Annotated in this window: 97 protein-coding genes, 1 tRNA gene and 1 pseudogene (1 of these 99 running past the window's edge); 49 read left to right on the top strand and 50 right to left on the bottom strand. The window is 44.6% G+C overall.

Going from position 1 to position 115343, the window contains the following annotated elements; genetic code table 11:
* From QUA54_RS11385 to QUA54_RS11375, 3 genes are all read left to right on the top strand, one after another.
* Positions 1-267, top strand: partial view of a DUF433 domain-containing protein gene (locus QUA54_RS11385; RefSeq protein ID WP_333414721.1) — the 3' portion only. The gene continues 27 nt to the left of window position 1, outside the view; 267 of the gene's 294 nt are visible here — the last part of the coding sequence; the start codon falls outside the window, past its left edge; it ends in the stop codon at positions 265-267.
* Positions 264-635, top strand: coding sequence for a DUF5615 family PIN-like protein (locus QUA54_RS11380; RefSeq protein ID WP_333414720.1), 372 nt, complete (start codon positions 264-266; stop codon positions 633-635). Before QUA54_RS11385 ends, QUA54_RS11380 begins: the two co-directional genes overlap by 4 nt.
* Positions 636-808: 173 nt before the next feature.
* A complete protein-coding gene (locus QUA54_RS11375) occupies positions 809-1576 on the top strand; it encodes a ChaB family protein (RefSeq protein WP_333414719.1) in 768 nt (255 codons plus the stop codon).
* A gap of 297 nt (positions 1577-1873) precedes the next feature.
* Here the strand turns inward: QUA54_RS11375 and QUA54_RS11370 are convergent.
* A protein-coding gene (locus QUA54_RS11370; RefSeq protein WP_333414718.1) for an ISKra4 family transposase occupies positions 1874-2931 on the bottom strand; the annotation gives its coding sequence in 2 pieces (ribosomal slippage) (positions 1874-2775 and positions 2775-2931; 1059 coding nt in all).
* Between the two features lie 331 nt (positions 2932-3262).
* On the opposite strand from QUA54_RS11370, the gene rd reads away from it, so the two are divergent.
* The 4 genes from rd (at position 3263) to QUA54_RS11350 (ending at position 6391) form a co-directional block, all read left to right on the top strand.
* Positions 3263-3421, top strand: coding sequence for a rubredoxin (gene rd / locus QUA54_RS11365; RefSeq protein ID WP_333091592.1), 159 nt, complete (start codon positions 3263-3265; stop codon positions 3419-3421).
* A gap of 24 nt (positions 3422-3445) precedes the next feature.
* Positions 3446-4711, top strand: coding sequence for an NAD(P)/FAD-dependent oxidoreductase (locus tag QUA54_RS11360; RefSeq protein ID WP_333414717.1), 1266 nt, complete (start codon positions 3446-3448; stop codon positions 4709-4711).
* A 172-nt stretch (positions 4712-4883) separates the two neighbouring features.
* Positions 4884-5555 carry a hypothetical protein gene (locus tag QUA54_RS11355; RefSeq protein ID WP_333414716.1) on the top strand — a complete coding sequence of 224 codons (672 nt, stop codon included), beginning with the start codon at positions 4884-4886 and terminating at the stop codon, positions 5553-5555.
* Positions 5556-5617: 62 nt separating this feature from the next.
* Positions 5618-6391 (top strand): class II aldolase/adducin family protein, encoded by a 774-nt coding sequence (locus QUA54_RS11350; RefSeq protein ID WP_333414715.1) that lies wholly within the window; start codon positions 5618-5620, stop codon positions 6389-6391.
* Between the two features lie 112 nt (positions 6392-6503).
* On the opposite strand, the gene QUA54_RS11345 is transcribed toward QUA54_RS11350, so the two are convergent.
* The 4 genes from QUA54_RS11345 to QUA54_RS11330 form a co-directional block, all read right to left on the bottom strand.
* Positions 6504-7418, bottom strand: coding sequence for an Rpn family recombination-promoting nuclease/putative transposase (locus QUA54_RS11345; protein WP_333414714.1), 915 nt, complete (start codon positions 7416-7418; stop codon positions 6504-6506).
* 37 nt (positions 7419-7455) lie between these two features.
* On the bottom strand, positions 7456-8202 hold the full coding sequence (locus QUA54_RS11340; RefSeq protein ID WP_333414713.1) for a HEAT repeat domain-containing protein: 747 nt from the start codon (positions 8200-8202) through the stop codon (positions 7456-7458).
* 242 nt (positions 8203-8444) lie between these two features.
* Positions 8445-8981: a GNAT family N-acetyltransferase gene (locus QUA54_RS11335; RefSeq protein WP_333195772.1), complete on the bottom strand. Its 537-nt coding sequence runs from the start codon at positions 8979-8981 to the stop codon at positions 8445-8447.
* Positions 8982-8985: 4 nt separating this feature from the next.
* Positions 8986-9189, bottom strand: a complete 204-nt coding sequence (locus QUA54_RS11330) for a hypothetical protein (RefSeq protein WP_333414712.1) — start codon at positions 9187-9189, stop codon at positions 8986-8988.
* Positions 9190-9324: 135 nt separating this feature from the next.
* Between QUA54_RS11330 and QUA54_RS11325 the strand changes: the two genes are divergently transcribed.
* Positions 9325-10686: a calcium-binding protein gene (locus tag QUA54_RS11325; RefSeq protein WP_333414711.1), complete on the top strand. Its 1362-nt coding sequence runs from the start codon at positions 9325-9327 to the stop codon at positions 10684-10686.
* Between the two features lie 205 nt (positions 10687-10891).
* Complete coding sequence (locus tag QUA54_RS11320; protein WP_333414710.1) at positions 10892-12250, top strand: calcium-binding protein; 1359 nt, start codon at positions 10892-10894, stop codon at positions 12248-12250.
* A 216-nt stretch (positions 12251-12466) separates the two neighbouring features.
* Here QUA54_RS11320 and QUA54_RS11315 read toward each other — a convergent pair whose 3' ends face one another.
* Positions 12467-13831, bottom strand: a complete 1365-nt coding sequence (locus QUA54_RS11315) for an MFS transporter (protein WP_333414709.1) — start codon at positions 13829-13831, stop codon at positions 12467-12469.
* Positions 13832-13965: 134 nt separating this feature from the next.
* Positions 13966-16029 carry an Eco57I restriction-modification methylase domain-containing protein gene (locus QUA54_RS11310; RefSeq protein WP_333414708.1) on the bottom strand — a complete coding sequence of 688 codons (2064 nt, stop codon included), beginning with the start codon at positions 16027-16029 and terminating at the stop codon, positions 13966-13968.
* A gap of 219 nt (positions 16030-16248) precedes the next feature.
* On the opposite strand from QUA54_RS11310, the gene QUA54_RS11305 reads away from it, so the two are divergent.
* The 4 genes and pseudogenes from QUA54_RS11305 (at position 16249) to QUA54_RS11290 (ending at position 20248) form a co-directional block, all read left to right on the top strand.
* On the top strand, positions 16249-17619 hold the full coding sequence (locus QUA54_RS11305; protein ID WP_333414707.1) for an AAA family ATPase: 1371 nt from the start codon (positions 16249-16251) through the stop codon (positions 17617-17619).
* Positions 17612-18394: a hypothetical protein gene (locus QUA54_RS11300; RefSeq protein WP_333414706.1), complete on the top strand. Its 783-nt coding sequence runs from the start codon at positions 17612-17614 to the stop codon at positions 18392-18394. Before QUA54_RS11305 ends, QUA54_RS11300 begins: the two co-directional genes overlap by 8 nt.
* A gap of 4 nt (positions 18395-18398) precedes the next feature.
* Positions 18399-18539, top strand: a pseudogene (locus QUA54_RS11295) (alpha-E domain-containing protein); the annotation flags it as partial.
* A 92-nt stretch (positions 18540-18631) separates the two neighbouring features.
* Positions 18632-20248: a family 10 glycosylhydrolase gene (locus QUA54_RS11290; RefSeq protein ID WP_333414705.1), complete on the top strand. Its 1617-nt coding sequence runs from the start codon at positions 18632-18634 to the stop codon at positions 20246-20248.
* Between the two features lie 227 nt (positions 20249-20475).
* On the opposite strand, the gene QUA54_RS11285 is transcribed toward QUA54_RS11290, so the two are convergent.
* The 3 genes from QUA54_RS11285 to dusB form a co-directional block, all read right to left on the bottom strand.
* Positions 20476-21126, bottom strand: a complete 651-nt coding sequence (locus QUA54_RS11285) for an NAD(P)H-dependent oxidoreductase (protein WP_333414704.1) — start codon at positions 21124-21126, stop codon at positions 20476-20478.
* A gap of 160 nt (positions 21127-21286) precedes the next feature.
* Complete coding sequence (gene argF, locus QUA54_RS11280) at positions 21287-22207, bottom strand: ornithine carbamoyltransferase (RefSeq protein ID WP_333195759.1); 921 nt, start codon at positions 22205-22207, stop codon at positions 21287-21289.
* A gap of 99 nt (positions 22208-22306) precedes the next feature.
* A complete protein-coding gene (gene dusB / locus QUA54_RS11275; RefSeq protein ID WP_333414703.1) occupies positions 22307-23317 on the bottom strand; it encodes a tRNA dihydrouridine synthase DusB in 1011 nt (336 codons plus the stop codon).
* 463 nt (positions 23318-23780) lie between these two features.
* Here dusB and QUA54_RS11270 point away from each other — a divergent pair, with 463 nt between their 5' ends.
* The 4 genes from QUA54_RS11270 (at position 23781) to QUA54_RS11255 (ending at position 27639) form a co-directional block, all read left to right on the top strand.
* Positions 23781-25373, top strand: a complete 1593-nt coding sequence (locus QUA54_RS11270) for a glucose-6-phosphate isomerase (protein ID WP_333414702.1) — start codon at positions 23781-23783, stop codon at positions 25371-25373.
* 72 nt (positions 25374-25445) lie between these two features.
* The gene (locus tag QUA54_RS11265; RefSeq protein WP_333414701.1) at positions 25446-26180 is read left to right on the top strand and encodes a response regulator transcription factor; all 735 of its coding nucleotides are present in this window, start codon (positions 25446-25448) and stop codon (positions 26178-26180) included.
* Positions 26181-26242: 62 nt separating this feature from the next.
* The gene (locus QUA54_RS11260; RefSeq protein ID WP_333414700.1) at positions 26243-26497 is read left to right on the top strand and encodes a hypothetical protein; all 255 of its coding nucleotides are present in this window, start codon (positions 26243-26245) and stop codon (positions 26495-26497) included.
* 92 nt (positions 26498-26589) lie between these two features.
* Entirely contained in the window at positions 26590-27639 is a 1050-nt protein-coding gene (locus QUA54_RS11255) for a hypothetical protein (protein WP_333414699.1), read from the top strand.
* On the opposite strand, the gene QUA54_RS11250 is transcribed toward QUA54_RS11255, so the two are convergent.
* The 4 genes from QUA54_RS11250 to murC all read right to left on the bottom strand — a co-directional run bounded on the left by QUA54_RS11250 (position 27636) and on the right by murC (position 31421).
* A complete protein-coding gene (locus tag QUA54_RS11250) occupies positions 27636-28139 on the bottom strand; it encodes a low molecular weight protein-tyrosine-phosphatase (protein WP_333414698.1) in 504 nt (167 codons plus the stop codon). The two genes, QUA54_RS11255 and QUA54_RS11250, sit on opposite strands and share 4 nt — an antisense overlap.
* A gap of 200 nt (positions 28140-28339) precedes the next feature.
* On the bottom strand, positions 28340-28690 hold the full coding sequence (locus QUA54_RS11245; RefSeq protein ID WP_006634273.1) for a YbaB/EbfC family nucleoid-associated protein: 351 nt from the start codon (positions 28688-28690) through the stop codon (positions 28340-28342).
* 62 nt (positions 28691-28752) lie between these two features.
* Entirely contained in the window at positions 28753-29709 is a 957-nt protein-coding gene (gene murB, locus QUA54_RS11240; protein WP_172185842.1) for a UDP-N-acetylmuramate dehydrogenase, read from the bottom strand.
* 155 nt (positions 29710-29864) lie between these two features.
* Positions 29865-31421, bottom strand: coding sequence for a UDP-N-acetylmuramate--L-alanine ligase (murC, locus tag QUA54_RS11235; RefSeq protein ID WP_333414697.1), 1557 nt, complete (start codon positions 31419-31421; stop codon positions 29865-29867).
* A 972-nt stretch (positions 31422-32393) separates the two neighbouring features.
* On the opposite strand from murC, the gene nadD reads away from it, so the two are divergent.
* The 6 genes from nadD to QUA54_RS11205 all read left to right on the top strand — a co-directional run bounded on the left by nadD (position 32394) and on the right by QUA54_RS11205 (position 40499).
* On the top strand, positions 32394-33107 hold the full coding sequence (gene nadD / locus QUA54_RS11230; protein WP_333414696.1) for a nicotinate (nicotinamide) nucleotide adenylyltransferase: 714 nt from the start codon (positions 32394-32396) through the stop codon (positions 33105-33107).
* Between the two features lie 197 nt (positions 33108-33304).
* Positions 33305-34324: a type I glyceraldehyde-3-phosphate dehydrogenase gene (locus tag QUA54_RS11225; protein ID WP_172185783.1), complete on the top strand. Its 1020-nt coding sequence runs from the start codon at positions 33305-33307 to the stop codon at positions 34322-34324.
* Positions 34325-34467: 143 nt separating this feature from the next.
* Positions 34468-34593: a hypothetical protein gene (locus tag QUA54_RS11220; RefSeq protein WP_333414695.1), complete on the top strand. Its 126-nt coding sequence runs from the start codon at positions 34468-34470 to the stop codon at positions 34591-34593.
* A 158-nt stretch (positions 34594-34751) separates the two neighbouring features.
* Entirely contained in the window at positions 34752-35705 is a 954-nt protein-coding gene (locus QUA54_RS11215) for a GDP-mannose 4,6-dehydratase (protein WP_333414694.1), read from the top strand.
* 22 nt (positions 35706-35727) lie between these two features.
* Positions 35728-35922 (top strand): hypothetical protein, encoded by a 195-nt coding sequence (locus QUA54_RS11210; RefSeq protein ID WP_333414693.1) that lies wholly within the window; start codon positions 35728-35730, stop codon positions 35920-35922.
* A gap of 164 nt (positions 35923-36086) precedes the next feature.
* Positions 36087-40499, top strand: coding sequence for an FkbM family methyltransferase (locus QUA54_RS11205; RefSeq protein ID WP_333414692.1), 4413 nt, complete (start codon positions 36087-36089; stop codon positions 40497-40499).
* A 283-nt stretch (positions 40500-40782) separates the two neighbouring features.
* Here QUA54_RS11205 and QUA54_RS11200 read toward each other — a convergent pair whose 3' ends face one another.
* Together QUA54_RS11200 and QUA54_RS11195 are read right to left on the bottom strand one after the other, a co-directional pair.
* Positions 40783-41640 carry a class I SAM-dependent methyltransferase gene (locus QUA54_RS11200; protein WP_333414691.1) on the bottom strand — a complete coding sequence of 286 codons (858 nt, stop codon included), beginning with the start codon at positions 41638-41640 and terminating at the stop codon, positions 40783-40785.
* A 34-nt stretch (positions 41641-41674) separates the two neighbouring features.
* Positions 41675-42364: a methyltransferase domain-containing protein gene (locus QUA54_RS11195; protein ID WP_333414690.1), complete on the bottom strand. Its 690-nt coding sequence runs from the start codon at positions 42362-42364 to the stop codon at positions 41675-41677.
* Positions 42365-42451: 87 nt separating this feature from the next.
* Here QUA54_RS11195 and QUA54_RS11190 point away from each other — a divergent pair, with 87 nt between their 5' ends.
* The 10 genes from QUA54_RS11190 to QUA54_RS11145 all read left to right on the top strand — a co-directional run bounded on the left by QUA54_RS11190 (position 42452) and on the right by QUA54_RS11145 (position 53334).
* Positions 42452-42715, top strand: a complete 264-nt coding sequence (locus QUA54_RS11190; RefSeq protein WP_333414689.1) for a hypothetical protein — start codon at positions 42452-42454, stop codon at positions 42713-42715.
* 139 nt (positions 42716-42854) lie between these two features.
* Positions 42855-43631: a glucose-1-phosphate cytidylyltransferase gene (gene rfbF / locus QUA54_RS11185; protein WP_333414688.1), complete on the top strand. Its 777-nt coding sequence runs from the start codon at positions 42855-42857 to the stop codon at positions 43629-43631.
* Complete coding sequence (locus QUA54_RS11180) at positions 43628-44626, top strand: GDP-mannose 4,6-dehydratase (protein ID WP_333414687.1); 999 nt, start codon at positions 43628-43630, stop codon at positions 44624-44626. The genes rfbF and QUA54_RS11180 overlap by 4 nt, the downstream gene beginning before the upstream one ends.
* A gap of 67 nt (positions 44627-44693) precedes the next feature.
* Complete coding sequence (locus QUA54_RS11175; protein WP_333414686.1) at positions 44694-45926, top strand: class I SAM-dependent methyltransferase; 1233 nt, start codon at positions 44694-44696, stop codon at positions 45924-45926.
* Positions 45923-46456: a dTDP-4-dehydrorhamnose 3,5-epimerase gene (gene rfbC / locus QUA54_RS11170; protein ID WP_333414685.1), complete on the top strand. Its 534-nt coding sequence runs from the start codon at positions 45923-45925 to the stop codon at positions 46454-46456. Before QUA54_RS11175 ends, rfbC begins: the two co-directional genes overlap by 4 nt.
* Positions 46453-47364, top strand: coding sequence for an NAD(P)-dependent oxidoreductase (locus tag QUA54_RS11165; protein ID WP_333414684.1), 912 nt, complete (start codon positions 46453-46455; stop codon positions 47362-47364). Before rfbC ends, QUA54_RS11165 begins: the two co-directional genes overlap by 4 nt.
* A gap of 99 nt (positions 47365-47463) precedes the next feature.
* The gene (locus QUA54_RS11160; RefSeq protein WP_333414683.1) at positions 47464-50028 is read left to right on the top strand and encodes a hypothetical protein; all 2565 of its coding nucleotides are present in this window, start codon (positions 47464-47466) and stop codon (positions 50026-50028) included.
* A 70-nt stretch (positions 50029-50098) separates the two neighbouring features.
* Positions 50099-50659 (top strand): hypothetical protein, encoded by a 561-nt coding sequence (locus tag QUA54_RS11155; RefSeq protein WP_333414682.1) that lies wholly within the window; start codon positions 50099-50101, stop codon positions 50657-50659.
* A 156-nt stretch (positions 50660-50815) separates the two neighbouring features.
* Positions 50816-51607, top strand: a complete 792-nt coding sequence (locus tag QUA54_RS11150; protein WP_333414681.1) for a class I SAM-dependent methyltransferase — start codon at positions 50816-50818, stop codon at positions 51605-51607.
* 203 nt (positions 51608-51810) lie between these two features.
* Positions 51811-53334 carry a glycosyltransferase gene (locus QUA54_RS11145; protein ID WP_333414680.1) on the top strand — a complete coding sequence of 508 codons (1524 nt, stop codon included), beginning with the start codon at positions 51811-51813 and terminating at the stop codon, positions 53332-53334.
* A gap of 106 nt (positions 53335-53440) precedes the next feature.
* Here QUA54_RS11145 and QUA54_RS11140 read toward each other — a convergent pair whose 3' ends face one another.
* From QUA54_RS11140 to QUA54_RS11125, 4 genes are all read right to left on the bottom strand, one after another.
* Positions 53441-56980 carry a tetratricopeptide repeat protein gene (locus tag QUA54_RS11140; RefSeq protein WP_333414679.1) on the bottom strand — a complete coding sequence of 1180 codons (3540 nt, stop codon included), beginning with the start codon at positions 56978-56980 and terminating at the stop codon, positions 53441-53443.
* 260 nt (positions 56981-57240) lie between these two features.
* Positions 57241-61830: a tetratricopeptide repeat protein gene (locus tag QUA54_RS11135; RefSeq protein ID WP_333414678.1), complete on the bottom strand. Its 4590-nt coding sequence runs from the start codon at positions 61828-61830 to the stop codon at positions 57241-57243.
* Positions 61831-62382: 552 nt separating this feature from the next.
* Complete coding sequence (locus QUA54_RS11130; RefSeq protein WP_172185805.1) at positions 62383-62988, bottom strand: 50S ribosomal protein L25/general stress protein Ctc; 606 nt, start codon at positions 62986-62988, stop codon at positions 62383-62385.
* Positions 62989-63181: 193 nt separating this feature from the next.
* Entirely contained in the window at positions 63182-64519 is a 1338-nt protein-coding gene (locus QUA54_RS11125; protein ID WP_333414677.1) for an adenylosuccinate synthase, read from the bottom strand.
* Between the two features lie 255 nt (positions 64520-64774).
* Between QUA54_RS11125 and QUA54_RS11120 the strand changes: the two genes are divergently transcribed.
* The 5 genes from QUA54_RS11120 (at position 64775) to QUA54_RS11100 (ending at position 71280) form a co-directional block, all read left to right on the top strand.
* Positions 64775-65812, top strand: coding sequence for an adenosine deaminase (locus QUA54_RS11120; protein WP_333414676.1), 1038 nt, complete (start codon positions 64775-64777; stop codon positions 65810-65812).
* A gap of 286 nt (positions 65813-66098) precedes the next feature.
* Positions 66099-67403 carry an aspartate aminotransferase family protein gene (locus tag QUA54_RS11115; protein ID WP_333414675.1) on the top strand — a complete coding sequence of 435 codons (1305 nt, stop codon included), beginning with the start codon at positions 66099-66101 and terminating at the stop codon, positions 67401-67403.
* Positions 67404-67695: 292 nt separating this feature from the next.
* Positions 67696-69174, top strand: a complete 1479-nt coding sequence (locus tag QUA54_RS11110) for a TldD/PmbA family protein (protein WP_333414674.1) — start codon at positions 67696-67698, stop codon at positions 69172-69174.
* A gap of 139 nt (positions 69175-69313) precedes the next feature.
* Positions 69314-70660, top strand: coding sequence for a TldD/PmbA family protein (locus QUA54_RS11105; RefSeq protein ID WP_333414673.1), 1347 nt, complete (start codon positions 69314-69316; stop codon positions 70658-70660).
* Between the two features lie 179 nt (positions 70661-70839).
* On the top strand, positions 70840-71280 hold the full coding sequence (locus tag QUA54_RS11100) for a GNAT family N-acetyltransferase (protein ID WP_333414672.1): 441 nt from the start codon (positions 70840-70842) through the stop codon (positions 71278-71280).
* 100 nt (positions 71281-71380) lie between these two features.
* On the opposite strand, the gene QUA54_RS11095 is transcribed toward QUA54_RS11100, so the two are convergent.
* The 3 genes from QUA54_RS11095 to QUA54_RS11085 all read right to left on the bottom strand — a co-directional run bounded on the left by QUA54_RS11095 (position 71381) and on the right by QUA54_RS11085 (position 73921).
* The gene (locus QUA54_RS11095; RefSeq protein ID WP_333414671.1) at positions 71381-72403 is read right to left on the bottom strand and encodes a sucrase ferredoxin; all 1023 of its coding nucleotides are present in this window, start codon (positions 72401-72403) and stop codon (positions 71381-71383) included.
* Positions 72404-72478: 75 nt separating this feature from the next.
* The gene (locus tag QUA54_RS11090; protein ID WP_333414670.1) at positions 72479-73627 is read right to left on the bottom strand and encodes a JmjC domain-containing protein; all 1149 of its coding nucleotides are present in this window, start codon (positions 73625-73627) and stop codon (positions 72479-72481) included.
* A 141-nt stretch (positions 73628-73768) separates the two neighbouring features.
* The gene (locus QUA54_RS11085) at positions 73769-73921 is read right to left on the bottom strand and encodes a hypothetical protein (RefSeq protein WP_333024559.1); all 153 of its coding nucleotides are present in this window, start codon (positions 73919-73921) and stop codon (positions 73769-73771) included.
* Between the two features lie 460 nt (positions 73922-74381).
* Between QUA54_RS11085 and QUA54_RS11080 the strand changes: the two genes are divergently transcribed.
* Both QUA54_RS11080 and QUA54_RS11075 read left to right on the top strand, forming a co-directional pair.
* Positions 74382-75506 carry a THUMP domain-containing protein gene (locus tag QUA54_RS11080; RefSeq protein WP_333414669.1) on the top strand — a complete coding sequence of 375 codons (1125 nt, stop codon included), beginning with the start codon at positions 74382-74384 and terminating at the stop codon, positions 75504-75506.
* Positions 75507-75616: 110 nt separating this feature from the next.
* The gene (locus tag QUA54_RS11075) at positions 75617-76318 is read left to right on the top strand and encodes a hypothetical protein (RefSeq protein WP_333414668.1); all 702 of its coding nucleotides are present in this window, start codon (positions 75617-75619) and stop codon (positions 76316-76318) included.
* A gap of 18 nt (positions 76319-76336) precedes the next feature.
* On the opposite strand, the gene hpxZ is transcribed toward QUA54_RS11075, so the two are convergent.
* The 3 genes from hpxZ to QUA54_RS11060 all read right to left on the bottom strand — a co-directional run bounded on the left by hpxZ (position 76337) and on the right by QUA54_RS11060 (position 78487).
* Entirely contained in the window at positions 76337-76729 is a 393-nt protein-coding gene (gene hpxZ, locus QUA54_RS11070) for an oxalurate catabolism protein HpxZ (protein WP_333414667.1), read from the bottom strand.
* Positions 76730-76961: 232 nt separating this feature from the next.
* Positions 76962-77381 (bottom strand): peptidylprolyl isomerase, encoded by a 420-nt coding sequence (locus QUA54_RS11065; protein WP_172185822.1) that lies wholly within the window; start codon positions 77379-77381, stop codon positions 76962-76964.
* A gap of 236 nt (positions 77382-77617) precedes the next feature.
* Positions 77618-78487 carry a prohibitin family protein gene (locus QUA54_RS11060; protein ID WP_333414666.1) on the bottom strand — a complete coding sequence of 290 codons (870 nt, stop codon included), beginning with the start codon at positions 78485-78487 and terminating at the stop codon, positions 77618-77620.
* Positions 78488-78622: 135 nt separating this feature from the next.
* Here QUA54_RS11060 and QUA54_RS11055 point away from each other — a divergent pair, with 135 nt between their 5' ends.
* Both QUA54_RS11055 and QUA54_RS11050 read left to right on the top strand, forming a co-directional pair.
* Complete coding sequence (locus tag QUA54_RS11055; RefSeq protein ID WP_333414665.1) at positions 78623-79414, top strand: RNA ligase family protein; 792 nt, start codon at positions 78623-78625, stop codon at positions 79412-79414.
* A 15-nt stretch (positions 79415-79429) separates the two neighbouring features.
* A complete protein-coding gene (locus tag QUA54_RS11050; RefSeq protein WP_333414664.1) occupies positions 79430-80614 on the top strand; it encodes an AAA family ATPase in 1185 nt (394 codons plus the stop codon).
* Between the two features lie 10 nt (positions 80615-80624).
* Here the strand turns inward: QUA54_RS11050 and QUA54_RS11045 are convergent, their stop codons facing one another.
* The 4 genes from QUA54_RS11045 to QUA54_RS11030 all read right to left on the bottom strand — a co-directional run bounded on the left by QUA54_RS11045 (position 80625) and on the right by QUA54_RS11030 (position 84158).
* Positions 80625-81302: an HAD family hydrolase gene (locus QUA54_RS11045; RefSeq protein ID WP_333414663.1), complete on the bottom strand. Its 678-nt coding sequence runs from the start codon at positions 81300-81302 to the stop codon at positions 80625-80627.
* A 225-nt stretch (positions 81303-81527) separates the two neighbouring features.
* On the bottom strand, positions 81528-82382 hold the full coding sequence (locus QUA54_RS11040; protein ID WP_333414662.1) for a manganese catalase family protein: 855 nt from the start codon (positions 82380-82382) through the stop codon (positions 81528-81530).
* A gap of 372 nt (positions 82383-82754) precedes the next feature.
* Positions 82755-82964: an acetyltransferase gene (locus QUA54_RS11035; RefSeq protein WP_172185828.1), complete on the bottom strand. Its 210-nt coding sequence runs from the start codon at positions 82962-82964 to the stop codon at positions 82755-82757.
* 27 nt (positions 82965-82991) lie between these two features.
* Complete coding sequence (locus tag QUA54_RS11030) at positions 82992-84158, bottom strand: zinc-dependent alcohol dehydrogenase (RefSeq protein WP_333414661.1); 1167 nt, start codon at positions 84156-84158, stop codon at positions 82992-82994.
* Between the two features lie 746 nt (positions 84159-84904).
* Here QUA54_RS11030 and mutS point away from each other — a divergent pair.
* A complete protein-coding gene (gene mutS / locus QUA54_RS11025) occupies positions 84905-87532 on the top strand; it encodes a DNA mismatch repair protein MutS (RefSeq protein ID WP_333414660.1) in 2628 nt (875 codons plus the stop codon).
* 180 nt (positions 87533-87712) lie between these two features.
* Here mutS and QUA54_RS11020 read toward each other — a convergent pair whose 3' ends face one another.
* The 19 genes from QUA54_RS11020 to QUA54_RS10930 form a co-directional block, all read right to left on the bottom strand.
* Positions 87713-88423, bottom strand: a complete 711-nt coding sequence (locus QUA54_RS11020; RefSeq protein WP_333414659.1) for a hypothetical protein — start codon at positions 88421-88423, stop codon at positions 87713-87715.
* Positions 88424-88452: 29 nt separating this feature from the next.
* Complete coding sequence (locus tag QUA54_RS11015; protein WP_333414658.1) at positions 88453-89130, bottom strand: actin-binding WH2 domain-containing protein; 678 nt, start codon at positions 89128-89130, stop codon at positions 88453-88455.
* A 371-nt stretch (positions 89131-89501) separates the two neighbouring features.
* A tRNA-Gly gene (locus QUA54_RS11010) sits at positions 89502-89572 on the bottom strand.
* Between the two features lie 143 nt (positions 89573-89715).
* Positions 89716-91743 carry an excinuclease ABC subunit UvrC gene (gene uvrC, locus QUA54_RS11005; protein WP_333414657.1) on the bottom strand — a complete coding sequence of 676 codons (2028 nt, stop codon included), beginning with the start codon at positions 91741-91743 and terminating at the stop codon, positions 89716-89718.
* Positions 91744-91858: 115 nt separating this feature from the next.
* Positions 91859-92611 carry an amino acid ABC transporter ATP-binding protein gene (locus QUA54_RS11000; RefSeq protein WP_333195682.1) on the bottom strand — a complete coding sequence of 251 codons (753 nt, stop codon included), beginning with the start codon at positions 92609-92611 and terminating at the stop codon, positions 91859-91861.
* Between the two features lie 50 nt (positions 92612-92661).
* Positions 92662-93897, bottom strand: a complete 1236-nt coding sequence (locus QUA54_RS10995; RefSeq protein ID WP_333414656.1) for an amino acid ABC transporter permease — start codon at positions 93895-93897, stop codon at positions 92662-92664.
* Positions 93898-93913: 16 nt separating this feature from the next.
* A complete protein-coding gene (locus QUA54_RS10990; RefSeq protein WP_333414655.1) occupies positions 93914-94513 on the bottom strand; it encodes a hypothetical protein in 600 nt (199 codons plus the stop codon).
* A gap of 44 nt (positions 94514-94557) precedes the next feature.
* Positions 94558-95772, bottom strand: a complete 1215-nt coding sequence (locus QUA54_RS10985) for an ABC transporter permease subunit (RefSeq protein WP_333414654.1) — start codon at positions 95770-95772, stop codon at positions 94558-94560.
* Positions 95773-95952: 180 nt separating this feature from the next.
* Positions 95953-97038, bottom strand: coding sequence for an amino acid ABC transporter substrate-binding protein (locus QUA54_RS10980; RefSeq protein WP_333414653.1), 1086 nt, complete (start codon positions 97036-97038; stop codon positions 95953-95955).
* 303 nt (positions 97039-97341) lie between these two features.
* Positions 97342-97569: a hypothetical protein gene (locus tag QUA54_RS10975; RefSeq protein WP_333414652.1), complete on the bottom strand. Its 228-nt coding sequence runs from the start codon at positions 97567-97569 to the stop codon at positions 97342-97344.
* Between the two features lie 420 nt (positions 97570-97989).
* Positions 97990-103098 (bottom strand): PAS domain S-box protein, encoded by a 5109-nt coding sequence (locus QUA54_RS10970; RefSeq protein WP_333414651.1) that lies wholly within the window; start codon positions 103096-103098, stop codon positions 97990-97992.
* Positions 103099-103431: 333 nt separating this feature from the next.
* Positions 103432-103833 carry a fasciclin domain-containing protein gene (locus QUA54_RS10965; protein ID WP_333414650.1) on the bottom strand — a complete coding sequence of 134 codons (402 nt, stop codon included), beginning with the start codon at positions 103831-103833 and terminating at the stop codon, positions 103432-103434.
* A gap of 347 nt (positions 103834-104180) precedes the next feature.
* Positions 104181-104570: a hypothetical protein gene (locus tag QUA54_RS10960; RefSeq protein WP_333414649.1), complete on the bottom strand. Its 390-nt coding sequence runs from the start codon at positions 104568-104570 to the stop codon at positions 104181-104183.
* A 1-nt stretch (position 104571) separates the two neighbouring features.
* Positions 104572-104934 carry a hypothetical protein gene (locus QUA54_RS10955; protein WP_333414648.1) on the bottom strand — a complete coding sequence of 121 codons (363 nt, stop codon included), beginning with the start codon at positions 104932-104934 and terminating at the stop codon, positions 104572-104574.
* 128 nt (positions 104935-105062) lie between these two features.
* Positions 105063-105452: a hypothetical protein gene (locus tag QUA54_RS10950; RefSeq protein ID WP_333414647.1), complete on the bottom strand. Its 390-nt coding sequence runs from the start codon at positions 105450-105452 to the stop codon at positions 105063-105065.
* Positions 105445-105846, bottom strand: a complete 402-nt coding sequence (locus QUA54_RS10945; protein WP_333414646.1) for a hypothetical protein — start codon at positions 105844-105846, stop codon at positions 105445-105447. The genes QUA54_RS10950 and QUA54_RS10945 overlap by 8 nt, the downstream gene beginning before the upstream one ends.
* 215 nt (positions 105847-106061) lie before the next feature.
* Positions 106062-106502 (bottom strand): Hsp20/alpha crystallin family protein, encoded by a 441-nt coding sequence (locus tag QUA54_RS10940; protein ID WP_333414645.1) that lies wholly within the window; start codon positions 106500-106502, stop codon positions 106062-106064.
* Positions 106503-106562: 60 nt separating this feature from the next.
* Positions 106563-106823 carry a hypothetical protein gene (locus QUA54_RS10935; RefSeq protein WP_333414644.1) on the bottom strand — a complete coding sequence of 87 codons (261 nt, stop codon included), beginning with the start codon at positions 106821-106823 and terminating at the stop codon, positions 106563-106565.
* Between the two features lie 82 nt (positions 106824-106905).
* On the bottom strand, positions 106906-107193 hold the full coding sequence (locus QUA54_RS10930; protein ID WP_333414643.1) for a hypothetical protein: 288 nt from the start codon (positions 107191-107193) through the stop codon (positions 106906-106908).
* A 186-nt stretch (positions 107194-107379) separates the two neighbouring features.
* Here QUA54_RS10930 and QUA54_RS10925 point away from each other — a divergent pair, with 186 nt between their 5' ends.
* The 4 genes from QUA54_RS10925 (at position 107380) to plsY (ending at position 110815) form a co-directional block, all read left to right on the top strand.
* Entirely contained in the window at positions 107380-108174 is a 795-nt protein-coding gene (locus QUA54_RS10925) for an MlaE family lipid ABC transporter permease subunit (protein ID WP_333414642.1), read from the top strand.
* A gap of 63 nt (positions 108175-108237) precedes the next feature.
* Entirely contained in the window at positions 108238-108630 is a 393-nt protein-coding gene (locus QUA54_RS10920) for a DUF3119 family protein (protein WP_333414640.1), read from the top strand.
* 59 nt (positions 108631-108689) lie between these two features.
* Positions 108690-110021 (top strand): DUF3086 domain-containing protein, encoded by a 1332-nt coding sequence (locus QUA54_RS10915; RefSeq protein WP_333414638.1) that lies wholly within the window; start codon positions 108690-108692, stop codon positions 110019-110021.
* Between the two features lie 113 nt (positions 110022-110134).
* Complete coding sequence (gene plsY, locus QUA54_RS10910; protein ID WP_333414636.1) at positions 110135-110815, top strand: glycerol-3-phosphate 1-O-acyltransferase PlsY; 681 nt, start codon at positions 110135-110137, stop codon at positions 110813-110815.
* A gap of 97 nt (positions 110816-110912) precedes the next feature.
* Here plsY and QUA54_RS10905 read toward each other — a convergent pair whose 3' ends face one another.
* Positions 110913-111710 carry a calcium-binding protein gene (locus QUA54_RS10905; RefSeq protein WP_333414634.1) on the bottom strand — a complete coding sequence of 266 codons (798 nt, stop codon included), beginning with the start codon at positions 111708-111710 and terminating at the stop codon, positions 110913-110915.
* Between the two features lie 126 nt (positions 111711-111836).
* On the opposite strand from QUA54_RS10905, the gene QUA54_RS10900 reads away from it, so the two are divergent.
* Both QUA54_RS10900 and QUA54_RS10895 read left to right on the top strand, forming a co-directional pair.
* On the top strand, positions 111837-114329 hold the full coding sequence (locus tag QUA54_RS10900) for a bifunctional serine/threonine-protein kinase/ABC transporter substrate-binding protein (RefSeq protein ID WP_333414632.1): 2493 nt from the start codon (positions 111837-111839) through the stop codon (positions 114327-114329).
* Positions 114330-114497: 168 nt separating this feature from the next.
* On the top strand, positions 114498-115115 hold the full coding sequence (locus tag QUA54_RS10895; RefSeq protein WP_333414631.1) for a serine/threonine-protein kinase: 618 nt from the start codon (positions 114498-114500) through the stop codon (positions 115113-115115).
* The last annotated feature ends 228 nt before the right edge of the window (positions 115116-115343 follow it).

Raw genomic sequence — 115343 nt, 5'->3', positions numbered from 1 at the left:
CTAATTGTCAGCACGCCGGGAACTTGCGGTGGCCTCCCCCGCATCGCAGGTACAAGAATGTCCGTTCGGAGCATAGCAATTGACTACAAAGCAGGAATGACTCCTGAAAAAATTGCTGAAGAATTTCCGCATTTGACCTTAGCACAAATTTATGCTGGCTTGGCTTATTATCACGCTAATAAAGATGAAGTTGAGGCGGAGATAGCAGCGTACTACGAAGAGTGCAAGTATTGGGAAGATGAATACATGGCAGGTAAGTTATCGTGAGTCAAATTCGTCTCTATATTGATGAAGATTCTGGTAACCTTTCGTTGGTAGAATCTTTGCGTAATTCTGCTGTAGAGGTGATGACTACCTCAGACGCGAACAAACTTAGCTCTTCAGATGAGGAGCAGCTAATCTGGGCAACTGAGCAAGGGCGCGTCATTTACAGTTCTAACATGGGAGATTTCTGCCGTTTGCACAGAACTTTTGCCGAACAAAAAAGAACTCATTCAGGAATTATTGTTGTACCTAGACAAAGTTACTCAGTAGGCGCTCACTGGCGGGGAATATTGAATTTAATGGTGGCTAAGTCAGCAGAGGAAATGATAAATCAACTAGAAGATTTGGGCGCTTATATCAGAGCTGAATAACCGTCTACAACAGATTAGCGATCGCAACTTTAAAAAATCGTTAACTCTTTTGATAGATCCTCAAACTATCTCCGATAAATCGACCTCTATCTCGCGGTCGATGCGATCGCCCTGCGGTGTCCTCCTATACTGAAAACCAATACAACTAATCGAAAAACCATCAAGGAGGAAAGATGACTGAGGAATATTTAGCCGAACGAACAGTTTCAGCCGTATTTAAGGAAGAAGAACAATTAGACGGCGTAATTCGGCGCTTGCTCGATCGCGGAGTTTCCCGCGACCACATCTCAGTAATGGGAAAAAACTTTCAATCTAAAACTAAAATTGCCGGCTTTATTACTAAAAAAGATGTGATATTAGGCGGTCTGCGAAGCGGGGCGATTTTTGGTTCCTTATTCGGTTCTTTCTTGGGTTTGCTAACAGGCGTCGGCGTGCTGTTTATTCCCTTTGTCGGTGCAGTAGTATCGGCGGGCCCGCTGGGTGCGGTACTGTTGGGTGCAGCTAGTGGCGCGATCGCAGGTTCGGCCGGTGCGGGTCTAGTTTCCGCTTTGGTCGCTTTGGGAATGCCGGAAGACAAGGCAACTATCTATCAAACCCGCGTTGAAGCAGGCGAATTTCTCGTGATGGCAGAAGTTCCCGCAGATAAATCGGGCGAATTTCAACTCTTGCTAGAAAGTGCAGGTGGCGAAGAAGTTTCAGTTAGCGAGATGACCTTGCCGCGCGCCGTCAAAGGTCGCTGCAATAGTCCGGCAGACTTGTCTCCAGAAGTGCGATCGCACCTGTCGGAAGCTGCTCAAAAAACCTTTATGGAATCATACAACGCCGCATTTGACGAAAGCAACGACTCGATACAAGCGGAACACACCGCTTGGAACACCATTCACCAGCAGTACGAAGAAGATGAAAACGGCGTTTGGACTAAGCCTTTAGCAAAAGTCTAGTCTTCCAATCGCAGCAAACTAATAAAAAATACAATCAAGCCTCTCGAACTGCGGTTCTGGAGGCTTTGACTATTTTAGATTTTAGATTTTAGATTTTAGATTTGTGCAAGACTTAATTAACTTTGGGAGCATCCCGGTTTTGTAAATGGTTAAAAGTATGATATGAGCCAAAATTTTTCGCCCTGCGCTACATGATAGAACGGAAAAGTTGTCGTCCGCAGGCTAACCGAACTGGCGAGAGACGAGTATTTAAAGTATGGGAGTTGGGAAGAAAAATATAGAAAAGGTGTCTATATTCTAGATTAATTCATTCAAGTAAGCACACCTAAGTTTGAGCATTTGATTAATATTTTCACGACACCACTGAGCGCCGGAAATCTTCAATCTTCTATCAATCTGTTTGACTAATGATTCCACTGCTCCCGACCCAATAGAACAAATATTTTGGCTGGATAAGAGTTGATAGTTGACAATTCGATTCCGATGTTTTGTGAGATATTTACAGAAGTTAGTAGTCTGACGACTACTGCACAACTCAAACAACTTCATGGTTTCATCTATACGGCCTTGCCACAACAATTCTTTGGCTTTAGACAGCCGTTTCCTAGACCCTGCTACTTTGTACAGATTTTCTACTAAATGATACCAGTCTAAGATTTCTCGGCGATTACCATCCGGATTGAATTTACCGATCAGATTCCAAATTCCGTCATGTCCATCACCCAAACAAGTCACTAGGGAATTTAACGGCTGACGATTGACATAATCAATCAATACTTCATTTTTCAGAAAATATGCAGCATAAAAGCTGCCATGAAGACTAACTGCTTTGTAATCCAGCCAGTGAGAACCCTCCCCTTTTGGTCCTCTAACACGCACTTTCCCTCCATCCACACTGGTTTCTTTAATTGGGGTGAATGCTACTGGTTCGACCCACTCTTGGTTTTCTACCAATCTATGTAAACTGGTATGACCTATCTTGACTCCCGTCTGTACTTCAATTTCTTGAGATGCCTTGGAATAGGATAACAGGGCTACTTGTCGCAGACAGCATTTCTCAAAAAAAGGGGCTAAGCGAGTCGATTTTTTGAGATTTAATTTTTCTGCTTGTTTTTCGGTAATTTTTAACTCACCCACACAGCTTTTTACTGTTCGGGGGCGTCCTTTGTCTGTTCCCGTGGTTTCTTTGATAAAAAAAAAGCAACTTCGGGTCCCACTATCTCTATCCATTGTTTTCTCAAGTGCCCTTCTATTGTTTCCAGGCTATCTAATGCCTCGGGGGGAGTGTTTCTGTATAAAATTTTGGCGATTTCAGCAGTATGAGCTTGTAAGCGTGCTTGTTCGTCAGGCGTCATGTTTAGTCTCTCAAAATTATTTATTGACTATTGTAACTCTTGAGACACTCTATTCTTCAGTTCCTCTAAAATGGCTGATTGACTCTCAAACATATTTTTGGAGGAAGCTAAGTGTTGGCTTTTCCCAAAAGCAGCACCTTTTATCATACTTTTGTATACTTGCAAAATCGGGATGCTCCCATTAACTTTTAGATTGTAGAATTTTGAAAAACTAAATTTTTAATAATTTCGGAATTGCCGAAAGTCGCATTACTTTTTGAAAGTGGTATTGCACTAAGTTGCGTTGTCAAGTACAATCTATAGGCTTGCAATATAAAATTGAGTTAAGCAAATGCAAAAATACGTTTGTACAGTTTGCAATTACGTCTACGATCCAGAAGTAGGCGACCCCGACGGAGGCATAGCTCCCGGTACACCCTTTGAAGATATCCCCGACGATTGGGTTTGTCCCACTTGCGGGGCGGCAAAATCCGATTTTGAACCAGAATAAGCGAGAAAAAATTTGTCCGATCGAATGCTCAAAATTACAGTCATCGGCGGCGGTGCTGCTGGTTTTTTTAGTGCAATTACCTGTGCCAAAACCTACCCGCAGGCCCGCGTCACTTTATTAGAAGCTGGCCGGCAACTCCTGGCAAAAGTTCGCATCTCTGGCGGCGGACGCTGCAACGTCACTCACGCTTGTTTTGATCCTGGTGTTTTAGTGCAGAATTACCCCAGAGGAGGGAAAGCTCTGCGCGGTGCTTTTACTCGATTTCAACCCCGCGATACTGTAGAATGGTTTGCCGGTCACGGTGTGAAGTTGAAAACAGAAGAAGACGGGCGAATGTTTCCGATCACCGACGATTCGGAGACAATTGTTAACTGTTTGATCCGGGCTGCTGAGGATGCAGGCGTAAAAATTCGCACCGGCGATGCAGTAGTTTCAGTAAAGAAATTAACAGGGAATACCGCAGAGGGTGAACACGGGGATACCCTTCCTAGGTTTGAAATTGAGTTGAAATCCGGGGAGAAATTGAAGTGCGATCGCATTCTTCTCGCTACAGGCAGCAATCCATCGGGTTATAAGTGGGCAAAAGAGTTAGGAAATACTGTAGAACTGCCCGTTCCTTCTCTATTTACTTTTAATATTTCCGACAGCAGAATCAAAGATTTAGCCGGAATTTCTGTTCCTAATGCTAAGGTGAAATTGCCGGGAGCTAAATTAGAACAAAGCGGGCCTTTGCTAATTACTCACTGGGGTTTAAGCGGGCCTGCTGTACTCAAACTTTCGGCTTGGGGTGCGAGATTTTTGCACGATCGCCATTATAAAACATCTGTGCTGATTAATTGGCTTCCCCAGTACAATGCGGAAGTTTTGCGGCAGCAACTGCTAGCAGTTAAGTCGCAGTTGTCGCACCGATTGATTGTTTCTAGTTGTCCGTTTCCGGTGCCGCGCCGCCTCTGGGAACGCTTGACAAGTTCGATCGGCATTGATGAGCAAAAACGCTGGGCAGACTTATCTAACAAAACCCTCGATCGCCTCCTGCAAGAACTCGTTCAAGGGGAATATCAGGTTGCCGGAAAAGGCGCATTTAAAGAAGAATTCGTCACCTGCGGCGGTGTCAACCTCAAAGAAGTCGATTTTAAGACAATGGAAAGCCGGCGCTGTAGGGGACTTTTCTTTGCCGGCGAAATCTTGGATATCGACGGTGTGACGGGCGGTTTCAACTTCCAAAGTGCTTGGACTACGGCGTGGTTGGCCGGGAACGCGATCGGCAAACCATCCGATTTGAGATTTTAGATTTTAGATTGGGGAATATTTGCTGTGTAAAGGTTTAGGAGTTGCGATCGCGCGATCGGCTTGCCTGTATTAAATTTTGTGTTATTTTTGAATTAAGGCGCACTAAATGTGCGTTAACTTCGGCTTGCAGACAAAATTCGCAGTTTTGCGGAGTTAACATCGGGGAAGACAGATGAAAAACTTGAATCTACAAACCCTAAAGTTCGATCGCAACCTTGACAGCCATCTTGACTCACCTTTCATCGAAAAAAATGGCTTGCTGGAATTCAACCCCAAATTTATCACTCCCGAATATTTAACAGCCTGGACGTTTGAAACGCACCTGTACGGCGAACAAGTTGCGATCGACCACTTTGTCATCACATTTCCCACCCGAACCGAACTCGAAAACTACGCCGCATCTTTCCGCCCCTTCGGCGCCAAAACAGTCGAAGGCCCGGACTTATTCCCGATCAACTTTTGTTCGGAAAACATTAACGTTCCCTCCGATTTGTGGCTGCATTTAATGACCTTATTAATGCCAGCGGGCGGCTTAGTAGTATTAGATGCGCCCCACGCAGCCGGCGACCAAAAAAACCGCTTTCAGCAAGAAAGAGGATTAGCAGCAGTTCACCACGTTGCGATTCGAGTCGAAAACGTGCAGAATGCTGCTACAATATGGCAAAATAAAAACTTCAAACCCCTGTCCGATCGACCCTTAGATTACGGCTCATTAACCCAGTGGTTTCTGCAAAACCCCGCCGGACAAATTATCGAATTAATCGAGCGCCACCCCGGGAACAACGCCACTTTTGACTGCCAAAATATATCAGGTTTGCGCCTCAGTGAAGTCGCCAGTCAGTAGGACAGGCAAGATGCCTGCCCCACAATTAACAATTACCCATTTCCCATGACAAAATAAAATATATGGTCGCATTAAAAATCCCCAAAGTTACAATTCAACCCCCGGCATTCAACTCAATTGAAGAAGAACGCCGCCACCGCAAACAGCGTTTAGCGGCCGCACTTCGATTATTTGCCCGCTTCGGATTCAGCGAAGGAATTGCCGGACACATCACCGTCCGCGACCCCGAACACCTAGACCATTTCTGGGTCAATTCTTTTGGAATGCACTTTAGTTTAATTCGAGTCAGCGACCTAATTTTAGTCAACCACAAAGGCGAAGTTGTTGAAGGAAATAAACCCGTAAACGAAGCAGCTTTTGCCATTCATTCCCAAGTGCACAGCGCCCGCCCCGACGTAATCGCAGCAGCGCACGCTCATTCTCCCTACGGCAAAAGTTGGTCGAGTTTGGGCCGCCTGCTTGACCCGCTGACGCAAGATGCTTGTTCTTTTTATGAAGACCAAGCTTTATTTGACGATTACACCGGAGTTGTTTTGGAAATCGAAGAAGCTAAACGCATCGCCAAAACTTTAGGTGAGAAAAAAGCCCTTATCTTACAAAATCACGGACTCTTAACAGTAGGTCAAACAGTAGATGAAGCAGCTTGGTGGTTTATTGCAATGGAACGTTCTTGTCAAGCGCAGTTAATGGCCGAAGCTGCGGGAAAACCAATTCTCATCAAGCCAGAATGTGCGAGTTTGACACAGCAGCAAGTAGGGTCTCACCGCATGGGATGGTTTAGCTTTCAACCGCTTTATGACATGATTGTGCGCCGGGAACCCGACTTATTAGATTAGAAAATCGGCGGTTGAAACCGCTACTAAACAAACTCTCGTCCGCCTGCGCCGACTAAATAATAAACGGGGTATTAAAGCCGGATTTAGTATCAGGAGCGCAAAAGTTATAAATTCATGCTGAAGCCGATTCCAACCAAGCTATTAAATCCTCTTGACTGGTAAAATCTAACAAGATTTCACCTAAATCCTCTAATTGTTCGAGAGATAACTGCCGAATGCGAGTTTTAGTTTCTGGTGGGATTTCGCCAGTGCGCCGCGCGACTTGACGCAAGATTAATGCTGTTTGCCCCTCAATTATGCCTTCTTGGCGACCTTCTTGTATCCCCTTAATAACAGCACCGCGTTGGTCTTCAAAAAACATTTCCCGCTTTTCTAATTCCTCTAATTCCTTAAGGGTTAAATTACTTCGGCTGGCGATGGAAAAAGCTGTTTGAATTTCGGGCATTGATGCAAATTTTTCCGGAATTTCATCGAATAGGGGAGCATTTTTTATAAAATAAATCCAGCTTTGAATTAGGTTTTCGACTTGTTCCAGTTCTTTGTTAAACTTGGGCAGTTCGACAAATACTAATTCGATTTCTCTGTTATAATACTCGAAGTTTTCTTGGAGTTCTTTAAATACAAAATGGGTGAGAAATTTTTCTGTATTTTCAAACAGAATAAAATCTGTAATTGTTAAAGCAATCAGAGGATTTAATTTAGAGTATCCTTCCCGGGGCCTGAGTTGAGTTGCGTAGGTTTTGGCGGCATTATACACTACCCGTTTAGTAAAAGCTTCTACATTTATTACCTGCATTTCAATAATCACAGTTTTGTTGCCTGTAATTTTGGCTTTAACATCCAGGTAAGTGTCTTTTAATCCAGTAACGCTCGGCGCGGCGTAAGGGTCAATAATTTCTAAGTCTTCAATGGTTGGCTGTGCGTCATAGAGCATAGCATTGAGGAAGCTAATCAAAATGTCTTTGCTCTGGGGGGAACCAAATATTTTTTTGAAACCAAAATCTGTTTTAGCACTAATGAAAGGCATAATTAGTAATGGGTAATTGGTAATGGGGGCGTTTAAATCACAAAAGTCCTTCCATTTCTAAATCTTCAATAATCTGCAATCCGCGCGGGTCGCCAACTCGCAAAAGTGAAGATTTAGCATCTTCCCGCACGCCCATATCTTCATCTTCTTCTAAAGCTTCTATCAAACCGTCGATCGCCCCAGCGTACACTATATTATTCGGCAATTCGCGAGCCAGTTGCCCGATCGCCCAAGCGCAGTTGCTCCGCACAGCAGATACAGAATCTCCCCGCAGCGCTTCAATCAACGGCGGAATCGCAGCAATCACCACATAGTAACCAACTTTTGCCATTTGACCCAGAGAACTCGCCGCCCACAAACGCACCGCCGAAATATCAGTTTTCAGAGCATCAATTAAAGATGGCAAAGCGCGGTGGTCGCTGCAATTTCCCAGGGCCCAAACTACCCCTTTGCGAACGTAACCGTTCCAGTCGCGGTTGAGCTGCAGAATCAGCGGTTCCACAGCATCGGGACTCGGATTTCGCCCCAACGCATAAGCCGCGCTTACCCGCACCAAGGGGCAACCGTCTCTCAACAAATTAATTAAATGCGAAATTGCTCGATCGTCCTGCAGTTCGCAAAAAGCCCGCGCCGCCATCATCCGGTGCTGAGGTTGCGAGGATTCCAGCAAAGGCAGCATTTCCTCGGGATCTGGCAGCGGGGGTTCGGATTCGTCAAATTGATCCAAAGGGCTTTCCAGTTCCGTGTCAGTATCAAGGGCGTTGGAGTAGTCGTTATTGTGCATAAAAAAACTTTACCGCACTGAGGATGCTCCTCAGCAACTCAGACAACGGTCAACAGCAACTAGGATAATACCAATAAAAGTATTCCGAGGGAGGACTGAAGTCCTCATGTGGTTCATAGTGAGGACTTCAGTCCTCTATAAAGTTCGTAGTCAAGACTTAAGTCCCCATAAATTCACAAAGGTTTCAGCTTCTTTCTGTATTAGGACTCTTCGTCCTTACTACAAACAGTACCTTTTATTTTTCAAAGAGACTTGAGCATTGAGAGGGAATGACTTTGATAGCCTAATTTTTGATAGAGATTCAGAGCAGGTTGATTGCTCAGAAAAACTTGCAAACCAATTTGTCGATCGCCTCTTTCCCGCGCCCAATTTTCAGCATGAATAACTAAAGCTGCACCGACTCCTAAACGGCGATGTTCCGGTGCTACGTACAGCAAAAAAATGTGAGCGTAACGTTCTCCGGTGGTTTGGTCGATCGCATTTCCCAACCACAAACATCCGATAACTGATGTCAGATTTTGGACTTGAGATTGAGGATTGAGATACTGCGAGGGAAGCGCCGGCAAAATTTCTGCCTCTTCCTGGCTGTTTTTCTGGCACTCTACCCACCAAACCGGCGTCTGGTTAGAAAAATACTGCTCGACAGTTTGAGCCAAATGTCCCAATTCCCCATCCGGGTAAAGCTCTCGGTAAGTCCGGTGCATAAACTTTACCAGTTTTGCCCGATCGAGTCCAGATCCTGAGCGGAGCTCGTAGCCCGGTATTAGTTGAGCAGACATCAGCTCACCGGACACGCAAAGCGGAATAATTTAGCCCCAAGAAAATTGGATTCACTACTGCCGCTTGCTTTTGGGGGATCGCTTCCTCAATCGGTGCCGGGGCAGCCATGTCAGCCGGCAAAAAGATGCGAGCACTGACTGCTACCAGAGCCGCCAAAAATACTAATATCGCTATAAATGGAGCAATGTATTGACGAATGATAGCCATAACCGCAAAAACTTGATTCTTGAGTTGATATTATCAAGTATACCATACAAATCTTGTCAGCTATAATGGCTGCCATTGGACACTTAGCTCAAGCTTGAGCGATCGCAAATACCAACAAACACAAAATATAATATTATGAGTGCCTCGCCTGCTGTTTATGAAGCTCTGGCTAAGTCAATTGTTTTTTTAAATCAAAAACCGAACGCGCAAAATGAAGTTTCGCGTTTCCTAGATACTAATGGCTACTATATAGATCGCATATTCGACGACCGAGAAACTGGCTTTTATGCGATCGGCTTCGGTTCATCCAATCCCGAAAACCCGCCAGCCCTGGTATTTAAAGGTACAGATTTCATCGACGGCGACGCTATATTTTCCGACTCCCGAGACATTGGTTTACCTGAATTTGAAAAGAACAAAGATAGTATCAAAAACTGGCTCACAGAAATAGGTCAAAATACTGCTAAAAACCCCAGCAAGTTATTGCCAGATGTCATCGGTCACAGTTGGGGCGGAGCTGTCGCTCAAATTGTAGCGACCGAATACACATCTATTACCGGCGATATCTTTACTTTCAACTCTCCCGGAGTGTCAGCGAGTACATTCAACGCTTTTCGGAGAAATCTCAGCAGGGCAGGCAACAAAAATGTCACCCACTACATTGTCAGTGGAGATTTCGTCACCTTGTTTGGCGAAGCATTTATTCCGGGGAAAGTATTTATCCAAAGTTTTACAGACCCGAGTATTAATCCCTTAACTGTTTTGGCAAAACATCGAAGTGAAAATTTGTTAACTACTCCGCCAGCGGGTTTTTTGCAGAGGCAAATTTCCGTAGAACAATTAAACAGTCCCGATTTTGCTTATAACAACGACTCAGATTTTAACGAGTTTATCGCTGCGATGAATTTGGCCCTGCCCAATGTGTCAGTAGCCATCAGAACCCGATCGGGTGCAGAGAGTTTGAGAACAGCACCAGAATTTTCTTTTGTGCAGTTAGTCAGACAAATGCAATACGGTTTAGCTCCCTTGCAACCGAATTATTTATCAGGGGACGATCGCAACAATACAGCTACCGGCGGCGCTGGAGAGGATACTATTATCGGCAACCGCGGTAACGATACTCTCAGAGGCAATCGAGGTAATGACAGCATCACCGGTGGTGATGGCGACGACTTCTTGTACGGCGGCAGAGATAATGATTATTTCGAAGGTGGCAACGGAAACGATTTGATTTCCGGCGAGTTTGGCAACGATTTTTTAATTGGCGGTGCGGGGCGCGATCGCTTTGTATTGGAATCCGGCGGCGGAGCAGATGTGATTGTAGATTTTCAAGATAGTCAAGATGTAATTGCACTGTCGCGGGGTCTAACTTTTCCTCAAATTAGAGTAACCGAAGGTGGTGACGGAGCTTTAATTACTATCCCGGTTACTGGGGAAATTCTTGCTACTCTTAGAGGCGTAGTTGCCAGCGATCTTACGCGGGTAGATTTTGTATAGCTTTTGTGCGAGAAAAATTTGTAGTTTGGGTGGCACGCAAGCGGGGCGAGTTATTGTTTTTTGTAACAAAAAATCTCTGCTAAATATTCTCCTACAAAGCCACGCAATATGACTAATTAATATTGTTAATAAACGGAGTTTACAGTAAACTTAATTAAGTAGCTTAAACACTAATTCCCAATCTAACGACAGGAAATAAAAAAATATGCCCTCCTCCCCCGCCACTTACGAAACTATAGCCAAGCAACTTGCTTACATAGATAACAGCTCCGAGTTTCAAACTTTAGTTCAAACTGGTTTGAGCGGTGCTGGCTACCAAATCGATCGCACGTTTGACGATCCCACGACTGGATTTCACGCGATCGGCTTAATTTCCACCACCCCAGACAAACCGCCTGTTTTGGTATTTCGTGGCACCGACTCGCTCATAGACGATATTGCCAACGCAGACCCGCGCGGCACCGGTTTTAACCAATTTGAAGCCAACAAACAAGCATTAGGAAATTGGTTGACAGAAATCAGTCAAGATACAGCCAAAAACCCCAGCCGCTTGCCACCAGACCTTCTCGGACACAGCTTAGGCGGCGCCATAACGCAACTAGCCGCCACCGAATTTACCTCTACTATCGGAGATGTTGTCACCTTCAATTCTCCCGGAGTCGATCAGAACACCGTCAATACATTTAAGCAGAAAGCCGGGGCAGGAAAGAATGTAACTCACTACATAGTTAGCGGCGATTTTGTTAGTTTGGGAGGAGAAGCTTTTCTCCCCGGAAAAGTAATTCTTCAAACATTTACTAACCCGATTATCAACCCGCTACTTGTCTTGGACAAGCACACCCAAAACGGTTTGTTAACTGCTCCTCCTCCCGGCTTAACTCAGGCCGAAATCTCTGTAGACCAGTTGAACCGCCCTGATTTCACTTTCACAGATTCCGATTATTTAGAGCTGTTAGCTGGCTTAGACTTTGCACTGCCCGCCTTGGCAACATCGCTGGAATCGCGCAGCAGTTTAGAACAATTAAGAACCGCTCCGGGAAGCTCCTTTTTAGCAAACGTTTTGGCAATGCAAACGGCTCTGGCTCCATCCCAAATTAATAATTTAGTAGGCGACGATGCCAACAATACAGCCTCAGGTTTTGCAGGGGACGATATTATCATTGGTAATGGGGGAAACGACACTCTCACGGGCAGCAAAGACAACGATATTATCAGCGGTGGCGTCGGCAACGACCAGCTATTCGGTGGCAAAGGGGATGACAATTTGAGCGGTGGAGAAGGAAACGATACGCTGATTGGAGGAAAGGGTGCGGATCTCTTAATTAGTGGCGCTGGACGCGACGTATTGGTGTTAGGAGTAGGCGCCGGTACAGATACATTTATAGACTTTCAAAAGGGTGAAGATTTAATCGGTTTGAGCGGAGGTTTGACGTTCAACCAACTGAAAGTTACTCCAGGCGATTTTATAACGACGATTGAAGTGGCCAGTAACGGCGAAGTTCTTGCCAGTATTACTGGCATTCCAAGTAGTCCGCTAACAGCTAGTGATTTTATTGCGATTTAGTTGGCGGCTGGCAATAAAGATATTCGGTAGGGACACAACAATGTTGTGTCCTTATTTTATCTTCTGAACGCAAGCACACAGAATTTATACTAATTCGACGATTAAAAACATCAATATTCCTGCAGGGGCGGGTTCACCGACATCTCAAAAAAGTAGTGCAGACATTAGTAAACCCGCCCCGCCCGGATCTGATAATTATAGCGATCGGACTTGAGATTAATCGAAATCGTCCAGTCCAGGCCGTGGCATAGCTGCTAATTTTTTCTCATCTTCTAGGGGCAGGAAGAAAATCGTCAGCATACCGGGAATCACAGCCAGCGCGCTCATCAAGAAATAATTTTGATAGCCGAGATTCGCCTGCAAGTAGCCGCTAAAAACGCCCGGAATCAGCACTCCTGCGGCCATAAAAGCCGTTGTAATTGCATAGTGAGATGCTTCGTATTCAGGGCGGACAGTCCGCATCAAGAACACTGTATAGGCAGCTACGCCAAGTCCGTAAGTAAATTGCTCGATCGAGTTTACAGCATAAGCCCATTCAATCCCAGGTTGATTGATTGCCAACAGCCAATACAGCACGTTAGTTGAATTTTGCAGAATTGCCGTCGGCCACATCCATTTTTTCAATCCTTGTTTGGCAATCAAATAGCCGCCCAGCAACCCTCCTATTAACAGAAATATTACCCCGATCGTACCCGATAACAGACCCATGTCCGATGTAGAAACTGCTAATCCTCCTTTCTCCACCTTATCCATTAAAAATGGCGGAGCCATTTTAAACGTCAAGGCATCCCCTAACCTAAAAATTAAGACATAAGTAACAATCCAACCAATTTTATCTTGCTGAAAATAAGTTTTAAATGCTTCGATAAAGCTGGTTGTTTGTTGGGGGGTGTCGGATTCCAGATCGTAATTTCGAGGATAGGGAAGATACCACCGCTGAAAGAGATATATCAGCACAAACATAATCGCACAAATGCCAAAGGCTGTCGCCCATCCGTAGTTCAGCGCAGACACGCTAAAATCAGAACCAAAAAGTGACAGCGGAATGTCTTGATATATTTTGGTGTCGCCTGTATTTCCGGTGATTAAATGCTGTTCGGCTAGTTTCCCGGCTAAGAACACCAATACACCGCTACCGGCAATGACAGCACCTCTATAAGCCGTGTTGCGAACCCCGACAAACAAGGCTTGCTGGTCTTTATTGAGAGTGTTTAAATAAAATCCGTCAATGGCGATGTCGTGAGTAGCTGATACAAATGCGATCGCCGTAAAGATAACAAGCGATATAATAATCGGTGCCGGCGTCAATACACCAAAAGCTAGGAAAGCAAACAGAAAAGCACAAATGATTTCGGTTGTTAAAATCCACTTGCGTTTAGTTGAATACAAATCAACTACCGGGCCCCACAAACCTTTTAAAACCCAAGGAAAAGACAACAGACTTGTCAATCCGATCAATTCGTTGCTGGTTCCCAAACCTTTCAAAAAAATCACCGACATTAAATTAACGACGGTGTAAGGGAGACCTTGAGCGAAGTATAATACTGATACCCACAATCCAGCGTTATGCTTTTTTTCCATTGCAGAGATATTTTACCTAGTTACTTATTTGATTTACTGAGTGCGATCGACAATTCCGGTCAATTCAACCCCTGGCATCACAGTATATGCCATTCCGATGCCAGCGGCTGCCATATAAATAGTGTATTTTAGCATCATTCTGGCTCACAAATATTTTCATTTTTGGAAGAAGCCTGCAAAAATTTTTCTGTTTTAAAATGAACCAGGTAAGCCCGAACATTCTTATTCCAGTCAGAAGAGTCATAAGTTTGCAGCAGTTCCAAAGCACTTTCTTCTATCTGATATGCAGTTTTTGGACTGTTCACCGGACGTTCAGGAGTGTCGGGATTAACAACAATTAAACCTGCATCGAGAAACTGATGCACCGTTTGGCTGCGCACAGTTTCCCGCGTATTTGGCGCATACTTTTTACCGTATTGCTGCTCCATAAATTCCATAATTGGTGTGATTTCCCGAAGTGGAGATTTTGCCAATTCCCAAGCATCCTTTGGCTTGAGGTCAAGCAAAGCCAGAAGGGTTAAGGCGGAACGTTCGTTAAGCTGACCTTTTGGCAAACCGAGCGCTGCAAGTATTTCTAGAGATTCATCAATACGGTTCTTAATTGTCATCGGACTATTTTCTAACGGATTCGTCGCGTTCAGCACTTTTCTTTCGACAAGTTTATCGAGCTCCCGCTGTGTAGGAAATATTTCTCCAATTTCACTACCAAGTAAAAGTAATTGCTCAAGATTAGGATACTTCAAATTGCGTAAATCCGTAGCATTAACTTGAGTGTGTCCGTTGAACAGTCGGAAAAACGCATCTACCAAGCTCGAATTTAGATAAACGGCCAATCCGCGCGCCAGGGTGAGGTCTAATCCGCGTCCCTGTTGGTGAAAGTAATTCAAATGGTTCTCAAAACCAACGCTAGAACTATTAATTTTATTTGCATCCCAGACAACTGCAACAATTCGCTTTTTCTCTTCCTTTGAGGAGAAGCGCTTGCTCAACACATAATGTTCGTTAGGTACGAGGAGTGCAGCAGTTTTTTCCGTGACAGCTAAAGCTTGATGCTTTCTCGTTGCGGTGGGATATTCAACACCGCCAGCCGAGAAGTGTGCGGGATAAATCAGCGGAACTGTACCGTTTTCAGGTTTTAGGCGCAAGTCAGAGCGAACACGAAAATCTACAACTTTTCCGGTAGAAACTCTTAAGCCTAATTCCTCTAGGCTGCAAGTAAATTGAGCTATTTGCTCGACTACTTTCTGGCTGACAGAATCCGGTAAAATCCGAATAAATTGCTCGGAATCTTTGGGATTAATTAGGGCGGTATAGGGCAGTTGGTGAGACAAAACCAGGTCGTCGCCTACGCTGCTGCTTGAGGTAATTAGTACAGTATCTGGCTGTTCTATTTGTTTGGTGGCGCGCACAATAATAGTTTCTTGCAGCACTGCATCATCGCGAAATGGCAACTGTCGGGATTCAAAGATGTGTACTTGGCGTAAAGCCATCATTTGAAGGAATACTTTGCGGAAATCTCGAAAGTATAAACCGTTGCAAAAGCTGCGGGGAGTAATCGACACTAATTCACCGTTTGGTTTGAGCAGGTGAGCGGCAGCAACTGTGAAGCCAGCGTAGAGATTGCTGGTTTCTAGTCCTATAAAACGCAGCAAGGTTCGGGCTTGGGATTTAGCGTCTATCTTGGCATAGGGAGGATTGATAATTGCATGGGTAAATTCCCGTTTTACTGGCTGTGTAAATAGATTTGGCTGCAACATATCGGCGCTGTCTTGAATAAAATCAATTTCGCGAACCTCACAGGTGAAAGATATCCCAAAACGCTGACATTCTATACTGCATAATTCTAAAGTTTGCTTCAGGTATTGTATCAAAATAAGGTCAATTTCATAAGCTGTAACGTGAAGGCTGTGCGGTTTGTTTGGGCGCTGGCAAAGTTCGCAAACAACTGCTGCTAACAGCGAACCAATTCCTGCACCGGCATCTAAAAGCGATATATCGGGACAGTTAAATTCAAACATTCCCGCCATCAAACTTGCGACTGAGGAAGGTGTTAAAAATTGTCCCTTTTCTCCTCTCTGGCTTTGCTGCAACTTTCGGGTTGCTTCTTGGCGCCAGCCATCTACTCGATCGAGTAAATTGCTTGCTGTTGAGTAGCTGTTACCCGGAAGGGCTAGCGTTTGAAAGTGCGGTACTATCATTTGTTCAAAAAGTGCGTTAGCGAAGCCCTCGAAGAGGATCGCCAGTTCAGTGTATTGTCGCCCAAAATTGCACCGATGTGCAAAAATGTCAAGCGCACTCGAAAATATATAACTTATCCAAAAGTATGTTGACTGTTCGTATAGCTATATCGGGAGGTAGCTAACGATGACACAAACTCAAACCAAGCGTTATGATTTTACTTAAGTATCTAGGTCTAAATGATGACAACTATCAACTGGAATGTAGTTTTAGATAGTATTTCAGAGAATGCAGAAGAGCCAGAAGTCGAAGATCGATTTGTCAAACGCCTTCTAAATGCACTTGGCTTCAGCTCTGATGAGTGGGTACAACAGTTTAAAACAGGGAGAGGGCCTGCTGATTTTGCTGCTCGCAAGAATCACGATGATGAGAAATTTTCAGTGGCTAAGATTAACCCATACTTAATCATTGAAGTTAAAGGGAGAGTATCAGGAAATGCCATCATTAACTTAGCCGAAGGTACTCCCGCGTACAAAAAAGCTAAAGAACAGATAACAGGTTATCTTCTTGCTCCTAAGTGCCAAACATCTCAATGGGGTATGATCACTAACTCAACAGATATCCAGCTATTCCGCAAACATGGTAAAATCGTATTGCCTGCTACTGACTGCATGAGGATAACCAAAGATAATATCATTGAAATTATTACTAAAATTAAGAACTTGCTGGAAAACACACCCAAAGCTTTAACAATTTGCATCTATAATGATAAGGGAGGTGTGGGAAAAACTACAACGACAATCAACTTGGCTGCGATTCTTCGACAACAGCACAAAAAAGTGCTTGTTGTTGACTTCGATCCACAACAAGGAGATTTAACCGATTCATTAGGCTTACAGGAGGGAAAAGTCAAATTATCTGATTGCCTGGTTGATGAAGCATTGAATGTTAAAGAAACTCTTCAAGCATTTAATCTGAAGGATAAAGCAGGTCTATTAGTTAAGGTATTTGATGTCATCCCATCTGATTCAGGATTATCGAAGTTCATGGCTTATGATTATGAAGCACAAATTGAGAAAGGTTCAGCAAGGCTGCGAGATTTGCTTGAGATTTTTGTTCGTAATTATGATTACATCTTAATTGATGCACCTACGAACTGGACTTTTTTTAGTAAAAGCTGTGTGATAGCTTCCGATGTAATCCTCATGCCAACAGAACACAATAACTTTTCATCTTTAAAAAATGCTGCTAAAGTGATTAAAGTATTCTTACCTGAAGTTAAGAAGCTTAGGCAGGACGGTGGCCCTATTGCCTTGCCGATATTTTTCAATAAACATAAAGAAAGCGAGGCTTCAATCAAAAGAGCAAATGCAGAAATTAAAGCAATTCTTACACTGAAGAAAGGAGATAATTATATTCTCGATTCTAATTTGTTACCCTATTATTGGCCTAAATCTATAAAAACGGTGATTGACACAACTATATTCAGTGTTCCAGAATATGAAGTTGTTTCAAGTGCAGCTTTTTCTCGAAAACCAGCGGTTTTTCAACACAAAAAAGCCGCTGAATATTACTTAAAATTAGCGAAGGAGTATTTTTTGTATGAGTAATTCTGAGAACATCGGTAAGTTAATGCACTTGAAGTTATCTAAAATTGAGTCAGCCGAACTCTGCTCTGAGTCAGAGTTTATCATTGCCGGAGCCGCCGAAGCCGTCTTGCAAGCAGGTAATCGCAATTGGATTCCGATTATCGTTAAAGAAACAGGCGACTATCAGTATCAAGTTGTGAGCAATCACTTTGTCTATGCTGTAGCTCAACAAGCCAAGTTAGATTTAGTATGGTGTATTGTCATTGACCCAAAACCATCAAATATTGAACAAGCGAAGATTTTAGCGCGAGAAGCAAATCCCCAAGTCAATCTGAGTACAGCATCAAAAGATACTATTATAGCTGTATTTAAATACTTAGTTAAAGAGCATAATTGGAAGAATGTAAAACCCGTTGAAACGGCAAATAAAATTGTAGATTCTAACCGTGAGCAATGGTCAGATTTCAACCCCCTGACTAAGTTACAATGTGGTTTGACTAAGGCGAGATTAGATGTGATTGGTAAAGTATTTTCTATATCACCGCCACCGCCACTGCCGCCACCGCCTGAAGCAGTTAGTGTGAAACGTGCATCAAGAGATGAGATTTTCGAGCGTCTCAATTACTTATACACTAATAAAATAGGAGGATTTGAAAATATTGATGCCGAAAAAACAGCCGATGCTATCTTCACCGCGAATAAAGGCAAGTGGAAAACCCTCAGTCCAATTTCCAAACTTGAATGCGGCATTGATACAGCCAAAATGAAAATCATTAAAACCCTATTTAGCCTGTAAGACTATGTTAAGTGGTGTAGCGGATTCAATTTACTGGCTCAACCGCTATATTGAAAGATCGGAAAATATCGCCCATTTTGCCGAGGTCAATTTTAATCTCATTCTCGACTCTCCCAGCGGTATTACTCAACTATTTACCGATCTGCCCACTTAATGTACCATTGTGCGAAAATATCAAGCGGACGCTCAAACCAAAAGTCCGTAAAGGACTGTTAAACGCTCTCTCACACATTTCTGATGCGAAATACCAAAACATTCTTTTTGTCAAGCTGGTTCCTGATAGGCTTAACAATTAGTTTTCTGCTGACTCCTGGTTGGTTATCAAACTGGTTCCCGAACCGCGCGATCGCACTTATGCCTCCGCAAACCCAAACCGCCGAATTTCGCGCATTCTGGGTGGACGCCTTCAACCCTGGCTTCAAAACCCCTCAAGAAGTCACAAAATTGATCGCAGACGCGCAGCGGGCAAATGCCAACGCGATCGTCGCCCAAGTCCGCCGCCGTGGCGATGCTTTTTACACGAGTGCGATCGAACCCCGCACCCTCGATCCCAACGTTCCAGCGGGTTTCGATCCACTGCAAGATGTGATTGACAAAGCCCACGCCGCAGGCATTGAAGTACACGCTTGGATGGTGACGCTGCCAGTGGTTTCGGGCACCAAACTTCCCGCCGGTCACGTTTGGCAACAACACGGGCCTTCGGCCCCGGGCAGCGACAATTGGGCAATGCTGACTTACGGTGGGGAAGCCCAAGGCTATCTCGATCCCGGCCATCCAGACGCCGTAGATTATACTGTTTCCGTCTATTTGGACTTGCTGAAGCGCTACGATGTGGACGGCGTACAGTTGGATTACGTGCGCTACGGCGGGCCGACTTGGGGCTACAATCCGACTGCGATCGCCCGTTTCAATCAGCAAACAGGTCGATCGGGCAAACCCGCACCCACCGATCCCGCGTGGATGCAGTGGCGGCGCGAACAGGTGACAAATTTAGTGCGGAAGCTTTATGTAGAAAGCCTTGCGATTAAACCGCGCGTTAAAATTACTGCCGCCACGATCGCCTGGGGAGACGGCCCAACAAACGATGCAGGGTGGTATCAAACGCAGCCTTACAAAGAAGTATTGCAAGATTGGCGCGCTTGGCTGGAAGAAGGGATCGTAGACATGGCGATGCCGATGACTTACCAGCGCGAGTACAAACGATCGCAAAAACTCGCTTATGACCACTGGATCGAGTTCGCCAAAGACCACCAGTACAACCGCCAAATTGCGATCGGCCCCGGCAATTACCTCAACTACATTGAAGACACCCTAGCGCAGGTTCGCCGCGCCGAAGATCCCTCTGCAAAAGGAAATCACGTAGCCGGTACGGTGCTGTATTCCTACGCTAGCAGCAACGTGTACACGAATGTGGAACTGCGATCGGGCGGTAGCGGTGATTTGCCCCGCCAGCCTTGGAAATACGTTCCCCAAAGCAACGATTTGTTTTACACCGCGCTTTCGCAGCCGAGTCAATACGTTGATGCTGCGACGGGCAAAACCTATGAAACTCAGCCTGTGTGGGCGACAGCAGCAGCGGTTCCCGATATGCCTTGGAAGTCGCGGCCGACTGCAGGTGCGATCGCCGGAAATTTGCACCGCTGCGATCGAACTTGCGACGGTGCTAACTTGACATTGCAGTCGATCGATGCCGCTGGCAAAGTGCGTCAACTGCGGGCGGATGGTAAAGGATGGTTTGGGGCGATCGAGCTTTCTCCGGGAACTTATCAGTTGAAAGTTGATGGAAGTCAAATTCAACAAACTGTTAATGTTGTCGCAGGTGAAGTCACAAAAGTGAATTTCGGAGCCTCTTAATATCTTTTTAGGGTGCACCGAGGGCACTATTGCGATCGACTTACAGCGTATCCCGGGTTTATAGAACCCATTTAGGATCTTTTTGTTGTCTCACAAGCCTTTGAGGTATCTAGGTTGTATCTGGTTTGATGCCTGTTAGCTTAAAGTCCTGACTCTGGTATTAAATCCTCTGGTAAAACGATCCCCTCAAAACCATATAGTTCGCTCAAGAAGATACCAAATGGGTTCTATAAAGTTTCTAAGATTTCTGACTTAGGGAATCTTACTTTTGCGAGTGAAGCATACTTATCTGCTTCAGAGCGATAGCCAGCCGCACAAGCTACGACGGTAGTAAAGCCTTTTGCAGAAAGACCCAACAAACGATCGTAATTGACAGGTTCAATTCCTTCCATTGGACAGGTGTCAACACCAAGCAATGCAGCACTGGTCATAAAGTTGCCCAGTGCAATATAAGTTTGGCGCGTTGACCAGTCATTGATATTAAAACTGCGGCCACCATCAACCAAGTCACTGACGATTAGACTCCGATATCCTGCCATTGCCTCTACAGTCCCGCCCCGCAGCTCGACAGTGCGAGCCATAAAGCGATCGACATCCTCGGCAGTGAGATTCTTTTTAATCGCGAACACGACATAATGAGAGCAATCAGTAACCTGTGACTGATTCCAGGAGAGGGGCTTGAGCTGTTCTCTAAGTTCCGAGCTGGTAATAATCAGAAATTTCCAAGGTTGAAGCCCATAAGAAGATGGTGTTAACACTAACGCATCTTCTAAAGCTGTCCAGATTTCTGGAGCAATTGTTTTGGCTGGATCGAACTGTTTGGTGGCATATCGCCATTTGAGATTTTCGAGTAAGTCTGTCGTACTGATGTGATTCATTTCTTTTACTTAAGAGATTGCAATTAATCATGGTTGAAACGGATAATTACAGGCTGGTTGCAAATAATCCTGGTTCAAACGAAATGATAACGGAAGCGGTCAGCAAAAAGTAGCGAGCAGGTCGATTTGATCCCCCGACAGACTAATCTTTTGCTAATTCCTAATCGCTTTCCAGAATGCTTGCGAGCAAAGCTTGCTGAGCGTGCATCCGATTTTCTGCCTGATCCCAAACGCGCGATTGACTGCCTTCAATCACTGCATCGGTAATCTCTTCATCCCGGTGTGCGGGCAAACAGTGCAATACAATTGCATTCTTATCTGCTAACTTCAGCAATTGTTCATTTACCTGATAGGGTTCAAACAAAGGAATCCTGATTTTTGCTTCCTCTTCCTGTCCCATACTCGCCCAAACATCAGTATAAATCACTTGAGCATTTTTAGCAGCAGCTTCTGCATCAGCAGTCACAGTAACTTCTGTTTTTCCCTGAGCAATTCCCTTAGCTTTTTCCACAATCTCAATATTCGGGGAGAAATCTTCAGGACAAGCAATTCTGACATTTATCCCGGTCATTGCACAGCCCAACATCAGCGAATTTGCCATGTTGTTACCGTCGCCAAAATAAGTCAAAGTCACCCCTTCCAACTTGCCAAAACACTCTTTTACTGTCAGTAAATCCGCCAGCACTTGGCATGGGTGTTCGTCATCTGTCAGTGCATTTATCACAGGAATTTTCGCATAGTTAGCAAAAGTTGCTAAATCTTTTTGCTCGAAAGTCCTAATCGCCAAAATGTCTAAATATCTGTCTAAAACCCTGGCTGTATCTACCAAAGGTTCGCCGCGGCTGACTTGTGTAACGTTGGGATTGAGGTCAATCACTTGCCCTCCCAATTTATACATTGCCACCGTAAAACTTACCCGCGTTCGCGTTGAAGCTTTGGAAAATAACAAGCCGAGAACTTTATTGCGTTTCAGCTTGACCATTCCCGATTTTAAACTGGCTGCTAGATCCAGCAAATAATTTAATTCGTCAATGCTTAAATCTGCCAGACTTAATAAATCTCGGCCTTTTAAGGAATCCATGCTTTCCCCCACACACAAATTTTTAACTGTGTCTTAAATCTTAGCCCGCAGAGGTGAATTTTGTTTCTGTAACCCCTAGTTGACATCTGCGGGTAAGGTTTATGCGGGCAATTGCTCGATCGCGCGATCGATCGAATCGCAACCTTGTTCAACGGTTTCTACCACAGCCAACACGCCCCGCAATTCCCCAGCGCCGGGGAAACCCTTAGCATACCAGGTTAAGTGCTTGCGCGCTTGGCAGACACCGCTTTCACCTTTATATTCCCACAAAGCCCGCAAATGTTCTTTAGCACATTCGAGACGTTCAATTGGTGTCGGAGGTATCTTTTCCACACCAGTTTTCAAGAAATAATCAACTTCTCCCACCAAAAAAGGATAGCCCAAAGTTCCCCGCGAACACATCACTCCATCTGCGCCGGTTTCTTCCAGACATCGCATCGCTGCTTCCACTGAAAAAATATCCCCGTTAGCAATAACTGGAATCGATAAAACTTCTTTGACTCGGCGAATCCACTCCCATTTTGCCGGGCCGGTGTAGCCTTGCGATCGAGTGCGGCCGTGTACGGTAATCATTTTTGCTCCCGCATCTTCCATCCGCTTCGCAAATTCCAAAATATTAATTTCTTTGTCAGTCCAACCAATCCTAGTTTTAACCGTGACAGGAACATCTACCGCTTCCACAACTGCCCGCACAATTGCCTCGGCCGTTTCCGGGTCTCGCAGCAGGGAAGATCCGCCGCCGTTTTTAGTAATTTTGTTAACCGGACAGCCCATATTAATATCAACAGTATCCGCTCCTTCTGCCACTGCTTTCTGCGCCGCTTCTGCCAAGAAATCCGGCCGGCAGTCAAACAATTGAATGCTAATCGGGCGCTCGTTCGGGTCAACTTCCATAATTCTCGGCAGTTGCTTCACGTAGTGCAAACCCGTAGCGTTCACCATTTCCGTGTACATCATCGAATCCGGCGCGTAGCGGCGCACCAGGCGGCGAAATACCAAATCGGTAACGCCGGATAAGGGCGATTGCAGGACGCGACTTTTAACTTCAAAATCGCCGATTTTGAGCGGAGTTGCTAACCTTTCTTTTAATTCGGGAGATAGAGCAAGCATAGTCGATCGCACTTAAATTCTAATATCTGTATATTATACTACACTTCTGATTGTTAACAGTTGTTAACTATATTTTTAGCCGATGATTGAGTGACACCTAAAAGTATATTTAACCTGACCGCAATGCTTATTTTACAGAGCCCGATCGCCCGAATTTGAATATTGTTAAACCAGGGCCCAAAGCCCAACCCCGACTACACTTAAATCTCTGTGTTGCTTCGATCTATCTATGGGGTGTTGCCATTAATGGGCGATCTACCTACAAAGAGTGTTGTGCAACTCATATTTTTCTTGTTTAGTTCTGCCGAATGCTCTGACTGCCTTCTGTTCCGGCTGCCTTCAGACCATTAATGCTTAAATTTATTGGGATTCTGCAAAAGCCGTACATCAGATCGTTTTAAACTACAATTGGTGGATTCCTGACGACGCCGATCGAACATTAAAAAAATTGTAGAGAATTCCTATGGACGCCGCAGCACTCTGGCAACGCTATCAAGACTGGCTTTACTATAACGAGGGATTGGGACTTTACCTCGATATCAGCCGCATGGGATTCGACGACGCTTTCGCAGCAGCACTGAAGCCCAAATTTGACAAAGCTTTCAAAGACATGGCAGCTTTGGAAGCAGGTGCGATCGCCAATCCCGACGAAAACCGCATGGTGGGCCATTACTGGCTGCGAAACCCCGATTTAGCTCCCACTCCAGAATTAAAACAAGAAATAGTCGAAGGCATAGCACAAGTTGAACGATTTGTCAAGGAAGTTCAAAACCGCGATATTAAACCGCCCTTTGCTCCGCAATTTACCGACATAATTTCGATCGGCATCGGCGGTTCGGCCCTAGGCCCCCAATTTGTCGCCGAAGCTTTATCCCCAGACATTCCGCCCCTAGCAATTCATTTTATTGACAACACAGATCCGGCTGGGATCGATCGAGTCCTCAACAAAATTAAAGACAAACTCGCCAGTACCCTAGTAATTACTATCTCCAAATCCGGCGGCACCCCCGAACCCCGCAACGGCATGATTGAAGTTCAAAAAGCCTTCGCCGCTCAAAAACTCGACTTCGCCAAACAGGCAGTTGCCATCACTGGAACAGACAGCAAACTAGACAAATTAGCCAAATCCGAAGGCTGGATTGCCAGCTTCCCGATGGCCGACTGGGTGGGAGGACGCACTTCGGAACTCTCAGCAGTAGGACTTTTGCCAGCAGCTTTGCAAGGCATCGACATCCAAGCCATGCTCGACGGCGCTAAAGTTATGGACGAAGCTACCAGAATTCCCGACATTAAAAATAATCCCGCCGCCCTTTTAGCCATGAGTTGGTATTTTGCCTGCAACGGACGGGGCGAAAAAGATATGGTAGTTTTGCCGTATAAAGATTCACTACTATTGTTCAGCCGCTACTTGCAGCAATTAGTCATGGAATCGATCGGCAAACAGGAAGATTTAGACGGCAACACAGTTCATCAAGGAATCGCAGTTTACGGCAACAAAGGCAGCACCGACCAACACGCCTACGTCCAGCAACTGCGAGACGGCGTGCCGAATTTCTTCCTAACATTTATCGAAGTGTTGGAAGACAGGCAAGGCATTTCCCCTGAAGTAGAAACCGGCGTCACATCCGGAGATTATTTGTCTGGTTTGTTGCAGGGAACTAGACAAGCCTTGTACGAAAATCACCGAGATTCCATTACGGTCACAATTCCCCAAGTCAACCCTCGGACAGTAGGAGCATTAATCGCCCTCTACGAAAGAGCCGTAGGTTTTTACGGTTCCTTGGTGAATGTCAATGCCTATCACCAACCGGGTGTCGAAGCAGGCAAAAAAGCGGCCGCTGCTGTATTGGACTTGCAGCAACGGGTACTGCAAGTGATCAAAGACGCCCAAAAACCTCTGTCTGTCGCAGAAATAGCCAAAAAAGCAGGAAAGCCAGAGCAAATCGAGACAATTTACAAAACTCTGCGGCATTTGGCAGCCAACGGGCGCGGCGTAGCTTTGGAGGGAACATTAGCGCAACCTGCTACTTTAACAGCAAGTTATAAACAGAATTAAACAGTAGAATTAAAAATTAAAAGTGAAATTAGTCACTTTTAATTTTTAAGGTTTAATTTTTAAATTCCCCTCATGCCCTTGACGATTCTGGTTGCTGACGACGATTTCGCGACTCGCTTGTCGATTACCGATTATCTGGAAATTACCGGATACTCTGTAATCCCTGCTGAGAACGGCAAAGAAGCTTTAGGCTTGGTAGATGAATTTCAGCCCCACTTGATTGTTACGGACATTACAATGCCCGAGATGGATGGCTACGAATTCGTGCGGCGAGTTCGGACTCGTCCCGCTTTCCGCTTGCTGCCGGTGATTTTTTTGACGGAACGCACGAGCACGCAGGAACGGATTCGCGGCTATCAGATGGGGTGCGACAATTATCTGGCTAAGCCTTTTGAACTCCAAGAATTGGGGGCGGTAATTCGCTCTTTGCTCGATCGCTACGCTCTAATCGCTCAGGCCCCCTCTCGTTCCCCGGAACCCGAAACGACGCCAACAGAGGCGCGCAGCAGAGCCAATGGCAAGCCAGAAGCGGATTTTTTAACTCAAAAGTCAAATACAGGCGATTCCCTACGGGATAGCTCCGCTTCACGGGCATCTCCCAGCCAAAATGCTCCGACTTTGACGCAGCGAGAGCGACAAGTGCTAGATTTGCTGACAGAAGGTCTTTCTAATATTCAAATAGGCTCCCGACTCAACCTCAGCCCTCGAACTGTCGAAAAGCACGTCAGCAGCTTGTTCAGAAAAACTGACAGCAACAACCGAGCAGAACTCGTTCGCTTTGCGATGGAACACCATTTAGTCAGATAACCGCCAACGCTCGCTCGCCCAATAAAATCACCTGCAATTGTCACACAAACATGAATAACAGCATGATTAACAATTACTTAAAAAATCCGAAAATTCTATATGCGATCGCATTAGCAGCTTCCATAATTTTCTGTATAGCCACGACATCAATGGGAATTACCAAATTTTACAGCGTTTTACAGGGTGGAGAAAACTATAACGATTTCCCTACCAACGGTTTCAGTCTCATCCGACTTCTAATTAACGGTTCCTACTTGATAGCAACAGTTACATATATTGTTTGGATAAAAAAAAACCTACAAGTTCCAGCTTTCTAGAAATTTGCAAGTATGCAATCCCCTTTCTGGCACTTGCGCTCATAGCTTATCCCCAAAGCAGTGACATTTATTTGTACTTGCATTACGGAGCGATGAGCTTACATAACATCAATCCTTATCTTAATAGTTCCGATACCTTCGTTTCTAACTTATCTCCCTTTCTCCACTGGTTGCAAACTTCTACCTACGGCCCAGTTTCTCTATTCTTTTTTTCGGTATCAGCATTGGCTGTACCAATTAGCCCTTTACTAGCAGTTTATATTTTTAAAATCATCTGCGTCTTGGTACACGCGCTCAATGCTTATTTAATTTGGCGGTTGCTAACAAGTTATGAAAATCGTAACCTCATAACAATGGCCTATTTAGTCAATCCCATGCTATTGAACGAGCAAATAACTAACGCTCACCTTGACGTTTTAGTTGCTAATACATTGATTGTTTTAATAGGATGTATTTATTATCAACGTTATGTTTTTGCAATTTTAGCAATTTGGGTGGGTTTTCTAGTAAAAACCTTACCTATAATTTGGTTGCCTTTAGTTTTTGCTTTCCTATGCAAGGAGCGTCGGTGGAAAGATATAGTAGCATCAGTCTTGCTTTCTTTATTAATTGTCGCCGTGATAACTTATACGTTTCTGCCAACAGTTTCAGCTTGGAGAAGTCTGTTAAATCCCGGAGCCGCCGGGGCGACTGCTCGATCGTTTCACCATGCTCTCAATTTATTTCTGAATTTTCTGCCCAATGTAAGTGTTGAAACCACGGAAATTATTCTATCATTCTTCAAATATTTTGCATATTTAAGTTGGATAGTTTACTATGCAGTGACGTTGATTAAATCATTCTTACGCAAAAATGACTCGGAAATTAATTTGGTATTAGATATTGGATGGACGACTCTCACTTTGTTTTTGTTTGCTACACCTTGGTTAATGCCTTGGTATCCATCTATTTTGCTGCCAATTGCTGCTTTGAGTATCAATTCTCCCAAATTTGTATTAACAAGTTTAACTTTTTCTTTGTCACCCAGTATCATCTTGGGAGGGGGAGCTGGAACAACTCTGATCTCCCTAGTTACGAGTTTTGTTAGCGTTGTCCCCCCTACAGCATTGCTAATATTCGGGCGAAAAAAGGCACTTTTTTAAATAGATTGCTGGCGGTCAAGTCTTAATTTTTCTTCAGCAATCGCGTACTCCAACAAACCCTCGGAAGCATCGTGCAGCAAATCAATTACTCGATCGAATCCCTCCGGGCCGCCGTAGTAAGGATCTGGCACTTCTTTAAGGTCGTATTTCTGGCAAAAATCGCACATCAGTCGCACTTTATCTTTATACTTTCCTGTAGCATCCAGAGCAAGAATATTGCGATAATTCTCCCGATCCATCGCCAGAATCAAATCAAAATTTTCAAAATCTTTCCTGGTAAATTGGCGGGCTTCGCCTAACAATTCAATGTCTCGCTTCCGCGCCGCCAATGCCATCCGCCTGTCAGGGGGGCTGCCAATGTGATAGCTAGCAGTTCCGGCCGAATCGCAGGTGATGCGAGCGCTCAAACCAGCTTGTTCAATTAAATGATTCATAATATTTTCTGCTGAGGGCGATCGGCAGATATTTCCGAGACATACAAACAATAATTTATAAGACATTAAATTAGTAATTGGTAATTATTAATTAGTAATTGGTAATTGGTAATTGGAAGGAAGAGGAAAGAAAATTTTTCCTTCCAATTACCAATGTTTCCTGCTTCATACCAATCAACCAGTCATTAGCTATCAAGCCGTTATTAAACATCCATCACCAGTGACTAATGACTAATGACTGATGACTAATGACTGATGACTAATGACTAACCGAAACCGGGGAGATTCAGTCCGCCGGTGAGTTCTTCCATTTTCTCCCGCATCGTCATCGTAGACTTAGCGTAAGCATCCTGCATCGCCACCGTGACGAGTTCAGAAACCACATCAGCACCTTCACCGAGGGCATCCGGCGAGATTTCCACGCGGCGGGGTTCTTGGTTGCCGCTGAGAAAAACCTTGACCAAGCCGCCGCCGGCAGTTCCCTCAATTTCCATTACATCCAACTCTTCTTGAAGCTTTTTAGCTCCTTCTTGAACCTGCTGAGCTTTTTTGAAAGCTTCAGTCAGTTCTTTCATTTTTCCCAGGCCGAAGCCAAATCCTTGTCCTGATTTTGTCATAACTACTTTGTGATGGTGTGTGGGCTGGCAGTCTGCCGTTTCCGTATTACTTCAATGATGCCTTAGAAGGGAAACTCTCCCAGTATTCTAACTTCTGGCTCCAACAACAGCGACCACCGCTGCTCGACTTGCTGTTGAACGTGGCGGATCACTTGAAAAATATCATTGGCCGTTGCCGACCCGCAGTTAAGAATAAAATTAGCATGGCGCTGAGCTACTTGTGCGCCGCCGATCTGATATCCCTTGAGTCCCGCTTGTTCGATGAACCAACCTGCCGTCTTGGGGCCGGGGTTGCGGAAGACTGAGCCACAGCTCGGTAAGTGGTAAGGTTGAGTAGTCCGCCGCTGGCTGAAATGGTCATTAGTTTCTGCCATTACTTGCGATCGGTCGAATCCCGGCTGCAACTGGAAAGTCGCTTCTGTTACTAGCCGATCGCCTCCTTGCAGCACCGAAGTCCGGTAGCGGTACTCCAACTCTTGGGGAGTCAGAATTTCCACCTTGCCATCAGGGGATAGGACGCGAGCGCTGACCAGAATATCAGCAGTACAGCCTCTGTGAGCACCTGCATTCATCACCACAGCCCCTCCCACGGTGCCCGGTATGCCGACTGCCCATTCTAGGCCTTTCCAGCCCCGTTTAGCCGCCAACCAAGCGAGGCGGGGAATTGACTCCCCCGCCCCGGCTGTAACTTGACCTGTTTCTGGATTAAAATTCACCTGTTTGAGGTAGCGAGTGCCGACGACCAAACCGGACAAACCCCGATCGCTCACCAACAAATTAGAACCCGCACCCAGCAGAGTCACAGGCACCCCTTCAGAGTCAGCCCAGGCAAAACTCGCTTGCAAAGCCTCCATACTGCGGGGAGCAATGTACCACTCGGCAGGGCCGCCGACTCGGAAGGAAGTCAGGCTTGCCAGCGAAACTTGGGAGTTAATCTTGCAATCAGTTCCCCGCAAAGAAATAGGAGAATACACTCGTCGATTGTCCTTAACAGAGGAGTCATTCGAGATAGTCACCATCTTGAAAATCCTTAAAAATACCTGCGCTCGAAGACGTGGTTGAAAATTCATTTACCTAACTTATGCCGCCTTTTTGAGCGGCCCGCCAGATAGCAGTGTCGGTACAACCTGCACCGCCCTGGCTGTCGATCGACTCTTCTGGGTGGGCGATTGAGCTAATCCGGGCGATCGGCTTTTTGATAAAAAGCCATAACCTCTGGAATAATCTGATTCAGATTGCCAGCACCCAAAAACAGAGCCAAATCCCCCGGTTGCAGATTTTCGGTTAAAAACTTACTTACCGACTCCAGGGAAGGCCGAAACTCAACCTCTCGGCCTTCTTTAGCAATCAAATCAGCAACTTGCTGCCCGCTAATCTCTCCTAAATTCGTTTCCCCAGCACTATAAATATCGCAAGCCACAACCAAATCAGCATCCCCAAAAGATTGAGCAAATTCTGGCAAAAATGTCAGAGTCCGGCTGTAACGGTGGGGTTGAAAAATCGCAACCACTCTTCGGGATTTGGGATTTTTTTCGCTACCTTCGATGCGCAAACGAGCCGCCGCCAAGGTGACACGAATTTCGCTAGGATGGTGGGCGTAGTCGTCCACAAACAGGATGTCATTGTGAAAACCCCGCACCTCAAAACGGCGGCGAGCTCCTTCAAAGCCAGCAATCGCTTTGGCAATCGCCGAAAACTCTAACCCCAACAATCGACCCACTGCTACCGCAGCTAGTGCATTGCTGAGATTGTGTTTGCCTAGCAACTTCAACTCCATTTCCCCCAGGAAAGCTCCTCGCTCCCAAATTTGGGCTTTGGTGCTTTCGGCTCCGTACTCCACGCCCGAAGCCGTGTAGTCAGCACCGCTGTCCGGCTGCAAGCTATAACTGACATGAGGCTGAAGGCAGTCTTTGACGATTTGGTCGTCAATGCAGCCCACCAAGGTTTGACAGTTTTGGGCAAACACCTTAAATGTGTCTATTACCTGGTCGAGGGTATCGTAATGGTCTGGATGATCCAGTTCCACATTCGTCACTATGCCAATTTTGGCTACCAGCTTGACGAGAGAACCGTCGGATTCATCAGCCTCGGCAACTAAGTAGGGGCCTGCCCCCAAACGGGCATTGCCTTCCCAAGCATTTACCTCGCCTCCTACCACGATCGTCGGGTCTAGACCCGCCGCCATCAGCATGAAGCCGATTAAGCTGCTAGTAGTAGTTTTGCCGTGAGTCCCCGCTACGGCTATGCTTTGGTAATCTTGAATTAACGCTGCCAACACATCCGATCGATGAAAAATCGGACAGCCCAAATCTAAAGCAGCTCGATATTCGGCATTTGCCGGGTGAATTGCCGTCGAACATACTACTTGAGGTAATCCCGGAATTGCTTGGGCGCTTGAACCGTTGCCGTTCAATTGGAGAGCTTCGGCTGTCGCGACAGAAGCCCCTACCGTACCAGCGACTGCCGAGGATACGGCCCTTTCCTGTGGCCCGCGGTCCGGACTGCTACCGTTAAGGGCCGTTTGAAATAATTCAAAATTGCTGGCGTCTTGACTCCAAAAAATATGAGCTCCCATTCCTTGCAAGCGCTCGGTTATGTGACTCGATTTAATGTCGGAGCCGTACACAGGCAACTTGCGTTTAGCTAGAATGTAGGCAAGGGCTGACATCCCAATCCCGCCAATGCCGATAAAATGAAATGGTCTACCGCTGAAATCAACAGAACTCGGCATCTTTGCTCCTCACACACCACACCACGCCAATAACACGCGATATCATATCAAGAATTGTTTTTTCAGGATACAGTTCGCTAGAGATTTTGTACAAAATTCTCTGCGCGTCCCTTGATTTGCGGGACTTGTAGAGATATTTGTCTTGTATCCTATATGACTTACTACCGAGTAGTTTTCCGGAACAGTCACAGCTCGAAAATTGCAGAGAACAGAAAACGGGGTCTGGGGTCTGGATCGATAGACTAATTTTGGGTAGTTGCATACTCCTGCATTCTTTCTATTTCTATCCGCCTGCTGTGCTGGGATACGGCAGCAAGAGCCCCACAACTTTTTTACCAAGATTGAGGGAAAACCCATAAGGATTTACAAACACTACCACGTATGACAAAATTTCGCTCATTTTATAGTCATAAATCTACTTTTACGGTCATTTTCTCCTGAAAGTCAGAGATTGACACGATCGCAGCTATAGTATATATTTTTACTTGATTGTATGTATACAAGTTATGCAGTTACTCGAAATAGTCGAAAAGCCATTAATCAAACCAATGATTGGGTTTGATCGAGAAGCCGATGGAGGCTCTTGGCAGTCCTTAAAATTTTTACCAATCCGCTAAGTATATCTACTGTCAAAACTTTTTCGCCCGCCAACAAACTAATGCTCGGGCGGTCGATAACCCACTCTAAACAAGTTGGGATTAATATTGGTAAGGTTAATCATCCAGTCCTAGAGGCACTCCGACGCTCGGAAACCGGTTTTTTAACTCTGATTGAAGGTTTGAAGAAGTAAGGGGGTTAACAAAATCGGTTTTAGCGTCCAGGACGAGTCCAGGACGATCGCCAAAACTCCGGTCCTCCAGGGGTTGGTCTCCGATGTGAAGCGAGGGTTTTGTAATAAACGAGCTTATGTTTAAAAGCGTACAAATATAAAATTTGCGCGATGTCTGTATTAACTCCTGATTTTTGGGAAATATGGGGAAAATAGCGATTTTGGGGGGGACTTTTGACCCGGTTCACTGGGGCCACGTGTTGGTTGCGGAGACGGCTGCAAGTCAATTTGGTCTCGATCGAGTCATTTGGGTACCCGATCGCTCTCCTCCTCACAAGTGGCGCCCGGATTTGGCAAGTTTTGAGCGACGGCGGGAAATGCTCGCTCTCGCGATCGGCGATCGCCCAGACTTCCTACTTTCGCCGCCGGAGGCAAATGCCTCCAAGAGTTCTTTTGCGATTGACACCCTGCTGTATTTGCAAAAATTGTATCCAGGCGATCGCTGGTACTGGATTATTGGTAGCGACGCACTCCTTACTCTCCCCAAATGGCACCGGTGCGGCGAAATTGGCGGGTTGTGCGACTGGTTGGTGGCCCCGCGTCCGAGTCAGGGAGATGGGAAAACAGGAGAAAGCGGGGTGATTGGGGGAGTTTCCGAGTGGGGAGATTGTCCGAGTGGAAAACCCCTCGATTCCGGGGGGGACAGGATGCTGGTTCAAGCAAATGCTGTTGGCCGGCGAGTTGCCGCACAAATGGCTCTTTTGGACGTGGAAATTCGCTGGGAGGTGCTGTCCATGCCTGCGATCGAGATTTCGTCGAGCCAAATCCGCCGTTGCTGCGCCGAAAGTCGCGACCTCCGCTACTTAGTCCCGGAAGTTGTCCGGGCTTATATTGCGGCCCATCAGCTTTACCAGTAACCAGCGGCCGAATGCCGAATGCCGAATGCCTTCTGGCTTGCGATTTCTGCCTTCTAAAAAAGTTCCAGCTTTTTTGATAAACACAAAAAGTTAGAAAGGATCGACCTTTGCGATATGATCTTGTCTCATAAGTCAATTCTTAAATTTTTCCAAAATTTAAGCCTGAGCAAGGGGCTGCCATCATTAGGAGGTACAAGGTGATTAGAGTCGCGATCAATGGTTTTGGACGTATTGGCCGCAGTTTTGCACGCTGCTGGTTGGGCAGAAAAGATAGCCAGCTAGAACTGGTAGCTATTAATGACACTTCCGATCCGAAAACTAATGCCCACTTGCTGAGATACGATTCCATGATGGGAACGTTGAAGGATGTGGACATCAGTACGGATGAAAATTCGATTATTCTCAACGGCAAGACAGTTAAATGCGTGAGCGATCGCAATCCGCTCAACCTGCCTTGGAAAGATTGGGGTATTGATCTGATTATTGAAGCAACCGGCGTCTTCGTTGACCAGGCTGGTGCATCGAAGCATATCACGGCCGGTGCTAAAAAGGTGCTGATTACAGCTCCCGGTAAGGGGCCTGAGGTCGGTACTTACGTAATGGGAGTCAACCACCACAACTACAAGCACAGTGACTACACTGTCATCAGCAATGCTAGCTGTACCACTAACTGTCTAGCTCCCGTGCTGAAAGTGCTTCACGAAAATTTTGGCATCGTCAAAGGCATGATGACCACTACTCACAGCTATACTGGCGACCAGCGCTTGCTGGATGCCAGCCACCGAGATTTGCGGCGTGCCCGGGCTGCTGCGATGAATATTGTGCCGACTTCTACCGGAGCGGCCCAAGCTGTGGCTTTGGTGATTCCAGAATTAAAGGGTAAGTTAAATGGCATCGCCATGCGCGTCCCGACTCCTAATGTGTCGGTAGTTGATTTTGTGGCTCAGGTAGAGAAAAAGACTTTTACCGAGCAGGTAAATCAAGTTTTCAAAGAAGCGGCCGAAGGCCCCATGAAAGGGATTTTGGAGTACAACGATTTGCCTCTTGTTTCTTGCGATTATCGCGGAAACGATGCTTCTTCGATCCTGGATGCCAGCTTGACGCTAGTTATGGATGGCGACATGGTGAAGCTGTTGTCTTGGTACGACAATGAGTGGGGCTACAGTCAGCGGGTGGTTGACTTGGCTGAATTAGTCGCCCAAAGGTGGGAAGCCTAGTACCCGAAGGCAGAAGGGATTAGTCATTCGGCAGAAGGTAAAAATGCTGATATTTTGTACTTTTGAGTCGATTTCTAGCTGACTGGTTATTTCTGTTTTCGAGCGGTAGAGACTTTTGGCAGTTGATAGTTGGCGAGTAGAAGATGAAATATCGTAGGGACACGGCAGTGCCGTGTCCTGCGGCCGATACTCGTATGCTGCTACTCCCAGCTATCGATCGAACTTTTTGCAATAATACTTCCTTCGATCGGGTTTTCGGGCCTGCTTGATGATAAATTTGTTGTTTGTTTGGAGTAAGCGCTTAAACTTGCTCTGGTAAGGTATCGAAAAATCCAAAATATTAAAAACAATAAAAATTCCGACTATAAAAGTTAAAAAGTTTGAAAAATAGCAACGGCTACGGTGTAGGTGTGAAAAAAAATCTGATATGAAAAAAGCGTTAATTTGTGGTATATCAGGTCAAGACGGAGCTTATCTAGCGAAACTGTTGCTCGATCGAGGTTATGAAGTTTGCGGCACCTCCAGGGACGCCCAAATGTCTAGTTTCGGAAACCTGGCCCGTTTGGGCATCCGAGACAGAGTAAAACTAGAATCCATGTCTCTCAACGATTTTCGCAGCGTCTTGCAAGTGCTTGCCAAAATAGAGCCAGATGAGGTGTACAATCTAGCAGGTCAAAGTTCCGTCGCCCTGTCTTTTGAACAACCCGTAGAAACCCTCGAAAGCATTGCCACAGGAACATTGAATCTCTTAGAAGCAATTCGGTTTACAGGGGGAAAAATCAAACTTTACAATGCCAGTTCTAGCGAATGTTTTGGGGATACTGGAGGCAGTGCAGCGGATGAAAATACGCCTTTTCGCCCCAGAAGTCCTTACGCGGTAGCGAAAGCAACCGCATTTTGGGAAGTAGCGAATTATCGGGAAGCGTACAATTTGTTTGCGTGCTCTGGTATTTTGTTCAATCACGAGTCGCCGCTGCGGCCGGAGAGGTTCGTCACCCAAAAAATTGTATCTGTTGTGTGCCGAATTGCTGCGGGCAGTTCCGAAAAACTCCATTTGGGAAATATTTCAGTGCAGCGGGACTGGGGTTGGGCGCCGGAATATGTGGAGGCGATGTATTTGATGTTGCAGCAAGAAGAACCGGACGATTATGTAATTGCAACGGGTGTAAGTTATCCTTTGGAGGAGTTTGTGCAGACAGCTTTTGTTTCTGCGGGTTTGGATTGGCAGGAACATTTAGTAAACGATGCGAGTCTCTACAGACCGACGGAGATTGCTGTAGGGATGGGAAATCCGGGTAAGGCAAAAGAAAAATTGGGCTGGGAGGCAAAAAATAAAATGCCCGATGTGGTGCGGATGATGGTAGAGGCGAGGAGCGTTTGAGGGAAAAGTATGGGGTGAAAATATGGAGGCAGAATATCCAAGGGCTAATCAGTGGTATAAAGCCAATCGCCGGGAGTTAAAAAAATATCGAGGTGAAGGGATAGCTTATAATCATCAAGGTGTGATTAGTCACGATCGCGATTATCGAAAGATGAAGGACGGGATTCCGGCTGATATACCTAAATTGGGTTATGTGCTCGATCGCATGCATATTTGAAAGTGAATTTGTGGAACCAGTTAAGTTTTATCCTTTCAGAATGAGGTCTTTTAAATCTCACGATTCGCAGCCAAGATATGTTAATCTCTAAACTCTGAAAAAAAAAAGGTGGTTCAGAGAGACTGTAGTTATGTGTTAAAAAAAAATGTATAGGAGTAATTGAGATGGGTTTGGGAGATTGCAAACAGCTCATGTTGGTGCTGAAAAATGAATATAATTTGCAAACATTTGTAGAGACGGGGACTTTTCAAGGCAGCACATCTGTGTGGGCTGCAGGGCATTTCCAAAAAGTCTTTACAATAGAATTTGCTAAGCATATATACGAATCAACATCTAGTATGTATAGCCATGTAAAAAATATAGAATTTTTGTGGGGTCATACAAAAGAACAACTTAAATTAGTGGTTCCTCAACTCAAGGAGCCTGCTCTATTCTGGTTAGATGCTCATTGGATGGGTGGCGGTACTGCCGGAGAAAATGATGAGTGCCCGCTGCTCGAAGAGTTGCAAATAATCAATAATTCTGAATGCGAACATTTTATCCTGATTGACAATGCTCGATTGTTTTTGTCTCCCCCACCAAGTCCTCACCGTATAGAACAGTGGCCGAGCATTAATGAAATAATTGCTACACTATCGGCTAAAACAAGCAGATACACTGTTATATTTGAAGATGCCATAGTTTCTGTGCCTGAACGAGCCAAATCAGTTTTAGCTCAGTTTTGTCAAGATGCTAATACTAAGGCATGGGAAGAGTTTGCGCGAACAGGTGAGTTCCGGGTAGCTACTGCCTTGCCAAAGCATCCAGAAGAGAAGAAAGAAACAGAAAAAATAACAAATAGCAGCTTTCAAGATAGTGGTGAGAGCCAAGTTGTCGCTAGGTTTATTAATGCAGGGAATGTGGTTTTTGATGTAGGTGCTAATGCTGGAGATTGGACAGCGGAAGTGTTGAGCCAAGGACATGACGTAGAAATTCACCTGTTTGAACCAATTCCTCATGTCTACAAAAAGCTGATTCAGAACCTGGATAAACAAGTAATTTCCAACAATGTAGCTGTAGGGCAGAAGGAAGAAGTTAAGAAATTTTATTATTACGAAGCCAATCCACTATTGAGTAGCTTTTACCGCAGAGTAGATGTGGAAAAACAAGGGTTGCTCAATACACCTAAAGAAATTACTGTTTTGACAACTAATATCGACAATTACTGTCAGCGCCACGGCATTAAGAGAATTAATTTTCTAAAAATAGATGTTGAGGGTGGCGAATTAGAAGTTCTTTATGGAGCAAAATATTTTCTAGAAACAGGCAGAATAGATTATCTGCAATTTGAATATGGAGGAACTTATCTAGATGCTAAAACAAGCTTGAAAGAAGCATTTGAGTATTTGCAAAAATTCCGCTATTCAATTTTTAAGATTCTCCCAGATAAGTTAGAATATAAACCTACCTGGCTGTCAGAGGATGAAAACTTTGAGTTCAGTAACTTCTTGGCTGTAAATGAGCGATTCCGCCAAAATGTTTTGGGTGAAGTGCCCCGAATGCTGGACTTGCAGCAAATTTTCAGTCAATATGGGATCGTGCCGCACGGAGTTATTCACGTTGGAGCTCACGAAGGCACAGAAATCAGCACTTATCAAGCAATGGGCGTTCAAAAAGTGCTTTTTGTGGAAGCTAACCCGGTTGTGTTTGAACGGTTGCAAGCTAATATTGCTGGGGTGCCAAATGTTCAAGCGGTGAACTGTGCTGTTAGCAATGAAAATGGTACAGTGAATTTGCGGGTTACTTCGATAGATCAAAGCAGTTCTATTTTGCAACTGAAGCGTCACCTAGAACTTTATCCCAATATTCAGGAAACTCATCAAGTTACAGTTGAGTCAAAAACTATTGATACCCTGCTGCAAGAAATGCAGCTCAATCCTTATAACTTTAATATCTTAAACATAGATATTCAAGGGGCTGAACTTTTGGCTTTGCAAGGAGCAACTAACTGGTTGAAATATGTGGCGGGAATTAACACAGAAGTTAATTATGAGGAACTGTATGAAGGTTGCGCATTAATTGATCAGTTGGACGAATTTCTGGAACTGCACGGCTTCCAGCGGGTGGCAACGATAACGCATCATCCCTACTGGGGCGACGCTTTCTATGTGAAAAAGCCGCTGATTACGATGGCAGCATTCGCGATCGCACGATTTGGAAATCAGATATTTGATTATGCTTTCTTGAAAATCTACACCAAAGAACATGGGATGCGACTCGAGTTGCCAGCTTGGCCCGGTCAATATCTCTTTGGTCACAATGAACCCCCAATTTCTCATCCATTACCGGAAGTTAGGGAGCAACAATATCCGTATAAACTTTCGGAATCTGCAATACTGAATGCACCGAAACCAATTACGAACGCTGATTTTTTTGGATTTTTTCAGTTTCACACTAAGTATCACGCTCAGGACAAAGAATATTTTTGTTCCCTGTTCCAACCAGTGCTGGAAGTTGAAGCTAAGATGAAAGAAGCTGTCGGCCGTCTGCGGGAGAAAGGCAAAACGGTTGTCGGGTTACATTTGCGACGTGGCGATTATAGTTGGGCTCAAGATATTGTTCCTTATCTAGCCATTGCTCCTAATGAATGGTACAGAGAATGGTTGGACGGTTTGTGGGAAACTCTGGATGAACCAGTTTTGTTTATCGCTAGCGATGAAATAGAAAATGTTGTCGGCGATTTTGCTGATTACAACCCAATAACAGTAAAAGATTTGGGTGTAGAAATATCTGAAGCGACTTTCTATCCTGATTTTTACATATTGAGTCAATGCGATGTTTTGGCTACTTCAAATAGCACGTTCTCTTTTGCAGCAGCCATGCTGAACGAACGATGCAAGTTTTTCTTCCGACCTCACTTGCAAAAGAAAAAACTGATTCCCTTCGATCCTTGGAATAGCGAACCGTTGCTGCGGGAGAATCCCAACGAACAGCCTGCGCTTGAGCTGCAGCCAGAAACTAGCCCAAAAAAGTGCAAACTGAGTGTGTGTGCCATTCTCAAAAATGAGGCTCCCTATCTCGTTGAGTGGTTGGAGTTTCATAAAATAGTGGGTGTTGAAAGGTTTTATTTATACGATAACAACAGCACTGATAACCCTATTGACATTGTTCGTCCGTACATTGGCTTGAAGGAAGTTGTCTGGCATGATTGGCCACTAAGACCTGGACAAATTCAAGCTTACGAGCATTGTCTGAAAACCTACGGACATGAATCAGAATGGATAGCTTTTATCGATTTGGATGAGTTTTTATTTCCAACGCAAAACTCAGATTTAAAAGAGGTGTTAGAGGAATTTGTCGAGTTTCCAGCAGTGGCGGTTAATTGGTTAATTTTTGGTGCCTCCGGTCATAAAACTAGACCTGACGGATTACAGATAGAAAAATTTGATCGGCGCGGTGAAGAGAGTTTGGATGTAAACAGGCACATCAAAGTGATTGTGCGTCCTGAAGCAACTATTTGCGCTACGAACCCTCACAATTTTTTGTACTTAAGCGGTCGGGCTGCAGTTACAGAAAATAAAGAAGCTGTAGAGGGATCTTTTTCGGCAACGCATTCAGTTGAAAAGTTGCGCATCAATCATTACATGACGAGATCGTTACAAGAAAGTAAAGAAAAAATGCTTCGAGGTATAGCGGATTCACTTCTTCCAAGACCCTGGCTATTTGAACCTGCTGATCGCAATGAAGTACAAGATTTAACAATTCAACGCTTTGTTCCCAAGCTGAGGCAGTCGGTTGATTCAGTTATCTCTCAGTCTCGAATAGCGCAGATATTAACACAACAGTGGCATTTGCAATCTAAGCTGTACCAGATGCAAATGGAATTAGAGGAAGTTCAAACTGGGTTTGATCGCACTCAAGAGAAGTTGGCTTTGTCGGAAGCTCAACAGCATCAGACACAAGAGCAACTCAAACACAGTCAAGATCAGCTTCACGAGCTTGAGGTAGGCTTGCAACAGGTTCCGAGTGTTGCCGTTGGCTTAAACGAATTCGGAGAATTGCGTTTAGCAGAAGGTAAACTAGACGATGCAATGAATGCCTGCAAGTTAGCTTTGAAGATTCATCCTCAATTTGCTCCGGCATACAAGACTTTGGGGAATGCCTTCCAAGCTGGGGGCAAACTGGATGAGGCAAAGAATTGCTACATTTGCGCTCTAGAAATTCAGCCTGATTTTGCTGAAGCTTTAGCGAACCTCGGAACTGTTAGTGCACAGCAGCAACAGTGGAAAGAGGCGATCGCATCTTACCAAAAAGCGATCGCTATTCAACCGAATTTTGCTGGGGTCTACCGCAACTTAGCTAAAGTCTTCTCCCAAATGGGCAAGCCAGAGGAAGCCGCTGATTGCTGGTATGCGGCGCTGATTTTGGAACCGTCCAAGGCAACAGCCGAGGAATACCTCAATTTAGGAAATACCCTGCTAGAACAACAGAAACTTGATCGGGCGATCGTATGTTACCGCCGCGCTGTTTATTTAAATCCAATTTTTGAGGCAGCTTATTGCAAATTAGGAGATGCCTTGAAAAAACAAGGAGTTTGACGATAAAGCAACTGCTGCTTACGAGCGAGCTGCCCAACTCAAATCAAGCAATTAAAATCGTGTCTGATTGTTTCGGAGATTATGGGGGGGCGGGTTTATTTATCTGGCGTTGCTGATTCACGGTATGAATCACCTTTTCCCTTGAAGTTACAAAACTCACCCTCAAGCGGGCTGATAGCAATTGGGAAATCTTGAATTCATACCTCTATTCAGCAACGCCATTTATCTTTTTACCCACCCCATCTATCTTTGGTAAAACCCGCCCTTTGTAGCTACTAACAAATTAAGAGCCAGAAGTAGCAGGCCGCATTGCTACCAATGCAAAGCACGGCCCATTAGCGTGGTCTAGCTGATCGAAATTGATTTGGATTTCAGTTAACCCAAAATACTTTAAACACGATAAAATATCCTCGCGGCTCAGCCAGTGACTGAAGGCGCTGCTACCTCCGCAGAAGCCTGCATAATCTAGGGCAATTTGATATTCTTGGCGGTAAAGCGTATGCTTAAATCCCTCATATTCAGTCGCTACTTGCGCCGGAAACTTAGGACTGAGGTGAGGTTGGTTGTGGATAATATCGCCGTCGTAGTAGTGAGTCCAAATAAATACTTGGTCTGATGCTTTAGCAATCAAAGAAATTAGCTCAACGGGGTTAGCCATGTGGTAAAGAATACCGCTAGCCAAGCAAACATCAAATTTTCTCGGACTTGTCCGCAGATATTCTACACAGTCGCCGTAGAGGAAATGTGCTTTTTGAAGTTCCATTACTTCTTTCACAATCAGGCATTTCAGGTAGGCGCGGCTGTTTGCTTCAATTGCTATAATTGAAGCGGCGCCGTGTTTTTCTAGCATATAGGTATGTCCGGCTTCGAGAGGTCCGAATTCAACAATATGCTTGCTGTGAACTCCGTTAAATTTCTCAATAGCCCAGGCGACGCGGTTGTCTTCAAACAGTGGAACAGTTCCTGCAGCTAACGAGACACTGCCAGGAAACATAGATGCCCACTCACCTTTAAAAATATCCAGTGCGTTTTGGCTGTTCGGTGCTGACTTTATATAATTATCGAGAACTTCCATAAATTTTTGTTTTGCTAGGGGTGCATTTAATTCTAATAGGTCGATCTTTTGAAAGGGCGAACGCACTTGATCTGCCACAGCGCCTAAAAACTTTGGGCTCCTAATTTTTGGGTTCTGGCATTTTTCTGAGAATCACAATCAGTTCCCCAAAATTTTCATGCAAGTGTTGTATCTCAAAACGGTGAGAGAGCTTTTCTTGACAGTATGCGAGCAATTCGGGGAAAGTCTCTGCTGTCCAAACGTGAAAATGAATGCTGTAATCTATATCTAGTAGATGCTGCATCCGTCCCGCCACTTGTTCTTCAGGAAATTTGTCAACTAGCCTGACATACTCGTCGTAATGACCTAGCTTCGACCATTCCGGCCCTTCTTTGTAGTCCCGAATTAGGTGGTCTAGGGTAGTCAGGGGGCGACCGATATCAAATGTATAGCGTTTGTCCGGCACGCCCAGATATACAAGCCCTCCCGGTTTAATAACTCTCAAGAAGTTTTCCAGCGCCCCGATCGGATTTTGACAGTGTTCTATCATGTGATTGGCGATCGCAAAATCCCAAGAGTTGTCAGCTATGGATGAGAGAGTTTCACCATTATCTACAATGTCCGCCTCTACTAAATCTAGTCCCCCTAACTCTGGGTATTGCTTCCTCAAATCGCTTACAGACATTCTATCGACGTAATGAACCTTGACGGCTTCAGGGACTTGAAGAGGGGCATGAAGGGCTCCTACTTCTATCCCCTCGCCCTTGAGGTATTGAAAAGCAATGTCTTTTCGTACTTGCTGAAAATCCACAGTTAACCTCCATGATTAAAAAGTTGCTCGCTCTGGAGCGACTTTAAGTTACTCTTTTTTCTGTACTCAGTCTAGCTCTTTGCTCTGATGCTGAGGTTGGGCTTTGACTCAACGTTACAAGGATACAGCCCGATCGACCTTTCTAGTTTACCCGATCGCGCGTGTTGGTCGATCGCGCGTGTTGGTCGATCGATTGAGTGCGATCGGCTTCCTGTGTTGATTTTTGGGGTAATATCTATTGTTAAGCTCGATGGCTTAGGGCTTGGGGGCGGCTTGTCTATAATACCTAGTGCCTGCGGGAACATCCTTAGAGGCATGAAGTCTGATATCCTTGGCAAGGCAACGGCTTGAGTTCATTTGGAGTTCATTGGGGCGATCGGGCAAAATTCCCCCGAAGTTGTGGTAGACTCCTCAAAAAGATTTGTGGCAGTAGCTTGTGTCTGGGCAACTAGGGACTGAAAATTATTTACCATTTTAAAAATGTGAAACAATGCAAGTAGTTATATTAGCCGGCGGTTTGGGGACACGTCTCCGAGAAGAAACAGAATTTCGTCCCAAGCCCTTAGTTGATGTGGGCGGGCATCCGATTCTATGGCACATTATGAAGACATATGCCCATTACGGTTTCCGGGACTTTATTGTATGTTTGGGCTATCGCGGCAACATGATTAAGGAGTATTTCCTCAATTATGAAGCTATGAATAATGATTTTACTATTTGCCTGGGCCGCCAAAATCAGATTACCTATCACGAGGAACACCGCGAGCAAGATTTTAAGGTGACACTGGCGGAAACAGGGCCAGACACCATGACTGGGGGGCGGGTGAAACGTGTAGAGAAATACATTACTGATGATACCTTTATGGTGACCTACGGTGATGGAGTTGCTGATATCAATATTGGGGCGCTGTTGGATTTTCATAAGTCTCATGGTAAGCTGGCAACTGTTAGTACAGTGCGTCCGATATCTCGATATGGCATTTTAGAGGTGGACAACCAAGGCAAAGTTCTGGAATTCACCGAAAAACCTCAAATAGATGGCTGGGCTAGTGCAGGATTTTTGGTACTTCACCGCAGCATATTTGAGGATTTGAGCGGGGATGATTGTTTTTTGGAGCGAGAGCCACTAGAACGGTTAGCGAGCCAGGGACAATTGATGGCGTACCGCCACAAAGGTTTCTTTTTTGCGATGGATACTTACCGCGAGTATAAGTATTTGAATGAACTTTGGGATAATGGAGAGGCTCCTTGGAGGGTGTGGGAATGAGTGAATTTTGGCGCGATCGATCTGTGTTGGTAACTGGCTGCACTGGCCTTTTGGGTAACTGGTTAGTGGCTGAGTTGCTGGAAAGAGGAGCCTTGGTAACGGGATTAGTCCGTGACTTGGTGCCGCAATCCCGACTTTATGCTGGAGAGTGGTATCGGCAAATTAATATCGTTCGCGGTTGTGTAGAAGATTTGTCAACGGTAGAACGAGCGATTAATGAGTATGAAGTAGATACGGTGTTTCATTTAGCAGCTCAGACAATTGTGGGAGTTGCAAATAGAGAGCCATTGGCAACTTTTGAAACGAATATTAAAGGCACTTGGAATATTCTAGAAGCTTGTCGTCGCGTTGGAGGTGTGAGCCGAATTGTCATAGCATCCAGCGATAAAGCCTATGGAGACCAGCTAGTGTTACCTTACAGCGAAACAACTCCGCTGCAAGGAGAACACCCTTACGATGTTTCTAAAAGCTGTGCTGATTTAATCAGTCGCGCTTACTACGTCAGTTATGGTTTGCCCGTGTGCATTACTCGCTGCGGCAACTTTTACGGCGGCGGAGACTTAAATTTTAATCGCATTGTTCCGTCTACAATTCGCTCGGCATTACGAGACAAGCCGGTAGTTATCCGCAGTGATGGCACTTTTATTCGGGACTATTTCTATGCGAAGGATGGGGTTTTAGCTTATCTCCATTTGGCTGAGCAAATGGACAGGGAAGAAGTTTTGGGAGAGGCGTTTAATTTTAGCAACGAGTTGCAAATTTCTGTGCGGGGCATGGTAGATAAGGTTTTGAAATTGATGGACAAGACTCATTTAGAGCCTGTCGTATTGAACCGGGCGAAGAATGAAATCAAACATCAGTACCTCTCGGCAGATAAGGCGCGAAAAATGCTCGGTTGGGAGTCTAAGTATCCTCTAGAAGAAGGGTTGCAAGAAACAATTGAATGGTATAAAAACTTTTTGATGGAGGAAAACACCTGTGTCATCAGCGTGTGATTGAGGATTTCTGTGACTCGGGTTTTAATTTTCTTTCTCTTATTTGATAGTCAAGGGGGCTAATTCGGTGCCATCTAAATGTCGTTTTTGCAGTCACCCATTGGATCATACTTTTGTAAATCTGGGGATGTCGCCGCTGGCGAATGCTTTTATATCTCAAGAACATCTGAATTGTGCAGAGAAATTCTATCCGCTTCATACTTATGTCTGCGGTAATTGTTTTTTAGTGCAGTTAGAAGAGTTTGAATCACCAGATAGTATCTTCAGTGAGTATGCTTATTTTTCTTCTTATTCAGACTCTTGGCTGCGCCATGCTCAGAAATACACAGAGTTGATGGTGCAGAGGTTTGGATTTGACGAAACCAGTCAGGTAATTGAACTCGCTAGCAATGATGGCTACTTACTCCAGTATTTTCAGCAGAAAGGAATTCCTGTATTAGGGATTGAACCTGCTGCAAATGTGGCAAAAGTAGCTGAGGAAAAAGGGATTCCAACTTTAGTAAAGTTTTTTGGCGTAGAAACCGCTAAAGAGTTGGTTTCACAAGGCAAACAGGCAGATTTGTTGCTGGGAAATAATGTGTTGGCTCATGTGCCTGACTTGAACGATTTTGTGGCGGGGATGAAAATTACCCTGAAACCAGATGGCATATTGACAATGGAGTTTCCTCATGTATTGCAATTAATTCAAGACAATCTGTTTGACACGATTTACCACGAGCATTTCTCTTATTTTTCGCTGTTGACGGTTGAGAAGGTTTTTGCAAGTCACGGTTTAACTTTGTTTGATGTGGAGGAATTACAGACGCACGGCGGTTCTCTGCGGATTTACGGGAGGCATGAGGATTTTGATAGTATAGCAGTTGGCGATCGCATTTCCCAACTAAAAGCTAAGGAACTGCAAGCAGGGTTAAATCAGATTGAAATTTATGTAGGATTTTGCGAACAGGTTAAGTCTACGAAGCGCCAAATGCTCAGTTTCCTAATTGATGCCAAAAACCAGGGCAAATCAATTGCGGGCTACGGTGCGCCGGCGAAGGCTAATACGCTGCTGAACTATTGCGGTATCCGCACGGATTTGATTGATTATACGGTCGATTTAAGCCCGCACAAGCAGGGTTTGTTTTTGCCTGGAACTCAGATTCCGATATATCATCCAGATAAAATTCGGGAGACTAAGCCAGATTATTTGGCGATCTTGCCTTGGAACATCAAGGATGAGATAGTAAGTCAGATGGATTATATCCGCGAGTGGGGAGGTAAGTTTGTGGTGCTGATTCCTCAAGTGGAGGTGATAGGGTGAAGTTTACTGAAACAAAGCTTAAGGGAGCTTATGTTATTGAGGTAGAACCTGTAGCAGATGAGAGGGGATTTTTTGCCCGCAGTTGGTGTCAAAAGGAGTTTGCAGAACATGGTTTGAATCCTAATCTAGTGCAGTGCAATATTTCTTTTAACTTGAAGAAAGGTACTTTGCGTGGGATGCACTACCAGACTAAACCTCACGCGGAAGCGAAGTTGGTTAGATGTATCAAAGGCGGAATTTATGATGTAATTATAGATTTGCGTCCCGATTCTCGTACTTTTAAAGAGTGGTTTGCAGTAGAGCTAAACTCGGAAAATCGCAAGATGATATATATTCCTGAAGGTATGGCTCATGGCTGTCAAACTTTGGCAGATAATACTGAGGTTTTTTACCAGATGTCGGAATTTTATTATGCTGAATTAGCAAGGGGAGTGCGGTGGGATGATCCAACTTTTAGTATGGATTGGCCGGAGATATCTCAGCGCGTAATTTCGGAAAAAGATCGCAATTTCCCCGATTTTGTGCTATGAAAAAAGTCCTGGTTACGGGGGCAGGGGGTTTTGTTGGCAGACACTCGCTAAAGACGCTGGTGGAACGCGGGTTTGAGGTTCATGCTGTTGCTTCTAAGACTTTGCCGACTGTCAATTCGGATTGTACTTGGCATCTGGCAAATTTGTTAGACTCTACATCCATTAGGGAGTTAGTTTGTCAAGTAAAAGCTACACATTTGCTGCATTTTGCCTGGTGTTATACTTTACCGGGACAATACTGGAAATCTGAGGATAACTTTTTGTGGGTGCAGGCAAGTTTGGAATTGTTGAGGCAATTTCGAGAGCAAGGGGGCGATCGAGTAGTGATGGGTGGGACTTGCGCGGAGTATGATTGGAAATATGGTTATTGCTCGGAATTTGTCACGCCGAGAAATCCAGATACTCCCTACGGTATTTGTAAAAATGCTTTGCAGGAGATAGTAAGTTGCTATTGTGAGACGACAAGTCTCAGCAGTGCTTGGGGACGTATTTTCTTTCCCTACGGTGCTTGCGAGTACCCAAATCGGCTGGTTTCTTCAGTGATTCTTTCTCTGTTAAAGGGAGAGCCTGCTCGCTGCTCTCACGGTAATCAAATCCGGGATTTTATGTATGTACAGGATGTGGCTGATGCTTTTGTGGCTCTTTTGGACAGTGAGGTGACGGGATCTGTTAATATTGGATCGGGACAGCCCATCGCGATTAAAGATGTTGTTTATCAAATAGCAGATATAATCGGGCGATCGGATTTAGTGCAGTTAGGCGCTATTCCGTCTGCTGCGAAAGAAACACCTTTGTTAGTGGCTGATGTAAGTCGTTTATCTAATGAGGTGGAATGGAAGCCTCAATTTAGTTTAGATATGGGAATTGAACAAGCTATAATTGGGTGGAAAAACCGATATTATTCGTAGTCATAAGACTTTATGGTATACGGAAAATAGTTAGCCCATTGGCTTCCTTAAATTCTCTCCTAAACTTTAAACCATATATTCTCAAGACAGTTCACCAAAATGCTAAATCAAACTCAGTCAAATGTACTAATTATTGCTAGTATGCACCGCTCAGGTAGCTCTCTAACAGCAGCTATTTTGCAAAGCGCGGGTGTCTATATTGGTCGTAAGTTATTATCGCCCAATGTAGGAAATATTAAGGGACATTATGAGAATCAAGATTTTTATCATTTTCACATGGCAGTTTTGGAGTCTCAAGGAATTAACTCTGCTGGTTGGACATTGCAAGAAAAAATAGATGTAGAGGAGAGATTTGTTGAAAAAGCTAAAGAAATTATTAAAAAAAATAATTTGAGTCTAATTTGGGGATGGAAAGAACCACGTACAACTTTATTTTTAGATTTTTGGGCTGAATTATTACCGGAAGCTAAGTTTATTTTTATCTATCGTTATCCTTGGGAGGTAATAGATTCTCTATACAGACGTGGGGATCATATATTTCAATCTCAGCCAGATATGGCGATTAAAATATGGTTACACTATAATCGAAAGATATTAAATTGCTATCATCGATTTCCCGATCGAAGCCATTTAGCCAGCCTGAATAATATTATCGGTGCAACCGATAAGTATATTGAATCAGTTAATCAAAAGTTGCAGACTAATTTGATTTATAGTGGTGCAAATATTTATGAACCACCCTTATTGCAACAACTGAGTTTGGATAGTTATCGACCTAGTGTGGTTGCCCATTATTTTCCGGAAGCAATACAGATGTATCAGGAGTTGGAAGCTAGGGCGTGGCAACCGCAATGCGAGCCTGATTTTTCATGGTTGGAAAAGATTAATGCCAGTCCTTATAGAATTTGGGCTTTTCAGGATTGGACGAATATCCGCAAGTTGGAAACAGAGAATAAAGCACTACAAGTTCAAATCGAGCAATCCCAGTCTCAAGTGCATGCTATTCAAGAGGGAAATACACTATCTCAGTCTCAACTACACGCTACTCAGGTGAAACTAGAACAATCCCAGTCTCAACTGCAACAGAGTGAGGATCTCTTACGACAATACCAATCTCAACTGAATCAGACGGAGGATGTTGCAGCCGAATATCAATCTAAAAGAGCGGAAATTGAATCTTTGTTAGAGCTTTCTCAAAGCCAACTCCATCAAGCAGAATCAGTTTTAGAGGAATGTCACACAGAACTAAAACAAGAGCAAACAAAGGTAAGTCAACTGGAGCAATATCAGCAAAAACTTCATCACTTTGTCAATGATTTGCGAAATCAGTTGTATCAACTTGAGGATGTTTTAAGAGGATATAAAACTGAGTTGGGAGAAGTGGAAGTTATCGCTGTAAATTATAATGATAAATATTTGGAAGCTCAGACCAAATTGCAAGAATATCAAGCAGATCAACACGAGTATCAAAATAAATACTTGGAATCTCAAGCAGAATTACAGAAATTAAAAGAGCAGTTTGAAACTCACATTGATTCACAAGAAAAAGTTATAAATGAATTGCACCAAGCAGAGGCACTTTTGAGTGAATATGAAACTCACATTGAAAAATTTGAGGCTATAGCGAGGAACAATGAAGATAAATATCTGGAATCTCATACCCAGCTACAACAGGCTCAAATTGATGCTAATGAATATCAAAATAAATACCACCAATCTGAAAATGCACTTCATCAATATCAAAATGAAATAGAACAACTAAAAGAGCAGTTTCACACTAGCATCAAGGAAGCAGAAGCATCAATTAAAAATTATCAGCAACAACTCAAGCAAACGGAATCTATTTTAACAGATTATCAGGGTCGTTATGAAGAAACTCAATTGGAATTACAGAAAGTTCGAGCGCATTTACATCAAAATCAAACTGAACTAAAGCGTTATCAATCTGAGTATTATCATGTGATTGAAGAATTAAGTAGGATTGACCAACAAACCAAACAAAATGGAGCAATAATCACCGAAAAGCAAGAAATAATTATCCAGCTAGAGACGGAAAAGCAAGAAATAATTATCCAGCTAGAGGCGGTCAGAAACAATATTCAACAGGAATCAGAACAATTAGAGTTACTTTTGCAAGAATCCCAAAGTCATATAGACGAGTTACAACAAGCTATAGAAAAGTTATTGTCCAGTAAACAGGATGATGCAAATACCTCTAAGCAAAAACTCAATAAAATGTACCAAAATCTGGTAGAATCTGAAATTGCATTAGCGAATTATCAGTCTCAGTTAAAAGCAAGTCAATTAGAGATAGAACAACTCAAATCTTGGCAAACTTTTAATGATAGTCAAGTAAGTGAAGGGGGCGTATCTAAGTATAAAACTTTAGTATGGCAAGCGTGGCAAGCCTATCACGGCGGTAATTACGATCAAATGGCAAACTATTTACAACAGTCTTTAGGTCATGCCTCCTTGTCACGGGCACAAGCCATGATAGACTGGATTGAAAATTTTAGTCGCTTTGCTTCGGCCCAAGGTACTGAATTAGATACCTATTCCTTGACTAACTTAGCTCAATGGCAACAGCTAGTTCGCCAAGCAGTGAGACGATCGCCTGCTAAACTCAGTATTTTAGCAGGTGGTAATGGAATGATACCTAAGTAATAAGTAATAGGTCGCCAGCATCTACCAGTTCAGAGTAAAATAGCTTTGTAAATTAATAGAGGTTTCAAATATGGCACTAGATCAAGATGTTTTTGTAGAAGTATTAGATGTTAGTCCTAAACCCAGTCCTGCTGATATGTTATGGGGTTTTAGTATTGATAACCCATTAATAGGGTATGTCAGTGATGCTGACAACTTACCAGTTACAGGTTGGGTATTGGCGAAAAAGTTAAAAGTAAAAGAAGTCCATGTTTTGAATGGGAAAAGTTTAGTCCAAGCCATTCCTGTTGACCAAATCCGTTTGGATGTGGCCAAGAATTACCCCGATGCTTCTGATCCGGAAAATTCTGGTTTTTCTTCTAGTTTAGCGCCTAGCCAACTGGAGTTGACAGAACTGGGATTGTTTGAGGGAGAGGGAGAGATAGCTTTAGAAGCGGTGTTATCTAATGGTACGAAGGTGAGCTTAGGGACAATTAGAATCAGAAGGAAATTATCTCATGCTGAGTATATGGTCGCATTGGAATCAAAAGTTAACCAAGATATAGAGCGATCGAAATTATTGGTTCAATCTGGTCGGGAAAAGTTAAAAGAATCTCAAATGAAGTTGCAGCAACTTAAAGAAAGTTTGTAGTGAACTATGATATAATCCTATGAGCGCCAAATATGGCTGAAGATCCTTCCTTCACGTACAAATAACTCGATCTTGAGGAAGGACAAGGTTTTCTAGGCTATAACATGGTTCACTGTAATATTTCTGTATAACTACAAAAAAGTCTGGATAGAGTTTATGAATATACTTGATTCTTTTGTCAAAGTAGGACCAACTCCCCAAAATGCACTGGATATTTTTAAAGGTGAATGGTCTTCTAAGTTGCCTGGAAGTTTTTCAGATCTACAAGCTGGCACAATTCCACTATTTGAAGATTCTCGTATCTTATGGTCTGTTGAACAAGTTGGGGGAGAAGAAACAGTAAAAGGCAAAAAAATCCTTGAGTTAGGTCCGCTAGAAGCAGGACATACGTATATGATGGAGACACTAGGAGCAGATTCAATAACAGCAATTGAGTCAAACACACGAGCCTATTTAAAATGCTTAATTATTAAAGAATTGCTGGGTTTGAAACGGAGTCAGTTTTTATGCGGAGATTTTGTAGAATATCTGCGGACAAATCCAGGGAAATTTGATATTTGCTTAGCTAGTGGGGTACTTTACCACATGGTGAATCCAGCCGAGTTAATCTTTTTGATCTCTGAGGTATCAGATGTAGTTTTCATGTGGACTCATTATTACTCCCCTGAGATGTTCCAAACCTGTCCTTATCTATCTCCAAAATTTTCATCTGGTATTCCAACAGAATACCAAGGCTTTAAACATACTCTCTACCGCCAAGAATATCAAAACGCTCTGTTGATTGATAACCTAAGTTTTTGTGGCGGGAATAACTCTTTCAGTAACTGGATGAATAGAGAAGATCTTTGTTTGTGTTTGCAATATTTTGGGTTTCGAGATATTGCGATTAGTTTTGAAGCGCCCGACCACCCTCATGGAAGTTGTTTTTGTGTGGTCGCCCAAAAATAGTACATAGAAAAGCCACCTTGAGTGGTTACAGATGCTACCCGTTTATCTAAGGAAGTAGGTTTGTTTCACAACTATGATTTGGCTACAGGTTTAGAGCAAACGATAAACTGGTGGAAACTTAGGTTATCTTAATCAGTAAGAATGCTTGGTTAAGATTAAATGAGTTTCATAAAAAAAATGAAAAATTAAGGAGTCTAATTTTCATGCCTAGAGTATCAGTTGTTATGCCAGCATACAATGATGAAAAATATGTAGAAGAGGCAGTTCAAAGCGTATTGCGACAAACTTATCAAGACTTTGAACTTGTTATTACAGATAATGGTTCTACAGATGGAACAAATCTTGCGATCAAAAAATTCACCTCTGATAGTCGGGTTAAGCTGCTTCGCTTGCCAAAAAATCAAGGACACTGTGGAGGAATGAACAATAGTATCAGAAATGCTAAAGGTGAATTTATATCACTTTTAAACTCCGATGATGCTTTTTTACCAGATAAACTAGAAAAGCAAATCCAATTCTTAGACAAAAACCCTCACATAGGCGCTGTGTTTAGTTATGCTGAAATTATTGATAAAGATGGAAATCCTTTTAGTGGAAAAACAGCTTATCAAGGAATATTCGATCGACCTAATCAAACAAGTAGATTTGCTTGGCTAAGAAATTTCTTTTTAAACGATAACTGTTTATGCCATCCCAGCGGCTTAATACGAAAGCAATGTCAAGAAGATCTTGGTTTCTTTAATGAGAAATTTGCCTTACTATTAGACTTTGATTTCTGGATACGCCTTTGTCTGAAGTACGAGTTTTATATCATACCAGAAAAATTGGTTAAATTCCGCGTTCACGATAATCAGGGAAGTGCTGGTAAACCAGAAACTCATAGCCTCCATTACTTAGAACTGACTGAGGTGTTGAAGCACTATCTTAATCCTGTAGTAATTGATAATTTTCGTAAAATATTTACCCCTGATACACTCGATCAGATGTACATTGGCAGGGAGAAAACGGTATTAGACACTGAATTAGAAAAATTTTTGACTTGCTGCCTAAAAGGGACAGATACGGTAGATAGTGAGCTAGCATCTTTTTTTATGGCTGTTCTAGCATTTTGGGTAGATCGTCCATCTCATAGAAACTTTTGTTTTCAAATTTTATACCAATTACCTGACAGCCAAAAATTAGTTCAAAACTTAAGCGATAATTTTTCACTAGACTTTTACACTTTTTTAATCAAATTAGCAAAACATCAAGACATTTTTGGGGTGGTTAACCAAACTAAAATTCACGGGCAACTACATTCTGCTAACCAAGGCTTAGAAAATTTACACTCTCATATTCATCAACTTGAAAAAGAATTACAGCAGTCGCAATCTCAAGTCCATCAGACTCAAGCAGAACTTGAACAATTGTTAAATCAATTACATAAGCCTTTAGGAAGAATACATCAATCTCCAACTAATAGTTACTATAAATTTATAGTAGAAAAAGCTGCCTATGCTTACTACAAAGACGATCGGGAACAGATGGCTCAATATTTAAACCAATCTCGAAACTACACATCTTTACTGCCAACTGAAATAGTGTTAAGTTGGGTAAAAATAATTAATCAGTTTTTTGCTGACAATGGTTCTGATTTAGATATAGAATCTTTGACTAATTCACAAGAGTGGAAAAAACTGATTGATTCCTTAGTTAAAGAGAATTTAGAAGCAATCAATAATGCGTAAGCTGCCTGTCTGTGCATCTAAATTGACTCAAGTAGCACAGGCATCTTGCCTGTGCTACTTGAAACAGCCCTTCGAGCGATAAGCAGGTTAACTGCGTAACAGCTTATTAGTTGAGTATATCCAATCGTAACTGTACTTTTCCTAATAAAACACGGCTTCCATCTTCAAAAACAGCTTGCAAGATTATTTCAGTATCACCCATTACTGAGGCTACCTTTACTGTTAACGAAAAACCGCTATATTCTTCTTCTGAGATTGGATATACCTTGGCTACATCTGGGCGACACAAGTTAACATAATTTTCCTGAATCACTTCACCATTCCTAATTGCTTCAACTGCAACAACACGATGATTTTTACCTACAACCCAGCCTCTTATTCCAACGAAATTATCATAAAACCGTTTTCCAGGTACAGGTGAATCAATGGCCCCTCCCCATAACAAAGGAGAATTTTCATATAGACTTACAGACACAATTTCCACAAGGGTTGTGTAAAGAATATTTAAACCATAGTCTCGCTTTGCCTTAGTTAAATTGGGATTATAGCAAGGGTCATTTTCAATAACTTCTCCCCACCTCTGATGTATAATCTTAGATTCTTGCCGAGAACGATCTCGTTTTTCTGGAGTATCGTCATAACCACGAGTTTTTGACTCATAGTGATATAGAACAACATGAGGCAGGTAAATATTATAGTAACCATGCTGTCTCATTTTCAAGCAAAGATCTACATCATTATAGGCAACAGCAATTTGCTCATCAAACCCTCCAACTTCATCAAAAACTTCTCTCCGGCACATTAAGCAAGCGCCTGTCACTGCGGAGTAATTGTTCGCAAGAATAATTTTCCCAAAATACCCTGGATGCTTAGAATCAAATCCGTGATGAGTGTGACCTGCTACCTCGCCAATTCCTAGCACGACTCCAGCGTGCTGAATCAAACCATCTGGGTATAGCAATAAAGCACCCACAGCCCCTATACTCGCTCTTTGGGCTTGCTCAACCATTCCCTCAATCCAGTCCGGTGTAATCACTTCCGTATCATTATTCAAAAATAAAAGGTAGTCGCCTTGTGCCTTACTTACAGCGTAGTTATTGATTTTAGAGTAGTTGAAAGGAATATCTAAATCATAACACTTAAATCTCTTTGGTTCCTGAATTTGCCAAAAGGAAATTACAGAAGCTGCTTCTGCCTCATCACTACCATTATTAATTACAACTACTTCATAAGTTGGATAGGTGCTTTTTTCAAAGATTGATTTAAGACACTGATTGAGAAGCGTACCGAGGTTTTTTGTGGGGATAATTATACTTACTTTTTTGTAAGTTTGAATTGAGTAGCGAATCGTATAATTACCTGGAAATCCAGGTACTTCAATTATTCTCCCGTTTTCGCCTCTGCGAGAAATTGTTTCCGCTAATAATTTTTCAATTAATTCGTAAACATAAGGTTTGGCACTGATACCACTAGCTGCCGACTGGGGATGAATTCGCCAGTGATAAAGAATCTTAGGAATATGAAAAATCTTGTTCGTTTTTTCAGTCAATCTGAGAGCTAAATCGTAATCCTGGCAACCAGCATAGGCAAGTCGAAAACCACCTAATTGAGTTGCTAAGTTACGCCGATATACACTAAAGTGACAAGTGTACATCTGTGATAAAAATAAATCAGGACACCAATCAGGTTTAAAGTATGGTTGAGTACGTTGCCCTTGTTCATCAAGCTTATCTTCATCCGAATATATCATATCAGCTTCGGGATGACGATTTAGCAATAAGGCTATTTCATACAGGGCATCCGGTGTCAGAACATCATCATGATCTAGGAATGAGACAAATTCACCCGTTGCTAGATTTAAAGCTGTATTTGAGCAAGCAGCAATGTGACCATTCTCATTTCTAAAAGCAACTTTTATTCGAGGGTCTTTAGCTAAATATTCTTCTAAAACTTGCTTGACGTACGGTAAGGTAGAAGCATCGTCTGCAATACAAAGTTCCCAGTTATTATAAACTTGAGCGAGCACAGACTCAATTGATTCTCTCAGAAACAACTCAGGTGTATTATAAACTGGCATAATAATACTGACTAGAGGTTGATACTTGAGAGCTTGGACTATATCTACCATGCGATGGAAATCTGCTAATCGAAGGCTATTTTCTCTCAGCCATTGTGCATAAACATCATCAGGGCTAGTAGATACTACCTGGTATTGCAATTTATTCTTCAAACTTTGCTCATAAACCATATTTGGGGATATGGATAAAGTATTACCTCGTTTAGTAAGTAATTTATTTGATCGATCTAAAATTCGTTCAATTGCTAATAAAAAAATTTTATTACTTGGATGAAGCACGAGTCCCATTTTGTATAAAACAAGTGCTTTTTGCCATTGATTTTGTTTTTCCAAAGCCTCGCATAGTTTAATATATAGTTGAACATCTTGTGGCTTAAGAGCTAACATTTTGTGATAAATATCTAAATTATTGGGATTACTTTCAATGGCTTGGTTGTAGTATTTGTAAGCCTCATCTAAATCCGGCTGAGTTCCTCGCTGTCTTAAAGCATCTGCTAAATGAAAATTAACAACATCCGAAAAGGGGGCGACTTCCAAAGCTTTACGATACGCAACAATCGCCTCATCACACCGCCCCAACTGATATAGAGCAAACCCCAAATGATCCTGAGCCTCCAACGAATTCGGCTCAAACTGAACCGATTTGCCGTAGGCATCGACAGATTCTTCCCACTTTTGCAGTTTCGCCAAAGCATCGCCCAAATGCTGGTAAACGATCGCGGAGTCAGGTGCGATCTGAAGCGCTTTCCGATAAGATTCGATCGCCTCCTCCCACCGCTGCACGATCGACAAAGTATGCCCCAAATAGTGGTGGACGATCCCCGAACTCGGTTCCAACTCAGCGGCGTTGCTGTAAGCCGCGATCGCCTCCTCCCATTGACCCTGTGCCGATAAAGCCGTTCCCAATTTATAGTAAAGCCAATGGAAATCTGGTTTTAACTGAATCGCCTTTCGGTAATAACCCACCGCTTCTGCTAATTCATTCTTACCCTGCAAAGCCTCTGCCAACTTCAGGTACAATTCCCCATCACCTGGATTTAGATCGATCGCATGACGCAAGCACTCAATCCCTTCATCAACCCTTCCCTGTCTTGCCAAAGCCTCCCACAAATTTTGGTAAGGCAAAGCCGATTCCGAGTCAAGCTCGATCGCTCTTCGCAAACAACTTACTGATTCATCCAGTTGACCTTGCAAGCACAAAGCCTTCCCTAAACTATTGTGAAACTCGTAGAAATCTGGATATATTTCCACGGATTTGCGGTACGCAGCCACGGCTTCATCTAGATTTCCCTGCTGTTCCAAAACCTCCCCTAAATTGTGCCAAGACCAAGCCGAATTCGGGTTAAGTTCGCAGGCCCTGCGGTAACTTTTCTCCGCCCCATCCCGCTGCCCCAATTTCGCCAAAACTTCACCCAAATTGTGGTGATACCAAGAAAATTCCGGGTTGAGTTCCGTACATCGCTGGTAGGCGGCGGCGGCTTCCTCTAATTTATCAGACTGTTTCAGGAGGTTGCCTTTGTGAAAATAATTAGAAGCAGTCTCTTCATGCACTTGTAATGAGTTATTCATAATTTTGTACCGTATATTTCCTTTTTTTAGCTTGGTCGATGGGGGTTTATAAGTAGCTTGTGGGTATGCGAGTCATCGGTACAGCCTAGGGTGTGTTTTCCAACCCCTCGATCCCCCCTAGCCCCCTTAATAAGGGGGGGACAAGAGTGTTCAAAGTCCCCCTTATTAAGGGGGATTTAGGGGGATCTAGACTTCGATACAAACCTGAGATACAGAGGGATTTAGGCTTAAGTTGACACCCTAAACTCATGGGGATGTTCTTAATTCGTCGGCCGCCAATTCTCGTCCTCCAATCTGATACCGCTGTCTTGACAAGCTCTGGTTAAATGAGGGCTGTAGTAAGGGTCATTGTCAATATATTTTTGCCACCTGCTTTCCATTAGCTTCGATTCCTTCCTCAGCCGCTCTTTCTTTTCCGGCGAGTCTTCGTAACCCCGGCTTTTAGATTCGTGGTGGTAGAGAACTACATGAGGCAGGTAAATATTTCGGTACCCTTTCTCTAGCATTTTCAAACACAAATCCACATCATTGTACGCCACTGTTAGTTCTTCGTCAAACCCCCCAACACTTTCAAATACTTCGCGGCGACACATTAAACACGCAGCAGTTACCGCTGAAACATTGTTCATGCCTACCACATTCCCGAAATAGCCTGGTATCGATCGCGGCATATGGTAATAACTGTGACCTGCAACTCCGCCGCCGAGTCCCATCACCACTCCCGCGTGCTGGATTTTGTTATCTGAATATATCAACAAATTGCCCACAGCCCCGATCGAGCTTCTCTGAGCTTGTTCAACCATCCCGTCAATCCAATCGGGAGTAATTACCTCTGTATCGTTATTCAAGAACAGCAAGTAATCTCCCTCCGCTTTGCTAGCAGCGTAGTTGTTAATCTTAGAGAAATTGAACGGAATATCGAGTCGATAACTTTTAAACCTCGCTGATTCCTTAGCCGTCCATTTAGCCAGAATTTCCGCCGTGTGTTGCTCTTGACTGCCGTTATCGATGACGATAACTTCGTAGTTGGGGTAGACGCTCTTAGTAAAGATAGACTCCAAGCAATTGTCCAAAACATCGCCCAAATCCCGCGTCGGAATAATGATGCTGACCCGCTTGTAATCCGCAATTTTGTAGCGTGCAATAAAGTGTCCCAAAAAATAGGGAACGCCTTCAATTTTCCCCGGTTCGCCCCTGCGTTCGATCGCCTCTTGCAAAGCTTTTTGCCCTGCATCATAGGCATAGGGTTTAGCCTCTACACCGCCAGCAGCCGAACCTGCGTGCATTCTCCAGTGGTAAAGAATTTTAGGGATGTGAAATATTTTGTCAGTTTTTTCTGTAAACCTCAAAACCAGATCGTAATCCTGAGCTCCTTCAAAACCAGCTCTAAAACCGCCGATTTCATTAATTAGCGATCGCCTGTAAGTTCCCAAATGGCAAGTGTACATCCGAGATAAAAATGAATCCGGACTCCATTCTGGCTTGAAGAAAGGATTTATCAGTTCCCGATCCTGATAAATCTTATCTTCATCTGAATAAATCATGTCCGCTTCCGGGTGCCTGTTCAGCAACAGCACCACTTCATACAACGCCTCTGGTGTCAGTGTATCGTCGTGGTCTAGCAAAGATACAAATTCACCCGTCGCCAACTCCAAAGCAGAATTAGAACAGTGAGAAATGTGACCGTTTTTGGTTCTGTAAGCTACTTTGATCCGGCTATCTTTGGCTGCATATTCTTGCAAAATTTGCTTGACATGAGGCGCGGTTGATGCGTCATCCGCAATGCACAATTCCCAATAAGGATATATCTGATTGAGAACTGATTCTATTGCCTCCTGCAAATAATTTTCTGGCGTATTGTAAGCCGGCATGACAATACTAATCAGCGGCTTGTAGTTAAATATTTCTAATGTTTGCGCCATTTTCCGCAAATCAGCTTCTCTGGGGCTGTTCTTAGCGCGCCACTTCGTGTAAGCTGGGTCTTGACCGAGGAATAGCGAATCTCGCAAGTTTTGATAATCCAAACCAAAAAGTTTCGGATCTAGTTTGCTCGCCGTCTGATAAGCTTCCAGAGCTTCTGAAAGCTTGTCTTGTTTAGCTAAAGTTTTTGCTAAATTGTGGTACGACCAGCCAAAGTCAGGAGCAACCTCTATCGCTTTCCGATAAGCAGCAACAGCTTCATCAAGCCGACCTTCTTGTTGATATACATCCGCTAAGTTGTGGTGCGACCAAACGAAATTTGGATTCAGTTCTGCCGCTTTCTGATAGCTTTTAATAGACTCATCAACTTTACCGATCCATTTCAGGACATCGCCTAAATTGTGGTGAGTTCCAAAGTAATTGGGATTAATTGCAATTGCTTTGCGGTAGGCGGCCACAGCCTCGGCAAATTTACCTTCTTCTTGCAGAGACGCCCCTAATTCGTGATACTCGGCAGCTATCCCAGGGCTGTGTTCGATCGCACTTCCAGAATGTCCGTGAACAGCGCGCTCGCTTTTTTCCGCCGCCCTACTTACACCCTTTTTTTTTAACACCTCTTCTAACCGCTCAGAAATAGCCCGATCGTCCGGCCGAATCTGCAAAGCCATCTGATAAAAGACGATCGCCCCATCCGGCCAATTCTTCCGCACCAAAGCATCAGCCAACCCAACATAAAGGTCAGCATCATTCGGCGCAATCTCCAGCGCCTTGTGATACAACTGCACGTCATCACGATTCTCCTCAATCGCCCGCCGGTACAAACCCATCGCATCCCGCAAATCCCACTGCGATCGCATCCTCAAAGCATCAGCCAACTTTTGCGAAATCCACGGCAAATCCGCCTGAATTTGCACAGCATGGCGGTAAGCGGCGATCGACTCATCCCACCGTTCCAGCTTCTCAAAAGCCGTTCCCATGTTGTAATAAGTCCAAGGAAAATCAGGATTCAACTCTGCTGCGCGCCGGTAAACCTCGATCGCTTCCTCCCACCTTTCCATTTCTAGCAACACGTCGCCCAACTTGCTCTGCGACCAGAAGAAATTCGGATTGATTTCGTTAGCACGCCGGTACGCAACAACCGCCTCATCCCACCGTTCCAAATTCAGCAGCGCTTCTGCTAAATTGTTGTGCGACCAAAAATGGTCGGGATTGAGTTCGATCGACCTTTGGTAAGCCGAAATTGCCTCTTCCCACCTTCCCAGTTTAATCAGCGCGTCAGCTAAATAGTTGTGCGACCAACTGAAATCTGGATTTAATTCTGTTGCTTTCCGGTAAGACTCTACAGCTTCTTCCCACCGTTCCAACTTCAGCAGCACGTCTGCTAAATTGTTGTGAGACCAGCTAAAATCTGGATTTAATTCGATCGCCTTGCGGTAAGCATTTACAGCTTCTTCCCACCGTTCCAACTTAACCAGCGACTCAGCTAAATTGTTGTGCGACCAAGAAAGTTCGGGATTATTTCTAATAGCGTTGCTGTAAGCATCTACCGCCGCTTCCCACTGTTCTTGATTTCTGAGAATTTCGCCCAATTCGTGATAAGCTGCGCCAGCATTTGGGTTCAATGCCACCGCGCGCCGGTAACACTCAATTCCCTTATCTACCTTACCTTGCTCGATCAAAGTTTTGGCTAAATTTTCGTGTTCCTCAGCGGTACCCGACTTGGGGTCGATCGCATATGCTCGATACCAAGCCTCAGCCGCCTCCTCCGATTTGCCTAACTGCGTCAAAAGTTTCGCAAAATTGCGGAAAGCACCTGCAAAATCCGGTTTCAGGGCGATCGCCTTTTCGTAAGCAGAAACCGCTTGCTGCCACTGTTCTTGCTGCGCGCAAATGCTGCCGTAATTAGCATAAGCTTCGGCAAAATTTGGGTTAATTTCTATTGCTTTGACATAGCAACTTTTAGCTTCATCAATTTTGCCGCCAGCTTGCAGGGCGTTGCCCAGCATTTTGTAAAGCGGCGCTTCCGGCTTAATTTGCAGCGCCTTCTTGCAAGCTGCGATCGCCTGTTCCAATTTGCCCTGAGCAAAATAGCCTTCTGCCAGTATTTTGTATGCTTCTGGATCTTCTATATTAATTGTAGAATTAACTGCCTGCTGAACTGGCGGCTTAACTGGCGGCTGCACTGGTGGCTTAACTGCGGTTGCTGCGGGCTGCTGCTTAACTGCACCGTTTGTCGCAGTTGCACCCGCCAAAGTTTGCTGTCCCTCGCTGCCGTTTCTCGCATTAGCTGCGTTGAGTTCAATAGCTTTGCGATAATATGCTGTCGCTTCCTCTAACTTGCCTTGTTTTTTGAGCGCTTCGCCCAAATTTTGGTAAGGAGTCGCCACATTAGGATTTAATTTTATGGCGCGATCGTAACAAGCGATCGCTTCGGGGAATTTTTCCTGCCGAAAAAAAGCGTCGCCCATATTCAAGTGTTCCACAGGCGCTACTTTTTCCGGTTCCAAACTAAATGCTTGATACCAGCACTGCTGGGCTTCTTCCGGTTTGCTAATTTGTCCGAATACTTTTGCTAAATTCCGGTACACTCCCGCGAAATTCGGCTTAATCGCGATCGCCTTTTGATAAAATCCGATCGCCTCCTGCCATTTTTGCTGCTGCGCGCCAAGGCTGCCCAAATTCGCGTATACTTCCGCAAAATTCGGTTCTATTTCAATCGCTTTTGCGTACCAGTGCCGCGCCTCTTCCATCCTGCCTTGAGCTTGCAGCGCGTTGCCCAAAGTCTTGTAAGCCGGTGCAAAATTGGGGTGAATTTTCAAAGCTTGCTCGCAGGAGGCGATCGCTTCTTCTAATTTTCCTTGGGATAAGTATGTTTCTCCCTGTTGGTTAAATTGAACCGCTGTTGATTCTGTACTCACTGTTGATGGCATATGGGCGGCGGCTCCAGAGGCAGGAATTAAATAGGGTAGTCAAAACGTTTCACAATTATACTCGCGTTTGACACTAAGAGTAGCGGGCTTGTTCCCCCAATTCTTAATTTTTTTGACTCTCGGTGCTGGGGAGGAACCGGGATTCTCGGCTGATTTTTTTGATTTTACGGCTAAATATGTAAGAATCAGTACGGTTTCTGGGAGATTTGCGCGCCAGTCCAGACTTTTGTACCTTCGGGTCGATCGCCCGTTTTGTAAAGAAAAATAAACACTGCCGGTGCTTGCTTGTGGGATGCTTTTTTGTTGATTGGGTAAGGAAGATTGCACCCTTTTCTACAGGCTTTTTACCGGCGGGCTAGGAGCAACGGCCCACAAGAAAGAAATTCACTCTTTATGGAACAGGCTCGAAAGCCTGTTTTTGAGCCTGGTGAAAGATGTGCGGTCGAACCCAAACGAGAATAGCCTTTTTAGCAAAAAACGATCGCCCTTTTGGGAGAAAGCGATCGCCCTTTTTTTTTCAACAATTAGTTAACAACTATTAGTAATTACTAATCAAGCTGCTGCCTCTGCGTCTTCTTCTGCGTCTTCGGCTTCAGAACCTGCTTGAATTCCCAGCACTGTAACAACCACCTGATCGGGTTCGCCGAGAGCTACCACTCCCGCAGGCAAAACTAATTCGTGAATGTGCACCGCATCCCCTACCTTTAAATTAGAAATATCTACTTCAATTGCTTCAGGAATGCTGTCTGGTTTGCACTTAACTGCTAGTTGCGTCAGTACGGTATCCAAGATGCCGCCTTCTAACTTGACGCCGACAGCTTCGCCGACAAAATTCAGGGACACTTCAACTTCCAGACTGTCTTGAGTTGCCACGGAGAAAAAGCTCAGGTGGTAAGGATAGCCCTTCCAAGGATGAACTTGAACTTCCCGGAGCAAGGTTTTTCCGCTCCAAGAGAGGTCGGGAATGCTGAGGTCAATTAGGGCATTGTTGACTACGTGCTTTTTGAGCAGGTTTTCAACTGTTTTGGCTTTGATGGTAAGGGAAATGGATTCAGATCCTTTGTGGCCGTAGAGGACGGCGGGAATCAATCCAGAGCGGCGGAGGGCGTTAGGTTTGCTGCCTTCGGCCCGCTTTTGACATTCTACTGCGAGTTCCATTTTATGACTTTCTGTTGATTGTTTTCACATTTTATCAAATTTATGCTACAGCGATCGAACTTAATTAAATTCGCTGAATATTTGATCGTAATAATTGGGAATTGGGAATTGGGAATTTGGCTATTCTCCGACTCTGGGCCTCTCCCAATCTCCCAATCTCCCCATCACTCTTTCCCAATCTAAAATCTCAAACCTAAAATGGTTTGGCGGGATGGCCGTCAGCAGAGAGCAAAGCGCGTTTCGGCCCGTGAATCGGGTCTTCTACAATAATAGTTTGGTCGCGGCTCGCACCGAGAGAAACGATCGCGATCGGTACTTCCATCAAGTCTGCCAAAAACTTCAGATAATCCAATGCTTGCGGTGGCAAATCTTCCAAATTGCGGCACTCTTCAGTGGACTGTTTCCAACCGGGAAGGGTTTCGTAAATAGGTTTGCACCGAGCAAATATCCGGGAACTTTTGGGGAAATCAACACATTTTTCGCCGTCAATTTCGTAAGCAACGCAAACTTTTATTTCTTCTAATTCATCCAAAACATCTAGTTTGGTAATTGCCAGACAGTCAAGACCGTTGATGCGGACTGCGTAGCGGCCGATTACCGCATCGAACCAGCCGCAGCGGCGTTTGCGGCCGGTTGTCGTGCCGAATTCTGCACCTCTATCGCCCAAAATTTCGCCTATTCCATCTACCATTTCGGTAGGGAAAGGGCCTTCGCCGACGCGGGTTGTATAAGCTTTTGCTACGCCAATTACGCGATCGATCGCTGTCGGGCCGACTCCGGTTCCCACACAAGCCCCACCAGCGATGGGATTGCTGGAAGTAACGTAAGGATAAGTACCGTGGTCTAAGTCTAATAAAGTGCCTTGCGCGCCTTCAAACAGAATATTTTTCCGCTTGTGAATTCCCTCATAAATTTTTAGGGAACTATCTACTACGTGCGGCCGCAAACGTTCCGCATAAACTCGATATTCATCAATTACCTCTTGGGGATTTAGATGTGGCAAATTGTAGAGTTTTTCGAGAAGGACATTTTTACAATTAATCGTCCATTCCAGTTGTTCTTGCAACCCTTCCAAGTCCATTAAATCGAGCATCCGAATGCCAGTGCGTTCTGACTTGTCGGCGTAAGTAGGGCCAATTCCGCGTCCCGTGGTCCCGATTTTATAATTTCCCCGCTGCGTTTCCGATGCTACATCAATTAATCGATGATAGGGCATCGTTACGTGAGCCGTCTCCGAAATCATCAGGGAGGCTGTCGAAATATTCAGTGCCTCTAACTGGTCTAACTCTGCAATTAAAACTTTAGGGTCGATGACCGTACCGCAGCCGATGATACACTCTTTATCAGGGTAGAGAATCCCGGACGGAATTAAGTGCAGCTTGAAAGTCTGACCGTTTACTACCACGGTGTGACCGGCGTTGACGCCCCCTTGGTAGCGGACAACGATATCTGCGGATTTGCTGAGCAAATCGGTAATTTTGCCTTTTCCTTCATCGCCCCACTGGGCGCCGATCACAACTACGTTAGCCAAGGGTTTCTCGCGTTCAGTTCAGGTTGACACAATCTCCGATTATGGACGAATGCGTCCGAAATGTCAATCAATTTTAGATTTTAGATTTTGGATTTTAGATTTTAGAGGCTAGACCACTGATACATCGGTTCACAGGTCGATCGGATACGCAAATTAGTGAGAGCCGATCCACAGACGAGTCCGGAGGCAACAGACCCGATTGTTTTCGGTCAAATTAATTTTTGTTAACATTGAGAAAATAGAGGCTTTGTTGCCATGACTTTACACGCTGAGTTGCACCGCCATCTGGGTGGTTCTGTCGTTCCTAGGGTGCTGTGGCGGTATTTCGATCGCCACAATGCTGAGATGGTTAATCGATTTCAAGAATACTCGGAGTTTGAGGAGTTTTACACTCGTCCGCGTAATACTCTGAATGAGTATTTGGAACTGCACACGCTGGTAGAAAGCGTTCAAACTGTTGAAACTTTGCCTTATTTTATCTATCGGTTGATGCGGGGCGCTTACGTGTTTGAAAATCTGGCTTATTTGGAGTTGCGCTATACGCCTTATTTGCGGACTCCAGAACATTTGAATCAGTCAGAACGCATTGATTTGATGGCAGAAATTGTAAAGGTTGTGGGCAAGGCAAGTCAAATTAGCGATTGTCCGATTGTTACCAGCCAAATTTTGTGTATGCACTCGCGTTTACCCTATGAGGTGAATCGGGCGATCGTAGATTTGGCGGCGCAAATGGGAGAATATGTTTGTGCGATCGATATAGCTGGTGGCGATGATTGTATTGGCGAGCGTTTGGAGGAGTTTGTCGGACTGTACCAGTACGCGAGGTCGATCGGCATCAAAACTACCGGCCACCTATACGAAACTACCTCTGGCTGTTATCCCGAACTTTTGCCCTATCTGATGCGTATCGGCCACGGGATTCAAATTCCCTTAAAATATCCCGAATTGCTGCCAGAAGTCGCGCGCAGGGGTCAATGCTTGGAGGTTTGCCCGACTACCTATCTCAAAACGGGGACGTTGCAGGATATGCGCGAATTGAAGGTTGTGTTCGATCGATGTTTTGAAGCTGGTGTCGATATTGCCATTTGTACCGACAACGCGGGATTGCACAACGTGCGGCTGCCTTTTGAGTACGAGAATTTGTTAACTTTGGATATCATTGATTTTCGGCAGTTGCAAGCGTGTCAAGAGGCCGCTTTTCGCCATGCTTTCGCGTGGCCCTACGACGAGAGGCCTGTGAAAATGCTGACCGGTTTGTTGCACCATGAGTCTGTACCCGCGATCGTGAATTAAGCTGAGGCGCATCTATTTTTAACTGGTTTCTAGGCTCTGCCTAGGAACCGATGTCCAGAGGAAGAGCCTCGCTTTCCCAGCCGGAAAATAGGAGGCAGAGCCGCCGGATATGCCTTACCAGGCAGAGCCTAGTAACGAGTATATAGAAAGGTTTGATTCGTTAACCAAGCTTAAATTAAAAGAGCCAATATCTATTTGTAAAGTTATAATAAGTGTCTGGCGATAGACAATCGGTAGCAAGCTATAGTTTGGATGCAGAAGCATCAATATAAAAGGATAACAAAACATGACAAATATGGACGCTTACTGGATGCCCTTCACTGCCAACCGACAGTTTAAAGCGAATCCGCGAATGTTGGTTTCTGCCAAAGATATGCACTTTACAAGCGATGATAACCGCTCAATTTTAGATGGTACTGCGGGGCTGTGGTGCGTGAATGCAGGGCACGCGCGCGAGACAATTGCCGAAGCAGTTAAACAGCAGGTTTTGCGTTTGGATTACTCCCCGGCTTTTCAGATGGGACATCCGGGGGCTTTTGAATTGGCGGAACGTTTGGTAAAGATGATTCCAGGCAATTTCGATCGCGTTTTCTTTACTAATTCGGGGTCGGAATCTGTAGAAACTGCTTTGAAAATTGCGATCGCTTATCACCGGGTAAAAGGTGAAGGAACTCGCCAAAGATTGATCGGCAGGGAACGCGGCTATCACGGCGTTGGCTTTGGGGGAATTTCTGTCGGCGGTATCGGTACAAACCGCAAGTTTTTTGGCAGTTTGCTCACGGGAGTCGATCATTTGCCTCACACTCACAGTCTCGAACACAATGCTTTTAGCCGCCAACAACCGGAATGGGGAGCGCATTTGGCGGATGAATTGGAGCGGATTGTCGCTTTGCACGATGCGTCTAATATTGCAGCGGTAATTGTCGAACCCGTAGCGGGTTCTACAGGGGTTTTGATTCCGCCGAAAGGTTATTTAGAGCGGCTGCGGGCGATTTGCGACAAGTACGGAATTCTGCTGATTTTTGATGAGGTAATTACCGGCTTCGGGCGGCTAGGTTCCAGTTTTGCAACGGAATATTTTGGGGTGGTTCCCGATATTGTGACGGCGGCCAAAGGGATAACTAACGGTACGGTGCCGATGGGCGCGGTGTTTGTGAAAGAAGGCATTTACGATGCTTTTATGAATGCTCCTGAAAATGCGATCGAGCTTTTTCACGGTTATACTTATTCTGGTCATCCTCTGGCTTGTGCGGCTGCTTTGGCGACGCTGGATATTTATGAGGAAGAAAGGTTATTTGAACGGGCAGATAAGATGGCTGGTTACTGGGAGAATGCGGTTCATTCTTTGAAGGGCGTGCGCCACGTGATTGATATTCGCAATCTGGGACTTGTGGCGGGAATTGAGTTGGAATCTATTGCTGGGAAGCCGGGGAAACGGGCTTTTGATTGTTTCTTGCAGTGCTATGAAAAAGGGTTGCTAATTCGGACTACGGGTGATATTATTGTTTTGTCGCCACCGCTGATTATTGAGAAGGAACATATCGATCGCCTTGTGGAAATTTTGACTGGGGTTTTGCAGGAAATGGAGTAGGATTAAAATGAGATTTTGCACCATTATCGCTTAACAGGCAGGATGCCTGTCCCACATTAACAGGCAAGATGCCTGTTCCACAAACAGTAAGTTTATTGTGGGGTTGGCATCCTGCCCGCCCATAAAAGAGCTATGGATAATGGTGCAAGATATCAGAGTAAATGAACCGCGAAGGCGCGAAGGATGAGAAAGAAGAAGATGCTGTTCTTCCTTCGTGTTCTTCGCGGCGGTTCGTTCAAAAAATAGAAAAGCGCTATAATAATTGACAACTAACGACGAATGACGAATAACTATGGTGCAATTAACTGCAAAAATCTCTGCTAACGAGTTGGCAAATTTGGCTGTAGATTTGATTCGTAAAACAGGTTGCGAGTACGGTGATGTGCGTTTTTGCACTTACCGAAAGCAGAATCTTTACGCGCGCGATCGATCTTTAAGTCAACTGTCAGATAATGTAAGTTCCGGTTTTGGCGTGCGAGTGCTTCTAGACGGCGCTTGGGGGTTTGCCGCCAGTCACAGCAAAACACCCGCAGAGGTTGCAAGAATAGTCGCTTTGGCTGTAGAAATCGCCAAAGGCAGCCGCCTAACTCAGAAGGAACCGGTGCGGTTAGTGCCTATCGAAAAATATGTCGATACCTACATTACTCCCATCACCATTGACCCTTTTTCTGTACCCGTTGCTGACAAAGCCGAACTGCTGCTAACTATCAACGAGCGGCTGCTAGCACACGGCGCACAAGGCATCAAAAAAGCTTCTTCTTTTTTGCAGTCAAGCCGCGAAGACAAGGTTTTTGCTTCTACAGAAGGCTCGCTAATCGAACAAACAATCTACCGCAGCTATCCGGGTTTTGACTGTACGGCAATTGCGGGCGGCGATGCCCAAAGTCGCAGTTACGATCGCCCGCCAATGAATATCGGTTACGAACATATTAATCCCGAGGATTTGTTGAGTCAAGTCGAAAGAGTTGCGGCCGAAGCTATTGAAAAAGTCAGCGCTCCCACAGTCCCGGCTGGTATTTGCAAATCCCTGATTCTTAAGCCGACAAATTTGTATCTGACTATCCACGAATCAGTAGGACATCCAACAGAATTAGACCGGGTTTACGGCTACGAATCTAATTTTGCTGGCACGAGCTTTGCTACTACTGATAAGTTAAATAAACTGCAATATGCTGCACCTTGGGTGAATTTTAAGTGCGATCGCACTCAACCGGGCGGTCGCGGTACAATGGGTTACGATGATGAGGGCGTAAAATCACAAGATTGGTACGTTGTCAAGGATGGGATTTTAGTTGATTATCTCACTGACAGAGAGACGGCTTATCGCCTCGGACGTGCCAGCAGCAACGGTTCTGCTTACGCTGACAGTTGGTCGAGCGTGCCGATGGTGAGAATTCCCAATTTGGGATTGGAACCTGGCCCGGATGGTGGCAGCCATACTGCTACTTTGGCAGAGATGATTGCGGATACGGAAGACGGGATTTTAATCGACGGTATAGGTAGTTATTCGATCGACCAGCAGCGGCGCAATTTTCAATTTGGCGGCGATGCTTTTTGGAAGGTGGAAAAAGGTAAAGTTGTCGGTATGTTAAAGGATGTAACTTATCAGGCGATGACTACTGATTTCTGGAATCAAATAGATGCGATCGGGCCGGCTTCGGAGCTGGTTCAGTGCGGTACTCATATATGCGGAAAAGGCGAGCCGATGCAGGTTGCTCAAATGACTCACGCTTGTGTGCCCGTGCGAGTGAGAGATATTCAAATTCGGTAATAGGTCATGGGGCATAGGGCATCGGTTCTTAGTTATTAGTTAATTGTTAACCATGCCCAATTCGCAATGCCCAATTCGCAATGCCCAATTTGCAATACCCAATTCGCAATGCCCAATTCGCAATGTCTAATTACCAATCATGATTGTAACAACATCGCCCGCAACTTTAAGTGAAGACCAAGCCTTATCTGTAGTAGAAAAAGCAGTCAAAATATCCAAAGCAGAGGAAGTATTTGTCAGTCTTTATACTGGTGAAGAATCTCTTTCCCGATTCTCGGAAAATCAAATCAGCCAAAATATCAGCAAAACTGTATTTAACCTGAGCATTACTAGCTATTTTGGCAACAAAAGCGCCTCTGCTGCTGTTACAGAATTTGATGAAGATGCGATCGCCTCTGCAGTCAAGCGATCGGAAGAATTGGCCAGAATTGCGCCGGCAGACCCCGAATGGATGCCGCTGCTGCCGCCTCAAACCTACGATTTGCGATCGCCCGCATTCGACGCAGCAACGGCAACTGTATCGCCTCTAGCGCGGGCCAAAATGGTGCAGCAAGCTTGCGCCATTGCCGGACAGGGGGGGGCTCACGGTTCGGGCACTTTGAGCGCTGAGGCGTCGCTGTACGCGATCGCCTCGTCAACCGGACTCCGCGCCTGCAATCAGTCTACAAAGGCAGATTTCAGCTTTACTGCTCGCATTGACAACGGTTCTAGCTGGGCTCAGAGCACTGCTTGGAGTATCAACGAATTGCCGATCGCCCAATTAGCAGAACAAGTGCTCGATCGGGCGATCGCATCCCGCAGCCCCCGCGAAGTCACTCCCGGCATTTATCCTGTAATCTTTGATGGTGCTGCTTTTGGGGACTTGCTACCGTGGGTAATTTGGAGTTTGGATGCGAGGGCGGCGGATGAGGGGCGATCGTTTATGTCGATCGCGGATGCAGAGGGAAAACCAGCGGGAAACCGTGCGGGGGAACAACTTTTTAGCCCGTTAGTGCAAGTGCAGCGCGATCCGGCTCATCCTTTGCTGCGATCGGATACTTTTTTCGGCGACGGATTGAGCAATAACTATTTGGAAATCATCAAAGATGGCGTGCCTCAAAGTTTGTCTTATTCCCGCTACTGGGCCGCACAAAAAGGCAAAGAGGCAAAAGGTGCTTATTACCCGATCGTAATGACAGGTTCCGACCAAAGTTTAGCAGATTTAATTGCTCAAACCGAGCGAGGAATTTTCGTCAGTCGAGCTTGGTACGTTCGCTACGTTAATCCGAAAACATTGGAAGTAACGGGAATGACTCGCGACGGTACTTTTTGGATTGAGGATGGCAAGATTGCTTATCCGATTAAAAACCTGCGTTTCAATCAAGTTTTACCTGATATGTTGCGCGATGTGGATGCAGTTAGTGCGGTGAAGCGTTACGGCGGTAGTGTCGTGCCCGGAGTGCGCGTGAAAGCTTTTAATTTCACCAGTATTACTGATAGTTTGTAACTCGCAAATTATAACCTAGGATGCGTCGCTCCAAACAATCTGTAATGAAAATCGAAAATCTGTAGCGACGCACCCGACAAGGGGTGGATTTTACCAACTATCTTGACCTAAAACAAATTATATTGTAAACCCGCCCTCATCCTTTACTCTTATCAATACAACATTAATCTAATCAAAAAATGCCTCAAGTAGATATACATCCCGTTAAAAATCAACAAGAATTAGAAGAGATGTTTTACCAGCGGTGGCTGGTTTTGCGCTCGCCTCTAGGAATGGAGATTGGTAGCGAAAGGGATAATAACGAAGATGATGCTTTGCATTTAATTGCCATGTGCGATCGCAAAATCATTGCTTCAGCCCGACTGCGCCAATTATCCCTAGAATTAGGAAGCATCAGCTACGTTGCAGTGCTTCCTGAATTTCAAAATCGGGGAATCGGCACTAAATTGATTGAAAATTTAATAGCAAAAGCTCAGGAAAAAAATCTCAAAACAGTGAGACTTCTGTCTCGCATTAACGCCATTAAATTTTACCAAAAACTCGGATTTTCCGAACAAGACAAGCCCTTTGAATTCCTCGGAATCCCGCACATATTTATGCATTTAGACATTCAACCATGATTCCTGTAGGGGCGGGTTCAACAACAATATTTGTCAAAAACCGACAATCTCAAAAACCCGCCCCCGCCTATGTATTATGCACGATAGATCGGACACGCTTTTACACAGTTTCGACCAACTTTGGCAGCGAAACTGAAGGAGAGATTGCAAACTTTAACTCCTCCTTTTTCGAGTAAAAATGGATATTTTCTACAGAATATTTGACAAATTCCGACTCTTTTTTAGCACCGCAGGAACCTTTGAGTCGAACAGTTTTGGCTTCATCTTTTACCAAATCGGCACGATAGGTGTACGTACCGTCGGCTTTTTCAAAGGTAATTTCAGCTAAAAAAGCATCATTTTTTGTGTCTAAATCGAGAATTTTGCTGGCGACTTTGTAGTTAAACCAATCCCACCCGTAAAGCACAATCAATTCTCTTTCCAAAACTTGGATAGGATTTGGCAAAATTCCCCAACCACGATAAACTTTATTCAAGCATTCGATATTGCCAGTTCGCGTTAAAATTGATTGGAACGACGCGCGATCGAGATTTCCGTAATATCTGCCATCAGGCAAATCGATCGCAGTCGGTGCAAAGCGGTGTCCCCCAAAGTGACTTGATCTCCAAACGCGAACATCATTCAATTCTAACTCAGAAGCTAAAGCAGTTGCTTGGGCATAAAAAGGATTGCCGTATCTCGCACAACACATATCATGACTGCCGTGAGTGCAAACCAAAATATCTCTAGTTTGCTTGTTTTCGGTTTCGCAATCAGGGACTTCTCCAGCTAAATAACTTTTGACAACTCCCGCTACTTTATCAAAACTATCTACATTAAATTCATGCTTTTCGTAACCGCCAAAAAGTTCCTGTTCTTTATTTTCATAAATCAAAACTTTGCGCTGATTAGAACATTTGGTTCGATCGTTATTTATCAACAAAAATCTGATTTTCTGTTTTGAGCGTTCTACTTCCTCTACCAAATCCTTGAGATTTTGGGAAATTTGTTTAGAATTAAACGCTTCAGATTCCCAAGGTAAACAACATTCAATTAATATATAGGTTTGGTAATTACTACCGCTGCCAATAATATCCTCTTCAACGCATTTAGAAGCATCAGCACAAAAAAACTTATCCATCATTGTTTAACTCATTGTATGTGTTAGAAGTTGCTCTTTTTACAACCCATTTATAAGAACTCATGTTCTTCTCCAATTTTAACCAACAAAAATAATTCCTTCAACTACCAGCTTCGACAAAAGTGGCACTACATCTATTTCCCAATCATAATCCGGCAACCAATCCATAACATCTTCCCCAGTAAAAAACTCCGTACTAAATAAATTGTCCGTAAATTTAGCTGTGACTCCTCTCAGGGATACTTCTTTACCTGCAACAACTATTTTGTATCCGCCACCATCAGATAATTCGTGAATTCTCACCCGCTGAAACTTGGGAATTCTAAACTTGGTTTGCACACCACAGGGAAAAATATTGAATCCTGCTTGATGAGGGAAAGAATATTTGGCAACAGGTTTTCCTAAACTGTCCAGATAACTGCTATAATCATCTGCAAGATTTTTACTGTTTGCGTAGCGCTGCAATTGGGCAATTAAACTGTTGACATTTGCATTGATAGAATCTGCGTTTGTTCGTAGCGGTAAACTTTTGCGCCAATCTGATTGTTCGCGCAATTCGCTAACCAACCATTCTAAAAAGTCAATTCCAGTTTTGCAATGTATTCCTAATGTTAAATGCAGCGATGGTTCTTCGCAAGCAACTGCATAATGCCAATGTCCGCGCGGTATGTAAAGCACATCCCCTGGATGTAAAATACAGCTTAAATATGCTTCGGTTTCTGGTGGTGGAAAAGATGAGGATTTTTGATATTTCAGCGGATACTTAATTGTATCTTCAAATACATACCATTGCTTGATTCCGTCTACTTGCAATATAAAAACTTCGTGGGTGTCATAATGGGAAAAAAAGCCTTGTTTTTCCGGCCAGGAACAGTAGGCATTTACTTGATTTCCATAGCCAAGATCGGATTTTATTTCCGCAGCAAAGTTAGCGATTTCTGGAATTAGTTTGTGTACTTCATTTATAATTAAAGTTGCTCCCGATTGGCAGGATTTGATGAGGTTTTCATTGGCGCTTTCATCGAGAACTTTTCCTCCTATTGCTAATCGAATATCGGGATATCTTAGTTCGTGAAAGTTGAGGATGTAGTTTAGTTTTTCCCACGAAAATAGGTGTGCAAAATTTTTATTACCTTCGCTGGGGATCAAAACTGCTTTGGTTGTCCAATTGTTGTCTAAAAATTCTTTGAGATTGTATGGTTGCAATAGGTTGGCGATCGATCGCATAATTCTTTATGACAATTTTTCTCAATAAAATTTGAACAAATTAATTTTTAGAGGCAATGCCCCTATAGTTATCCCGCAAGCAAGGAGTAAAATCTATTACTTCTTGCTTGGGGATCGAAGTCTAACAGAAAAGACTTTTAATTATTCGTTGCTAACATCGCTACCATCAGCATCAACATTCAGATGAGATGAGAGGTTTTTAGCTGTTACCTGCTTGGCAATTTCCTTGACTTCAACTTGAATTTTGCTGGCACGGGATTGTTTGAAAGTCGATCCGTCAATTTGCTTTGACATAAATGTCTCCAAATGTAGTAAACCGATCTAGCTCAGATGTTCCTTAACAATTGTGTTGAGGGTTCAATCTCAAGCTCTAAGTACCTTAGCATAAAGTCAATAAATTGCGCAAGTAGTTAATAAAGATTTTCAAGAGGTGAGAAGAAAGCTCATCCGCAAGAGTGAGATATCAAGTTGAGCATGAGAGCTGAAGTCCTGTGAAAGTAAGAGTTTTAAGGTTTACCGCCTATGTTGCCGCGGTCAGCGCTATAAATAGAGGGATGGAAATGCGAGGACTTGTTGAATATAATTATTGATAAGCTGGGATTGGTGAACCGACGCATCTGCCTTAAGGTACATTATTTTTTTGAGACTTAGGATTAAAACCAGCTACTATGGTGATCGGTCAGTTATCAGTTGTCAGTAGTAACCACTAACAATTAACAATTAACAATTAACCATTACCATTAACCATTAACAAATGAATCAATATTTTGCTACAGTTGCGCGCGGTTTAGAAACTATTGCCGCCCAAGAATTAGAACGTTTAGGGGCTCAGGATGTCAAGCCAGATTTTACTGGGGTTTACTTTGCGGGCGATCGCACTTTATTGTACCGCGTCAATCTTTGGTCGAGAACAATTTTTCGAGTGCTAATGCCGATCGCTGAATTCCGGTGTTACAACTCGGATATGCTCTACCGCGAAGTGCAGAAAATCCCTTGGGACGAATACTTATATCCCGAAAATACTTTAGCAGTAAACTGCACCGGTGGCAACGAAAAGTTGAACCACACTCACTTTACAGCTTTGCAGGTCAAAAATGCGATCGCCGACCAACAGCGCCTTCAATTTAACAAGCGTTCTAATGTCGATGTAGAGCATCCCGATTTGCTAATTAACATTCACATTCATCAAGATAGAGCTATTTTAAGTTTAGACAGTTCTGGCGGCAGTTTGCACCGCCGGGGATATCGACCGGCGATGGGGCTTGCTCCCCTCAAAGAAACCCTAGCTGCAGCTTTGTTGGAGATGGCAGAATGGACGCCAGATTTGCCGTTTTTAGACCCGATGTGCGGTTCTGGAACTTTGCCTTTAGAAGCGAGTTTAAAGGCATTGAATATTGCACCGGGATTGTTTCGAGAAAAGTTTGGATTTATGACTTGGCGGGATTTTGACGAACCTTTGTGGGAGAAATTGTGGGCAGAAGCTGAAAATAGTGAGTTACCGGAGCTTCAGCAAGTGGTTGCTGGGTGCGATCGCGATTCCGATATGTTAACTCAAGCTCGCACGAACGCGCAGCAAGCCGGTATTTCCGGTAAGATTCAGTTTGCTCAAACCGAGTTATCCCAGTTGGAAGCACCCGCAGACAGAGGCGTTCTGATTTGCAATCCTCCCTACGGAGAGCGCCTGGGAGATGCTAGCGAATTGGGAGATTTGTACAAGATGTTAGGAGATATTTTAAAGAATCGTTTTAAAGGTTGGAATGCGTTTATTTTGACTGGGAATAAGGAGTTGGGTAAAAAGGTGGGACTCAGGACATCGCGGCGAATTCCGGTTTTTAATGGATCGATTCCGTGTACTTTGCTCAAATATGAACTGTATTAGGGGAGAGGATCGGGAAAATTGCGGTAATGACCAAGCTACTGCAAAAGTGGATAACCAAGAAAGACGTGCAGCTATGGTAGAATTGCTCCGGCTATAGTTAAATTGAGCTTTTGGATACCGCTTTAGAATCATTTTCATTTACAGCCTCTAAAAAGATGAAATCAAAATTTATAGTGTGGGGTGCGATAATTTTTAATATATTAAATTTAATTATCGTACTCTGTCCCTATTCTTTAGCAGGTGTGGAGCTTGACGTGTGGGCGGGATTATTTGGTATATTTGTGCTGTTAATATATGTTTTCTATGTATTTTTAGACCCAGAAATATTCGTACAAAATCCCGACAAGTTAGCTGTAAAAATAGTCGCTTTTTCCTTAATTATTTCTACCTGCACCCTACTTTATTATTTGGGTAAATTACCGGAATATGTGATTGGTATAGTTATTTTTGGAGGAAGAGGAGAACTCGTACAAGTGGTACAATCACCACATCAATTAAAATCTGTTTACTGCTATTACAGCGGGGACTTATTCATCAACGATCGCGATGATACCACAGGTTCATGCAGTCTGAGGTTAAGATACGAGTTAATGCCTTTTATTGAAAAAAAAATCTTCTCTTCTGATGGGCAAGAGCTTTATTTTAGAGTCAATGAAAATGAAAACGAACCTGAGGTGCCACCTTCGCCTATGAAGAAGGCAGGTGACAAAGCAGAAGCACTAATACTAAAGAAAAAAAAGAATATCTGCGGAATTAAATGGCTCAACAATAATCAAATTCAAATGCCTACAGGGGAAATTATATCACCTTGATCGGACGTGTATCACCGCTCATCCCTCCACCGGCAAAAAAGAAACGTGAGCGGAAACAATTTTCCACCCTTGAGGAAACTTCCGCCACATCTGACTCTGCCGCCCCAGCCGCACCACTCCATCCATTACACGGCGAAATTCCAGCGTCACAGCCGCCGTGTCTGCATCGAAAGTCACGACTTTGAGGTTGAACATTTCTCGATCGACATTTACAGGCGATCGCCCTTGGCGAAAAGCCCTCACCTCATCGCTTCCGTACAGGTTCTCCGTCACCCCAAACCGCACGACTTCCGGCGCATCCCAGAACAAATTATCGAGAGTTTCAATATCGTTCGTACAAAGAGCTTTTTCGTATTTTAAATATAGTTCAGTTAACTCAGTTACCACAGCAGAATCATTGATAACAGTCATTCGATTTTAGATTTTAGATTTTAGATTTTAGATTTACACCACGGATAAATCCGGGGGCTTGAGGATGGAAGGATTTTGGATTTTGGATTGATTCCACGGATAAATCACGTGGCGGGTATTATCAAGAAATTATTGGTCATAAATTGTAGATTTTAAAACTCTTAAATTTCACAGGTTTTGTTTGCAATAAGGACTTAAAGTCCTTACTACAAACGCAACTAATTAGAGGAAATTAATGCTCAATTTTCAGCGAAAGAATCTTGTCACCTTGGCGGATAGCATTGACGACAGACATATCCTCAGTTTTGCCAAAAGTTGTGTGAACTCCATCTAAATGAGACTGGGGAGAATGGCAAATAAAGAATTGGCTACCACCCGTATCTTTACCTGCGTGAGCCATCGATAAAGTTCCTGCCAAATGTTTGTTGGAGTTGATTTCGCACTTGATTTTGTAGCCGGGGCCGCCGGTTCCATTGCCTTTTGGACAGCCACCTTGAATCATAAAGTTAGGAATGACTCGGTGAAAAGCCAATCCATCGTAAAAACCTTTTTCCGCCAAGTCAACAAAATTCTTCACTGTGTTAGGCGCATCCGCATCGAACAATTCCAAATTGATTGTGCCTTTGTCGGTTTCCATAATAGCGCGGGTCATGATTTTTCCTTGCTTCCTAAAATGAGTGTGTTGCCTGCGTGTTAATTGCGGACTTCGCTTTTATAGCGACAGGTTTCAAACTGTCGTTATATTGTGGCTTTCAGAAGTGTAGCATATTCCCGCAACTCTCATAGGACTTATGTGCGCTTTCTGAGGAAACTAGGTTTATGGCGAGATTTATGCTTAGCAAAGCCAATATTTTCGGAGACACCGAGTTTGTTACCCTCAGTCATATTTTAATTGTTGGTCACTTGCGGGCGCTCGGGTTCTTCCTGAATATCGCTCATATTAAAAATGAAAGGAACCCGACTCGAACCGCTGCCCATCACTAACACTTTTGGCATCTGAGCGCCGCCGCTTCTCCAAGCTTCGATCGCCTCTTTTTGCAGAACTAAATTGCCGCCCTGAGCCTTCAAAGTTTCAGCCAACAGCCTTTGAGCTTCCGCCCTACCTTGAGCGCGGTTAATGTCAGCTTGAGCCTGTTGCTCTGCTTCCTGAGCCACATAAACAGCCCTTTGCGCCCGCTGTTCAGCAACCTGTTTCTCCTCAACCGCTTTTGCAAAATCTGTGGAGAATCGAATGTTAACAACGCTTGTATCGAGGACGATTACATCATACTTTGATAGCCTGTCCTTCAGCGCAGTATCAAAGTCTCTCTTCAGTTCACTTCTTTGAGTAATAGATTGTTCGGCGGTTCTGAGTGCAGCCGCTGTTTTAAATGCTTCTTGAGTCTGAGGAGCAATAATTTTTGAGACTATATTCTCCAAAGTTCCTTGAGTTCTTCTGATCTCAACTATTCTCTCAGCATCAAGGCGAAAATTGATCGCAAAACTAGCATTTAAATCCTGAAGGTCTTTAGTAGCACTCTGGGCGGGAACTTCAAATTTTTGCACTGTTACATCGTACACATCTACCTTAGATATCAGCGGGGGTCTGAGGTGAAACCCCTCTAACAATGCTCCATCTTTGGCCTTTCCTAAAACGCTGACTACCCCTGCTTCGCCTGGATTGATGACGACAAAACAGTTTAAACCGATGAGTAGCGCGCCTACTAATAGAATCCCAGCGAGTGCTGATGATATGCTCTGAAAACTTTGATTTTTCAACTTACACGCTCCTTTGTGCTCATTTCATTATAATGGTTAAATAGATTGGGTCGCCTCTAAAGTCTCAAATCTAAAATTACAATCTAAAATGGATGGGGTTGCCTCTGAAATCTTAAATCTAAAATGGATGGGCTGATGCTCAAAATTGTTAAATATCCTAGAACTTATCACATCGAAGGTTCGCGTTTCCAACCAGGCGATGAAGACCTCGATAGCGTGCCATTTAGCGCCCTGAGCGATCGCCCGACAGTGATTGAAGAAAAGGTAGACGGCGCTAATACAGGCATCAGCTTTGCACCAGACGGACAAATGCTGCTGCAAAGTCGCGGCCACTATCTCACCGGCGGGCCCAGGGAAAAACATTTTAACTTATTCAAACAGTGGGCTTTCAGTCTCAGCGGAACCCTGGGAGAAGTGCTGGGAAATCGCTATATTCTTTACGGCGAATGGCTTTATGCCAAACACACTGTCTTTTATGATTTTTTGCCGCACTATTTCATGGAATACGACGTGCTCGACTTAGAAACCAATCAATTTTTGAGTACAGAATCCCGCCGCAATTTGTTAACCGGACTGCCGTTAGTGTCCGTTACCGTACTGTTTTCGGGAGTGTTGAAATCGCCCAAGCAAATGATGCAGTTTATGGAAAAATCTAATTTTATTCAACCCGGACATTTGGAAAGCTTGCGTTTGTACTGTCGGGAATTGGGATTAGATGAAGAACGGTGTTTGAAAGAGACTGACAAGAGCGATCGCATGGAGGGTCTGTACATTAAAGTCGAAGAAGATGGCATAGTAAAGGCGCGTTACAAATACGTGCGTGCCAGTTTTTTGACGGCTATTAAAAATGCCGAAGGACATTGGCTAAATCGCCCAATTATACCCAATATTCTGCGTCCCGGCGCAGATTTATTTAATTTTAGTTAACTAGCAGGTGAATTTATGAATACACTGTTATCGCCCTCGCCGCCTTGGACTTTTCCCTTTTGTCCCGAACCGCCCAATTGGTTCCTGGATTGGGACGGTATTCAAACGCATTTCGACTGGATTGACAGCCTCAAAGGATGTCAGCAAGACCCGATTTACCACGCCGAAGGAGATGTTTTTATTCACACCAAAATGGTCTGCGAAGCCTTAATCTCTTCTCCAAATTGGCGGCAGCTTCCCGAAAAAGAACGATCGATGCTTTTTGCCGCCGCTTTGCTGCACGATGTCGCAAAACCAACCTTTACAAAAATCGAAGCCGACGGCAGAATTAGCTCAAAAGGTCACGCCCGCCAAGGTGCGAGAATGGTCAGACAAATTTTATCTCAATTCGAGCCACCTGTGCAGTTTGAGATTCGCGAAACAGTTGTGGCGATCGTCAAATTCGGCAGTTTACCCATCTGGTTAATCGACAAACCCAACCCGCAGCAGTCAGTAATTAAAGTTAGTCAAGTTGTCCGCTGCGATTTCCTCGCACTTTTAGCCGAAGCAGACGTGCGCGGCCGCCACTGCGCCGACAAACAAGAATTGCTCGATAAAATACAACTATTTCGAGAGTTTTGTCAAGAAAATAATTGTTTGGATTCTCCCCGACAATTCCCATCAGCACACAGCCGATTTATCTACTTCCGCAAAGAGGACGGAAACCCGGATTACGAAGCATTTGACGACACTAAATGCGAAGTAATTTTGATGTCTGGCTTGCCAGGAAGCGGTAAAGATTATTGGGTTCGGCAAAATCTCCCTGATTTGCCAGTAATCTCGCTGGATGCACTGCGAAAAGAGATGAATGTCCCTCCCGACGAAACCCCTGGAAATGTAGTCACAGCCGCCAAACAAAGAGCGCGCGAATACATGAATCAGGGGCGTTCTTTTGTGTGGAACGCCACGAATACCACTAAACAAATGCGCCAGCAATTAATTGATTTTTTTGCTGCTTATCAAGCGCGAATTCGCATTGTTTATCTGGAAGTACCTCTAGAAGAAATATGGCAGCGGAATCGATCGCGCACAGCAATAGTACCCGAAGCAGTGATTCGCAAATTAGCTGCGCGGCTGGATATTCCAGATATCACAGAAGCGCATCAAGTCGAGTGTATCGTAGCCGATCGGGCTACTTTAGGGGCGATTCCCCTCAGTTAGCTATCTTACTTCAACGCGCTACCAATTCCTTTTTCCCTAAAAGAGAATCGTCATAATGCGCCAACAAATCAGCAGGGTGATCGTAAATTTCTGCAGCATTTGCCAGGGAAGCATCATCGAAACCTCCGCACCGAAAAGCAATTACTGGCACCCCGCACTTGCCCGCAGCTTCGATATCGTAAGGAGTATCAGCTAACATCACAACCTGACTCGCTTCCAGCTTCAATTTGCTCAAAGCAGCTTCCACAATATCCGGTTCCGGTTTAGAAGCTTCCGCATCGCTCGATGTCGCCGCTTCGTCGAGCAAATCATCTACCTGTGCGGCTTTCAGCAAATCGGAAAGTTCTTCAGTGGTAGCTGAAGTAGCAATAATTAGCCGCAATCCTTCTTGCTGCATTTTTAACAGCAAATCCCGCGAACCGGGGGTTGGAGAAAGTTCGGGAGCACGGTTAATAATCAGTTCTTTGCGTCGCTGTGCAATCTTTTTCCCGTCGCCTGCTTCGTCGGAAAGTCCTGATACCATTTTGGGTATAACTTTGTCCCCTCCCATACCAATTAGCGGGCGAACTTTCTCAAACGGCACGTCGTAGCCGTAAGCGGCAAATGCCTCCACCCAAGCTTGAGCGTGGGCGTCATTGCTGAGCGTCAGAGTACCGTCAATATCGAGAATTACTGCTTGCAATTGCATAACTTATTTGTTGTTAGTTATTAGACTTATTGTCAAAACCTGGTTTGTAGTAAGGACTGAAGTCCTTAACTAATTAATTACCAAATGAGCGATGAAAGTTCTTACTACTAACCTTTGGTTAGTAGTAAGAACTTTCGTTTGTGTTAGGTTAGGAGTAAGCATTTTAGTCCTTAATTAGTTAAGTCAATCTGGGACTGGCAAGCTTACTATTAACTTTTTGATTGGCTATTTCATGCCTGTGCCGTGCAATTTGGGTTCGGGCTGTGGCGGTACTATTTCTGGCCCTAACGGTTGGGGATTGGCGACATATTCAAACTCGCCTTTGCCGTCCATTGATTTGCCTTTCGCCCAGCGTCCCTGGCTACTTTCGGAACCTTCTGAATGATTCCAAAACTGATAAGCAAATTCAGACTTTTCCAACTCTTGCGGGAAGGAACTCGGAACGGGTGTTGTTTCTATTCCCGAACTTTCTAAATCTTCGATCGCCGCCAGCCACAAATTTTGGTGCATCGTGTCGCGGGCAATCATAAAACTCAGGGTGTCTTTCACGCCCGCATCGTCTGACATTTCATACATCCGCACAGCCTGCAATCTTCCTTGCGATTCGGCGTGCAAATTAGAGCGAAAATCTGCTAAAAGATTGCCGCTAGCAACGATATAACGGCCGTTCCAGGGATACCCTACGCTGTCGCTAGGAAGTGCGCCCAAACCCGATACAATTGCGTGCTGCGGATTCATGCTGGCGGCGATCGCATCTCGCGGGCTGTTTCCACCCATCACAGCACCCACCACAGCATCCTTGAAACCGTCTTCTTGCATAGATACAGGAGCTTTATCTAACAAGTGAGCAATCATAGTTGCTAACATCTCGATATGCCCGATTTCTTCTGTACCGACATCAAGCAGCATATCGCGATATTTGGCTGGGCCTCGGCAGTTCCAACCTTGAAATAGGTACTGCATCATCACCGTCATTTCGCCAAATGTACCGCCAATTAGTTCTTGTATTTTCTTGGCGTAAACGGCATCTGGCTTTTCTGGTCTTTTGTAATACTGTAGTGGCTTCTTATGGTAAAACATGGGGAATTCCTCCCAGGGTTGTTTGATTAACTTCCCTTATTTGTAACGCTGCGCGTGAGGGAGGGAATCAGCTTTTAGTCATAAAGAAATTCAATCAAACCCGGTTATCTTTATCACTTTAGTTCAATGCGATTTCTCGCGCCCGCAAACTAAAGACTCTATTAAATTTAGTCGATCGTACATTCTATTTAAACAAACACAGCGCTGTGTCTTCCGGGTGTCAAAAAACACGTCAAAACCGCCCTCCGGCAGGGGTTTTAACCCTTGTGGGAGAGCGGTTTTTCGGGTTTAGCCGACACCGATGTGCCGTGTCCCTCCCCCTAGCTTCCAGTCCCCCCCTTAACAAGGGGGGGCTAGGAGGAATGTCTTGAATCAGCTAGTTTTATAATTTTCCTCAGTCCAACAGCGCGGTAGAGCTTCACCGGAAGGAAACACTAATTTACTTTTTGGAAAATTTGCTTTCTCTTGCTCTTCTTCACCAGCTTGATTTTTTCCCGGCACTTCATTTTTTGTAGGGCTGATTAAAGCATCTACATCGAGGATTTCAATCAAGTCGCCTGATTCTTTTTCTTGTAAAAGCATAGTTTTTCCTTGAAGGCTAAATGCGAGTTAGGGTTTGAGGACAACTTTGATGCAGTTGTCTTTTTTCTGTTTGAAAATCTCGTAAGCGTGGGGCGCTTCATCCAATTTCATTCGGTGCGTAATTACGAATGACGGGTCAATTTCGCCTTTTTGAACGCGATCGAGCAAAGGCCGCAAATAGCGGTGAACGTGCGTCTGTCCCATTTTCATGGTCAAGCCTTTGTTGAAAGCTGCACCTAATGGCACTTTGTCAACGAAGCCGCCGTAAACGCCGGGAATTGACACTGTACCACCCTTGCGACACGCGAGGATCACTTGTCGCAGGGCCGTAGGTCGATCGCTCTCCAACCGCACGGCTTGCTTGGCTTTGTCGTACAAAGCGTCGAGACCGGTGCCGTGGGCTTCCATTCCCACCGCGTCGATGCAAGAGTCAGGCCCGCGTCCCCCCGTCATTTCGGTGACTGCTTCCCCGGCGTCCATTTCTTCGTAATTGATGATTTCAGCTTTGGCCGCGGCCGCCATTTGCAAGCGTTCCGGTATGCGGTCGATCGCAATTACTCGATCGGCCCCCAGCATAAACGCGCTTCTGATCGCAAATTGTCCGACTGGCCCGCATCCCCAAACTGCTACAGTATCCCCCGGCTGAATGTCGCAGTTTTCTGCCGCCATGTAACCGGTAGGAAAGATATCGGTGAGGAACAATACTTGTTCGTCAGAAAGTCCGTCGGGAATTTTTAAAGGGCCGACATCTGCAAACGGAACCCGCGCGTATTCTGCTTGGCCTCCTGCATAGCCGCCCGTTAAATGCGAGTAGCCAAACAGTCCCGCCGGCGAATGACCGAACATTTTTTCAGCCAGCCCAGCATTGGGGTTGGAGTTGTCGCACAGCGACCACAAATCGCGGTTGCAAAAGAAGCAACTGCCGCAAGAAATAGTAAAAGGAATGACGACGCGATCGCCCTTTTTTAAGTTCTTGACTTGGCTGCCGAGTTCGACTACTTCCCCCATGAATTCGTGCCCCATGATGTCGCCCGATTGCATTGTCGGGATGAAGCCATCGTAGAGGTGCAAATCTGAGCCGCAGATTGCTGTAGACGTGATTTTAACTATTGCATCGCGCGGATTGATAATTGTTGGGTCTGGTACATTATCAACTCGCACATCATTTGCTCCGTGCCAGCAAAGAGCTTTCATTATTTTTTTTCCTCTAGTTAACTACTAGCTAGTAGATTTTTGATTGTATATCTTAAATTTACTACGCTGATAAATTACTTACTTGGATGATTTTTACTTTAACCCGATAAAATAAATCTTATCTCTATCGTAGGTATAATTTATAAATCTATCTTCCGGCTGTTTTCAATAACAAAAATGTAAAGTTTATCCTCCAACTAAAGTGCGGGAGATTTCACATTCTTCTGTTAAGCCCCAACAGTTATAGCAACCGCGCCCGACGGTTAGAACGTTCTTAATTGCTGAAACCGTTGCCGAAGATTGCTTCTTCCTTCTCTACTAGATAACTAAAGCCTTCTTCCTTCTCTTCTAGATAACTAAAGCCTTTTTCCTTTTTCGTTTTTCCTTGTTCTTTCTTCCTTCAACATCTGCTATAACAGCTAACAACTACATAGCTGAGATTGTTTTTGTCGATCGGCGATCGCTTTCCTCTCACAATAAATAAAATTTTCGCACTTAATCTCACTATAGCGGAGGTTTAAGCTCACTTTAGATAAATAGCGACCGAAAACTTCTCAAGTAAAAGCGGGTTTATCGATTATTAAGCAGGGTGCGTGACTTTTGTATAGCTCAACACCATGTCCCAATATTGAGAATCACGCACCCTGCTTAAGAAGGATTAATCGTCAAATATTGTATATTAGTTATAGCTAAAAGCCGAGCTTGCGCTAAAGTTGTTAAAGATTAAAATTTATCGATCGCCTTTTATGCCTTACACTGCATCTACCCCAACAGACCCCAATCAACCCAACATCCGCAATGCCGACCACCGCCTATTAGAATTCACCAAGCTAACGCCGATGATGCAGCGGTATGTGGAAGTGAAAGAACAGTATCCCCACGCACTTTTATTGTTTCGAGTCGGAGATTTTTTTGAGTGTTTTTTCCAAGATGCAGTTACTATTTCGCAGGAATTAGAACTTGTTTGTACTAGCAAAGAAAGCGGCAAGGAAATTGGCAGAGTGCCGATGACAGGAGTGCCGCACCACGCCCTCGACCGCTACACTTCAATGTTAGTAGAAAAAGGCTATGCTGTAGTAGTTTGCGACCAAGTTGAAGATGCCTCGATTGCTGCTAAAGAAGGCCGCCAAGTCAAGCGCGAAATTACCCGCATTCTCACTCCCGGAACTTTGACTGATGACGGAATGCTCAAACCCAGACAAAATAATTTTTTAGCAGCAGTCGTCATCGCTGGGGAACATTGGGGATTGGCTTATACTGATATTTCCACGGGAGAATTCGTAACTACCCAAGCAGACAGTTTAGAACAATTAACCTTAGAATTGCTGCGCTTGCAACCTTCGGAAGTCTTGGTACCGACTAATGCGCCGGATTTGGTGACTATGTTAAGGCCCGGAGAGAAATCCGAGCATTTGCCCGATTGTTTGCCGAATTCGTTTTGCTATTCTTTGCGATCGCAAGTTCCGTTTAGTTTGTCCGAAGCGAAACAGAGAATCCTGCAAAAGTTCAAAGTGCGATCGCTCGAAGGTATGGGATGCGGACACCTTTCCCTCGCAGTGCGCGCCGCCGGCGGTTTGCTGCAATATCTCGAAGAAACTCAAAAGGAAAAAGCAGTTTCTTTGCAAAGATTGCACACTTACACTCTCACCGATTTTCTCGTACTCGACTACCAAACCCGCCGCAATCTCGAAATTACTCAAACAGTCAGAGATGGGGTTTTTCACGGTTCGCTGCTGTGGGCTATAGACAAAACCAGCACCGCAATGGGAGGCCGCGCTTTGCGCCGCTGGGTGCTGCAACCTTTGCTCAACATTAAAGGCATTGGCGCCCGACACGACACGATTCAAGAATTAGTAGAAAATAACGCCCTGCGCCAAGATTTGCAGCAGTTGCTGCGCCAAATTTACGACATCGAAAGACTGACAGGCCGCGCCGGTTCTGGAACAGCTAGCGCGCGGGATTTGGTCGCTTTAGCTGATTCTCTGGGAAAACTGCCGGCATTAGCCTCGATCGCAGCCCAAGGGCGATCGCCATATTTGAAAGCGCTGCAAAATGTACCGCCAATTTTAGAAGAATTAGCAAGTAAAATTCACGATCATTTAGTTGATGAACCGCCAATCCATTTAAAAGAAGGAGGTTTGATTCGAGCGGGAATCAATGCCATGCTTGATGAAATGCGCCAAACTGCATCAGCAGACCAAGAATGGATTGCCAATTTAGAAGCAACTGAGAGAAAACGAACCGGAATTTCTAATTTAAAAGTTGGCTACAATAAAGCTTTTGGCTATTACATCAGCATTACCAAGTCGAAAGTAGACCAAGTGCCGAACGACTACACCCGCAAGCAAACTCTCACCAATGAAGAACGCTACAGTACAGAAGAATTAAAAGAAAGGGAAGTGCGAATTCTGACAGCGCGGGAAGATTTAAATCAATTGGAATACGATATTTTTGCTCAAGTGCGATCGGAGGTAGGAGAACACGCCGAAATTATTCGCAATGTTTCCCGCGCCGTGGCGGCAGCCGATGTTTTGTGCGGTTTGTCAGAAGTAGCAGTTTACCAAAATTACTGCCGCCCGACTATGACAGAAAGTCGGGAAATTAAAATTATTGAAGGTTGTCATCCTGTGGTGGAAAAGTCTTTGCCACCGGGATTTTTTGTACCTAATTCTGCTTTTTTGGGTCGGGAAGAATCGTTAAACCGCCCAGATTTAATTATTTTAACCGGCCCGAATGCTAGCGGGAAAAGCTGCTACTTGCGGCAGGTGGGTTTGATCCAGTTAATGGCGCAGATGGGCAGTTTTGTGCCGGCGAAAGCTGCGAGTTTGGGAATTTGCGATCGTATTTTTACCCGCGTCGGCGCAGTAGATGATTTGGCAACCGGTCAGTCTACCTTTATGGTGGAAATGAACGAAACTGCAAATATTCTCAATCACGCGACGCCGCAATCATTGGTTTTGTTAGATGAAATTGGCAGGGGAACGGCCACCTTTGACGGACTTTCAATTGCTTGGTCTGTGGCCGAATATTTAGCAACTGAGATTCGGGCGCGGACAATTTTTGCGACTCACTATCACGAGTTAAATGAGTTAGCTTCTATTTTAGATAATGTCGCAAATTATCAGGTCACAGTGAAAGAATTGCCGGATCAAATCGTATTTTTGCACCAAGTTCAGCCGGGAGGTGCTGACAAATCTTACGGAATTGAAGCGGGCAGATTAGCTGGTTTACCGCCGTCGGTGATTGACAGGGCGAGACAGGTGATGAAGCAGATTGAGAAACATAGCAAAATTGCGATCGGGCTGCGGAAAGGTGTTAAAAAGAATGGTAAAAAAGACTCGGAGGGCGAACAGTTGGATATTTTTGAGGATTGAAATTTCCGGTGGGAAAAAATTTGTAGTAACTGAGATATTGCACCATTTTCAATAAGCCTTTCAGGGGCGGGCAGGATGCCCACCCCACAAGAAAATTTAATTTTTTTGGAACAGGCAGGATGCCTGTTCTTGAGCATGGTGCAATATCTCAGTTACTACTTTTACTACAAACCAGCAACTCTAACGCCCATTTTGCAACTTTCTTACCTCTTTGTGCACGCTCATCCCTATTTCCAAAGCCTCATTCAGCAACCGCCCGTATTCAGTCGCCCGATCACTCACATCCACCGCCATCAAAGCGGCTAAATTACTTTCAATATTAGCAAATAACTCGTAACGGCGGCCGATAAATTGCTGATTTTCCCTGAGAATCCTTTCTGTTTTTAAAGCACAGACTAAACTTTCTCTAGTAATTTTTAATGCCTGTATAGCATCTCCTCGGTTAATTAAATTGGCTTGTAAATTGCCCGCTGCCGTTAGGCGATCGATAATATCTAAAGCCTGAATCACCTCATGATACTTCTCAACTTCATCCAGCAGACCTGCCAGCGTTGCCAGAGGCTTTGCCTTAATCCATTTATAGATATTCCAAGCAACAGTAATCGCCAGCGACAAACCCAAAGTTATTTGTAAAACCCGGACAAATATCTCAGCATCGCTAAATGAACCAACATTATGTTGATTAGCCAGTAAAGCAACCGGCAGTGAAACAACTAATGTCACGCAAAATATCAGCAACTCATTCAACAAAAGAGAGAACAGCTTTTTCCCGTTCAGGAGTGCCGCAGATCGGTAAAAGTCAGCTGCAAAACCGTCGCTCAAAGCTATTCCGCTCAAATCCTCTAACTCTCTTTCCGGAATTGTCAACTCATCCAAATCCGCTTGTATCACTATTTCAAATCTCCTTAACTTGACATTAATTAAAACCCTCCAATCGACCTAATTGAATCCCACAGACTCAGATAAAAATTGCTTTCTCGGTTTCGGAATAGTTGAAAAGCTTGTCCAGGTGCGCCAAAAAACGGTCTCAGCGTCCATCCCAACTGACTGCCAACAAACGCATAGAGTCCCAACCAAAAGCGCAAAATATTTAGCCTGATGTCTTTGCCTTCCGTATCTTGTTCGGACAGAAAGTGCATTCCTTGATAAATGAAACTTACGCCCAAAAATCCTGTGATTGCCATAATAGCAACATTCAACACCAGATAAAAATTGTAATTGGTACTGCTTAGGAGAAAAAACAGACTGACCGGTGCAAATCCAAATAGCAAAACGCTAATCATCGCCATCGCTGTCATCAACAATGTCAAATACTGCTCAAAAGTTCGTTTTGAACCAAACATGACATTAAAAAAGTACAGTGTGGGAAAGCAGATAATCAGCGTCAGCAAGTAAAGTGCTGGCAACTTAATTGCTGAAACTAGACATTGCATCCACGTACTCGATGCACCTAATATCGCTCCGTAAATGCCAAAAAATATGGTACTAGAAATCAACAAACCGAAAATTTTAGATTTGAGCTTGACACCTTGGCGAATTTCTTCGAGAAATTGTTGCCGTTCCCGCAGCAAATACATTACTACTGAAAAATATTTCACGGGATCTCCTTGTGACTGATGCGACTCCGAATCAGTCATAACTCAAGCTGAGTTCGATCGGCAAGCTTGTCAAATCAGGGAACTCTATGTTAACCAATTATTCTTGCAGATACAGGACTTACACAGTACCTAATTATGTTGGGTGCTCTTCTGCCGCGCACCTTACCGCTATTGACTATGGGCTGGATATTTCTAGTCAAATTCTAGTCACATTGTCTCCAAATTGTATCCAAAAAGGTCATTTGATAGTCATTTCGTAGTTATTTGAGAGTCAGTTGATACTCAGTTTGACCATTGACTCACCCCTATTCTGGGCAATAAAAAACCTCAAACCGTTGAATTCTCGTTGGTTTGAGGTTCTTATAGGCGCAAGCGGGCAGCGGGAATCGAACCCGCATAGTTAGCTTGGAAGGCTAAAGTTTTACCACTAAACTATGCCCGCACATAGAAACTAAACATACCACAAGTCTCTGGGGATTGCAATAGGCCTGTGCAAAATTTTTGAATACCTCCCTCACAGTGGCTGAATCGGGACTTGCGGCCCGATCGCGCCTACAATCCCCGTCTCCGATGCTGCGTAAGACTTTACGGGTGGAAATAATCGTAAATTTGCTGCGCCAGACGCGGGCCAATCCCAGAAACTTCTGCCAACTGTTCGGGAGTCGCTAAACGCAGGTAGTCGATCGACCGAAAATGTGCTAACAATAGTTTTTGTCGGTGGTGTCCCAATCCGGGAATTTCATCAAGGCGCGATCGCTTCATTCTCTCGCTTCTTCGATCCCGGTGAAAACTCACAGCAAATCTGTGCGCCTCATCCCGCACCCGGCGCAATAATTGTACGCCCGGTTGCTCAGAATTAGTTGGCAGCGGCAAAGATTCCCCCGGCAAAAATATCTCCTCTCGCTGCTTGGCCAAACTGACAACGCGCAACTCTTCTAGCAAATTCATCTCCCGCAAAACGGCCACAACTGCTGAGAGTTGACCTTTGCCGCCATCTATCATAATTAAGTCGGGTTTGTCGGAAATAGTAGGAGAATCTGAAGATAAATTGCTGAGTTCTTTCGGTTCTTCTAAATCGCTAAACCCATCTTCCGTCTTCCCTCTTTCTTCTTCCTTCAATCCCCGGAATCGGCGACCGATAACTTCTGCTAAACTAGCAAAATCATCAGAATGCCCCGATTTAATTTCAGGATTTTTAATTTTGTAATGGCGGTAGTGTTGATTTGCCGGCAAACCGTCAATAAATACGACGCGGGAAGCTACGGCGTCAGAACCTTGAATGTGAGAAATATCGTAACCTTCAATGCGCCGAGGAACTTCTGGCAAATCGAGAATTTCTGCTAAATCTTCCATTGCTTGAGAATTGCGATCGCTCAATCTTTGCATTCTCGCCAATTCATACTCAGCGTTGCGTTCCACCATCTCAATCAATTCAGCCTTAGTTTGCCGTTGCGGCGTCAAAATGGTAACTTTTCGCCCCTTACGATTGCTCAACCAATCTGCTAATATTTCCGCTTCTGGCAATTCGTACTGCACTGAAATTTCGCTGGGAATTTCTACAGATTCGACATTTTGATAGTGTTCTTCCAACACGCGCTGCAAAATCGCTCCGGCCTCTACCCCTCCTTGCCAAGGTGAGGAGGAAAGAGAAAGTTGAGATAACTCTTGCTCCCCCGATTGTAGGGGCGGTGCCTCCGTTCCCGCCCTGGGTTGGGGGGGTATTTCCGCCATAAATCCCAATCTTCCGACCAATTGACCGGCGCGAATTTGGAACAATTGAACGCAAGCGTGCTGACTATCGGCCGCAAGTGCGATCGCATCTCTAGAAACCGTATCGTCGGGCAAAGACACTTTTTGACCCGCACTCAAAGACTCCAAACCCTTAATTTGATCGCGAAGGCGCGCCGCAGTTTCAAAATTTAAATCTTCGGCAGCTTGTTGCATTTGTGGCTCCAGGATATCGAGCAATTCCTGAGTCCTTCCCTGGAAAATCATCGCTACTTTTTGGATGATTTTTCGATATTCTTCAGGGGAAGTTAACCCTTGACAAACGCCAACGCAGCGCCCGATGTCGTAGTTCAAACAAGGACGGTCTTTAAACAGCGGTTGAGGGCGCTGCCGCAGGGGGAAAATTCGCTTAATTAAATGCAGCGTACTCCGCAGCGCCCCTGTATCGACGTAAGGGCCGTAATAGCGGTCTTTTGCACTTCCTGCGCGGCGTTTGCGGGTGATAAAAATGCGCGGGTATTCTTCCGACCAAGTTATGCACAAATAAGGATATTTTTTATCATCTTTGAGGAGTACATTAAAGTACGGTTGGTGCTGTTTTACGAGGTTTGCTTCTAAGGCCAAAGCTTCCGCTTCTGTGTCGGTGGCGATGAATTCAATTTCGCGCACTTGCTGCACCATCATCGCGATGCGGGGACTGAGATTTTGGCTTTCGCGGAAGTAGGAACGGACGCGGTTTCGGAGTTTTTTGGATTTGCCGATGTAAAGGATGCGATCGCTCTCATCGCGCATTAAATATACACCAGGAACCGCCGGAATTTCTTTGAGGCGACTTTCTAGGCGTTCCGAGTCTTTAACTAACGGCAGAGTTTTTGTGGATGGCATTGCAAGCTATCTCAGCAAAATAGAGAGTTATTGTACACTCTTTTATTTTACCTTAATTGTGCGGATTTTTACGGCTGCTACCGTCGCAAAACCACCGACTCAACTTGAAAATCAGTTACAATATCTGAGATAAAAACTTGCGCGTGCGTTCTTCCTTCGGGTGCTGAAAAAACTGTTCCGGCTTCGCTTCTTCAACTAAAACGCCGCCATCCATCAATACAATGCGATCGGCAACTTCGCGCGCAAACCCGACTTCGTGAGTTACCACCACCATTGTAATTCCTGTTTGAGCCAAATTTCGCATTACATCTAAAACTTCCCGCACCATCTCCGGGTCTAATGCTGATGTCGGTTCATCAAACAGCATGATTTTAGGCTGCATGGCTAGAGAACGTGCAATAGCGACCCGCTGCTGCTGTCCCCCAGACAACTGTCCGGGATATTTTTGTGCTTGTTCCAAAATTCCCACTCTTTCTAACAGTTGCATCGCCACTTCTTCAGCTTTTTTCTTCGGCCAGCGGCGCACCCACACCGGCGCTAGCATGACGTTTTGCAACACAGATAAGTGGGGAAACAGGTTGAATTGCTGAAACACCATTCCTACTTCGCGCCGAATTGTCTCGATGTTGCGCAAGTCGTGGGAAAGTTCGATTCCGTCGATCGTAATTTTACCTTGTTGATATTCTTCTAATGCGTTGAATGTGCGAATAAACGTCGATTTGCCCGAACCAGATGGCCCCATCACGACCACGACTTCGCCACGGTTGACGGTCATGCTGACGCCGCGCAGTACGTGAAATTGTCCGTACCATTTGTGGACGTTTTCTGCTACGATTACTTTTTCTGAGATTGTGGGTTTAGTTTCCATATTTTTTTGTTTTTAAACCGCTGATGAACGCGGATGAACGCAGATTTTTTTTACCTTTGACCTACGCCTAAAGTTCGCTCTATTTTGCGGCTTGCTAGGGACATTGAGTAGCAAAATATCCAATAAATTATCCCGACGAATATGTAAACTTCGGCGTATCTGCCGATATAGGATGGATTTGCTAAAACTGCGCGGGATATTCCGATTAATTCTAACATTCCGAATAGAGATAGCAGGGATGTATCCATGAATAATCCGATGAATTGACCGCCGATCGCCGGAATGACTATTCGCAGTGCTTGAGGCAGTACAATGAGAATTGTGAGTAGGGGTGTATTTAGCCCGATCGACCTCGCGGCTTCTATCTGTCCCCTGGGCACGGCCTGCAAGCCACCGCGCACGTTTTCTGCCAAGTAAGCTGCACTAAATAACGTTAATCCAGCAATGGCTCTAATCACTCTATCCAATTTGGGATATTCGGGCGGCAAGAAGAGTTGCAGCATCACTTGACCTAAAAACAAAATGCCAATTAATGGTAAACCGCGAATAATTTCAATGTATAATGTTGATAACAGTCTTACAACTGGCAAAGAACTTTGTCTGCCGAGTGCTAGCAATACTCCCAAAGGAAAGGAAAGCACAATACTAATAACTGCTAAAAACAGTGTCAATACTAAACCGCCCCAATCATTTGTTGACACTTCGGTCAAACCCAACCCGCCTTTAATTAGCCACAAAATTATTGGGAAAGAAAGAGCCCAAATTGCCGGCATCCAGCTAACCCCCCCCAACCCCCCCTTGCTAAGGGGGGGCGAGGGGGGGTTGGGGTGAATTTGCCTTCCGATGACATAGCTGGCGGCGGCTGCGATAATAATTCCTAAGAGGTAGAGGCGAGAGGTTAGGTCGATCGGCGAAATGACCGCACCCACAACCGCAGCACCGAGTATAATTAGTAAAGGCGGGTTCCAAAGACGTTCTTGCCGCTGAATGTTTCCCCAAGTTAATCCTCCCAACAAGGCAATTATCCCCGTTACTATCCACAGCCTCCAGTAGGAGTCGCGGGGAAATCTGCCTGCGAAAAATAGCGGCAAGTTGGCTTCTAACACGTGCCATTGAGCTTTTGTTGTTGCCCAAACGATAATTCCTTTAATCGCTTGGAAGGCGATAATTAGGCAAACTACTGTCAGAATGCTGTTGTACCAGGTACTAAATAAATTTTTGCGCGCCCAATTCCAAGGGGTAGGCGATTCGGTGGCTGGGGGCGGTAATACAGGTATTGTTTCCATCAGTTTTTAGTTATGATTAATTTCTAAGACTGTTCGCTAAAATTCCTAAAATTTTATTCACATCTCTGAGGTAATACTCTGTTAAATCTATTTCAATTACTTGGTCTTTTAATTTTAGAAATCTCCAGTTAGTCCCGCTAGTGACAGCGCCAAAAATCGTAGGAATATCGTTGCCTTCACGTTCATTAAATATTCTAGCGCCTAGCATTTCTGCTACGCACTGTCCCAATCCGCCATTGATATTTTCCTTTTTGGCTTCTACAATGATAATTACTGGTGCGGTAAGAATTAATAATTCTGGAGAACGACTAATCAGAAAATCGCAATTTCCATTTAATCCTTTTTCGGGATCGATTGTAAAGTCTATTCCTGAAAAAAAGCTAATTTCAGAATTTAACTGTTTTCTCAGTTCGATCAAAATTGGTGCAATAATCATTTCGGAGCGAGCTTTTTCTGTATTACTGCTAATAGCTAATGGCACAGTATATAGAAGGGTTTCTTCTAAAAAATTACTACTTTCTAACTCTGGAATAGCAGAAAACATATTAACTGCATCTAAAATTTTAAGTTCAAAAGTTTTAGATACTTTTGCTAAACTAAAATCACTGTATGCCATTTATTCTCCTTTAATCCTACATCAAAATCTCCAATATTCAGCAGTTACCTTTCCTTGATTTGTACGGTTTTATTGTACCAATTCATGAACAGAGAAACTATCAAACTAATTGTTAGATATGTTACCATAATAATTAACATTGCTTCGATCGCCCGACCGGTCTGATTCAACGTCGGAGCTCCCACCACAAAATAAACGTCGGGATAAGCAACCGCAACCGCTAAACTCGAATTCTTAGCTAAATTCAAATACTGACTGGTTAAAGGCGGCACAATCACCCGCAAAGCTTGCGGCAAAATTACCATCCGCATCATTGTTCCAGACTTCAGCCCCAAAGACTTTCCGGCTTCCCACTGGCCTCTCGATACTGACTGAATTCCGGCCCGGACAATTTCTGCAATGTAACTGCCAGTATACAAGCTGAGCCCTGTCACCAAGGCTGCAAATTCAGGAGTAACTTTTAATCCTCCTTCGAGTTGCAATGCTGGTGTCAGGCGGGGGAAATCTAGGCGAAAAGGCAGATTTTTGGTGATAATCCAAGCTAAGATTGCACTCAGCCCGATCGCACCTACAGCCCAAAACAACTGTCTTCCCGGCTTAGCTTCTTCCAACATCACCCGCGCCCGCCACATCCACAGCCCCGCCGCCGCCAAAACTCCGATAGTTAGCAAAATCACCCAAATCTCAAAACCCGGCAAAGCCACAGGCCAAGGTACAGCAATGCCGCGATTTGTCAAGTAAATCGGCCCCCTCACCTGCTGATTGTCTTCCAGTTTTGGCAGGGAAATGAAAACTGCAAAATACCAGAAAAATAATTGCAGCAATAAAGGCGTATTTCGCAGAATTTCTACATACAAACCAGCCAAACTCCGCACCAACCAATTGTCGGAAAGGCGCGCAATTCCTACAGTCAAACCTGCAACTGTTGCGAAAACAATCCCGATACCCATTACCCGCAGCGAGTTGATTAAACCGACAAAATAAGCTTGTCTGTAACTGTTTTCGGGACTGTAAGGAATGACACTTTCGCCGATATCAAAAGATGCTTGGGAATTGAGAAAATCAAATCCAAAAGCAATCCCCAGTTGCGAGTAATTGGCACTGAGATTGTCCCAGAGAATCGCGATAACAACTATTACTAAAATTAGGGCGATCGCCTGTCCGGCTATTTTCCAGAAGCGATCGTCCCGCAGCAGTTTTGATATTTTTTTAAATTGGGGCAATTTCTGCGATTTGCCCGGTTGAGGTTCTGGGTTCATAACTGTTTAATGTAGATCCAACTATACCTAACTTTAGCCTGCCTAAAATATCTTGTAGGGTACACTTAGCAAGCACCTTACAAGTCGGGTAAGCGCGGAGTACCTTGCTGTCTAAAATATCTGGTTGGTTAACTGTTAACAGTCAACGGTCAACAGTTAACAGTCAACAGTTAACTAAAATTAGCGGAACGGCGGCGAATAAAGCAAACCGCCATCTTTCCAGAGTCTGTTTTGACCCCGTTCTAACTTAAGTGTACTTTTGGGGCCGAGGTTGCGATCGTACATTTCTCCGTAATTCCCCACTTTCTTAACAACGCGGACTGCGTAGTCGTTCGGGAGTCCCAAACCTTTACCTAAATCTCCTTCTGTTCCTAGCAAACGTTTGACATTCGGGTCTGTAGTGCTTGCCACAATTTTGTCTACATTTCCCGAATTAATTCCCAAATCCTCAGCTTCAATCGCAGCGAAAATAATCCATTTCACCGCGTCCGACCATTTAGGATCGCCGCTTTTCACCGCTGGGGCTAAAGGTTCTTTTGACATCACTACCGGCAAAACAACATTATTCTCGGAATTCGGCAGAGTTGTCCGCTTAGAAACAAGTTGCGATCGATCGGCAGTAATACCTTGACAGCGACCTTCTTGATAGGTAGCAAAGGTAGTATTCACATCTTCAAACACCACAGGAGTGTATTTAATTCCTAATTTTCGCATTTGGTCGGACAAATTTTGTTCGGTGCTCGTACCTGTCTGCACGCAGATAGATTTGCCCGCAAAATCTTTTAAAGTTTTGATGCCGCTGTCTTTTTTGACCATGATGCTTTGAGAGTCATAAAAGATCACCGGGGCAAATTCCAGTCCGGTAGTGCTGTCGCGACTCGCCGTGTAGGTGGTATTTCGGCTGAGAATGTCGATTTCTCCAGCCTGCAAAACTGTAAATCTATCTTTAGCGTTGAGCTTTCGGTACTCGACTTTTTCGGGATCGTCAAATATTGCCGCCGCGACAGCCCTGCACACATCCACATCCAGTCCCGAATATTTGCCTTTTTCGTCTACAAAGCTAAAACCCGGCAGTTCGCCGCTGACACCACAAATCAGTTTGCCGCGGCTGACAATTGTATCTATCCGGCTGGAACCTTGTTGCGAGTTGCCGCCTGCAGCAGTTGTTGCTGTTGTTTGTCCGGTTTGTGCCGATCGATCCCTACAAGATGCCAACGGTGCCGCAAATAACACGCTTGCTAGCAGCAGAAATCCCCATTTACGCATAGATTTTAGTAGAACGCTTTCCTGATCATCCTACCTTGTAGATGTCGAGAACTGTGGCGCACAACAGCCTCCGGCTTCAAATTAGCCGTTTTGCATCCGGTGCTGCACTCTGGCAACTGCACCAGCTACCCGCCTGTGTTTTTTTCAGCAAGCAGGGCGCGGAGAGCGAGAAACCCGGTTTGTGACTGGAGGCGCCGCCGTCCAACCCAAGATTTATCATAGAAACCCGGTTTGTTTGCGGCTATTTTTGCTCGCGGCGATCGCCCTTCCCTGGAATATTTATCCGATTTTGATTGAATGCGCTCACCGTACCTCTGGTGCTAGGCGCTGCTCAGCTAAATCGCGGATTAGGGACAGCCGAGACTCGATGTACTCGTTCAACAAATCTGCTTCTTTGCCATTAAGCGCAGAGTTCATCTTCAACTGCTTCAGCAGCCACTGTACCAGGGTGGCATCGTCCAAATTCACTAACAGAGTAGCTTGGGTGGTCTCAATTAACGACCAAAGTTGACGTAACATGATGGGAGTCATAAAACCTCCTTGAGCGTAAATACGCAGTTAATGGGCGGACTGGGCGAAAACTTGGTCTTTGTCTCTCAAGCCGATAGACGAAAAGTACCGTCATAGCCATCGGCTTAATGATTTTTTTATATTTGACCACAATAACTCAATAAAGTAGTGTCACAAGCTACAACACACAAGATGTTATAAGAGTTCCGAATTCTGTCACATTGAGATAAAAATCTTGATAAAAAATTAACAATCTTTACATTCTATAGCTCGTGGGAGCTGCCAGAAGCTGTCCGGGATCGAGCACTCCTGCCCGGTTCGCCAGAAAATTAATTAATAAACTGTTGCGCATTTAAATTGTATATTTCAATGCCGTATTCCCCAAAAAGTCATCAAATATTGTCCCCCTCTCACCTTCTCCCTCTCGAACATAGCAGCAGCTTACTCAGGGGCCACCCACTTTTGAACCCCCGCCAGAATTATTTCTAATTCAGCGATGATTTTCGTAGCCTCCTCCCAATCGTTTGATTCGCCAAGACTTTGAAGCCGATCTGCCATCTCGGGCATTAACCGCACCGCCGCCGTAGCACTGACACCTTTAATTTGATGCGCGCGGCGGGCCAATGTCTCGACATCTGCCGAGGCGATCGCTACCTTAGCCGCTTCTAAATAACTGCCAGTATCAACCACAAAAGCTTGCAGTATTTCCCGCTCAAACTCTAAATCAGCACCAGCAATTTCGCGCAAACGCGGCATATCCACTAAAGATTGAATATCCTCTGAAGAGTTTTTGAGTTCCTCGCCATTAAACTTTGGACTTTCAATTTTTAACTGGGCAGACCAATTTTCGAGCACAGATTTTAACTTTTCGATCGAAATAGGTTTGCTAATATAATCGTCCATGCCCGCCGCCAGACACTTTTCGCGATCGCCCTTCAAAGCACTCGCCGTCATCGCAATCACCACCGTCTTTTGATGTGGCTCGATCGAACCAGCAGCAGCATTTGCCGCTTCCAGGCGGCGCAATTCCTGCGTCGCTTCGTAACCGTCCAAAACCGGCATCTGACAGTCCATCAACACAATGTCATACTTTTTGATAGCAACCATCGATAGCGCCTCTGCGCCGTTATTCGCGACATCCGCCGTGCATCCCAAAACTCTGAGTTGATTCAGACCAACTTTTTGATTGATCGGGGTATCTTCAACTAACAAAATCTTTAAGTTGGCTAACTCCCGGTTGTCAATAGCTGAGGCTCCATTGGACTTTGGATTTGCCACCTGCCGATCCGTTGCCGCACCCGGGGCGATCGCTTTCACCAAGCAACTAAAGAGCCGATGAGCTTTCACAGGTTTAGTTAAATAACCGCTAAAACCGCTATTTACCAAACGTTTCGCCTCCGATATTTGAGTAATTGAAGTCAGCACCACCCACTTTGTATGCTGCATTGTCGGCTCAGAAACCATCAAGCGTTCCAGGCTTCCCGCCACCATTTCCGGCAACTGAATATCAACCAAAACAATATCGTAAGGGCAATTAACGCTGACAGCTTTGTACAGAGATGCGATCGCCATCCAACCGTTCTCAACCTCCTCAACTTCCATTCCCCACAAAACAGCCATGCTCAGCAGCACTTTTCGCACTGTCGGCTTATCGCTAGCAACTAACATTTTTCGCCCCGCCAGCACCGTTTGCAAATTCACTTTGCACGCCGTTCCTACAGCAGTTAAATTTTCCTCGACTGCCGGCACAGTAAACCAAAAAGTTGAGCCTCTGCCAGGGGTACTTTCCGCACCGATTTGACCCCCAATTAACTCTACTAACTGCTTACAAATAGCCAGACCCAAACCTGTGCCACCGTACTTTCTCGTCGTAGAAGCATCAATTTGACTAAAAGATTGAAATAGCTTTTTTTGGTCTTCTTGAGCAATCCCGATTCCTGTATCTGTGACTTTAAAAAGCAGGAATGTCGAGCCATTACTTCCGAGTTCTAACGGTTGGATATTCTCTACAACTTTCTGCTCGTCGCTGTCTGCCAATAACCCCTGAGCCGTGCCAAGAGAAACCTCAATTACCACTTCTCCAGCTTCTGTAAACTTAATTGCATTGTTAATCAAATTAGTGAGTATTTGCCGCAACCGCGCTGCATCTCCTTTAATTTGCAGTGGCACGTCGCTGTCAATCAGCGCTACCAGTTCTATACCTTTTTCTTGGGCGGGAGTTGCCAACAAATCTAGCACATCATCCACACAGATACTGAGGTTAAATTCGATTGTTTCTAAGCGCATTTCTCCTGCTTCCAGTTTGGAGAGGTCGAGAATATCGTTAATGATGGATAGCAAATTTTGGCCGCTGAGTTTTAGCGTCTGCACAAAGTCGAGTTGTTCGGGAGTAAGATTCGTTTTCAGCAGCAAATCAGTCATCCCCATCACTCCATTCATCGGAGTGCGGATTTCGTGACTCATATTTGCTAAAAATAGCGACTTCATTCGAGACGCTTCCAGGGCTACTTCTCGGGCTTGCTGCGCTTGTTCAAACAAAGTAGATTGCTGAATGGCGATCGCCAACTGCACGCTCAACCTTCCCAGCAAATCAATCTCAGAATCAGTCCAAACACGCGGAGCGCTGCACTGGTGGGCAACCAGCAATCCCCACAATCGATTTTGACTCGCTTCCAAACTCCCCATCGGCGACTCAATTCCGGGAGTTTCCGGCGAATATTCTGTTGCCAACTCCTGACTTTCATCGCCGATAAAAATTGGTACAACTAAATTAGCCCTTACTTGGAAACTAACAAGGAAATCTCGGTGGATGTCGCTCAAACTGGCCGTATAAATATCTGCCCTTGCTTGAATTTTTCCGGCGCGGTATAGCGATAGATCATTTTCTCCAAAAGATATTTCTGGAACTTTTATGCCCAGCAAGGGAATCCAATCATCCCCTACAGATTCCACAACAACACTCGCTGTTTCCTCGGAATCAAAACGATAAATTACCGCGCGGTCAGTTGCCAGCAACTGCCGCACTTCTTGTACGGCAGTGCTCAGAGTTTGAGTGAGGTTGAGAGACTGCCGGACTCGCTGGGCGATCGCCGAAACCAGCCGTTCTTGTTCTGCTTGTTCCCGCAGCCTTTTCTCAGCTTGCTTGCGTTGGGTGACATTGCGAATTACCGCAGCCAAGCACAGCGGTTCGCTGCTTTGAGGGTGCTTGACCAGAAAAGCATTCATCACAACATCAATGCTTCTTCCGGTGTGCAAGTGCTGCATTTGACCTTCTCCTTGCCACTGACCCTGACTGATAATTATTGGCAAAATCTCTTGACTAAATTCCTGTTTAAAATTTGGGGCGAAATAATCCCATATCTCCGTATAAAGCTGTTCCGAAATATTTTCTAAGCCCACCAGTTTTCGTCCGGCTTCGTTCACAAACAGCGTTTTGCCTTTTAGGGTAGCCATACCGATAAAATCACTGCTGTTTTCAATCAGCGACACAAATTTTTGGCGTTCTTCTTCTCCTTTTATCCGTTCGGTAATGTCGCGCTTGACGCAGACATGACAAATTACATCGTCGGCGTTGTTAATCACAGAGTATGCCGCAACGTCGATCGCCAGCGTGCGACCTTTTTTAGTGGAGTTAGTAATTTCGCCCCGAAAAGTTCCTGTTTTCGCTAAACTTTTGGCAATTGTCGGAAACCACTCCCCCGCAACCAGCGGCGACGCTTCTGCTTGTAATTCCGCGTCTGTGTATTCTAGAAGCGATTGGTGAGCGCGATTTTGTTCGAGGAAAAACCCGTCAGCATTGATAATGACGATCGCATCGTTGGAGTTTAAAAATATTTCTCGGTAAAGTTTGAGTTTTTCCTCAGCTCGCTTGCGTTCGGTGATGTCCCTTTTGACGTTTACGTAACAGACTACATCCCCAGCATCATTGAGAACCGCAAAAGCCGAAAGCTCCACCTCAACTGTTCCCCCTTGCAAAGCCTTAATAAAGGTCATTTCGCCTCGGTAACTCCCAGTTTCTGCCAAGCTTTGCAGTACCGACGCAAATGCCTGTTCTCCCATCCCAGTTGCAGGCGTTTTTCCCCACAATTTCGACGAACTGTAACCCAGCAAAGCTGTGTGAGCTTGATTTGTTTCTAAGTAATAGCCTTGGGGGTCTAAAATGGCGATCGCATCGTTGGATTTCAAAAAGATTTGTTGATAAAGTTGCAGCTTTAATTCCGCTTGTTTCCGGGCGCTAATATCCGTGAACAAGCCGTAGTAAACTATCTCCCCCGATGCTTGCAATTCTGGCTGAGAAGCTCCTTGCACCCATTTAAGTTTTCTTGACGGAGTGACAATTCTTCCTTCCCAGCGCCAAGGCTGCAAATTTTCAGCAGAAAGCGTGACCGAATTGAGAAAATCATCTCGATCTTCGGGATGAATCATGTCAACAATTACATTAAAATCCTGCTGAGCAGCCTCTGGTTCTATTTCATACAATTCTCTGCAGCCGGCGCTCACAAACGAGAAGGCCATTGAGCCGTCTGGATGCAAGTCAATTTGATATACCGTACCGGGTACGCTAGCAGTAATTTTTTGCAGTTTGGCTTGGCTTTGATTCCTGGCTTCATCTGTGGCCTGCAATTGACCAATCTCCCGAGAAAAACCCAAAACCGCAAATATATTGCCCTCTGCATCGCACAGCGGCAGTTTTTGCGTGTCAAAGATGTGCTGTTTGCCGCCTTCAAAGGCGATCGTCTGGTAGGGATTGCGAACAATCTCCCCGGCCAGCACAGCTCGATCGTCCTCGCGGATGCCCCTAACCCGGCCGTTGCGATCGCCAAATACTAATTCGGCTGAAAACCCTAATTCAATATCATCTTTGCCGATAATTTCCTCAACATTTTTCCCCAAATATGCCGCAAAACTTTGATTTACCAAAATGTATCTAAAGTTTCTATCTTTCGCAAAAACTCTGTCCGGCGCACCGTCCATTAAAGCCCGCAACAACAGTTCTTGACTTTCCGCATCCAGAGCCAAATTATTTTGAGCTTTTCCCTTGACATTGGTCGTTTTAGCTGCTAGGCTAATTAACGATTTGGCACAAATTTGAGCGACTGTGTGGAGCAAACAAAGGTGTTCCAAATTAAAAGCCGTTGCTTGCTGTGCACCAATGAAAACTACTCCCAACAATTCTTCACTTTCCTCCGGGTTAGCCGGTGCTATCAAGACCGACTGAAACTGAGCAATTGGTGGCGGATCGATGTGATCCGCCCAGTCTCGATTTCCAGCGAGCCATTCAACGCGAACTGCTTGCAATCGGCCTTCAATTTCGGCTCTGGCGCTAGCAGTTAAGGGCTGTAAGTGTTGCAGGTATAGTCGATCGTCCGGTGGCGTCAAAATTGCGATCGCCGCGCCCGGAATCAGGCGATCGAGATGTGTCAAACACGCAGACCAAATTTCATCAGCGCAAGTGGCGAGTTGTAATTTCGCAGTAAGTTCGTTGAGAACTTGCAGTTCCAAGGTACGCTGGCGGACTTTTGCTTTGAGGCTGGCGGCTAGGATTTGCATAGTGCTCACCACACTGGTTTGCTTATATTATAATTATTGATTTTCAAACTTTTGTAAACAATGATTTTAAAAGATATGCGGCGAAAAGACAACTTTATTTATATTGATATTACCTTCAACCGCTAAAAAACAAGGGCGCGATCGGGAGCAAAGAGACACTGCTCTATGCAAGCTTTCGCTCCCATTGCCCGACTTAACCTTACACCCAAAGACAGATGCAAGCTCCAGACTTTTGTGGTAAAATTTATAAAATTTTAGACCAAAGTTCAAAGCCTCAAATTCATCTTTAGAGTCAATCGAAAATTGAAAATCGAAAATCGATGGACGGTGAAACTACCCCATTAAAATCACGTTATCGATCACATGGATGACGCCGTTATCAGCTTCGATATCCGCAGCGACAACAGTAGCATTTTTCACCTCAAAACCGTCAGAACAATCAATTTTAATCGGCGAACCTTCCAAGGAAGTAACAAAACCGAGTTTTGCCAAATCAGCTTTCATAAACTTGCCAGAGACAACGTGAAACATCAAAATCCTGGTCAATTGGGGAACGTTCTGCACTAGGGTTGTGATAGTTCCCGGCGGCAATTTCGCAAAAGCATCGTCATTGGGTGCAAAGACAGTAAAAGGGCCCGGACTTTTGAGGGTGTCTACTAAATTAGCTACTTGCACGGCTGTTACGAGGGTTTGGAACGAACCCGCACCTACGGCAATATCAACAATATCAGGCATTGTGTTTTACCTCATCTGGGAAAAAAGTTCTATTAAGTATCGTAAACTGAGGCGGGCAACAATACCTACTGTCTTTTTTGAAAAATTGGTAATTCTTTTGTAGTGAAGACTTCAATCCTCAGATTTTTGATGAGGACTTCAGTCCTCACTACAAACCTAATAATATAGGACTTACATATGGGGGCCCAGAAACCGCGTTTTTTACGAAAAGACGCGTTAAAACCCGCAGATTAGGTAAAAAACCCAGTTTCGAGGAGTCGGAGTGCGTCCTGGACTGTAATAGTTATTTTACACGACATAATATTACTAACGGCTCGGCAATTTAACCGCGCGGGGGTTTTCAATTTCTACAATACTGCTGGCGATTGTGATACCAAAACCTCTGTTTCTAAATCTGCTACTTCAGCATTTAGGTTTTCTCCCTTGTGAATGCTAAAACTGCCGTACAAAATTGAAATTTCAAAAATATCCGTATGAATCAAAGCCGCTTTCCGGTGCGCGTTTTCACCCAAATGAATGCCAATCAAATCAGCTAATGGTTCTTTTACTTCCTCTTCATCATGCACCTCCCACATAATTTCTCGGCAGTCTTGAAAAACTAAAGAGTAAGGCAATCGATCGCCTGTAGGATCGTAGATACATTCCAGTAATACTTCATTCCCCCACAAAGATACATTGACATTTTTTACGAGGGATGTAAGTCCACCTAAATTAAGCAAGTTGTAGTCATCAGGCATATTAATTACTCACTTTTTCTCCAGTAATGTGCGTATCAGGAATCTGATTGCCAAATTCATCGCGTGTTTGGAGTACGCTACCATCTTTGTCAAGACGCAAACCCCAGTTTATTCTTCTACCATCTGAGCCATATCGCGGTGCTGGCAGGCGAACAACTTCACTATTAGTGCGGATTATGACTTTTGACCGATCAGAAAATTTGTATTCCACATAATTTCCTGAAGAACTTTTTACCTTAGCACCCAGTCCGCGCAAGAAATCATCGACTTCTTGGCGAGTCATCCCGGTTAAGTCTCCAAACTCAGATGCAATTCCATTTCCTCCAACTCCCTGACTCGGCACGCAAGTCTCCTCACCAAGCATTGCTGATTAGAGTTTAGCACATTACCTTGTGCAAGTAGCTACGCAATACGCTTGTGATACCAAAACCTCTGTTTATCAACTCATTCCCACTTCTTTAATCTCATATCTAAAAGCTCAAATCGAAATTACTACAAGACTGCTTGCGCTTGTGATACCAAAACCTCTGTTTCTAAATCTTCAGAATTTAATTTTTCTCCCTTGTGAATCCTAAAACTGCCGTACAAAATTGAAATTTCAAAAATGTCTGTAGTAATCACCGCAGGCTTGCGGTGTTCGGGATCGCCCAAAGAAATTCCGAAAAATTCAGCTTCCAGTTCGCCAACTTCGTCTTCATCGTGGACAGTCCAACTGATATTGCGACAGTCTTTGAATGCCAGGATATAAGGCAATCTTTCTTCTGGATTGTAGACGCATTCAATTAATACTTCGTTTCCCCATAAAGATACGTTGACTTTTGTGATTAAAGATGTAAAACCACCCAATCCAAGCAAGTTATAGTCATCCTTCCAATCACTCATTTAATTTTTCTCCCGTATTGTGAGTACCTGGAATTAAATTATCAAATTCGTCTCTCGTCCGCAATAAACGACCATCTCTATCGACACGCAAACCTTTGTTGATATTTCTTCCATCTGATCCATATTTCGGTGCAGGCGTTCTAATCACTTCACCGTTAGGACGGATCATTACTGTTGACTTATCAAAAAATTTATATGCAACATAACCATCTCTAGTAGTTCTGATTTCTGCACCCAATCCGCGCAAAAAATCATCGACTTCTTGGCGAGTCATCCCGGTTAAGTCTCCAAACTCAGATGCAATTCCATTTCCTCCGACTCCCTGACTCGGCACGCAAGTCTCCTCACCAACCATCGCATCTTCGAGTTTAGCACGGTTGAAGAAGCGGAACAAGGAAGTTCGGCAACGGATTCGCTTTCAGAGGATGTAACGGATGGATGGAAGAAGCAAGAAGGAAAAAGGAAGAATCATTCCTCAAACTCGCAATGGCTAATTACCAATGCCCAATGCTTTTCGGCCCAATTAGCAATTACCAATTTGCAATTCCCAAAACAAATAGGGCGCGCACCGCACGCCCTATCTATCCGCAATTAGCTAACAATTATTTTTTAGCCGAGTTGCACTTTAACCACGCGGTTCTTTTCCGCTTCCGCTTTGGGCAAATTCAGGTTTAAAACCCCATTTTTGTACTCAGCTTGTACGCTGTCATTTTGAACCCGCGCGGGTAGGGGAATCACCCGGCGGAACGAACCGTAGCGGAACTCAGAGCGAGTCATGCCTTTATCTTCACTCTTAGTTTCGTGACGGCGTTCACCGCTGATAGCAACAGCTTCTGCGGTTACTTGTACGTCCAAATCCTTAGCTTCCATGCCCGGAATTTCTAACTTAAGGTGGATCGCTTCGGGAGTTTCATCGAGTTCGGCGGGGGGTACAAAAGCAACACCGTTAGATGCGCGATCGGTTGCCGGTGTCAAGCTATCAAACAACCGATTCATTTCTCGCTGCAAGGAGTCCATTTCCCGCAAAGGTTCCCAACGAATAAGTGCCATAACTAATACCTCGACTATCTGAAGTTTTTAAGGTTGAGAAACACTTGACTCAACCTGTATTTAATATATTCCAGCTTCCAAAACTGGGGGATTCGGTTTTCCGAAAAAAGGGCGATCGCTTTTCCGAACATTTGCGATCGGTAATGTTGAGTCAGTCGATTTGAGGTTGAAGATTTGAGATTTGAGATTTGAGATTGACTCCACAGATGAATCTGGAAGTTTGAACCTTAGTCTAAAATTTTTGGCTTGCCACCACTCCTGTCTGCTAGCAAGTATCCGTTTTTCGGCGAAGTCATTGCAGGTGGCGCTATTCGATCGCACCGCAACGCAACAATTTGAGATTTTAGATTGAATTTAGAATTCCCAACCTAAAATCTCAAATCCCACATATAACGAAACAAAATTAACTCCACCGCGAATGCTGATAAGAAGCGTAGGTATCAAACAAAACACCCACCAAACTAAAAGTTAAGCCGATTACGAAAAAACCCTGGAGGGGACAGCCGCTGCCGAAAGTCGTTAAAAACTGCAAAATCAGGTCTTCTCCAGAACGACCAACTCCTTGGAGAGCAGGCACGAGGCCGAGCAGCGCAAAGCTAGTCAATCCCCCGCCGATTAACAATAAGGGGGCGACAAAGCTCAACAGGCTGGTCAGCAGTACAGAGCGAAGAAAATTGGGGAAAATGCTCATAAGAGTCAGTAAATTCAGCTAAACTGCCGAAAGGTGCAAGTAAACAAAACTTGTCCTTTTCTACGATAGGCAGCGATCGCCGTCAGTGGCCCGTTCTGTCAGAAATCTTAAATGTTATAGAAAAAACTTGTTTAAGATTTGTAGATAGATTTCATTTTTGGCAGTTGTTCTACACTCGAAATTCCCTTGAGCACCACTACATCTTCGAGCCTCAGTTTGTGGAGTCAGCGGTTGCTGGCAGCAATTTTATTGGGCGGCCAAGTCATGCTGCACTTGCTGAAGGGCAAAATTCACCGCCGCAACACCCTCGATCAAATGGCAGCAGTCGGCCCGGAATCTCTGCTGATTGCTTTGCTGACAGCGGGTTTTGTCGGCATGGTATTTACTATTCAGGTAGCGAGGGAGTTTATTAACCTCGGGGCCGGCAATGTCGTCGGCGGCGTTTTGGCTTTGTCTTTGACTCGCGAGCTCGGCCCCGTCTTAACAGCCGTGATCGTGACGGGACGGGTAGGTTCGGCTTTTGCGGCGGAAATCGGCACGATGCAGGTAACAGAGCAGATAGATGCCCTGCTGATGCTCAGAACAGACCCGATCGACTATTTAGTAATTCCCCGCGTCCTTGCTTGCTGCTTGATGCTGCCAATTTTAACCATCATGTGTCTCGTCACCGGCATCCTCGGCGGACTGCTGATTGCTACGGCGATGTACGGCATTTCTCAAAGCGTGTTTTTAGAATCAGTCCGCAATTTCCTGAGTCTGTGGGATATTTGCAGCGCGGCAATTAAGGCTTTTGTATTCGGTGGTTTGATTGCTGTAATCGGCACTAGCTGGGGTTTGACTACCACCGGCGGGGCAAAAGGCGTCGGTCAATCGACTACTACGGCGGTGGTGACGGCTTTACTGGCTATTTTTATTGTGAACTTTTTCATGACTTGGCTGATGTTTCAGGGGACGGGATCTAGCGTACTCAAAGGCTTGTAAGCTAGGAAACAGATAAAATATGAATAATTGGCAACATTCGTTTACTACCCTTGATTTAAACCCGTGACTACAACTGCCTCTTCAACTGCGCCGACAAGTACGATCGAACTCGCTCCGAGTTATGTGCTTCCCCTAGTTTTGGTACTGGCGGGTGTACCGCTGCTGTTCGTACAGAAGTGGGCGAGTTTGTCGGTTTCGCTGTTCGGCTTGTTTCTGATGTACCAAGCCGCCACCATCCGGCTGCAATTTACCCCAACCGATTTGGACATTTATCGATCGTCCAATTTAATCCGCCGCTTTCCTTACCGCGAATGGCAAAATTGGCGGATATTTTGGCCCGCGGTGCCGATTTTGTTCTATTTCAAAGAAATTAACAGCATTCACTTTCTGCCGGTTCTATTCGATCGTAAAATGCTACAGACCTGCTTAGAACAGCGCTGTCCCCGTCAAGACTAAAAAAGTTGTTAATTTTAAATTTTTAACTTTTCCGTGCCCCACGCCGAACAAAATTTCCCATGAATTCAGACGAATCTCCAACCCAAGAACCGCAAGCACAACCAGCCCCGCCAACCGGTGAAGGCGAAGTCGATTTACCCGTGAATGAGAGGGAGTACCAACTTCTATCTCAAACACGGGATTTGTGGATCGACGAAAATGAGCTGCCAGCCCAACTCCCGCCAGAAACAGACCCGCCGCTGGGCGGGGAAGATTCCGAAATCGCCCAATTCGTGGACGAAGCAGGCGCCCAGGCCCAAATCCCGCTCAACACCGACGATGGCGAATCAGAAAGTCCGATCGCTCAAATCGACCCTCCAACCGACTCCCAGCCAACAGCAACCGCAGAAACGGTAACTCCCATCCCAGAAAATGTTACCGAACAGTTGGCAGAGAGAGTCAAACAATTGCAGCAGCAAGAACAAAATTTGACTGAAAGAATTGCCGCCTTGGAAGCCGACAAAGCCAATGCTATAGAAGCGTTGGGCGAGGCTCAAGCATCGATCGGGCGTTTGGTACAAGACGGCTTGATTCAACTAGATCAGCGCAAACAAGCGCTGCAAATCGAAGTAGAAAAACTCGAACGGCGGCGCGATCGAATTCAAAAGGAAATGCGCACAACTTTTGCCGGCGTTTCCCAAGATTTAGCAATTCGAGTCCAGGGTTTCAAAGACTATCTAGTAGGCAGTTTGCAGGATTTGGCCGCTACCGCCGAACTCTTAGATTTGACCCCGCCGGTGCAAGAAACGCCCAAGCAAATTCCTGCTGAGGAGTCTCAATCCTCAGCACCGATAAATCCCAGATTTTCTGAACAGGGATTTCAAGAACAAGCCAAACAAATTCGGCGCACCCTCGATCAATACCGCACTCTCCCGGACTACTACGGCCCGCCTTGGCAACTCCGCCGCACTTTTGAACCCATCCACGCGGAACGAGTTTCTAACTGGTTTTTCACCCAAGGAGGAAGGGGCGCTTTGCGGACTATGGGTTCGCGCTTGCAAAATATCTTGATTACTTCGACAATTATTTCTGTACTCAGAAGCGTCTACGGCGGACGGGTGCGGACTTTGGTGCTCGCCAACAGTCCCGAACGTTTGGGAGAGTGGCGCCGGGGTTTGCAGGACTGTTTGGGCATTACTCGCAGCGATTTTGGCCCGGAAAGGGGGATTATTATGTTTGAGTCTGCGGAAGCTTTGGCTCAAAAAGCCGATCGACTGGTGAAAGATGGCAAATTGCCGCTAATTGTCATTGATGAAACTGAGGATTTAATTAGTTTGTCAATGCTGCAGTTTCCGCTGTGGTTGGCCTTTGCTTCTGACCCGCAAACTTTGACAACTGCTAAGGATTTTTGATTGGGTAATTGGTAATTGGTAATTGGTAATCGGTAATTGCTAATTGCTAATTGCTAATTATGCTAGTAGAAAGGTGGCAAATTTTAAAAGTACACAAAATATCAAATTCAAAAATGGCTAGCTGGATAATTTTAAATGGCGCACTGTTAATAGCAGCTTATCTGCTGGGATCGATTCCGACTGGGTACGCCTTGGGGAAATGGATGCTGGGTATTGATATTCGAGAGGTTGGTTCGGGTTCGACGGGTGCGACTAACGTACTGAGGACTTTGGGAAAGTGGCCGGGGTTGGGGGTGTTGCTGGTTGACGTGTTGAAGGGGGTAAGTGCGATCGTCCTAATCCGCTACATTTATTCTCTCACTTTAACCCAGCAGCTAGCAACCGCCGCAGGTTTAGAAAATATTGCAACTGTCATCCCTTGGATGGCAACTTTGGCTGGTTTCTCTGCTATTTTGGGCCACAGCAAATCAATCTGGCTGGGGTTTACCGGCGGTAAATCTGTGGCGACGAGTTTGGGAGTTTTGCTCGGTTTGTACTGGCCTGTTGGTTTGGGAACTTTCGGAATTTTTGGAATCGTATTTGCGGTATCGCGAATTGTCTCTTTGAGTTCGATTATCGGGGCAATTAGCGTTGCTGGATTGATGTTTGCTTTAGATCAGCCGCTGGCTTATGTATTGTTTGGAATTGCGGGTGGCGTGTTTGTAATTGTGCGGCATCGGAGCAATATTCAGCGTCTGCTGAACGGTACTGAACCGAGGATAGGAGAGAAATTGGAAACAGCAGCTAGCGATTGAGCGGTAGAATTGTTGTACCGCTGGTTGCAGATTACTATTTCTCTGTCCAATCTTCGATTTAAGCTTTTGTAGGAGGCGTTGCAGCGCATTATACAGCTTAGAATCCCTGAACCGAGATAATGCTGTTGAGAATGCTGTTTTGCAGTTGAGCAGGCGTTACAGCCTCCACAAAACCGATGAATTCTCCTGAATTCCTGAGTTTGATCGCAGTCCCTGAAGTCGCCATCGATGTGGGTTTTAATTGATCGGGCGTGACAAAAGAACCCGCTGCTTGCGGAACTTCAAACTGTACTGTAATGAGTACATTTGGCAAATTTTCCAACACTATATCATTCACAGTCAAACCGTCTGCTAATCCAATTGTATCGAAAGCAGGTCGGAAATTTACAATGATATCGGCATTATTGACATCTGTAACTCCGGGTTCTGCTTGGAGGACGTACAAGTTGCTGCCCCCGATTTTGAGGTAATTATTATCATCAAAACCTGCTAAAAAGTCTCGACCCAAACCTCCCACTAGAGTGTCATTTCCGCTACCGCTAACTAAAAAATCATTGCCTTTACCGCCCACTAAAACATCATTTCCACTGTCACCCAGAATAAAATCTCCATCTTGACCGCCGTTGATAGAGTCATTTCCGTCCCCTCCCAATATTGCGTCTTTCCCTTTTCCCCCGGATAAAGAATCGTTGCCAAAAATCCCTCTGATAATATCTTCCCCCTCATTGCCAAAGATCAAATCGTTGGTTATTGCGCCATCGATTGTATCGTCACCTCCGAGGAGCAAAACTCCCCCAGAGGAAATTCCTCCACTTCCGATCCGTAAATCTACATATTCGGATGTATTGTCGCCAAAGAAGCGCGACGATCCTGATGGGTCTCTTTGTAAAGCCATAAAATATCTTCTCCGTAAAATCTCAGATGCCAAGATTATTAAATAAGCCACTTTCAAAGTCAATTCATATATTCATAACTTTGAGTTCATAAAAGTCATAACTTTGAGTTCATAAAAGTCATAATTGTGGTACGATCGACACCAACGAGTGCAGCCAGTCGGGGAATCGGAGAATCTATGTGCCTGAAGCCAGGGGATATTCTGCGAGATCGCTACCAAATTATCGGTCAATTAGGGCAGGGAGGTTTTGCCAGAACCTATACGGCAAACGACGCTTTAGGCAGCCCCGGAAATCCCCTGTGCGTCGTCAAGGAAATTGGGCCTCCTCAATCGAACCATCCCAATGTTTTGCACAGGGCACAGGTGCAATTTGAAACAGAAGCTAAATCCCTGATATCTCTGGAACAGTGCTCGCGCATTCCCAGGTTAATCGAACACTTTCAAGAACAGGGAAGATTTTACTTAATTCAAGAATACATCGACGGAAATCCGCTGAACAAAGAGATCGGTTCAAGCACGCAGTTTAGGGAATCAGAAGTTATTGATTTATTGCAAGACATTTTAGAAGTTTTAGATTTCGTCCACAAAAAACATATTATTCACCGCGATATTAAACCGTCAAACTTAATCCGGTGCAACTGCTCCGGCAAAATAGCCGTGATTGACTTTGGGGCAGTCAAAGGTATTAGCAATTTGGCGGTTCAGGGCGGTCAAATAACTCAAACTCGCGTCATCGGTACAGACGGTTATATGCCGGCCGAACAGTGGAAAAATCAGCCCAGATTTAACAGCGATATCTATGCTGTGGGAATCATCGGTATTCAAGCGATCGCGGGGTTAGATATTGAAGACTTTTTGCATCATAAAAAAACTGGGGAACTCGTCTGGCACTACTCAACCCCCGATCGCCCGATGAGAGAAATTAACAGCAAACTGGAAGAAATTTTAAACAAGATGGTACGCTACCACTTTAACGATCGCTATCAATCCGCTGCTGAAGTTTTGCAGGATTTGAGTTCGCTAATGGCATCTTCCTCAGCGCAGTCGAGATTGCGGCAGCCACAACGCAGAGGCAGCAGGAAATTGAGAGTTATTCTGCCAATTAAGACTGCCACAGTTCCAGGGGAATATTCGATCGCCAGTGACAGCAGCACACCTTTGGCCTCAAACCCTCGTTTAGTCCTCCCAGATGGTTTAAGTGCCGGAGAAAAAATTCTCCTTACAAGTTCTCGCCCTCGGTTAAAGCAAAGAGGAGTAGAAAAATTTGCAGCTTCAAATTCAGAGCAAGCTTTTAATTTATTCAAAGAATCGTGGCAGAAAGAATACGGCAAAGATCCAGAAACTTTAGTTTACGCGAACAATGCTTTTCTGGAGGTCAGCAACGCTCATTATTACACAATTGCTGTAGCTCTTCCCAGTTGTCGGAGAAATCCGGAGAGTTTTGCTCAGCTTGGCGATCAAGCTAAAGAATTTCTGCGCGGAGTGGCTCAGGCGCAAACTGAAGTTAATTTGGGACTGTCCAATCAGAGCGAACGGGACTTTCCAGGTCTTGGTTTTTTACCAAGTAAAGCCATTAACGGCAAAGGACTTAAAGTAATTATTGCTGACGATGCCAACGATGAAGAGGAGGCAAAACAAAGAGCAATTTCACTGGTAAATCAACCGGATATTTTAGCAGTTGTCGGTCACGCTAGCAGCGACATGACGATGCACACAGTAGATATTTACAATCAAAATAATCTGGTTTTGATGTCTCCGGGTGCCGCCACGGAAGAACTGACCTATGAACCTAGAAAATTTTTCTTTCGGACTCAATATACGAGCAGTTTAATTGCCCAAGATTTAGCCGATTATCTCCTCGAAAAAAATCAAAAACAAATAGCAATTTTATACAATCAGGCAAGTGCATTCAGCGCATCTTTTAAGGAAGAGTTCATCAAGTATTTTAGAGACATCAAAAGGGGGAAAATAGTCAGAATTCGCGATTTCGATTTATCAAAAAAAGACTTCAACGCCCACAGAGCAATAAAGGAAATCGAGGCCAACGGAGAAACTGCGATCGTGTTAGTTCCAGACCCTCATGTTACGGGAGCCTTAAACAGCGCATTTGAGATAATAAAACTTAACGCCGATTCCATGCCCGATAGCTTCGCTTCACGCAATTGGATTGCCGGGGCATGGATGCTGATGTGTCCGCAAATGTTGGAATTTGCATCCCAGCAACAGCAAAATTTGTTGGAAAAACTAATCTTTTCTGTTGGCTGGCATCCCTTAAACAGTCCCAACCAAGCATTTCCTCAACAGGCTCGATCTCTGTGGGGAGAAGAGGGAAATACTCGTACAGCTTCAGCTTACGATGCAGCGCGCGCACTCATAAAAGCAATGGAAATGCAGCTCAAACCCAGTCGCGAAGGAATGCAAAAAACTATTTCTGCTCCCGATTTTAGCGCTTACGGAGCAACAGGAACCATTCAGTTTAACTCGCCGAACAATGGCGATCGCAAAAATCCTCCCAGGGATTTAGTACATATTGTAGAATGTCCAAAAGAGCAGTTCGGTCTCGCTTTTGTTCCCGTCAAGTATTCGACAGCGGCAGCGGCAGGTTTAAAGTGCGATTGAACTCCTTTCTGATTGATTCAATTTTCTGGCGTTACCCGCCCTCCCTCGCGGTACATGAACCGCCAGAGGGCGGCGTTACATACTCGTGAGTAAACTATATAAACCCGTTCCCACCCGATGGTAAAATCAACGTCAACGAGTGCAGCCAGTCGGGGAATCGGAGAATTTATGTGCCTAAAGCCAGGGGATATTCTGCGCGATCGCTACCAAATAATCGGTAAATTAGGTGAGGGAGGGTTTGCCAAAACCTATACGGCTAACGACGCTTTGGGCAGCCCCGAAAATCCCCTGTGCGTCGTCAAGGAAATTCCGCCTCCTGAATCTAACGATGAGCGCCTGTTGGAGGAAGCACAGCACCAATTTGAAAGAGAAGCTCAAACCCTGAAGTATCTCGATAACTGTCCGTGCATTCCCAAGTTAATCGATCGCTTTCAAGAACAGGGAAAATTTTACTTAATTCAAGAATACATCGACGGAAATCCGCTGAACAAAGAAATCGTTTCAGGCAGGCAGTTTCAGGAGTCAGCAGTTATTGATTTATTGCTGGACATTTTGTCAGTTTTAGAGTGCGTACACTCTCAAGGTATTATTCACCGAGATATTAAACCGTCAAACTTAATCCGGCGCAAGCTTGACGGCAAAATTGTGTTAATTGACTTTGGGGCAGTAAAAGCGATCGGCACTTTGGCGATCGAGAACGGTCAAATAACTCAAACTCGCGCGGTTGGTACAGACGGTTATATGCAGGGGGAACGCATCTTATTGAACACTGTTCATCAGTGGTGAGTAAATTTTGAGATAAATTCACCATTTTTAGAAGCTACAGACACGCTTTATAATGACTTTTTAGATAAAATAGGAACTGATTAATGGTGGTTTTGACTTAATGCTATTTTTGAGACAATAAAAATATTACAACCACTGTTTACAAGTTGTATAATAGTTACTAATGAGTTATTCGTGAGAATTTAGTTAACTGCAACAGCCAAAATCTTAGTCAAATATTCATCATCC

It is taken from the genome of Microcoleus sp. MOSTC5, assembly GCF_036701825.1.
GTDB lineage: Bacteria > Cyanobacteriota > Cyanobacteriia > Cyanobacteriales > Microcoleaceae > Microcoleus > Microcoleus asticus.
Note: the sequence above shows the minus strand (reverse complement) of the source record. Positions and strands in the feature narration are given on the sequence as shown.

Bases quoted from the DNA above. Each gene is read 5' to 3' on its own strand.
- QUA54_RS11375 (WP_333414719.1), top strand. From the start codon at position 809: ATGACTGAGGAATATTTAGCCGAACGAACAGTTTCAGCCGTATTTAAG.
- rd (WP_333091592.1), top strand. From the start codon at position 3,263: ATGCAAAAATACGTTTGTACAGTTTGCAATTACGTCTACGATCCAGAA.
- QUA54_RS11360 (WP_333414717.1), top strand. From the start codon at position 3,446: ATGCTCAAAATTACAGTCATCGGCGGCGGTGCTGCTGGTTTTTTTAGT.
- QUA54_RS11355 (WP_333414716.1), top strand. From the start codon at position 4,884: ATGAAAAACTTGAATCTACAAACCCTAAAGTTCGATCGCAACCTTGAC.
- QUA54_RS11350 (WP_333414715.1), top strand. From the start codon at position 5,618: ATGGTCGCATTAAAAATCCCCAAAGTTACAATTCAACCCCCGGCATTC.
- QUA54_RS11345 (WP_333414714.1), bottom strand. From the start codon at position 7,418: ATGCCTTTCATTAGTGCTAAAACAGATTTTGGTTTCAAAAAAATATTT.
- QUA54_RS11340 (WP_333414713.1), bottom strand. From the start codon at position 8,202: ATGCACAATAACGACTACTCCAACGCCCTTGATACTGACACGGAACTG.
- QUA54_RS11335 (WP_333195772.1), bottom strand. From the start codon at position 8,981: ATGTCTGCTCAACTAATACCGGGCTACGAGCTCCGCTCAGGATCTGGA.
- QUA54_RS11330 (WP_333414712.1), bottom strand. From the start codon at position 9,189: ATGGCTATCATTCGTCAATACATTGCTCCATTTATAGCGATATTAGTA.
- QUA54_RS11325 (WP_333414711.1), top strand. From the start codon at position 9,325: ATGAGTGCCTCGCCTGCTGTTTATGAAGCTCTGGCTAAGTCAATTGTT.
- QUA54_RS11320 (WP_333414710.1), top strand. From the start codon at position 10,892: ATGCCCTCCTCCCCCGCCACTTACGAAACTATAGCCAAGCAACTTGCT.
- QUA54_RS11315 (WP_333414709.1), bottom strand. From the start codon at position 13,831: ATGGAAAAAAAGCATAACGCTGGATTGTGGGTATCAGTATTATACTTC.
- QUA54_RS11310 (WP_333414708.1), bottom strand. From the start codon at position 16,029: ATGATAGTACCGCACTTTCAAACGCTAGCCCTTCCGGGTAACAGCTAC.
- QUA54_RS11305 (WP_333414707.1), top strand. From the start codon at position 16,249: ATGATGACAACTATCAACTGGAATGTAGTTTTAGATAGTATTTCAGAG.
- QUA54_RS11300 (WP_333414706.1), top strand. From the start codon at position 17,612: ATGAGTAATTCTGAGAACATCGGTAAGTTAATGCACTTGAAGTTATCT.
- QUA54_RS11290 (WP_333414705.1), top strand. From the start codon at position 18,632: ATGCGAAATACCAAAACATTCTTTTTGTCAAGCTGGTTCCTGATAGGC.
- QUA54_RS11285 (WP_333414704.1), bottom strand. From the start codon at position 21,126: ATGAATCACATCAGTACGACAGACTTACTCGAAAATCTCAAATGGCGA.
- argF (WP_333195759.1), bottom strand. From the start codon at position 22,207: ATGGATTCCTTAAAAGGCCGAGATTTATTAAGTCTGGCAGATTTAAGC.
- dusB (WP_333414703.1), bottom strand. From the start codon at position 23,317: ATGCTTGCTCTATCTCCCGAATTAAAAGAAAGGTTAGCAACTCCGCTC.
- QUA54_RS11270 (WP_333414702.1), top strand. From the start codon at position 23,781: ATGGACGCCGCAGCACTCTGGCAACGCTATCAAGACTGGCTTTACTAT.
- QUA54_RS11265 (WP_333414701.1), top strand. From the start codon at position 25,446: ATGCCCTTGACGATTCTGGTTGCTGACGACGATTTCGCGACTCGCTTG.
- QUA54_RS11260 (WP_333414700.1), top strand. From the start codon at position 26,243: ATGATTAACAATTACTTAAAAAATCCGAAAATTCTATATGCGATCGCA.
- QUA54_RS11255 (WP_333414699.1), top strand. From the start codon at position 26,590: ATGAGCTTACATAACATCAATCCTTATCTTAATAGTTCCGATACCTTC.
- QUA54_RS11250 (WP_333414698.1), bottom strand. From the start codon at position 28,139: ATGTCTTATAAATTATTGTTTGTATGTCTCGGAAATATCTGCCGATCG.
- QUA54_RS11245 (WP_006634273.1), bottom strand. From the start codon at position 28,690: ATGACAAAATCAGGACAAGGATTTGGCTTCGGCCTGGGAAAAATGAAA.
- murB (WP_172185842.1), bottom strand. From the start codon at position 29,709: ATGGTGACTATCTCGAATGACTCCTCTGTTAAGGACAATCGACGAGTG.
- murC (WP_333414697.1), bottom strand. From the start codon at position 31,421: ATGCCGAGTTCTGTTGATTTCAGCGGTAGACCATTTCATTTTATCGGC.
- nadD (WP_333414696.1), top strand. From the start codon at position 32,394: ATGGGGAAAATAGCGATTTTGGGGGGGACTTTTGACCCGGTTCACTGG.
- QUA54_RS11220 (WP_333414695.1), top strand. From the start codon at position 34,468: ATGAAATATCGTAGGGACACGGCAGTGCCGTGTCCTGCGGCCGATACT.
- QUA54_RS11215 (WP_333414694.1), top strand. From the start codon at position 34,752: ATGAAAAAAGCGTTAATTTGTGGTATATCAGGTCAAGACGGAGCTTAT.
- QUA54_RS11210 (WP_333414693.1), top strand. From the start codon at position 35,728: ATGGAGGCAGAATATCCAAGGGCTAATCAGTGGTATAAAGCCAATCGC.
- QUA54_RS11205 (WP_333414692.1), top strand. From the start codon at position 36,087: ATGGGTTTGGGAGATTGCAAACAGCTCATGTTGGTGCTGAAAAATGAA.
- QUA54_RS11190 (WP_333414689.1), top strand. From the start codon at position 42,452: ATGCTGAGGTTGGGCTTTGACTCAACGTTACAAGGATACAGCCCGATC.
- rfbF (WP_333414688.1), top strand. From the start codon at position 42,855: ATGCAAGTAGTTATATTAGCCGGCGGTTTGGGGACACGTCTCCGAGAA.
- QUA54_RS11180 (WP_333414687.1), top strand. From the start codon at position 43,628: ATGAGTGAATTTTGGCGCGATCGATCTGTGTTGGTAACTGGCTGCACT.
- QUA54_RS11165 (WP_333414684.1), top strand. From the start codon at position 46,453: ATGAAAAAAGTCCTGGTTACGGGGGCAGGGGGTTTTGTTGGCAGACAC.
- QUA54_RS11160 (WP_333414683.1), top strand. From the start codon at position 47,464: ATGCTAAATCAAACTCAGTCAAATGTACTAATTATTGCTAGTATGCAC.
- QUA54_RS11155 (WP_333414682.1), top strand. From the start codon at position 50,099: ATGGCACTAGATCAAGATGTTTTTGTAGAAGTATTAGATGTTAGTCCT.
- QUA54_RS11150 (WP_333414681.1), top strand. From the start codon at position 50,816: ATGAATATACTTGATTCTTTTGTCAAAGTAGGACCAACTCCCCAAAAT.
- QUA54_RS11145 (WP_333414680.1), top strand. From the start codon at position 51,811: ATGCCTAGAGTATCAGTTGTTATGCCAGCATACAATGATGAAAAATAT.
- QUA54_RS11140 (WP_333414679.1), bottom strand. From the start codon at position 56,980: ATGAATAACTCATTACAAGTGCATGAAGAGACTGCTTCTAATTATTTT.
- QUA54_RS11135 (WP_333414678.1), bottom strand. From the start codon at position 61,830: ATGCCATCAACAGTGAGTACAGAATCAACAGCGGTTCAATTTAACCAA.
- QUA54_RS11130 (WP_172185805.1), bottom strand. From the start codon at position 62,988: ATGGAACTCGCAGTAGAATGTCAAAAGCGGGCCGAAGGCAGCAAACCT.
- QUA54_RS11120 (WP_333414676.1), top strand. From the start codon at position 64,775: ATGACTTTACACGCTGAGTTGCACCGCCATCTGGGTGGTTCTGTCGTT.
- QUA54_RS11115 (WP_333414675.1), top strand. From the start codon at position 66,099: ATGACAAATATGGACGCTTACTGGATGCCCTTCACTGCCAACCGACAG.
- QUA54_RS11110 (WP_333414674.1), top strand. From the start codon at position 67,696: ATGGTGCAATTAACTGCAAAAATCTCTGCTAACGAGTTGGCAAATTTG.
- QUA54_RS11105 (WP_333414673.1), top strand. From the start codon at position 69,314: ATGATTGTAACAACATCGCCCGCAACTTTAAGTGAAGACCAAGCCTTA.
- QUA54_RS11100 (WP_333414672.1), top strand. From the start codon at position 70,840: ATGCCTCAAGTAGATATACATCCCGTTAAAAATCAACAAGAATTAGAA.
- QUA54_RS11095 (WP_333414671.1), bottom strand. From the start codon at position 72,403: ATGATGGATAAGTTTTTTTGTGCTGATGCTTCTAAATGCGTTGAAGAG.
- QUA54_RS11090 (WP_333414670.1), bottom strand. From the start codon at position 73,627: ATGCGATCGATCGCCAACCTATTGCAACCATACAATCTCAAAGAATTT.
- QUA54_RS11085 (WP_333024559.1), bottom strand. From the start codon at position 73,921: ATGTCAAAGCAAATTGACGGATCGACTTTCAAACAATCCCGTGCCAGC.
- QUA54_RS11080 (WP_333414669.1), top strand. From the start codon at position 74,382: ATGAATCAATATTTTGCTACAGTTGCGCGCGGTTTAGAAACTATTGCC.
- hpxZ (WP_333414667.1), bottom strand. From the start codon at position 76,729: ATGACTGTTATCAATGATTCTGCTGTGGTAACTGAGTTAACTGAACTA.
- QUA54_RS11065 (WP_172185822.1), bottom strand. From the start codon at position 77,381: ATGACCCGCGCTATTATGGAAACCGACAAAGGCACAATCAATTTGGAA.
- QUA54_RS11055 (WP_333414665.1), top strand. From the start codon at position 78,623: ATGCTCAAAATTGTTAAATATCCTAGAACTTATCACATCGAAGGTTCG.
- QUA54_RS11050 (WP_333414664.1), top strand. From the start codon at position 79,430: ATGAATACACTGTTATCGCCCTCGCCGCCTTGGACTTTTCCCTTTTGT.
- QUA54_RS11045 (WP_333414663.1), bottom strand. From the start codon at position 81,302: ATGCAATTGCAAGCAGTAATTCTCGATATTGACGGTACTCTGACGCTC.
- QUA54_RS11040 (WP_333414662.1), bottom strand. From the start codon at position 82,382: ATGTTTTACCATAAGAAGCCACTACAGTATTACAAAAGACCAGAAAAG.
- QUA54_RS11035 (WP_172185828.1), bottom strand. From the start codon at position 82,964: ATGCTTTTACAAGAAAAAGAATCAGGCGACTTGATTGAAATCCTCGAT.
- QUA54_RS11030 (WP_333414661.1), bottom strand. From the start codon at position 84,158: ATGAAAGCTCTTTGCTGGCACGGAGCAAATGATGTGCGAGTTGATAAT.
- mutS (WP_333414660.1), top strand. From the start codon at position 84,905: ATGCCTTACACTGCATCTACCCCAACAGACCCCAATCAACCCAACATC.
- uvrC (WP_333414657.1), bottom strand. From the start codon at position 91,743: ATGCCATCCACAAAAACTCTGCCGTTAGTTAAAGACTCGGAACGCCTA.
- QUA54_RS11000 (WP_333195682.1), bottom strand. From the start codon at position 92,611: ATGGAAACTAAACCCACAATCTCAGAAAAAGTAATCGTAGCAGAAAAC.
- QUA54_RS10995 (WP_333414656.1), bottom strand. From the start codon at position 93,897: ATGGAAACAATACCTGTATTACCGCCCCCAGCCACCGAATCGCCTACC.
- QUA54_RS10990 (WP_333414655.1), bottom strand. From the start codon at position 94,513: ATGGCATACAGTGATTTTAGTTTAGCAAAAGTATCTAAAACTTTTGAA.
- QUA54_RS10985 (WP_333414654.1), bottom strand. From the start codon at position 95,772: ATGAACCCAGAACCTCAACCGGGCAAATCGCAGAAATTGCCCCAATTT.
- QUA54_RS10980 (WP_333414653.1), bottom strand. From the start codon at position 97,038: ATGCGTAAATGGGGATTTCTGCTGCTAGCAAGCGTGTTATTTGCGGCA.
- QUA54_RS10975 (WP_333414652.1), bottom strand. From the start codon at position 97,569: ATGACTCCCATCATGTTACGTCAACTTTGGTCGTTAATTGAGACCACC.
- QUA54_RS10970 (WP_333414651.1), bottom strand. From the start codon at position 103,098: ATGCAAATCCTAGCCGCCAGCCTCAAAGCAAAAGTCCGCCAGCGTACC.
- QUA54_RS10965 (WP_333414650.1), bottom strand. From the start codon at position 103,833: ATGCCTGATATTGTTGATATTGCCGTAGGTGCGGGTTCGTTCCAAACC.
- QUA54_RS10960 (WP_333414649.1), bottom strand. From the start codon at position 104,570: ATGCCTGATGACTACAACTTGCTTAATTTAGGTGGACTTACATCCCTC.
- QUA54_RS10955 (WP_333414648.1), bottom strand. From the start codon at position 104,934: ATGCTTGGTGAGGAGACTTGCGTGCCGAGTCAGGGAGTTGGAGGAAAT.
- QUA54_RS10950 (WP_333414647.1), bottom strand. From the start codon at position 105,452: ATGAGTGATTGGAAGGATGACTATAACTTGCTTGGATTGGGTGGTTTT.
- QUA54_RS10940 (WP_333414645.1), bottom strand. From the start codon at position 106,502: ATGGCACTTATTCGTTGGGAACCTTTGCGGGAAATGGACTCCTTGCAG.
- QUA54_RS10930 (WP_333414643.1), bottom strand. From the start codon at position 107,193: ATGAGCATTTTCCCCAATTTTCTTCGCTCTGTACTGCTGACCAGCCTG.
- QUA54_RS10915 (WP_333414638.1), top strand. From the start codon at position 108,690: ATGAATTCAGACGAATCTCCAACCCAAGAACCGCAAGCACAACCAGCC.
- plsY (WP_333414636.1), top strand. From the start codon at position 110,135: ATGGCTAGCTGGATAATTTTAAATGGCGCACTGTTAATAGCAGCTTAT.
- QUA54_RS10905 (WP_333414634.1), bottom strand. From the start codon at position 111,710: ATGGCTTTACAAAGAGACCCATCAGGATCGTCGCGCTTCTTTGGCGAC.
- QUA54_RS10895 (WP_333414631.1), top strand. From the start codon at position 114,498: ATGTGCCTAAAGCCAGGGGATATTCTGCGCGATCGCTACCAAATAATC.